Here is a 115,343-nt window from a genome sequence, read left to right as displayed (position 1 = left end):
ATAAAGAAATTATATAAAAATAACGAAGATAAAAAAGCAGCAGTACAAAGGCATTTAGCATTTTTTAATACAGAACCTATTTGTGGATCAGTTATACATGGTATTACTATAGCCATGGAAGAGGAGAAAGCTAGTGGTAATCCAATTAATGATGAAGGTTTTAATGCAATAAAAACAGGATTAATGGGGCCACTTGCAGGTGTTGGTGATACATTGACACAGGGAATTATTACACCTATTTTGCTTGCAATATGTATAGGAATTACAAATACTAAGAATATTTTTGGTCCAATTATATTTTTAATAGCTCAATATGTAATAATGACTAGTATTTCATTAAGTCTATGGATGAGTGGATATAATCTTGGTAAGAAAGCGGTAGAACAAATACTACAAGGTGGAAAAATTAATAAAGTTATTGAGACTGCATCAGTACTCGGAACTCTAGTAATGGGAGGGCTAGTTGGAAGATTCATTACTTTACAAACTAATTTAAGTTTTAATATGGGAGAAGTTAAATTTAGTTTGCAAACAGATTTATTAGATAAACTAATGCCCGGCTTGATACCGTTTGCACTAACATTAATTGTGTTAAAAATGGTAAGAAGAGGGATATCTCCAATTAAATTAATGGTTGTACTTATACTTGCAGGAGCTATTTTAGGAGCTTTAGGTATATTTTAATTAATAAAAATCAAGTGAAACTTGATTCAGGTGGGGTTTGATCCCCATCTGAATCTTAGTTGAACTTATCTAGGGTCGTGCCGCTGTTATCTCCCACTTATAGAAGAGGGAGTGTTACAGCGGCTAGACATCAGATAAATATGTATGTTGCAATTTTGAGCTTCATTATAACTATATTAAGTTACCTATGTATAAAGATTTTCAGACATATGCCCAATATTGCAACATACGCATTGTTAATTAAGCAAAAATATTAATTAGGAAGTGATATGCATGGAGTTAAATATAAACAATGTCAGTGATTTAAAAATAGATGATTTTTTAAAAAGTGGGTTAAAATGCACATGTGGTAAAGCACATAATATAGGTTTAGAACGTGTATTAATAGAAAAAGATGCAATTAAAAAAGTGCCTGATATATTAAGAGATCTAGGATTTAAAAATTCATTAGTTGTAGCGGATAAAAATACTTATAAAGCAGCTGGAAATCAAGTTGAGACTGCATTGAAAGAAGGAAAATTTGAGTATAAAAAATTTATATTTGAACCAGAGGATGACCTTGTTCCTGATGAAAGTGCTTTAGGTAAACTATTTATGCAATTTGATAAAGATGTAGATGTTATTTTAACAATAGGCTCAGGTACATTAAATGATTTAGGCAAATTTATTAGTCATAAATTAGATATTTCATCAGTTATTGTGGCTACTGCACCATCTATGGATGGTTTTGCATCAAATGGTTCTGCATTAATAGTTGAAAATCTTAAAACTACTTATCAAGTTGATGTTCCTAAAGCAATTATCGGAGATGTTAATATACTAAAAGATGCGCCTATGGAAATGATTCTAGCTGGATTTGGTGATATTGTTGGAAAGTATTCTGCATTAAATGATTGGAAACTCAGCAAGATTATAAATAAAGAATATTATTGTGATGTAACAGTTAAAATGGTAGAGGATTCTATACAAAAATGTATGGATAATTCGGAGAAAATGATAAATAGAGATGAAACAGCAATAAAAAATCTAATGGAAGCATTAGTTCTAACTGGAATTGCTATGAGCTTTGTTGGCAATTCAAGACCTGCTTCGGGATCAGAACATCATTTAGCTCATTATCTAGAAATGATGTTTTTATTTGAAGGCAAAAAAGCTGTACTTCATGGAACAAAGGTGGGAATATCTACAATCATAACTACGAAATTACGTGAAATCTTATCTGAATATGAACTTAATTTTGATCAAGCTATTAATAGTGCTAAGTTATTTGATCAGGACCAATGGGAGAAAAATATTAAACAATTTTATGGGAAAGCAGCACCTGAAATTATTAAAACAGCCGCAAAAGAAAAAAGGAATTCTATAGAAAGCAGATTAGAAAGAATTAGCAGCATTAGAGAAAATATTAATGAAATAAAAGATGTTATTAAAGATATTCCGACAGCAGAGGAAATAAAAGCAATTCTCAAAAGAGTTGGCGCAGCAGCTGAACCAGAGGATGTTGGAATTGAGCTTAAAATAATGTTAGATGCAATAGTTATGGCTAAAGAGGTTAGGCCAAGATATACAATATTAAGCTTTTTAGGTGATTTGGATTTACTAGATGAATTTTCATATAAGATTAAAAATTATTTAGCTGAGAGGGTATAGCATGTTAAATAAATATTTAGATATAAAAGAAGATGAGAGAACATTATTAAAAAAAATAAAATGTTTTATTCTTGATTTAGATGGAACAGTATACCTAGGTAACACACTATTAGATGGATCTATAGAATTCCTAAGAATATTAGATGGAAATAATATAAAGTTTAAATTCTTTACAAACAATTCTTCAAAAAATGCTGAGTTTTATATAAAAAAAATAACTAATATGGGCTATGATGTAAAGAATGACATGATGATGATATCTAATGAAGTAATAATTGATTATATAAAAAGAGAATTTCAAAATAAAAGAGTATTTGTTTTAGGCAATGAATATTTAAAAAAAGATTTTGTGAATTCAAATATTAATATAGTAGAAGAAAATGCAGATGTGGTCGTAGCAGGATTTGATACTTCATTAGCCTATAAAAATGTTTCAAAAGCATGTGACTTTATTAGAAATGGAGCTACTTTCTTGGCGGTAAATCCAGATTTCAACTGTCCTATAGAAAATGGTTTTATGCCTGATTGCGGATCTATATGCTCAATGATTACTGCATCTACAGGAGTGAAACCTACATTTTTTGGTAAGCCGTCTCCTTATACTTTAAATTATATACTTAAGAATATGGAACTTAAAGAAGAAGAAGTCGCTTTTGTAGGAGATAGGTTATATACAGATATTGCTATAGGAAAAGGCAATAAGGCAGTTACAATTCTAGTCTTGACAGGGGAAACTCAAATGAAAGATCTAAAGGAATCTGAAATACAACCGACTTTAATATTTAATTCACTTAAGGAGATTGGAGGAATATTTAATAGTATAAATTTTGATAGTTAAGCAAGGGGATAAGTAGGAATAAGGAAAAGTCATAAATAAAAAAGTGGCCAAGTGGCCACTCTTTTATTTCACAACTATATTAACAAGTCTTCCTTTAATTACAATCACTTTAACTATAGTTTTACCTTCAGTATTTTCTTTAATAGTCTCATTTTCTAATGAAGCAGCTTTTATACCTTCTTCATCTAAATTAGAAGCTACCATGATTTTAGCTTTTATTTTACCATTTATTTGGATCGCAATTTCGACTTCATCTTTAACTAAAGCAGCAGGGTTAAATTCTGGCCATTTTTCATTAAAGATTGTTGAATTATTTCCAAGTAAGCTCCATTGCTCTTCAGCAAAGTGAGGAGCAAATGGTGCAAGTAGTTTTATGAAATCAACTATAGTTTCTTTTAAGAAGTTTGCGTTTTTAATATTTTCTTGAGTGTACTTATTAAGAGCATTTGTAAGCTCCATAAGTCTTGCTATCGCAGTGTTAAATTGCATTTTATCTCCGTCTTCAGTAACACCTTTAATAGTATTATGTTTCCAGAAGTTTAATTCTTTTTCAGCTGAATCAATAGAATCCTTAGTGCTCTCATTTGAATTTATTATATTTCTGCAATTTTCAAGGATTCTTTCAATTCTATCCACGAATTTTCCAACAGATTTTATTCCGTCGTCGCTCCAAGCTCCACCTTCAGTATAACCAAATCCAAACATTAAGTACATTCTAAATACGTCAGCGCCATATTCTTTAATATAATCATCAGGAGAAATAGTATTTCCTTTTGATTTACTCATTTTAAGTCCATCTGGTCCTAATATCAATCCTTGGTGAGTTAAGCTTAAGAATGGTTCGTCAAAGTTTAAATATCCCATATCTCTTAAAGCTTTTGTTATGAATCTAGCATATAATAAATGCATGCAAGCATGTTCTGGTCCACCAACATATTTGTCTACAGGAAGCATTTTGTTGACTTTTTCAGAATCAAAAGGTGCATCATCGTTTTTATTGTCTACATATCTTAAATAGTAAAAAGATGAACATACAAAAGTGTCTAAAGTATCAGCTTCTCTCTTTGCAGGCTTCCCACAATGAGGACAAGTTGTATTTACAAAATCCTCACATTTACCTAATGGTGATTTACCATCTGGTGTAAATTCAACATTGTAAGGAAGTTTCACTGGAAGATCCTTTTCAGGTACTGGAACTATTCCACAATCATCACAGTATATAACAGGAATTGGAGCACCCCAATATCTTTGTCTTGAAACTAGCCAGTCTCTTAATCTGAAGTTTTTCTTCATTGCTCCTAATTCATCTTTTTCTAATTCTTCAACGATTTTCTTTTTAGCTTCATCAGTTGTTAATCCATCGAATTTTCCTGAATTAACAAGTACTCCATATTCGCAATATGGAAGGTCTGGATTAGTATTTTCTTTATCCGTTATAACTCTTTCGATTGGTAAATTGAATTTTGTTGCAAAAGCAAAATCTCTTTCATCATGAGCAGGAACTGCCATAACACATCCTGTACCATAAGTAGCCAATACATAATCAGAAATCCAAATAGGAACTATTTTTCCATTAATAGGGTTAATAGCATAAGATCCTGTGAATACTCCTGTCTTTTCTTTTGAAACGGATTGTCTTTCAATTTCAGATTGCTTTGCAGCAGCTTCCTTATATTCTTCAACAGCAGCCTTATACTCTGGAAGAGTTAACTCATCAACTAATTTGTTTTCAGGAGCTAGAACTACATAAGTAACACCGTTTAAAGTATCAACTCTTGTAGTAAATACATCGAATTTCAAATCTGAACCCTTAACTTTGAAAGTAACCTCTGCACCATAAGATCTTCCAATCCAGTGCTTTTGCATAGACTTTGTTTTTTCAGGCCAATCTAAACCATCTAATTTATCAAGTAATTCATCGCCGTACTCAGTTATTTTAAAGAACCATTGAGTAAGATCTTTCTTTGTAACTTCAGTACTACATCTTTCACAAACACCATCAACAACTTGTTCATTAGCTAATACTGTATTGCATGATGGACACCAATTTACAGGCGCTTTTTTTCTGTAAGCTAGACCTTTCTCGTAAAGTTTCAAGAATAGCCACTGAGTCCATTTATAATAATCAGGAAGACAAGTAACAACTTCGTTTTCCCAATTAAACATAGCACCCATAGATTTCAATTGTTTTTCCATTGTCTCAATATTCTTTAAAGTAGAATCTTGAGGATGAATTCCAGTTTTTATAGCATAATTTTCAGCAGGTAATCCAAAGGCATCAAATCCCATTGGTTGAAATACATTATATCCTTGCATTCTCTTAAGTCTTGCCCATGAATCTGTTGGACCATAGTTAAACCAGTGACCAGCATGTAATTGAGCGCCTGATGGATAAGAAAACATTTCTAATGTATAGAGTTTTTTACCTGAATTTTCAGGATTAAATTTATAAACCTCATTCTCCTCCCAAAATTTTTGCCACTTTTCATCAATTTTTGTTCCGTAATTTGCCATGATATAGCCTCCTATAATTTTAATGTAAAATGCACAATATAATGCATATAAAAGAAAAATGCTTATAATAATTGAAAAATATGTTATTAAAACAAAATTTTAATTAAAATATTAGATCTATGCACTGATAATGGATAAATTAAAAAAAGCTCTCATCTCTAAAACAAAGAGACGAAAGCATAATTTCCGTGGTACCACTCTTAATTAGAAGAGATAAAAAAACAAATTTATCCTTCTCACTTATTATTTTAACGGGTCTACCGTACTTGCTTTTAACAAGTAAGCTCCTAGGCAAGTTCATAATAATATAACGCTATTTTACACCAAACAACAGCTCTCTTTAAGATATAATTATTACTAATACTCCTATTCATCGCACAATATAAAATTTTAATAATATTATATATTAAGAAATCAAAAAAAGTCAAGAAGTTGACTTATATATATGTGTTTAATAGTAAAAACTTATTACCACTTATTGTTTATGCAATATTTGGAATAATATTAGCAGTAGTTTTCCTAATCAAAAATGAAATTAATTTTTACTATAAGTAATATTATCTCAAAAAAAGCAAATAATATTTTTTTTAGAATGAGTTATTATGATACAATATTAGAATAGGAAAGAGTTTAATATAGGGATGTGAATCAATGAACATACTTTTAGGCTTAACAGTTATAACTTTAGTTTTAAATATACTTTTTTCTTTATCATTAGTGTTTATAGAAAGAAAAGATCCTACAACAACATGGGCATGGATCTTAATATTAATGATTTTACCTGGCCTTGGATTTGTGATTTACATCATGTTTGGTCAAAATCTAAGCAGGCAAAAGATTTTTAAAGAAAAAATAAAGTTTGATGAAAAGAAGAGAAAGAACTTAAACGATACATATAAATCCAATAGACACGGTCATGATGGCGGAGAAAAATTTGCTGATTTAAGGAGGCTAAATTTTAATAATTCTGGCGTAAAATACACTACTAATAATAAAATTGATGTATATGTAAATGGAAAAGAAAAATTTAGTCAGTTAATTGAAGACATAAAAAATGCTAAAAAGTTTATTCATGTTGAATATTATATATTTAGAGGAGATACTATTGGAAAACAGATACTTGATGAACTAACTAAGAAAGTTAAAAGTGGATTAGAGGTTAGATTGTTATTAGATAGTATGGGATCACGCAAGCTAAGAAAAAAAGTTCTTAGGGAATACTTGAATGCAGGTGGGAAGTTTTCACTGTTTTTTCCAGGAATTTTACCGCATATAAATACTCGTATAAATTATAGAAATCACAGAAAAATAGTTGTTATTGATGGTCAGTACGGCTATGTTGGAGGTTTTAATGTTGGAAAAGAGTATATAAGTGAGGATCCAGAAGTTGGTTTTTGGAGAGATACCCATGTAAGAATAGAAGGAGAAGCAGTTAATGCATTAAATGAAAGATTTTTACTGGATTGGTGCCATGCATCTGGTGAAAAAATAATTGATTATAATAAATATGCAAAAGAATTCAAGAAAGACTTAGGGGATGTGGGAATACAGATTGTAACTAGTGGTCCGGATCACAAGGAAGAATATATAAGAAATGCTTATTTAAAATTAATTAATAATGCTAAGAATAATTTGTATTTGGAAACTCCATATTTAGTCCTTGATTCGCCAATATTGGAATCATTAAAAATCTCTGCATTATCAGGAGTAGATGTACGGATTATAATACCGGGAAAACCAGATCATTTCTTTATGCAGTGGGCAGCAAGTTCTTATGTGGGAGAATTATTAGAAGCTGGTGTTAAAATATATAGTTATCAAAATGGATTTATTCATGCAAAAACCATAGTAGCTGATGGGTTAGTAATGAGTATAGGAACAGCTAATTTAGACATTAGAAGTTTTAAGCTTAACTTTGAAGTTAATGCATTTATTTATGACGATAGAATTGCAAAGGATGGAGAAAAGCAGTTTATAAAGGACATGGAGTGCTCAGAAGAGATAACTAGGGAAATATACGATGGTAGGAGTTTGTCTCTCAAAATTAAAGAGTCCTTAATTAGATTGGTATCGCCTATATTATAGAATAGAATAGGAAATTTAAAATTATGATAAAACCACTCTTTTACTTAGAGAAATAAAAGAGTGGTTTTATATGTCTAAGTATTTTATCTAATATGTACTAAATAAACGAGTTTTAAAAAATTTTCATGAAACCTAAATAATTATTTTTACAAAATTGCTAGCGTTATGGAAACTTTTTCTTAACTGAGTATAATTTAATATATAAATTTAATAATAGAAGTGAATAGGAGAAATATTTAATTCATTAGGATTGGAGCATTATATGAAAAGCAAAGAAAAGTTTTATTATTCCCTGACTACTTATATAAATTATGGAGTAACGAGTATAGTGACTACTTTTTATGTGCCATATTTGAATCAAGTAGTTGGATTATCATTAAGTGAAGTTGGAACTGTAGTATCTATAGGAGCATTATTTGCAATTCTTTCCCAGCAATTTTTAGTAAGTAAATTTTCGATGAGAAAAAACAAAAAAAGATTTATTATCATACATTTATGCGCACTTATTGGAATGATAGTATTTTTAATGTCTGTTAACAAGACTATCATATATTTTTATGCAGCTCTTTATGGAATTATAGTACAAACAATTGGAAATGTATATGAAGTATATGTTGAGGAAATAGCAGTTAGAAAAAATGTAGAGTATTCAGAAATAAGAAAATGGGGATCCATAGGATTTGGGTGCGTAGTTTTATTAAGTGGAACTATAATTTTAAAATATGGATTTAAAACTATGCATATAATAGGAATCATAATGTCATGTATAGTTATATTATTAATAGCTATGAAGTTTAAAAATATTGAAGCAGATGGAAATCCAAATAGGGGAAAATTAATTGCTGTATTTAAAAATAAAAATTCAGTAATTCTCGGAATAATTAATATCTTAATCATAGGAACGTATACCGCAATAGAATTTGCATATTCAACATATTTAATTGAAATAACGGGGAATGAGGATCTAGCTAACTCTATATATAGTAAATCAATATTTTCAAGGGTATGCGTTGAATTTATATCATTCATGCTTGTAGGAAAGTATCTAAAGGATAAAAAGCCTAAGAAATATTTAATAATAGCATTTCTTATAGGAACTACTAGAATACTTTTATTTTCAACAGGTTCAATACCTTTAGTTGTTTTAGGCGATCAATTACATGGTCTAATGTATGGTTGTTATTTAACATTTTTATTTAAATACATAAGAGAAGTAGTTGATGACGAACTAGTTGCTGGTACATATTCATTTGTTAGCGTGCTGGGATCAGCAGGAGCTAACTTTGTATATCCACATATGTTTAGTACAATCCAAAGAAATTTTGGATATACTGCAATGTATCTGGTTGGTTTCTCAATTATGGTAATTTCTTTGCTAGTTTCTATTAAGATTCTTCCTAAGGGCAAACAATCCATTAAGCAATTATAATTAGCGTTTAACTAAAAAAGCATCTAGTATTTAGGTTTTTTTTTATAAGGATTTAACCAACTAATATATCTATATAGGAGTTTTATAACTAGATTTTTAGAATAAATGCTGTAAAACTAAAATAATAAGGTGAAAAAAATATATATTAATTATTGAGTTAATATTAATAAAAGTACAATATATTTAATTATTTAATTACAAAATGCAACATTTATTTGAAAAGTGTTAATTTGTATTGACAATTAGATATAGTTTGTTATAATGATAAAAAGATTAAATGTAAATATTGTAATTAATGTTCGTGAAAATAATTATTAAATTTAGAAATGGAGAAAATCATGGAAAAGGATATTGTAAAATCAGTTATGCAAAAATTTTATAGCTTTTTTTATTTTACATTCTGGGGCTTTTATTTTAGCGCTGGCTATTTATTTTGCAAAAAACTGAAAAATACCTTTTTAATGAGTTTTTTATATTTTATATAAGTTTGTAATATATATCAGCATTGATATTTTATGGAACTCATTATACATGAGTTCCATTTTTTTTCGCAAATAATTAAACATCTGCAAGGGGGCAATATAAAATGGTAGTAATATTAAAGCAAAAAGCAAAGCAGGAAGAAATAGAAAGATTGACAAAACAACTAGAAGCAAAGGGTGTTTCAGTGAGCTTAGTTGTTGGATCAGATGTTAGTATCTTAGGATTAGTTGGGGATACAAGTGCAATAGATCCTTCAGTTGTAGCGGCTAATGGAATAGTTGAAAGAGTTATGAAAGTTCAAGAACCTTTCAAAAAAGCAAATAGAATGTTTCATCCAGAAGATACAATAGTAGACATTAATGGAGTTAAAATTGGGGGAAAGAAAATAGCAATGATTGCAGGTCCATGTTCTGTTGAAAGTGAAGAACAAATCATTGAAATAGCAAAAGAAGTTAAAGAAATTGGGGCAAATTTATTAAGAGGCGGAGCATTTAAGCCAAGAACTTCACCGTATGCGTTTCAGGGAATGAAATATGAAGGATTAGAGCTTTTAAAAAAAGCAAGAGCAAATACAGGATTGCCAATAGTTACAGAGCTTATGTCTCCTTATGATATAGAGACATTTGTTGAAAATGTAGATGTAATTCAAGTTGGTGCTAGAAATATGCAAAATTTTGATTTGTTAAAGGAACTTGGAAAAACTAACAAGCCCATATTATTAAAAAGAGGTTTATCAGCAACTATAGAGGAATGGTTAATGTCAGCTGAATATATTATGGCTGGTGGTAATGAAAATGTAATTCTGTGCGAAAGAGGAATAAGAACATTTGAAAACTATACAAGAAATACTTTAGACTTAAGTGCAGTACCTGCTGTTAAAAAATTAAGTCACTTACCTATAGTAATTGATCCGAGTCATTCTGCAGGAAAGTACTGGATGGTTGAACCTCTAGCAAAAGCAGCGGTTGCAGTTGGAGCAGATGGACTTATTATTGAAGTTCATAATGATCCAGAAAATGCATTATGTGATGGTCCACAATCAATAAAGCCAAGTAAGTTTGCAAAACTTATGGAAGAGTTAAAAGTTATTGCAGCGGCTGTTGGAAGAGAAATATAAATTTATTAAATTAAAGAACAGTCGGCATTAACAATTACTCATTACAAGTATCTAAAAGATAGAAAAGAGTTATAACGTAATCTTAGTCATGATGCTAACTGTTTAAGTAAAAGAGGAGTGTTGATAAATGGAAGATTTAGTTGTTGAACTTGGTGAAAGAAGTTATCCAATCATAATTAAAAAAGGATTAATTGATGAAGTAAATCTGGAAATCCAAAAAGTTTTTAAAGGTAAAAAGATATTTATACTAACTGATAAAAATGTAGGTTCTCATTATGGAGATAGGATAAAATCATGTTTAATTAAATCAGGATATGATGTTAAGCTAATGGAACTAGAGCCAGGTGAGGAAACTAAAGCGTTTAGTACCCTTCCTTTGATATATAATGAACTATTAGATTTTAAAATTACAAGAAGTGACTTGATTATAACTTTAGGCGGAGGAGTAATTGGAGATCTTGGAGGATTTGCTGCATCAACTTTCTTAAGAGGTGTAGATTTTGTTCAAATACCAACTTCACTTCTTGCTCAAGTTGATAGCAGCGTAGGTGGAAAGGTTGCTGTAGATTTAGAAAGAGGTAAAAATTTAGTGGGAAGTTTTTATCATCCTAAATTAGTTTTAATAGATCCAAATGTACTTGAAACTTTAAGTGAAAGATTTTTTAGGGACGGAATGGCAGAGGTTATTAAATACGGATGTATAAAAGATAAGGAATTCTTTTACTTTTTGAAAAGCTTAAAAAATAAAGAAGAGGTTATGAACAATATAGAAAAAATTATCCACAAATGTTGCTTTATAAAAAAATGCGTTGTGGAAAATGATGAAAAAGATACTGGAGAGAGAATGCTGCTAAATTTTGGACATACACTAGGTCATGCCATAGAGACATATTATAACTTTAAGAAGTTTACACATGGGGAAGCAGTAGCTATAGGAATGTATGAAATAAGTAAGATTGCAGAAAATAAAGGATTAACTGATCAAGGCGTTAGTGAAGAGATAAGAGAGATACTAGTGCAATACAATCTTCCTTATGAAGTTGAAATAGATGATAGCTCGGAAGTTTTAGATACAATAGCATTAGATAAGAAAAATATTGATAATGTATTAAAAGTAGTATTATTAAGAAATATTGGAGAATCATATTTAGAAAAAACAAATGTAGAATTTTTTAGTTAATGATGTATATGAAAAAATAGGTTAGCAAGCAGATATGTTATTTTTGAGTATGTCTTAAGCAATGAATAAAAAAGTGAGGTAAAATCATGGGGAACTTAAAAATTTATCCTGGAAAATTAAGTGGGGAAGTTAAGATACCACCATCTAAAAGTATGGCGCATAGAGCAGTAATTTGCGCAGCTCTTGGAGATGGTGTTAGTAAAGTTACAAATATAGATTATTCTGATGATATTATTGCTACAATTGAAGCAATGTCATCATTGGGAGCTAAAATAACAAAAAAAGAAGATTATCTGGAGGTTTGTGGAATCAACAGCCCAGAAAATATTAAAGCTAATTCAGTTAAGGAACAAAGAACTATAGATTGCAACGAGTCAGGATCAACTCTTAGATTTTTAGTACCTATAGCAGCTTTATTTGATGGAGTTAATAGATTTGTTGGAAGAGGTAATTTAGGGAAGAGACCATTAGACACTTATTACAAAATTTTTGATGAACAAGGAATTAAATATTCTTATAAAGATGGTATTCTTGATTTAAAGACTGAAGGAAAATTAAAAGCTGGAGAGTTTAAGATGGAGGGGAATATTAGCTCACAGTTTATAACAGGATTATTATTTACGCTTCCTCTTTTAGATGGAGAATCTAAGATTGTAATTACAACAGAAATGGAATCCAAAGGATATATTGATTTAACTTTAAGAGCCATTAAAGACTTTGGTGTAGAAATTATAAACAATAATTATGAAGAATTTATTATAAAGGGAAATCAAATTTATAAGAGTATAGATTACAGAGTTGAAGGTGACTACTCACAAGCAGCATTCTTCTTCTGTGCTGACGCACTTTCAAGCAATATTGTGCTTAATGACTTGAAACTAGATTCTCTTCAAGGGGATAAAGAAGTAATTGACATATTACAAAGAATGGGACTGAAATTGAATAATAAAGATAATGGTTTAATTGGAAGCGCAAGTCTTGGACTTAAGTCTACTATAATTGATGGCTCTCAGTGTCCAGATATAATTCCGGTAGTATCATTAGTTGCTGCATTAAGTGAAGGAACAACAGAAATTATAAATGCAGGAAGACTTAGAATTAAGGAATGTGATAGATTAGCAGCTGTAACTTCAGAGCTTAATAAATTAGGTGCTAAAATTATTGAAAAAGAAGAAGGATTGATAATTGAAGGTGTAAAGGAGCTTAAAGGAAACGTGGAAGTTTGGAGTCATAAAGATCATAGAATAGCAATGACTATGGCTATAGCATCAATCATGTGTAAAGAACCTATTATACTTAAAGATTATGAGTGTGTGTCAAAGTCATACCCGCAATTTTGGGATGATTTTAAGAATTTAGGAGGTGTGTTTGATGAGTGGAATGTGGGGGAATAAATTAAAGGTTTCTATATTTGGTGAATCTCACGGAGTTGGGATTGGAATTACAATTGATGGGCTTCCTTCAGGCGTTGAGATTAATCTTGAAGAGGTTATGAAAGAAATGGCAAGACGTGCGCCAGGAAAAAGTAATTTATCTACAGCTAGAAAAGAAGCAGATGCACCAGAAATTTTGAGTGGGTTCTTTGAAGGAAAAACTACAGGTACTCCTCTTTGCGCAGTAATTAGAAATTCAGATATGCGTTCTAAGGATTATGGAAAACTTAAAGATTTGATGAGACCAGGTCATGCGGACTATCCAGGTTTCATTAGGTATAATGGATTTAACGACTACAGAGGCGGTGGATCTTTTTCGGGAAGAATTACTGCGCCATTAGTATTTGCTGGGGCTGTATGTAAGCAGGTGTTAGAAAGTAAGGGAGTTAATATAGGAGCCCATGTTAAGAGTATTGGAGATATCCACGATAAGAGTTTTTATGATGTAGAATTAAGCAGAGAACTTTTAGAGGAATTAAAAACAAAGGAATTACCACTTTTAATTTCAGAAAAAGAAGAAGAAATGAGAGAGACAATTTTGAAAGCGAAGAAAGAACAAGATTCTGTAGGTGGAACTATTGAATGTACTGTTCTTGGAATAAATCCGGGAATCGGTAATCCGTTTTTTGATTCAGTTGAATCAACTCTAGCTCATCTTATGTTTTCTGTCCCAGCAGTTAAGGGAATAGAATTTGGAAAAGGCTTTGAAATGAGCAAATTAAGAGGATCTGATTGTAATGATGAATACTATTATGACGGTAATAAAGTAAAAACTTACACAAATAATAATGGTGGAATTACAGGTGGAATAACAACTGGAATGCCAATATTATTTAAGGTTGGAATAAAGCCAACACCATCAATATCAAAAATTCAAAGAACGATAGATATTGCAGAAAAAAAGGAAGCAGAGCTTGTTATTGAAGGTCGTCATGATCCTTGTATCGTGCAAAGAGCTGTTCCAGTAATAGAAGCTGTAACCGCAATTGGAATACTCGATTTAGTGCTTTAGTAATAAAAAATTATAATTCTAAGTTAATGAATATATAGTTTTTTTATTGCAAATAGTGTATTAAGAAAGCAAAGTGTTAATTTGAATGAGTTAAGGTGAATTAAAGAAATTAAATATTTTTTAATTGTTCCTAAGTAAGGAGAAATGAAATGGCGGCTATAGATGATTATAGAAATAAGATTGATGAAATAGATAAAGAGATAACACGACTTTTTGAAGAAAGAATGGATATAGTAATAAAGGTAGGAGAATATAAAAAACAGAATAATTTACCTGTTTTCAATAAAGCTAGAGAAGATGAAGTTATTGAGAAGAATATAGGATACCTTAATAATAAAGATTATGCCGAAGGGTTGAAACAATTTTTTATTAATATTATGAATATTTCTAAAGATTTAGAAGATAAAGAAGTAAAGGGAGATATAAGAGCTACGACTATAGATAAGTTTGAAGAAAAAAATGCGAAAAGTGACATTAAAGTTGGCTTTTATGGTGTTGCAGGATCATTTTCAGAAGAAGCAATGATTAAGCATTTTGGTAAGAAAGATGATGCTAAGGCGTATGATGAATTTGAGGATGTATTTTTAGCAGTAAAAAATGGAGAAATTGATTATGGAGTTTTACCAATTGAAAATTCTTCAACTGGTGCTATTTCACAGGTTTACGATCTCTTATATAGGTACGGATTCTATATAGTTGGAGAAGAGTGCATTAAAATTGATCAAAATCTAATTGGGATTAAAGGAACAAAATTAGATAATGTTAAAGAAGTATATTCACATCCACAGGGGTTTGAGCAAAGTACTGATTTTTTAAAAGAATATAGTAATTGGAAAAAGATACCTTTCCATAGTACTGCGGATAGTGTTAAACTTGTTAGTGATTTACAAGATATGTCAAAGGTTGCTATTGCAAGTAAAAGGGCAGCTGATATATACAATTTAAGCATAATAAAAGAAAATATAAATAATAGAAGAGAAAATTCTACAAGATTCATAGTTATATCAAAGGAATTAGAATTAGATAACAGTTGTGACAAAGTAAGTGTTGTATTTTCTCTTGAGCATAAAGCAGGTACTCTATATAAATTATTAAGACACTTTGCAGAAAATAATATAAATATGATGAAGATTGAATCAAGACCTATGGAAAAGGGAGCATGGAAATATTTTTTATATGTAGACTTTGAGGGAAATCTTGAAAATGAACAAGTTAAAAAGGCATTGAATTTAATCGAACAAAGCAGTGCGTATTTTAAACTCATTGGTGGATATAGGAAATACTGTTAAAAGGGGGCATTAATTTGGAATTTTACGGATTAATAGGAGAAAAGTTATCTCATAGTCTTTCACCTAAAATTCATAATACACTTTTTAAAGATTTAAAAATAGAAGGGGCATATAAGCTTTTTGAAGCTGAAAAAGAGAATTTAGGTAAACTTATAGAATCAATAAAGCTTCTTAAAATAAAAGGAGTTAATGTAACTATTCCTTATAAGCAAGATGTAATGGAATATTTAGATTTTATATCGGATGAAGCTAAAAAAATAGGAGCAGTAAATACTATTTATTTAAAAGATAATAAGTTATATGGGTACAATACAGACTATTATGGTTTTGGAACTATATTAAATAATAATGAGATTGTTATAAAGGATAAGATTGCAATGGTTCTTGGAAATGGTGGAGCGGCTAAGGCTGTTATTACTTATCTTTTAGATCATGGCATTAAAAGGATTTACTTAGTTTCAAGAAAAATCAAAGAGAATTCTATAGATAAAGACGAAAGAATAGAATTTAAAACTTATGAAGAAATATCAGAGATAAAAGGTGACATTTTAATTAATACCACTCCGCTTGGCATGTATCCTAAAGTTGATGCTACTCCTGTTAATGAGGATATAATAAATAACTTTAATTCATTAGTAGATATAATTTATAACCCTAAAGAGACGAGATTCCTAAAAATAGGAAAAACTTTAAATAAAAAAGTATGTGGTGGTATTGAAATGCTAGTAGGGCAAGCTATAAAGGCGGAAGAAATATGGCAGGGATGCCAATTAGATAATAAACTAACTCAAGGTTTATATTCAATATTTGGAAATGAATTTAAGTAGGTGGCATATATGAAAAATAAAGTAGTATTCATTGGAATGCCTGGATGTGGAAAGAGTACAATTGGTATATTAGTAAGCAAAGAATTAAAAATTAACTTTATTGATATGGATAAGTATATTGAAAATATGACATCTAAAAATATACCTGAACTTTTTGAACAAGGAGAAAATTATTTTAGAGATTTTGAATCTTTAGCTTGTAGAGAATTAGCTAAAGAGAGTAATATCATAATTTCTTCAGGTGGTGGAGTAGTAAAAAGAAAAGAGAATATAGATGTATTGAAAGAAGAATCGTTTATTATTTTTATTGATAGACCATTGGGAGAGCTTTTAGGAGATGTGGATATATCAGAAAGACCTTTACTTAAAGAAGGTAGAGAAAAAATAATTAAGTTGTATGAAGAGCGCTATGAATTATATAGATTATGTGCAGATAAAATAATTAGAAATGATAGAGAAATTGGAAATATAGTTAATGAAATAAAAGAAGTTATTCTAGATAACTTAGAAATGAATTAAGTATATAAGATGCAATAATAAACTTATTTTTGAAATTCTAGTAAGCCAAATACTGAACTAGAAGAAAGTGTAGAAACTCAATTGCAATGTACACATATATGTTATGGTGAAAATCTTACATTGTAATTTTATAGAATTAATATAATTTACTATCACAACTTATGTTAAGAAGGCTCGCTAACTAAATAATTTATTGTAATATACATTATAGTTAAAAAAATATAAATGCTGAAGGGAGGGAGTATTAATGAAGATAATGGTAATAAATGGACCAAATTTAAATATGGTTGGAGTTAGAGAAAAAGGAATTTATGGCACTAAATCTTTTGAAGATATATGTGAATATATTAAAGAAGAAGGCAAAAAAAGAGGACATGAAATAACCTTATTTCAGAGTAATTGTGAAGGTGAAATAATTGATGAACTTCAAAAAGCATACTTTGAAAATTATGATGGGATAATAATAAATCCAGGAGCTTATACTCATTATAGTTATGCAATTCATGATGCAATAAAAGGAATAAATATTGATACAGTAGAAGTGCATTTGTCCAATGTGCATGCGAGAGAAGATTTTAGAAAGAAATCTGTAACAGCACCCGCTTGTATAGGACAGATGTGTGGATTTGGAGAAGATGGATATATATTAGCTATTAAGGCGCTAGAATTGAAAAAGATGTCTAAATAGTTTATATTATATATAGGAAGCTCGGCCTATTCTATTCGATGAGGAGAAAGTTCTCAACTAATTTTGGAGTTGAGCTATCTATTTGTAGTACAGAAGTATAGTAGAAAAAAGAAAAGTAAAAAATTAAAAAGTAGTACAGGAGGAAATTAAGATGATAATTATTATGAACACAAAAGCAAGTGAGGAAGATGTAAGGAAGGTAAAGGCAGTAATTGAATCAAAAGGATTAGAAGCTCATCTTTCTAAAGGAGACACATATTTTATAGTAGGAGCTGTTGGTGATACTTCAATATTAGATCCTAAAAAATTACAAGTATTAAAAGGTGTGGATAGGGTTATGAAGGTTCAAGAACCTTTTAAGAAAGCAAACAGGATATTTAAGCCTGAAGATACAGTAGTTAATATTGAGGAATCAATAGTTGGCGGTGGAAGACTTGGAATAATGGCTGGACCGTGTTCTGTAGAAAGTGAAGAACAAATTGTTGAAATCGCAAAAAGAGTAAAAGCAGCAGGAGCTAACTTTTTAAGAGGTGGGGCGTTTAAACCAAGAACTTCACCTTATAGCTTTCAAGGTTTAGAGCTTGAAGGATTAAAACTTTTAAAAACAGCAAAACAGGAAACAGGACTTCCTATAGTAACAGAACTTATGTCTACTGATTACTTAGATACTTTTGTTGAAGAAGTGGATATGATTCAAATTGGTGCTAGAAATATGCAAAATTTCGATCTATTAAAGCAAATAGGTAAAACAAATAAACCAATACTATTAAAGAGAGGTTTATCTGCAACTATAGAAGAATGGCTTATGTCAGCAGAATATATCATGGCAGGTGGAAATGAAAATGTAATTCTTTGTGAAAGAGGAGTAAGAACATTCGAAACTATTACAAGAAATACATTAGATTTGCAAGCAGTTCCAGTAATTAAGAAATTATCACATTTACCTATAATTGTTGATCCAAGTCATGCAGGAGGTTATGCTTACTTGGTAGAACCAATGGCAAAAGCAGCAATTATAGCTGGGGCTGATGGACTTATGATAGAAGTTCATAATGATCCTGAAAATGCACTAAGCGATGGACAACAATCACTTACTCCAGATCAATTTGATGTGCTAATGAGTAAAGTTAAAGCTGTAGCAAAAATTGAAGATAAGCAAATCTAATTCTATATAAGGGAGCTATAGATATGAAAATAGTAGTTGTAGGTCTTGGAGTAATTGGGGGATCATTTACTATGGCTTTAAAAGAAGCTGGGTATAATGATGTTTATGGAATAGATATTAATGAAGAATCTTTAGAAAAAGCTAAAAAACTTGGATTAATAAGAGAAGGCTTCAAAAACGGAGAAGAAGTAATTAAGAGTGCAGATTTTATAATTATTTCATTATATCCTAGATTAGTTAAGCAATTTATTATAGATAATAAAAGCAATTTTAAAGATGGTGCAGTAATAACGGATGCTACTGGAATTAAAAAAATGTTTATAGAAGATATTGTAAATATATTACCGGAGAATATAGATTTTGTTTTTGGCCATCCAATGGCAGGACGGGAGAAAAAAGGAATAGATTTTGCAAGTAGCCAAGTTTTTAAAGGTGCAAATTATATTTTAACACCGGTTTCTAGAAATAAAGAAGAAAATTTAAACATGGTAGAAGATCTGATTTATAAAATTGGATTTAAAAGAGTTAAAAGAATAACTCCAGAATATCATGATGAAATGATTGGCTACACAAGTCAGCTTCCGCACTCATTAGCTGTAGCACTGGTAAATAGTGATGTTGAAGGAAGAGAAACAGGAAGTTTCATTGGAGATAGTTATCGAGACCTAACAAGAATTGCTAATATAAATGAAGATCTTTGGAGCGAACTTTTCCTTGGAAATAAAGAGAATCTATTAAAAAGCATTGAAAATTTTGAAGTAGAGTTGGATAAAATAAAAGATGCAATAAAAGATGATGACAAAGAAACTTTAAAAGAGATATTTATAAAGTCTACAAAGAGAAGAGAGAAGCTATAAATAATAGACGATATATTTGTTATATAAGATTATAACAGATATATCGTCTATCTTCTTTATTCAGTAAAACTAGACGAATGAGATTGAATTCATAGAGTGTGAATAAAAATAATATTATTTAAATTTAAATGATATAACATATTATTGATAAGTGATATATAGTGTTATATAATTGAATACAGGAGAGTAATTTATATTAATAAAGTAAATAGCAAAATAATTATTAATATAGTTAGGGGGAGATTACAATATCGTTTTTTATAGGAATAGATATAGGTGGTACAAATTTAAGGTCAGCAGTTATATCCAAGGAGGGAGGTATAGTACAGATATTTAAAGTTGAAAACGAAGTGCAAAAGGGGGCAGCTTATAACTTAAATAAATTAGTTAATCAAATAAAGGGACAATGGAGCAGTTATGAAATAGAAAAAGTGGGAGTAGGTGCACCAGGACCATTAGATTTAAAAGTAGGTAAATTATTAAACCCTGTTAATTTAAAAGGATGGGAAAACTTTAATATAAAAGAATATCTAAGTGAGAAATTGGGATTACCTGTTCAAGTTAATAATGACGCTAATGTAGCAGGGCTTGCAGAAAGTTTAGTTGGAAGTGCTAAAGAATGCGAATCGGTATTTTATATAACGGTTTCTACTGGAGTTGGCGGCGCATTAATTATTGATAAGAAGATTATAAATGGAGCACATAGTCAAACAGCAGAAATCTACAACATGATAATAAATGAGGACAAGTATAGTCACGCAGGTACAAATAAAGGCGGACTTGAAGGACAATGTAGTGGTGTAAATATAGCTAGAATAGCATCAGAAGCATATGGAAAAACATTAAGCACAAAGGAAGTGTTTGATCTGTATAAAAGCAATGATGAAAAGGCTGTCCAGGTAATAGAAAAATGGATTAACAATATTTCAATTGGTATAGCTAATGTGATAGCTGTAGTAGATCCAGAAACTGTAGTTATTGGTGGAGCAGTATTAATATATAATACTTACTTGCTACCTAAAATTATTGAGTGTACTAAGACTAAGGTTTCAGATCCATCTATTGTTGATATAAGAATAGCGCAAATTGGTGATAATGCAGGCCTTATTGGTGCCGCAATGTTATAGAAGAAAATACTATTTTATAAATATTTAACGTATGGAGAAAATAACATAATTTAAATAAAGAAATCTAGGAGGCATAAGATGAGTATACAATTCAAGTTCCCAGAAAACTTTTGGTGGGGATCAGCAACATCAGGTCCACAAAGTGAAGGACGATTTAATAAAAAGCATGATAGTGTATTTGATCATTGGTTTGATATAGAACCAGAAGCATTTTTTAATGGAGTAGGCCCTAATGTAGCATCAAACTTTTATAACAGCTATAAAGAAGATTTAAAATTGATTAAAGAAATAGGTTTAAATAGTATTAGAACATCAATTCAATGGACAAGATTAATAAAAGATTTTGAAACTGGAGAAGTAGATGAAGATGGTTTAAGATTCTATAATGCTGTAATAGACGAATGTATTGCAAATGATATCCTTCCAGTTATGAATCTACACCATTTTGATTTACCAGTTGAATTATATGATAAATATGGCGGATGGGAATCAAAACATGTAGTAGATTTATTTGCATTGTTTGCAAAGAAGTGCTTTGAGTTATTTGGAGATAGAGTTAAACATTGGGCAACATTTAATGAACCTATGGTTGTAGTTGAAGGTGAATATTTATATCAATTCCATTATCCAAAGATAGTTGATGGGAAAAAAGCAGTGCAAGTTTTATATAATCTAAATTTGGCATCAGCAAAGGCTATAAAAGAGTTTAAAGAATCAGATTGTAGTAAGAATGGTGGGAAGATTGGTATTATTCTTAATTTAACGCCTTCATATCCAAGATCGCAAAATGAAGAAGATGTAAAAGCAGCTAAATTCGCAGAAGATTTCTTTAACAATTCATTTTTGAATCCAGCTATAAAAGGTGAGTTTACAACAGATTTAGTTGAAGTTTTAACCAAAGATAATGTAATATGGGAATCAACAGAAGAAGAATTAGAAATAATAAAGAACAACACAATTGACTTCTTAGGTGTTAACTATTACCAACCAAGAAGAGCAAAAGCTAAGGAAGAAAAATTCGACGATTCAAAAGGTTGGATGCCTAATAAGTATTTTGACGATTATGAAATGCCTGGAAGAAGAATGAATCCATATAGAGGATGGGAGATATACCCACAATGTATGTATGATATAGCGATTAATATAAGAGATAATTATAACAACATTCCATGGTACATATCTGAAAATGGTATGGGAGTTGAAGGGGAAGAAAAATATATAAATGCAGATGGAGTTATAGAAGATGATTATAGAATAGAGTTCTATGAGGAACATTTATCATATCTTCATAAAGGGATAAGTGAAGGATCTAATTGTTTTGGTTATCATACATGGACTCCAATCGACTGTTGGTCATGGGCTAATGCATATAAAAATAGATATGGATTTATTGCTGTAGATTTAGCTACTCAAAAGAAGACAATTAAAAAATCAGGAAGATGGATTAAAGAAGTAGCAAAAAATAACGGATTTTAGATAGAAAATTATATTTAACAATCAAATGGCTGTCTCAAAACAATAATCTTGAGACGGCTATTTGAATTATATTATAACTAGATTTAAATGTAGAGGTGATTTTTCAATGAGAAAATTTATGGTTTTTGATATAGGTGGGAGCTCAGTAAAATGGTCTGTAATTAACGAAAATGGAGAATTTATTGAAAATGGGAAGTTTAATGTTCCAAGTGATAAAGAAGAGTTTTTTTCTAAGTTATCAATAACAACCAATGAAATGAAGGGAAAATTTGACGTTAAAGGAATTGCAATAAGTGCTCCAGGAGCAGTTGATAGTGAAAGTGGATTAATAGGAGGAACAAGTGCTATTCCATATATACATGGGCCTAACTTTAAAGAGATTTTAAATGAAAAGACAAATTTAAACGTTGAACTTGAAAACGATGCTAATTGCGCAGCACTTGGGGAATGTTGGCTTGGAGCTGGGAAGGACAATAAAGATTTAGCATTTGTTGTATGTGGATCGGGTATAGGTGGAGCAATAGTTAAGGATAAGAAGATTCACGGTGGCGTTCATAAGCATGGAGGAGAATTTGGCTACTGTTCAATAATCTGTGAATTAGAGGGACAACTTAAATTTGCTAGCTGGAGCAAGGTTGGATCTACCACAGCATTAGTAAGAAAAGTTGAGAAATTAAAGGGATTAGATGAAGGAAGCCTTGATGGGGTTAAAGTTTTTGACTTGTGTAATAATGGAGATGAGATAGCAATTAATGAAGTTAATAAATATTATTTTATAATGGCAGCAGGAATATATAACATTCAATATACTTATGATCCAGAAGTTATTATTTTAGGTGGAGCAATAAGTGAAAGACCAGAATATGTTGAGGAAATAAATAAGAGAATCGACATACTTATGAGCAGTTATTTGGAAGGAAAAATAAAACCAGTTTTAAAAACATGCGTATTTGGAAATGATGCTAATAAACTAGGTGCATTATGTAATTATCTTCAAAGAGAAAAAAATCTATAAATTACAGTAGTAAATTATTTATAATGACTGAGCTATCTTAAAAGGAAAGTGATTCTTAGATGCACTATTTAAAGATTGGCAATTGATCACTTTATCATTAATTTTAAAATAACTCAGTCTTCTCTTTGCTTATGATAATAGATTATCCTAAATGTTCAGTAGATTGATTATATATCTGCGTATATAATTTTATGCTATTAGTTTTTAAAAGTGGAAATACAGCTGAAAACTATAATAGTTATTCTGAGTATACTTCCTTACCTAAAACTAATACCTTTTTTATATTTATATCATCATCAAACAATATCAAGTCTGCATCATAGCCTTCCTTGATCTGCCCTTTATGATCCTCAACTTTACAATGTTTAGCGCCATTATAAGATGCCATTTTTATTACTTCATAAAGTGGTAAATTAGAGTTTTTGTATACATTTTTTACTGCTTTATCAAGGGTAAGAACAGAACCAGCTAAAGCACCATTTTTTAAACGTGCTTCACCATCATTAACAATAACATCTTGCCCTCCTAAGGAGTAGTTACCATTAGGCATGCAGCAAGCCATCATAGCATCAGATATTAATAAAACATTATCAGTACCTTTTTGTTTGTAAGCAATTCTTAAAGCTGGATATGAAATATGAATTCCATCTGAAATAGTTTCAGTTGTTATATCACTGTCAAATACAGCTCCTACTACTCCTGGATTTCTGTGAGTTAAAGGAGTCATAGCATTAAAAAGATGAGTTGCATGGCAAGCACCACATTCAATAGCTTCCATAGTCTCTTCATAAGTAGCACTACTATGCCCTAATGAGCAGACTATTCCAATTGAGGATAAATACTTAATAAGTTCTTTAGCACCTTCAACTTCTGGAGCTAATGTTATAGATATGATAATATCCTCATAATCCTTAACTATATCATTGTAAGTTGAAATAGATGGCATCAAAATATAGTTGGGATTTTGAGCACCAATTGCTTTCGGACTTACAAACGGACCTTCTAAGTGTACTCCAAGAATATGTGCACCGTCTGAACCTTTTTCTTTTACCCTTTTAATTGAGTCTAAAGATTTTCTTATATCGTTCACAGCAACAGTCATAGTTGTAGGAGTGAATGAAGTTGTTCCGTGTTTAATTATAGTTTTAGAAATGGTATTAATTGATTCACTGGTACCGTCCATTGTATCTGAGCCTCCTGCGCCGTGTATATGAACATCAATAAAACCAGGTGAAACATATAGACCATTTGCATCTAAAATGCTGTCTGTATCTATATTGGACGGATTTATCTCTTTAATTTTCCCATCCTCAACTAGAATTGAACCTTGTTCTATCTTGTCTAGGTAAATTATATTACAATTTCTTATTAACATATTTCTTCTCCTTTTAAGTCAAATTTCATATATTATAGTAAGTGGATATTATCAGTTTATATATTCAGTATATAGCATGTATAAAGAATTTTTCAAGTGTATGTTGACAGAATTAAAAGAATAAATTATAATTCTTATAGTGGTAATTACCACTTGGAAAGTATTAATTATTTAAGGAATTATAGAATTGAAAGTACTTAAAAGAAGCGTTTAAAGGAAAGTTTAAATTATTTGATTTATATTTTCTTTTGCGTACAAGAATAGTATAATTGTTGGGAAAACTACTAGAGCTAAAAGAGGTGCACTTATGAGTACGATAAATAAAAATTCTAATATTCCTTTGTATGTTCAACTAATGAATATTCTCATTGAAAAAATAGAAAGCAGCATGGAAGAAAATGAAAAATTGGACTCCGAAAGAGAAATATGCAAAAAATATGCTGTTAGCAGAACTACAGTAAGAGAAGCATTAGACGAGTTGGAAAAAAATAATTATATTTATAAAGTTCAAGGAAAAGGAAATTTCATTTCGCCAAGAGTTGTAGAACAAGATTTAATAAAGGTATCATCTTTCACTGAGGAAATGAAAAAACGTGGAAAAAACCCGACTTCTAAATTATTAAATTTTGAGATAATGGAAGCCAACAGCAAAGTGTCTAAAAAATTAAATATAGAAAAGAACGAGCTTGTGTATAAAATCTCGAGAATAAGGATTGCGGATAACATTCCTATGATATATGAAATGACTTATTTGCCGTATGAAAGATTTAAGCAGCTTACTAAGGATATGATAGAAAAAAATCCATTATATGAGATATTAAAAAATACTTTTAATATTAATATTACATCTGCTGAAGAAGTAATAGAAAGTGTTTTAATAAACAAATTAGAAAGTGTTTATTTAGAAATACCTCAAGGGCAGGCAGGATTAAAGTTTGAAAGAATAGCATATGAGCAAAATGAGATTGTTGAATATACCATAACAATAGCGAGAGGAGATAAATATAGATACAGGGTTTGTTTAAAAAATTAACATCAAAGGAGCGTAATAATAATGAAGTTACTAGTAGTTAAAGATTATGAAGAAATGAGTGAAGTTGCAGCTAAAATATTTAAAGAGGTAATTTCTGAGAAAACAAATGCTGTCCTAGGACTAGCTACAGGAAGTACTCCTGAAGGTTTATATAAAAAGATTATAGAAATGAACAGAAATAAAGAAATAGATTTTTCTAATATAAAAACAGTAAACTTAGATGAATATGTTGGACTTGGAGGAGAAGATCCTCAAAGCTACAGATATTTTATGAATGAAAAGTTATTTAATCATGTTAATATAAATAAAGCAAATACATTTGTTCCAAATGGCTTAGCAAAAAATCTTGATGAGGAAGCTAAGAATTATGATAAAAAAGTGGATGAATTAGGTGGTATTGATATACAAATCCTTGGAATAGGTGCTAATGGCCATATTGCATTTAATGAACCAGATGATTTTTTAATAGCAGAAACTCATGTAACAGGTTTAACTAAAACTACAATAGAGGCAAATTCTAGATTTTTCAAATCTATAGAGGAAGTACCTACTAAGGCCTTATCTATGGGACTTGGTCAAATAATGAAAGCTAGAAAAATAGTATTGTTGGTAAGAGGTCAAGATAAAGCAGAAGCAATAAAAGGATTATTTAAAGGAAATATTACAACTCATAATCCAGCAACTATGTTACACATGCATAAAGATGTAACAGTAATAATAGATGAAGAAATGGCAAATGCAATTAAGTAATTGTAAAATAGGTGAAATTAAAATTTTAAACTATATTAAAATAACGGTAAGTTTTTTAATATAGTTTTTATTATTTTGAAGGAAATCAAGAATGATTTCTTTTTTTGTACAATTTATATCATATTTTAATATGAATTGTATGTTAGAGTTATGATGTTCAGCGATTTTTTTATTAGATGTATTTACCATGACTAGTAAAGTCATTATAAACAGTAGATTTTAATTGAATGAAGATACTAATAATTTATATATGTAAATATTATTTTATTGAACATATATAATTGCCTTATAATTAAACTTAATTTAAGTGTTTAATAATGTATAGAAATGATATAATTAATATATAAATGATATGATAAAGATGTATATAAGTTATACTGTAAGGAGAAAGGTGAATATAATGGCAAAATATGAGGAAATTGCTGAAGACATAAGAAATAGAATATTGAATGGTGAATATAATCCTAATGAACAGTTGCCTTTAGAAAAAGAAATGTGTGAATATTATGGGGTTAGTAGAATAACAATAAAAAAAGCTGTTGATGAACTAGTAATTCAAGGGTTAGTAATAAAGCGAAGAGGTTCTGGAACATTTGTAAAAGCTCTTGATGAAGAGGGGGTTCAGGAATTAAGTCTAGCAAAACAATTTGAAGGATTTTCAGAAGCTCATAAGGATAGAAAAGTAACATCTAAAATTATAAAATTCGAAGTAATTCACCCAACGGAAGAAATTGCAACTAAGCTAAAGATTACTACCGATGATTTTGTCTATTATGTAATAAGAACTAGATATGCGGATGATAGTCCATATGTAATTGAGTATACATATATGCCAATAGGCCTTATACCTGGCATAAAAAACGATATTTTAACGAGTTCAGTTTATGGTTACATTGAAAAAAATCTTAAACTTAAAATAAAAAGTGCTCATAGGATTATTCGAGCTATTTTACCAAATGAGTTGGAACAGGAATATCTAGAAATAGAAAATAACTTTCCAATATTGGAAGTAGAGCAGGTAGGTTTTTTAGACAATGGCCAGCCTTTTGAATTTTCAACAGCACATCATAGAAGTGATAGGATTGAATTCCGGACCGTAAGTATTAAATAAGATATAATTACTTTTATTACAATTATAATTGATGGAGTTAAAATAGAATTTCAAAAATTAAATAGAAAATAGTAGCTTGATGGAAAGTAGATTACGCTTTTCATTAAGCTTATTTTTTTCAACACTTTACTTAAACACTTCAATTAATCTTTTTTAAACTGTTGATTTTATTTACTAATGTATATAGAAATGACTAATTTGGGATGTTTTTGAATACAAACTGTTTTTTGGCATGATTATTGCTAATAATTACATAGAATGGAGGTGAATCTTAATGATACAAATTATTTTAGCTAGTCATGGTGATCTGGCAAAGGGAATGAAGGATACTTTGGGTATGATAATTGGAGATGTATCTATGGTTGAAGCTTTTTCATCTTATAGAAACGAAGAAGTAAACGTTAGGGAAACAGTAGAAAAAATAGTAAGAGAAAAATACATTGAAGCAGATATATTTATTTTCACAGATATTCTTGGCGGAAGCGTTAATACAGAAATGATGTCTTTAATAAAAGAATATCCTAAAATACATGTTATTTCAGGAATGAATTTACCTATAATTATTTCAGTTGCTACTCAAGCAAATGAAATTTCTGAAAGTCTATTGCAGCAGATTATTGAAGAAAGTCAGCATGGAATAGTTGACTGCAATAAATTGCTTAATGAATGTAAAAATATAAAGGAGGAAGATTTATGATTAAATTAGTAAGAATCGATCACCGTTTATTGCATGGACAAGTAGTTTTTTCATGGACAAAAAGTTTAGGGATTTCAAGAATTATTGTTGTAGATGATGAAACTGCAAATGATGAGATGAAAAAAGTTTCATTAAACTTATCAAAACCAGTTGGAGTAACTTTAAATATATTTTCGGTAAACGATATATTAGCGAGAATGTCTAAAGTTGAACAATTAAAAGATAATATTATGATTGTTTTTAGAGGTACTAAGGAAGCATTAGAGTTCTGTAAGAGCTGCTCTAGTATTAAAGAAATTAATTATGGGGGAATTGCAAATAAAGAAAATTCAAAGCAATATAGTAATGCTATTTTCCTAAATCCAGAAGAATTAGAAGATACCAAAAAGCTGAAAGCAATGGGGATTAACCTATATATGCAACAAGTTCCTACTTCAAAGAGAGAAGATTTAACTTCTAAAATATAAAAAGGAGGATCAAGAATGTTAATTAAGTCAATATTATTAGGTTTCATTGGTGTTATTTGTATTTTAGACTCTAGACTTTTAGGCAGAATGAATTTAGAAAGACCGTTAATAGTTAGTGCGCTTGTAGGGCTCGTTTTAGGCGATATTCAAAAAGGATTAATGGTTGGAGCTGCTCTTGAATTAATTTCTTTAGGATTAGTAAACATAGGGGCAGCAGCACCACCAGATATGAATATGGCATCCATTATTGCTACATCTTTTGCTATTTTATCAAATGCGGATTCAGAAGCAGCACTAACTATTGCGATTCCAATTGCGGTGCTTGGACAAATGCTTGGAGTTTTAATGAGAACTATTCTTGCAAACTTAACTCATAAAGCTGACTCGTTAATTGAAAATGGGGAATATAAAAAGGCCTGTAATATTCATATTGTTTGGGGAACATTTTTGTATTCACTAATGTATTTTGTACCAATATTTTTAGCAATTTATTTTGGAACAGATTTAGTAAAAAACATTGTAGAAGTCATTCCATCATGGATTACAAATGGTTTGAATTTATCAAGTAAGATTTTAACAGCTTATGGATTTGCTTTATTGCTTAGCACTATGCTGTCAACAAAAATGCTTCCATTTTTACTAGGAGGATTTTTCATTACAGCATATTCTAATTTAAGTGTGACTGGTGTTGCTATTTCGGCTTGCATTGTAGCATTTGTTTTGGCTGAATTTAAATTTAAAAATGAGAAGATAGTTGATGAATTAGATATTTTAGATTGATTGGAGGTATAAAAATGCAAAATATACAAAAACAAAATGATCCAAATAAATGGAAGTATATGAAGTTCTTATGGCGTTCTTGGGCAATTCAAGCTTCATGGAACTATGAAAGACAAATGAATATGGGCTTTTTATATGGAATTGCCCCTATTTTAGACAACATATATAAAGATCCTAAAGATGATGAATTAAAAAAAGAAGCTTATAAACGCCATATGAATTTTTATAATTGTACACCCCAAACAAATGCTTTTGTTTTAGGATTAAGTGCCTCAATGGAGGAACAATACTATGAAGATAAAGAGAACTTTAATCCTGAATCAATTAATGCTATGAAAACTTCATTAATGGGACCATTATCTGGAGTAGGGGACTCTTTCTTTCAAGGAACTGTACGTATATTGGCTTTTGGATTAGGTATTAATTTAGCGCAACAAGGTAGTATTTTAGGACCAATATTAGCAATAATTATTTCATTTATTCCATCATTTCTTGTTACGTATTATGGTGGGAAAATTGGGTATTCAATGGGAAATAAATATTTAACAAAGCTTTATAATGAAGGGCTTATGGATAAAGTAATGTACATTTGTTCTATTGTTGGACTTATGGTTATTGGATCCATGATGGCCAGTATGATTGGAATTATAACTCCAGTGCAGTTTGGTGAAAAATTTGTTTTACAAGATGTATTAAATGGGATAATACCACAGAGTATCCCGCTTGGTATAACATTCTTTATGTATTGGTTATTAAGAAAGAAAGTATCCACAGGATGGATGCTTGCGATTTGTATTCTAGGTGGAATATTATTGAGCATTTTAGGTATTTTTAAATAAATTGAAAACATTCCTTAAAAGGATGTAAATATATATAAAATAAAAATATAGGAGGGATTTATTATGAATCCAAAACAAATTATAAAAGAAATAAAAGAAAAACAAGAAGAAATTAGAAGTGTTATATTTGTAGGATGTGGAGCTTCAAAAGCAGAATTATATCCAGCAAAATATTTTTTAGAAAATAATTCGAAAAATTTACGTGTTAGTCATTATACTGCTAATGAATTCAATTATGGTACAATAGCTTCATTAGATAAAACTGCAATTGTTATATCCGCTTCACTTGGCGGTAGTACCCCTGAAACAGTACAAGCTAATGCTAAGGCTAAAGAATATGGTGCACATGTAATCTCATTAACTCGTGCAGAGAATTCGGCTCTTACAAAAGATGCTGATTATGTTATCTGTCATAGATTTGCTGAAAGCTATGGTGCAAAATTAGAAAAGATGGGTTATGCGCTTGAACTTGCAGTGGAAATATTAGAGCAATATGAAGGATATAAAGATTATGAAGATGCACAGGTTGCTTTCAGCAAGATATATGATTTAGCAGATTCAGCGGCAAAATCAGCGATAGCAGATGCAAAGAAATTTGCTGAAGCTTATAAAAATGATTCGATGATTTACTTAATGAGTAGTGGTGCAACAGCTGAAGTTGCTTATTCAACATCAATTTGTTTAATGATGGAGATGCAATGGATTAATTCAGGAAGTTTCCATTCAGGAGAGTTTTTCCATGGACCATTTGAAATCGTAGATAAAGATATACCATTTATTTTATTAATGAATGAGGGAAGCACTCGTCCAATCGATGCCCGTGCGTTAACATTCTTAAAGCGTTTTGAAGCAAAAACAACAGTTGTTGATGCTTTAGATTATGGATTATCTTCAGTTATCCCAAAAACAGTTATTGATTATTTTAATCCAATGTTAATTACAGCAGTATTTCGTGTATATGCTGAAGAACTTTCTTATGCACGTCAGCATCCACTAACTAAAAGAAGATATATGTGGAAATTAGAATATTAAAATAGAGTTTACGTTAAACGTTATCAGGTTCTACTTATAATCCTAAATACAAAAAAATGACTCAGGTAAGGAAATCGAATATTTTTCGATTTCTTTGCTTTAGGCAAATTTAAAAATAATAAATATATTTTAGTCTATTTTTAGCTATCCTATATAGGTAATCATTTTAAGAGGCCTACTACTATGGGGAGTAGTACATTTTTATTAAAAGTATGCATAATATTCTGGAATTATTATTTTTTCATATGCCTTATTCTAAATGTATGTTATAAAATAATAAGGTTAACTTTTATTAACTAAGGGGGCATTCAGAATGGCAATAGATATATCTAATTATTTAAAAGAGGCTACAAAGGAATTTTCTAAAGATAATATAAAAGAATTTTCAGCCAATTCAATTGCTGAAAAAGTAGAGCTTAGTAGAAGTACAGTAAGTAGTTATCTTAACAAAGAAGTAAAACAAGGCAGGATTATAAAAATTAAAGAGTATCCAGTAATTTTTTTATATAAAGAAACTTTCTCTAGATCATATTTTACCCCAACACAGGCTGAATATAATACTTTAGATGAATTATGGAAAGAAAATTCAAACGTTAGAAAAACAGATATATGGAGTAATGTAATTGGGGCAAAAGGAAGCTTAAAAGAACAAATTGAACAAATAAAGACAGCAGTGCTTTATCCAGAAAATGGTCTTCCTATAATGCTTTTAGGTTCAAGTGGTTCTGGAAAAACATATCTGGCAAAATGTATTTATGATTATTGCTTGGAAGAAAAATTAATAAATCCAAAGTCCTCATTTATTTCTTTAAATTGTGCTCAATATTATCATAATCCAGAATTGTTATCAAGTTTATTATTTGGTTATACAAAAGGTGCATTTACAGGAGCAGATAAAGATAAAAAGGGGCTTCTTGAAAGCGCTGATGGTGGGGTTTTATTTCTTGATGAAGTGCACAGACTAACAGAAGAAGGTCAAGAAAAGCTTTTTACATTTATGGATTCAAATGAGTATTCTCCTATTGGTGATAATAGCATAAAAAAAGAAGCAAAGGTGCGATTAATTTTTGCAACTACGGAATCTATCCAATCTACTTTCTTACCTACTTTTATTAGAAGACTTCCTGTTATTGTTAATATTCCAAGTTTTGCAGAAAGACCTCAACAAGAAAAAATTCACTTAATAGATAGTTTCTTTTTAAAAGAAAGTGAAATCTTGAAACGCACTATTAAGGTTACAAAACAGGTAATTTCCTTTTTGCTTTTTAGTAATTATGAAGGAAATGTAGGGAAAATTAAAAATATTGTAAAATACAGCTGTGGAAGCAGCTATGCTAAGAGGAAAGATCAAGAGATTATTAAAGTTCGCATTGGAGATTTACCTATTGGAAGTGAGAATCAATTAAAGGAAAATTTATATCATCAAATATCAAGTAGGTATGAGGATAGAATTTATGATTACCTGCGCCCAGAACTACTAAATATTAATAGTAATGAACAAAAAAACATTAAAAAAACATATTTTGAATTTGTTGAAGGATTTAAACAGGTTGAATCCGGAGAAATTATGTTTGACCATTATACTAAAGAGATGGTCAAAAATGTAAATTTATTACTTGATGAATTAACATTTAATACAGAAGTTACTAATAATCAATCATTTTTTTCTGTATTAACATTTAATATAAAATCTACTTTTAAATATATGGAAGAAAATTATGGTTTTGAACAGGATGGAAATAAAATTCTTTCAATAGCATATTTGCTTTATTTTAAGGAAGAACAAGAAATTTTAATTAATCATCCAGATTGGAGTAGTATTCGTCCCAAAATTATAAATTTTATTGAAAGTTATATGAAGAATATTTTATGGCTTTCCAGACGTATGCTTACACATTTGAGTGAACGCTTAGACTTTCAGATTCTTGATGAAGATTTGATTTTTATTTCATTCTATTTAAAAAGTATGAATATACAGAGCCTGAAAAATGAAATTAAGAGTATTGTTTTAGCTCATGGCTACTCTACAGCAAGTAGTATGGCGAATGTGGCTAATAGGATGTTAAGGAAAAACTTTTTCCAAGCAATTGATATGCCTATTGATACTACAATTGATAATATAGAGGGGAAAATATTAGATTTTATTGATAACAACAGCACAGAAAATGGACTTATTTTACTAGTTGATATGGGGTCACTTTTTGATCTTAGAAATCGTTTGGAAAAGAAGATTAAAGGTCCGCTATTATTAATTGATTTTGTTTCAACGCCATTGGTATTAGAAATTGGAAGTATGCTTTTGCAAGATAAAAATATTATTGAAATTAATGAGCAGATTTTAAAGAATGTACAAATTAATAAACAATTAGTTTATCCAGTTGAAAAAAAGAAAAAAGCTATCTTAACCTGCTGTTATACAGGTATGGGAAGTGCCATTCAAATACAGGATATATTACAAAAGAGCTTAAAGCATGAGGACCCTTCTTTTGTAATTATGTCATATGATTATCATAAGCTGTATCAAAACAAACAAAAGGAACTGCCGTTTCAAATGTATGATGTACTAGCTATCGTAGGAACTGTAGATCCAAAAGTTGAAGGAATTCCATATATAGGACTGGATCATTTGATTGGTGGGGAAGATATTGACTCATTCATTAATATATTAAGATGCAATTTTAATATAGATGAAGAGCAGTTAAAAAAAGATTTGGTATTTAATTTTTCTATAAAGAAGATAATTGAAAAGCTGACAATTTTAGATGTAAATAAAGTACTTAATTTTGTACAAGATGCAGTTGATAAAATGGAAGAAAAACTAGGGCTTAAAATATCTAATAATAAAAGGTTCTTACTATATCTTCATGCATCCTGTATGGTAGAGAGAATTTTAAGAAAAGAAGATGTTGATATGCAGGAAGATATTAAGGAATTTGTACAAAGAGAAAAAAGAAAGATAGAAATTATAAGGTATGCATTTAGTGAAATTGAAAAGGAATATACAATAAAGATATCAGATTTAGAAATTAGATTAATTTTTGATATTGTATTGAGCGATTGATTTGGGAGGAAAGAAATTGAAACAAGCAGTAATTTTTGATATGGATGGAGTTTTAGTGAATACTGAAAATTTTTATTTTAAAAGAAGGATGAAATTCTTTGATGAATTAAAAATAGAACCAGCTACAAGAAAAATTGAAAATTTCATTGGATCAACAAACGGGATGATATGGGAAATGTTAGTGCCCGATGATGATGAAAAACGAAATACTTTAAAAGAAGAATATTCAAAGTATTGTAAGGAACATGAAGTTTGCTTTCAAGAAATATTGAATCCTTCAGTTAAAGAAGTGATTAGGGAATTAAAAGATAGAAATCTCAAAATAGCCATTGCATCATCTTCAGAAAGAAAAGAAATTTTGAGAATGGTAGAAGAATGTAGAATTGCCAGTTGTATTGATTTTGTAATTAGTGGTGAAGAGTGTATGCAAAGCAAACCAGATCCAGAGATCTACATTAGAGCTATAAAAGCATTAGAATTATTGGAAACAGAAGTTCTAGCAGTAGAAGATTCAATATTAGGAATTCGAGCAGCAAAAGCAGCAGGGCTAACAGTTGCAGCTTTAGAGCCAAGAGATTACTACATAGATCAGTCAGAAGCCGATTATAAAGTAAATGATTTGATTGAAATAACTTCTAAAATTTAAATAGAAAGATATTTTTGCAAATTAGTATTACAAAGTATATTAAGTGATGATTATCTTAGAATGGAGTATTACTATAAATGATTTTAGAAAAAGTTAGAGAAGATATATAGTGATTCAATGAAAAGAGGGCATTTAAATAGCATTTATATCAATTGAAGATATATATGAAATAAGTGGCAAGGGTTTTGTAAATGTATAATAAGAAGATTTGTAAAAGAGATAGCAGATTAAAACTGCTCTCTCTTTCATTTATAAATATTAAGAGTACAAATTATCTTACCTCGTTTATTAAACCTTTTCTATAGGCTTTGAGCAATAATTTCAAATCTTTAATTTGATTTTTAAGATCCTTTCCTATGTCTGTATCACCAACTTTTTTTCTGTCTAGTTTTTCTACTATTTGTGTTGAAGATAATATATCGGTTTCTTTACTAAATGCATCTTCAATTGATTTGAAAGGTTGATGAGATATTAGTTGAAGTCCATAGGAATTATAAGTTAATGTGTATCCTGCAAGGCCAGTTTGACTTCTATAAGCTTTAGCAAATCCACCATCTATAACTATCAGTTTTCCATTACACTTTATTGGGTTTTCACCAAATTTGTTTTTGACTGGAACATGTCCATTTATTATTCGTGATTCAGCTGGATCTAGCCCAAATTCTTCAAAAATCATATTACACATTTCTTCAGAATCTCTAAAATTGTAGTATGGGTTTTTCTTTTCTTTATGTGTACTTTTATCTTTGATAAAGTATCTTTCAAAAGTCGTCATATCTTCTTTTCCAAAAAGAGAAGAACAGGCTCCTGTCCATAAATACCACATTATATCAGTACCATATAATTTTTCAGCACTTCCTCTAGTACTAAAATAACCTTCTCTAGCTAAAGAATCAAATTTATCTAGAAGTTTTTTTCCTTTATACTCTTTCCCATGAATAATCATACTTTTAAAAGTTTTATCTTTATTTAAAGGAATACAGCCGTGAAATAAAATATTAGAATTATAAGTTAAATATATTCTTCCTTTGTTAAATAAAAATAAAACGTGCTTTTGCAATTTATCACTATTTATAAATGAACTTTGGAGCTTAGAAACCAATTTTTTTTCATCACTCGTAAGTTCAAAAGGATTATTAATATTGATTGTAGGGAAACTTTTGTCGTAAAGCTCATAAGTTATATTGTTTAAAGTTATGGTGCTATCGCTATAATTTATCTTATCTAAAAGCAATCTATGATTCATCTTAAACTCAGGCCTTCTTTTTATAATTTCATATTCAAGCTTAAATTGAATAATTGTTATGGCTTTATGCATTTTAGAAATAAGCTCAATTTCAGAGGCTCCATATAATGTTTCATCGGTGTTTTTAGGAACGAAAGCGGTGCAATTATCATTTTTATAGTGCTTAAGTGCAAATGTTGCAAGAGGTAATAAATTTATACCGTAAATATCTTCGATGACGTCTAGATTAGAATATCTAGCTGCTATTCTTAAAACATTTGCTATACATGTAGTATTACCTGAGGCAGCACCCATCCACAATATATCATGGTTACCCCATTGTATATCAACAGAATGATAATTTATAAGGGTATCGAGGATTATATCTGGTCTAGGACCTCTATCAAATATATCTCCGATTATGTGTAATCTATCTATTACTAGTCGTTGTATTAATTTAGATAGAGCCACTATGAACTCTTGGGCTCGTTCAATTTCGATAATAGTATTTATTATCCCATCATAATAACCCTGTTTATCATTATTATCAGATTCCTCATGTAATAATTCTTCTATAATGTAGCTAAAATCTGGAGGTAGCGCTTTTCTTACTTTAGATCTTGTATATTTAGAAGATACATGTCTGCATAATTGAATCAATCTATACAGGTTAATTTTATACCAATCATTTATATCTTTTTCTTCTCTTAGAACAATCTCTAATTTTTGTTCAGGATAGTATACAAGTGTGGCTAAACTTCTTTTTTCACAGTCCATTAAAGAATTTTCAAATACCTCTTGAATTTTTCTCTTTATAGCCCCCGAACCATTTTTTAATACATGAACAAAAGGCTCATACTCACCATGAAGGTCAGCTAAAAAATGTTCTGTACCTTTAGGTAAATTTAAAATAGCTTCTAAATTAATTATTTCAGTTGATGCCGCTGCAATAGTAGGATATTGCTTAGCAAGCAGACTTAAATATTTTATGTCATCATATTTTTCCATGACATCCTCCTTTTATAAGAAAAAAAGTTTAGTTTAAAAGTAAACTAAACAAATTTCATTTTAAAAGTATACCTATCTCTATGTATATTTTACATTATATAAACTTATAATTCTATAGTGAATTTACAGTTAATGGAATAAAAGTTTAATTATATTCCTTTAGGGACATTATTAAGCAATCCTCTTTCAGATAGTATATCGTATATTGTTTGAGAGGTTGTATCTTCTAATGTATATCCAAGTAACTTCACTACTCTTTCTAATTTTTCTTCCGACGTAGTTTCAATTTCTAAATATGGGAAGGGACAAAAACTCTTGTCATTAATATCAATTTCAATTAAGCAATCAAGTAATTTATAGCTTTCTCTATATTTTTTATTAGATTCTTTCAGAACTAGTCCAAGAGATTTAAATATACCTTCTCCCATAGTTTTGTTATCAATTATAACCTCATTTTCTTCCATTACTTTAAATCTGCCCTGGGATAGCATTTTTTTTGTAGTCATAAAATATACGATTTTATTATTAATCATATCATTTATAGTTCTTATTCTAGCATATCCTTTCTTATCTAAAAGACGTCCATCTTCAAAATCATATATATCATTTACTTGATCTTCCATTTTAACTTTTTCAGCACCATTTGATAATAAAATTTTCCTTATATTTTCAACATCAATATCAACGATCCTAGTTTCTAACTCTTGCATAGAATAGCCTCCTTAGTTAAAGTTAATAAATAATACTTAAAAAGAGTAGATATTTATTTTTATATAATAATATAATATAGCAATTTTAAAAGTTGTGCTAGTAAAATTGATTTATATGGCATATTTATAGTAGAGGCAGAATTATCTAAACAATTATAATAATATGAAGAATATGGTTGCAAGAAATAAAAATATTATTATATAATGAATTCAAAACTGGTAGTATCCAGTTATGTTTTCACAAATATTTATGTAGAAGAATTCAAAGGAAAATTTCAAATGTATATTAGAAAGTTAAAAACATAAGACAGTATATATATTTGAATTTATATAATAGGTTAAAAGTTATAAGGATAAATTCTATGTTTTTAATGTGGACTACTTATGAGTGGGGGATAATATTAAATGAAAGGGTTACTTAGAAAGGAAGAAGTAATAAAGAGTCTAATTGAGATTGAAAAGAGCAAAGGAAGAGGAATAACAGCAGATGAACTGGGATTTTATATAGGAATAGACCGAACAAATATAAGTAGGTATTTAAACCAATTATATAAGGAAAAAAGGATAAATAAAAAAGAAGGACGACCAGTTATATATAGTAGTATCAAAAGTTACAAGAATGAAATGAATTCAATTAAAAATAAATCGGACATAATCGTGAAAAATAGAGATAGCCTTGAAATGCTCATAGGTTCAAATCAGTCACTTAAATTACCTGTACAGCAAGCGAAAGCTGCAATATTATATCCTCCTAGAGGCTTACATACTCTTATTTTGGGTGAAACTGGTGTAGGAAAATCGCTATTTGCAGAAGCAATGTACAATTTTGCTAAAGACTCTAAAATAATAGCTGCTGAAGCTCCTTTCATTAGATTTAATTGTGCCGATTACTCAGATAATCCTCAGTTGGTTGTGGCACAAATATTTGGAGTAAGAAGAGGTGCATTTACAGGAGCAGATACTGATAGAGAAGGTTTGTTAAAAAAAGCTGATGGAGGAATATTCTTTTTGGATGAAGTACACAGGTTATCACCGCAGGGGCAAGAAATGTTATTTACTTTTATAGATAAGGGATATTTTAGGCAGCTTGGAGATACTGAGAAAAAGGTGAAATCTGAAGTGCAGATTATAGCAGCTACTACGGAGAATCCACAGTCATATCTTTTGAAAACATTTACTAGAAGGATTCCAATGGTGATAGTATTGCCGACATTAAGAGAAAGAAAATTAGAGGAAAGATATTTTCTTTTAAACGAGTTCATAACAGAAGAATCTATAAGAATCGGAAAGAGCATATATATTAGTAAAAATGCGATTATTTCATTTTTACTATATGATTGTCCTAATAATATAGGGCAATTAAAAAGTGATATACAATTAGCTTGTGCTAAAGCATTTTTAAATTATAAGATTAAGAAAAATAATTATATTTTGGTAGATAAAAGTGATCTGCAACCTAGAATTCAAAAAGGAATAATGAGAATTAGAGAATGCAGAAAAGAAATAGATAATTTATCTCAAGATATGGCTGATATTTTAAGATTTTCAAGTGAAGATAGTATACTAAAAAATATTGAATTTCATGAAAACCAAATAGAAGGCTCGGAAAATAAAAGTTTTTATTCGATAATAGAAAATAAGATGGAAAACTTAAAGGCACGAGGAATTAATGAGACAGAAATAAATGATATTCTAAATATTGATTTGGAAAAATATTTTAGAAGATATATTAGTAATATAACAACAAATGTTAAAAAAGATGAGATTGCCAAAATTGTAAACATTAAAGTAGCTACAGTTGCAGAAAAAATGTTGAGTATAGCATCTGAAAAGTTAAATAGGGATTTTGACCAGAAAGTTTATTTTGGGTTAGCACTTCATTTACAGGGAAGCATCGAAAGGATTAATTCAGGAAAAAAGATATATCATCCTAAGCTTAATATTATAAGGGTAGAAAATAGAGAAGAATTTGCTGTGGCCATGGATATTATAAAAATTGCAGAAAAAGAATTTCATATAGATATCCCATTAGATGAAATAGGCTATATAACTATGTTTTTGGCTGCATGTAATGATGAAAATAGTGAACAATTAGAGAAAAAGGTGCGAGTTCTAGTAATGATGCATGGAACAAGTACAGCTAGCAGCATGGCTGAGGTAGCTAATTCTTTAATAGGAGAAGAATATGTGCAAGCTCTAGATATGCCACTAACTATGAAGGCTGAGGATATGCTAGAGAAAGCTAAGAAAAAAGTTAAAGAAATATATAATGAAAAAGGGATATTGTTACTTGTTGATATGGGGTCATTGGTTAATTTTGGAGATATAATTAGTAACGAATTAGAAATAAAAATTAAAACCATAGATATGGTCACAACATTAACTGTTATAGAGGCAGGAAGTAAAGCTTTTAATGGGAGAAGTTTGGATTCAATATATAATTTATGCAGAGATATTGGAAAGTCCTCTATGCAAGTTTCTAAGGAAGACAATAAATACGATAAAGAACTAGTTATAATAACTACATGCTTTACAGGCGAAGGAGCAGCAGAAAGAATAAAAATAAGAATAAGTAATAACTTGAAGAATATAGAAAAAGTAAAAATTATACCGCTTAATATTTCTGATAGGGAAGAGTTTTTTAGAAAAGTAAATAGGTTAAAAGAGAAGTTTATAATATTAGCAGTTGTAGGAACTATAAAGATAGTTATTGAAGATGTTCCCTTTATATCAGCACAAGATGTTTTTTTGAGTGAGGGAATAAATTATTTGGAGAATTTAATTGACATTGAGTATGATTTTTTAAAAGTCAGAAAAGCATTGAGTAGTCAATTAAATGAATTAAATTCAATAAAGGTATTTTCAGATATTAGAGATGTAATAAGAAAAATAGAAGAAAATTTGAATGTGAGAATTCAACATGATACACAGATAGGAATTTTAATTCATATCACTTTTCTTATAGATAAATTAAAGCATGGTGGTCAAGAATTGAAATTCAAAGATTTAGAAAATTATCGTCATATGTATAATAGTGAATTTTCATTGATTAAGAAAATTTTAAAAGACTTGGAGCGTGCATATAATATAAATATAGGAGATAATGAGATAGCTTATATAGTGAGAATTGTTAAGGAAAATATAATTAATGTGTAATATCCAAAGCAGTGTGTAAGTTAAATTACACACTATTTTTTTTAGTTGCACACTTTGATTCATGAATTGTGTGATTATGAGATGATTTATATTTATTTGTGTATAAATATAATATTGGTATAAAACTTGCTTTATATAATAGTGTAATAGATGAGTGCTAGTAAATAAGAATATCTAAGGAGAGGTTAAAAATGAAGAATATATTATTAGTTTGTTCAGCTGGAATGTCCACAAGTTTATTAGTTTCAAAAATGGAAAAGTCAGCTGAAGAAAAAGGGATTGAATGTAATATAAAAGCTGTAGGAGAGGCAGATGTTAAAGAATATATAGGTAAGATAGATGTTTTGTTACTGGGGCCTCAGGTTAGATTTTTATTATCAAAATTTAAAGCTAATTTATCGGATAAGAATATATCCGTAGAAGTAATTAATACAGTTGATTATGGAACAATGAATGGAGAAAAAGTCTTAGAAAGAGCTCTAGATCTTATAAAAAAATAAATAATTGAAAAGGAGAGAAACATTGTGGAAGAAACAATAATGAATCTTATAGTGCATAGCGGAGAAGTTAGAAGTTATTCAATGGAAGCTATTCAATGCGCTAAAAGTGGGAATATAGATGGAGCAAGAAAATTAATTGAACAAGCAGAAGTAGAATTATTAAAAGCACATAATGTTCAAACATATTTAATACAAAAGGAAGCACGAGGAGAAAAAACAGAAGTTTCTTTACTTATGATTCATGCTCAGGATCACTTTATGACTAGTATGACATTAAAGTCTATGGCAGTTGAAATTATAGAAATACATGAAAAATTTAATAACAATATATGTTAGTCTAATTATATATTTACTTAAAGTTAAGGAGAAGGTAGTGATAGTATGAAATACATCATAGGTGTCGATGGTGGAGGAACAAAAACGGAAGCAGTAGCTTATGACTTTCAAGGAAATATTATAGTTACTTCTGTAAAAGGATTCGCAAATTTGCTAAATAATAGAGAAAAAGCACTAAATAATATAGTAGATTCAATAAGAGAAATAATAGATGTTCTTAAAGAAGACGAACTTGTAGATTTATATCTTGGCATTGCAGGATCGGAAGTCGGAGATAATGCAAAAATTATAAAAGATATAATAAAAAATGAACTTAAGACTGACTGTGTACTTATGAACGATGCTGAAATAGCCCTAAAAGCTATGTTAAGGGGGAATGATGGAATATTGACAATAGCAGGGACTGGATCGATAGCATTTGGAGTTAAAAATAATTCAAGTGTAAGATGTGGGGGATGGGGCAACTTATTAGGAGATGAAGGGAGTGGATATAAAATAGCAATTGATGCTATAAAAAGAATGATATTTGAAGAGGAAAATTCCTTGCTAAAATCAGAATTAACTACGAGAATTATGAAAAGGTTAGGTGCTAAATCAATAGGCGAAGTAGTAAATTTTGTATATTCGTCTACTAAAGACGAGATAGCATCTTTAGCAGAAATAGTTTCAATATTGGGAGAGGAAGGAAATAAGATAGCTGAAGAAATATTGGTTAATGAAGGAGCAGATTTGGCTAAGACTGTTATAAATGTGTATAGAAAATTAAAATTTGAAAGCTGCTCTATTGCCTTGGTCGGTGGAGTTATAAGAAAAGCAAAGATATTAAGAAAATCTTTTGAAAAGTACCTAAGAGAAAATATAGTTATTGAGGATATAGTAGATGATGAAATTTCACCTACAATGGGTGCTTATTATATTAATAAAGCGAAGAGAGAAAGTAATGTTTAGGTAAATATTATACTAGACTATATAGAGCCATGGATGAGTTTTGACTTTATTTCAAATAAATCTTAGATATGGGGGAGGAAATAATTATGAATAAATTTTTTGAATGGATGGAGGAGCACTTTGTTCCAATTGCATTTAAGATTGGTTCACAAAGGCATTTAGTTGCTATACGTGACGGATTTGCTACAATAACACCGATTATAATGGCTGGTGCATTTGCAGTATTGTTCAATAATATAGGATTTAAATGGTATCAAAATTTTATGGATTGGCTATTACCAGCAGGTTGGAAAAGCTGGGGAGGATCTATATGGAATGGTTCTTATGCAATTATGTCAATATTAGTTGTATTTACGATATCATATCATTTAGCAAGATCGTATGATAAGGATGGCTTAGGAGCTGGAATAGTATCAGTTGCGGCATCGATGATTCTATATGCAACAACACCAGATGGAGGAGCATTTCCATTAACTTTTTTAGGGGCACAAGGTTTATTTATTTCATTGATAGTATCATTAGTATCTACAGAGATTTTCGTAAAGTTAATAGGCAATCCTAAATTAGTAATAAAAATGCCTAGTGGAGTACCACCAGCAGTTTCAAGATCATTTGCAGCATTGTTACCAACAATAATAATTTTAGCATTAGCAGCGGGAATTAAGGAATTATTTATAGTTATGAGTGTACCAGATATACATCAGGCATTATTCTTTACTCTACAGAAACCATTACAATTAATTGCAGGAAGCTTTTTGGGAGTATTTGTAATAGTATTATTGGTGCATGTATTATGGTTTTTTGGTCTACATGGTTCAAATATATTAGCACCAGTAATAAATGCATTATTACTTCCATTGCTTTTAGCTAATACAGAAGCAATAACAAATGGATTACAGCCAGAAAATATATTGAATAGTCAATTTTTAGATTCGTATGTAAATATGGGTGGAGCAGGAACTTCAATAGCATTATTAATTGCAATATATGTATTAGGGCGAAAAGCAGGTGCACAACAAAGGGCAATTGCAAATTTAGGTATAGCACCAGGAATATTTAATATAAATGAACCAGTAATATATGGTGCACCAATAGTTTTAAATCCAATCTATTTTATTCCGTTTATATTATCTCCTATAGTTTCATTAACTATAGCATATATATTAACAGTCATTGGTTTTGTACCAAAGGTAGCAATAATGGCAACATGGACAACACCGCCAATTTTGGGTGCAATTATATCTACAAACTCAATCATGGGTGGAGTTACAGCTCTTATTTGTTTAATTGTAAGTATATTAATATATCTTCCATTTGTATATGTTGCTGGAAGGCAAGAATTAAGAAAAGAAAATGTAAAATAGGAATTTTAATAAAGGATTTTAGGATAGTTATTTATAATGTTTCTTAGTAGAATATTCTTAATACTCTATATTGAATATTGAGTAATAAATGGAATTTTAATTAATATATTTATATTAGTCCATTTATTACATTTGTGAGTTATGAAATGTAGCAGATTCTTAGGAATCTGCTTTCTATTTATATCTTAAGATTTCTTAAATCTGTGCTTTACAATAAATAATATATTAAGCTATTATTAATATATTAGATTTATATGATTTAAAAGAATCATAATAGATACTAACGGCTAAGTATAAGTAAAGTATTTAAATAATAAGGTTAATGATAGAATCGTTTTATAAGATTAATAAGGTCATTTATATTTTCTAAATAATGTATTAATTTAGATGATAAGTGATTTGCTAAAGATTAGAAAATTCTATAAATAATAAAAAGGGTGGTCATATGAGTAAAATTATTGATCCAGCAACTATAATAAAATCTTATAACAACAATATAGTTTCCGTAAACATGAATGGAAAGGAAAGAATACTTTTTGCAAAGGGAATTGGATTCGGTAGAAAGTCTGGAGATGCCATTGAAAAGGGTACTGAGGTTGAAAAGATATTTGTTATTGAAGATGAGGATAACTTAAGAAACTTTAAACAAGTAATTGAAAACGTTGATGAAGAATTTTTTGTGCTATGCGAAAAGATGATATCATATGTCGCAAATGAATTGAAAGAAAATTTGGATGAGAGAATACACGTCGCATTAGTAGATCATTTGAATTTTGCAGTGAAAAGGCTTTCGGACAAAGAAGAAATAGAAAATCCATTTCTTATGGAAATTAGAGCATTATATCCACAAGAATATTCGTTAGCAGAAAAAGTTGCGGAAGTTTTACAAAATGAAAAAAAGGTAAAAATTCCAGAAGGAGAAATTGGATTCATAGCATTACATATCCATTCTGCTAGAAATTCAGGTAAGCTATCCAATACTATAAAAAATACACATTTGATAAATTCAATAATTGAATATGTAGAAGAAAAAACTGAAATAAAAATAGACAAAACATCATTAGATTATGCCAGATTTCTCACACATTTGAGATTTGCAATTAAAAGAATTTTAGATGACATATCTATTGAAAATGACTTTATAAAAGAAATAAAATCAAAATATAAATTATCATATAAGGTATCTAAGGGTGTAGCAAAAATATTAGTTTTAAAGCTAGAAAAGAAAGTTTCAGATGATGAAATAGCATATCTAGCAATGCATATAGAGAGATTTAGAAAAGCTACAATAAAACTCTAATTAAAATGGCTAACATATTAATAAAAACATGTTAGCCATTTTTTTTATAAAGTAAAAGTAATTACTTCATCTTCTCCAGCAACAACTTCTTTATCAATATTTGAATTTAAATCCTTGATTATATCCATGTTTGTAACAAGGACTGGAGTGATCAAAGAAAAACCTTTTCCTAAAATAAAATCCCTATCTATTTTTATAATTGGAGTCCCAGCTTTAACTTTAGTTCCAGCTTTAGCTAATTGTTCAAAACCTTCACCATTTAAAGAAACAGTATCGATACCTATATGAACTAATAACTCAGCTCCATTATCAAGAGTAATTGCAAATGCATGCTTTGTATTAAATACTAATGTTAAGGTTCCGTCAGCAGGTGAAACTACTATATCTCCAGTAGTATCTATTGCAAGCCCGTCTCCAGCCATTTTTTCTGCAAAAACTTTATCTGGCACTTTTGATAAATCTATTGTTTTACCAGTTATAGGTGCAACTAATTTTGCTTCTTTATTTGAGTCCTTTGAATTCTTCTTAAAAAAATTAAACATACTTAATATTCCCGATTAAACAGGAACAGTCACTTCCTTTCATTCTGTTATTTATTGGTAATAAAAAAGCATAAGTTTCCGAATTACGCAAACTTATGCCTGATTAAACAGTAACACATTTATGTACTAATTATATTATTTCATACAATTAGTGTCAACAATAAAAAAATAAAAAAGGGTATTGACTATAGAATAAAAATAGAATAATATGAGTGTATAAGAATACGATCTTTGGCGTGTAACCGATTAAATCAGGGCATTAGCTGAAAGGGATAATATAATTTATCCTTTTCAGCTTTTTTATTTGCTGAAAAGGATACATGCTCATAAGAATTATAATGCATTTAGGGATATAACAATCCTTAAAATAAATTTTATTAATTATTATGGAAGGGGAATTATATTATTATGATGAAGTATTTACAAAAATTAGGAAAATCCTTAATGCTTCCAGTAGCTTGTTTACCCGTTGCAAGTATTTTAATGGGTCTTGGTTATTGGCTTGACCCTACAGGCTGGGGAGCAAATAACATTGCTTCAGCTTTTATGCTAAAAGCAGGTAGTGCTTTAATTGACAATATGGGAATTTTGTTTGCAATTGGTGTAGGTGTAGGAATGTCAGATGATAATGACGGTACAGCAGGACTTGCAGGACTTGTTTCATGGCTTATGATTACAACATTATTATCTACAGGAGCTGTAGCAATGTTTAAGGGAATTGATGTTAAAGAGGTAGCGCCAGCATTCGCTAAAACTCAAACACAATTTATTGGTATTTTATCAGGTTTAATAGGTGCAGCTTGTTATAACAGATTTAAAAGTGTTAAATTACCAGATGCATTGGGATTCTTTAGTGGAAAAAGATGCGTTGCAATTGTAACTGCAGCATATTCAATAGTTGCATCTATAGTATTATTCTTTGCATGGCCTCTTATTTATGGTGCATTAGTAGCATTTGGTGAAGCTATTGTATCAACAGGTGCAGTTGGATCTGGTATTTATGCATTCTTCAATAGATTATTAATACCATTTGGTCTTCACCATGCACTAAACTCAGTATTCTGGTTTGATGTAGCTGGAATTAATGACCTTGGTAACTTCTGGTCAGGTAAAGGAACACAAGGAGTAACTGGGATGTATATGACTGGATTCTTCCCAGTAATGATGTTTGGATTACCAGCGGGAGCATTAGCTATGTACCATACAGCTAAAGATAAGAAGAAGAAAGCGGTATATGGTTTATTATTAGCAGCAGCAATATCTTCATTCTTCACAGGTGTTACAGAACCATTAGAATTTGCATTTATGTTCTTAGCTCCAGGTTTATATGTTCTTCATGCTGGATTAACAGGAATTTCAGCATTTGTATGTACATTATTACCAGTAAGAGCTGGATTTAACTTTAGTGCTGGATTTGTAGATTGGTTCTTAAGTTTTAAAGCGCCTATGGCAGAAAATCCAATAATGTTAATCCCAATAGGTTTAGTATTTGCAGTAATCTATTATGTAACATTCCGTTTTGCAATTACAAAATTTAATTTAAAGACACCTGGTAGGGAAGATGATGACACTGAAGAACTAAATGTAAAACTTGCGAATAATGATTATACTCAAGTGGCAGCTGTAATATTAAAGGGTGTTGGAGGAAAAGAAAACGTAGTATCTATAGATAATTGTGTAACTAGATTACGTTTAGAAATTAAAGATCAAGCTGCTGTAGATGAAAAAGTTATTAAATCAGCAGGTGTATCTGGAATAATAAGACCAGGAAAAACAAGCGTACAAGTTGTTGTAGGAACACAGGTGCAATTTGTAGCAGATGAATTTAAAAAATTATGTAAGTAAATTTGAAGATCAATAATTAGATTAGGAAAATTATCTGATTAATAAATTAAGAATATTTGAAAAATGTGGAAAAGAGATTGATGATATAAGAAATTAAGTTTTATATCAGACTCTTTTCCATTTTTTTTGTATGCTTTAAGTCTTTTTTTTAATTTACTTAAAGTTTATAATATCTAATGTATAAATTTATTTGGTGGTGAAAGTATGGAATACATAAATGAGATTAATATAAATGAATCAGTTATTCATATATTAGATAGTAATGGTGAAGAACCTATTTTAAACGAATATAGTTTGGAATTAGACGAAGATATATATTTTTTCTTACATAAGCATCTAGAAAAATGTTTCAAGGATGATGAACTTAAATATGGAAAGTTTAATCCAGAAAGAAATATAGTTAAAGAGGTAGCTCAGGATTATTTGACTGGAGTAAACAATAACTTAGTTAATCTATCTAAAGAATTAGCTAGGCAGTTATTCATAATAATGAAAGGAAATGTGAATATCCCGTCGGGAGATTTAATAATAGTGTCTTTAACTACAGATCAAGGTCCAATGGTAGGAATACTTAAGATGGATTACGTTAAAAATTTTACTCATGAAGTTCAATTTATAGACCAGAAAATAGGTATAGGTATAGTACCTCAAGCAGCAGGGCTTCCAGGAAGTGGGCAAAGGATTCAAAAAGCTGCATTTATTAAACCAATTATAGAAGAGGATAAATATAATCTAATGATTTTAGATAAGCAAAAAGGTAGTAAGGAAGATGAGTATGGGGCAAATTATTTTATAAACACATTCTTAGGTGCAAGTATTGTCACAAATGAAAGAGATATGACCAAAACTTTTGTAAAGGCAGCAGAGAACTGGACTAGAGAAAATGTTACAAATGATGCAGGAAGAGCTGAAGAGATTAGAACTGCAATAAAAACTAAATTAAAAGAAGAAGATTCTATTAATATAGATGAGTTTTCAGCTGAATTATTTAATGATCATCCCCAAGCGAAAGAAGAGTTTTCAACTTATATAAAACAACAAGGACTGCAAGAAGAAGTTGCTGTTGATAAAACGTGGGTTGAGAAAAAATTAAAAAGGGTCAGACTTAATATTGATAAACAAATTGATTTATATATCAATGAAGAGACATATCACGACCCTAGCAAGTTTGAGATACAAAGAAACGGCGATGGAACTATTAATTTAATAGTAAAAAATGTGATTAATTATATAGAAAAGTAGATAATTAGGCTCTATAGTTTGTTGCTATTTGCTTTATATTTGAGAAAGTAAAGGCTCTAAATAGTTTATTTTGTGCTGGCTGATTCACAGCAAGTTCTTAAGAATCTACTATATTTATATTGTGCAACCAACATATAAATATAGTAGATTTTTATTTTATATGAATTTATTACCGGTATTTTTTTCTGTAATCAGAAGGTGATATGCCTAAGTTCTTGGCAAAGACCCTACTAAGATAAAATCCGTTATCATATCCGCATTTTGAAGCAATACAATCTAATGTATCTTCGGTTCTGAGCAATAATACTTGAGCTCTTCTTAATCTTAAAGAAGTTATATATTCAATAGGAGTGGTTCCTATACACTTGTGAAATCGTCTAGTAAACTGAACAGAACTAAGTCCTAGCGAAGCTGAAAAATCTTTGATTTTAATGGATTCATAAGCGTATTTATTTAAGTACTTTAGTGAATAGTTTATAATTTCATCTTGAACAAAGTTTTTTGGGGAACTGCTATACTGAGTTTCTATATAATATAATTTCATAATATCGCTTATCAATGAGCTTTTCCATTGGTTTAACTCAATATTGTTATTGTGACTATATAGCTTTAAATAGTAGTACATATTATTAAGTCTTTTTAAATCTGATACAGATATTTTACCAACTGGAAAAGATGAAGTATCATCTCCAGAATTTATTGAAAAGTTTATGAAGTGAAATGTAAGAGTGGTAATGACCTCTCTTTTAAAAATTATTCCGGGTGGACAAATTACAATATCACCAAATTTACATTTTCCTTTATGAGATTCAACTTCGTAACTGCATTCACCATCTTCAATAGCGTAAAGTACCCAGTTCGAATCTATGTCTTCATCCAATAGAAAATGTTCTTTTTTATCCCAAAAAATATGTTGATTAATATTTACATTAAGATTATTTAAATCAAACATCAATAAGCCTCCTTTAAGAGCTAAGAAGATTATGCCATAGAAGAATTATAAGAAAATAGAAGTGAAATGTAAACATTTAAAAAATAATTAAAGTAATTATATCTGTATTTATATAGAAATTTTGATTGCAGAATATGTGAATGCTGGATATTTCTTTTTTAAGATATTTATATTTTGTATAGATAATAATTGTTATATCTAATATATGAAATAAAGTATATGCAGATGATACGTTAGTGAATTCAAAAAATTAATGTCCTAATATATTATAAAGATATAATCAGTGTGGGATATGATAGTGATAGACTCAATTTGAAGCTGATTATTAAAAAACGATACAATGCATTGTAAATATTAAAACACTAAATAGATGTAGACATTAGGATTAATATATCTATAAAGGGAGCGAATTATGAATTACAAAAATGTAAAAAAGGATATAACCGTAATAGGTGGTGGTTTAGCAGGTGTGTGTGCAGCTATTTCTGCTGCTAGAAATGGTAAAAGTGTTTCTTTAGTGCAAAATCGCGGAATTTTAGGTGGAAATTCTAGTAGTGAAATTCGTGTATGGGTATGTGGAGCAACAAAACATGGAGTAAACAGATATGCCAGAGAAACTGGAATTATGGGAGAATTGTTTTTAGAAAATCAGTATCGCAATCCAGATGGAAATCCATACTTTTGGGACATGCTACTATTAGAAAAGGTAAAAGATGAAAAAAATATTTCTTTATTTTTAAATACAGAAGTATCAGAAATCGATTTAATTGAAGGAGAAAAAGAAAATAAAATAAAATCTGTTACAGGGTGGACAATTGGAGCAGAAACTAAGACAAAATTTGAAAGTGAGGTATATCTAGATTGTTCCGGAGATGGATTTATTGGAGCATTAGCTGGTGCTAAATATAATTTAGGAAGAGAATCAAGATATAAATATAATGAATTATTGGCGCCAGAAAAGGAAGATAAAATTTTATTAGGAAGTACTATATTATTTTATACTAAAGATGCTGGACATCCAGTTAAATTTATTCCACCTAATTTTGCAAAAGATATAAGTAAAACTAGTATTCCAAAGAATAGAGTTATAAAATCCAATGACTCAGGTTGCTGCTATTGGTGGATAGAGCTAGGTGGGGAAGTTGATATAGTAAAAGACAATGAAATAATAAAAGATGAGTTATGGGCACTAGTATATGGAATATGGGATTATATAAAAAATTCGGGAAATTATGATGCAGATAATCTAACATTAGAGTGGGTTGGGTCAATTCCAGGTAAAAGAGAATATAGGAGATTTATAGGAGATTACGTTTTAAATCAAAATGATATTATTGAACAGACTGAATTTGATGATAGAATAGCTTTTGGTGGTTGGTCAATAGATCTTCATCCTGAGAAAGGAATATATGAGGAAAGCTGTGGCTCGAGAAATATACAAGCTGATGGAATATTTCATATACCGTTTCGTTCCACATATTCTGTAAACGTATCGAATTTGATGTTTGCTGGAAGGAATATTAGCGCATCACATATAGCTTTTGGAGCAACTAGAGTTATGGCAACTTGTGCTACTATAGGAGAAGCTGTTGGATTAGCGGCAGCAATGTGTATAGAATACAAAATTATTCCTAGGAATTTATATATGAAGCATATAAAGAAATTACAGCAGATTTTATTAAGGCAAGATGGATCTATTATAGGAATAAAAAATGAGGACATGGAAGATAAGGCTAGATCAGCATCTATTATGGCATCTACATCATTAAAGAAAATTGAAGTCGTAAATTCTAACGATGAATATAGGTTGACTACAGATATAGGAATTTTATTTCCAATAGAAAACAGAGTTGAAGATATAGAAATACTAATTTCTAGCTTAGAACAGACTACATTGGAAGTAGAACTTTGGGATACAGGCAGAGCAGAAAACTATATTCCTAAAAATCTTTTGAAGAAGAAAAAAGTACAAGTGGAAAAAGGAAGAAATAAATGGGTTAAGAGCGACTTTGTATTAGAATCAGAAGTGGCAAGAAATCTATTTTTGGTTGTAAAGGCTAATGATAAAATTACAATACATTTATCTTATGAACAATTAACAGGTGTACTTTCATTTACTAAAAAGGCTATAAAAAATACAAATCTTGATGATTATATTGGTATAAATCCAATTGTTGAGTGGTCTATGAAAGAAATGGCTAGAAAAGAATTTTGCTTTAGAATTCATGGTGAAACAAATGCATATTCTCCTGGTAAAATTATAGATGGTTACTCAAGACCTTATGGAGGTCCTCATATGTGGATATCAGAAGATATTAAAGATACAGATGAGTGGATACAACTTGAATGGGAAAATGATATTGAAATTAACGAAATTCATATTACATTTAACGATGATGTAAACGAAGATCTTATAAATCTTCATCACCATTACACTGATTTTTCTGTAATGCCTGAATTAGTTAAAGATTACAAGGTTTCCATATGGAAGGATAATAAATGGGAGGTTATTGCATCTAAGAAAAATAATCGTAAGCGAAAAGAAATATTTAAAAATGTAGGTAAGATTTTAGCAAATAAAATTAGAGTTACCATTGAATCAACAAATGGATGCAGGAAAGCTGAGATAATTGAGGTGAGAGTGTACTAAGATATGCTTCAAGAAGGCGCAATTAGAAAATAGCAAGTCAATCTTACAAGGTTATTTTCCGCTATACTGTTTCAGAAAATTATCATAACAGATGTAAGCACAAGCTACTATGTATTATGATTAAAAATAATCATAATATTTTGAAACCGCTATTTTCTTCAATTCGTCTAAATAGAGAATAATTTATTTAAAGATAGGAAGGAATAAACAATATGAATATAAATAATAATTATAAGACTAATTTGACTGAAGAGAAGCCAACTAGAGTAAGATATTTAGTATTAGCTCTAATATTTATAAATATAGTAATAAATTACATGGATCGTTCAAATATATCTGTAGCAGCATCTCATATGTCTAAAGATTTGAAATTATCAACTGTTCAAATGGGATTAATATTTTCAGCGTTTGGATGGGTATATGCTGCATTGCAAATACCTAGCGGATACTTAGTTGATAGATTTAAGCCTCGTGCTGTATATGCATGTAGTTTATTTATATGGTCATTAGCTACATTATTACAAAGTATTGTAGGTGGATTTGGATCACTTTTAGGTTTACGTTTATCAATAGGATGTTTTGAAGCCCCAGTGATGCCAGCAAGTAATAAGGTGGCATCAAGTTGGTTTCCAACAAATGAAAGAGCATCTGCTATTGCAATATACTCTTCAGCTCAATTTGTTGGATTAGCATTTGTGAGCCCATTACTATTTATATTAGAGGATAAGTTTGGTTGGAAATTCTTATTTATACTTACAGGACTTGTAGGGATAGCATGGTCAATTGTTTGGTATGCATTATATAGAGACCCAAGTAAAAGTAAACGTATAAATAATGCTGAGCTAAATTATATCAAAGAAGGTGGAGGTATAGTAGAAGATGAGGATGTAGATAATTCCACTACCAAGGAGAAAGCTCAGTTCAAGTTTAGCGATTTAAAGATGATGTTCTCTAACCGTAAGCTTATAGGAATATATATTGGTCAATTCACTATATCATCAACATTTTGGTTTTTCTTAACTTGGTTTCCAACATACCTTGTAGAATATAGACATCTAAGTTTTATAAAGTCAGGTTTTGTTTCATCAGTACCATATTTGGCTGCATTTTGTGGTGTTTTAGTTTCAGGTTTTGTATCAGATAAGCTCATAAAAAAAGGAGTTTCTATGGGAGTAGCAAGAAAAACTCCAATAATTATTGGATTATTATTAACAACAACTATAATTGGAGCAAATTTTGTTGATAGCACTCCATTAATAGTAATGTTCATGGCTATAGCATTTTTCGGTAATGGATTAGCAACTATTACTTGGATATTTGTATCATTATTGGCACCTAAAAATTTAGTTGGATTAGCTGGTGGTGTATTTAACTGCACTGGAGCTTTATCATCAATAGTTATTCCAATTGTAATAGGCATTATTGTATCAGGAGGTAACTTTACTCCAGCAATAGCTTTGATAGGTATTTTAGCTTTAATAGGAGCATTATCATATATATTTATAGTAGGAAAAATAGAAGAAAATAATTAGAATTAAATAATTAAGTTTTATATTTAATTTTGGATGAGATAAAAGTTAGTGCTAGTTACCAGCATTAACTTTTATCTTTTATTCTTAGATGGATTTAATTTACATATTTAAAACTTATTTTAAATAAAATAATAGATATAAAATTTTATATTTAGATAAAGTACATGTTATATGAATTTTGAGGAATAATATTCTAGAAGTTATTTAGTACATCGTTAAGAAATTTGCAAATACTTTTATTTGCTTTTCTTAGGTGTTTTAGTACGGAGGAGAATATTTATGAAGAAAAAAAACAAAGGATTATCTGCTTGGCAGCTCGCAATGATGGCTTTGGGAAGCATAATAGGAGGATCGTTTTTTCTTGGCTCAGCGGTGGCTATTAATGCGGCAGGACCATCTGTTTTGATATCCTATATATTAGGAGGAATTTTAGTATACTTTATACTTTATGCTTTATCTGAAATGACTGTTGCAAATCCACATTCAGGATCTTTTAGGACTTTTGCATCAGAAGCGTTTGGTCCTGGAACAGGATTTGTTGTTGGCTGGGTTTACTGGATTGGTATGGTACTTTCAATGTCTAGTGAGGCTACCGCTGTATCAATTTTATTGAATGAATGGATTCCGAATATATCAATAGCTATAGGAGGAACTATAATTATTGTTGGTGTAACTTTGCTTAATCTTTTAGGGGCTGATAAATTAAGTAAGCTCACTAGTGGTCTTTCAGCTATAAAGCTTTTTGCAATAATTTCATTTATAATTATATCTTTTCTACTTGTTACTGGAATAATTCCAGGAAGAACAGCGGTAGGGGCAGGAGAGCTTATGAGAGAGCCTTTTATGTCAAGTGGCATAGGAGGTATTGCAGGAGGAATGCTTATAGTAGTATTTGCTTATGCTGGTTTTGAAATAATAGGTTTAGCGGCTTCAGAAGCTGATGATCCAATAAAAACAATACCAAAAGCAATTAATTATACAGTTGTAAGTCTTATATCACTCTATATAATTTCCCTTATAGCATTACTTCCGTTAATTCCTACAGCAGATTTAAGCGAAAATATAAGTCCAATGGTTGCGGCTCTTGATAGATTGGGAATTACATGGGCTGGAAATGTAATTAATTTAGTACTTATTACAGCTATACTTTCTGCATCTCTCGCTTCTATGTTTGGGATTGCAAGAATGCTAAGATCACTTGCAGATGAAGGTGATGCTCCTAAGTTTTTGAAAGATAAAGGTGATATTCCTTACAAGGCTATAGTATTTTCTGGAATTTCAATGCTTTTAGGATTAGGATTTGGGTTGTTATTTCCTAGAATATATCTGTTTCTAGTAACAGCAAGTGGATTCTCTCTACTTTTTACTTACGCAGTAATTATGGCGACGCACATAAGATTCCGTAAAAGAAATGGATGCCCTCCTGATGGGAAATGTCAAATGCCGGGATTTCCGTATACGTCTTGGATTGGATTAATAAGTATGATTGTAGTTATTTTTAGTATGCCCCTTATTTCAGATCAGGCACCAGGACTTATAGTAGGACTGATAATGATAGCTTCATTTTCATCAATTTATATGATAATGAAATATTTTAGAAGTACTGAAAAAAATAAAAATAGTTATGCAAGAGTTAGTAATAAAATGAATCGTTCAAAGTTGATGACAGAATTTTCGGAAGAAGTTGCAAATGACAACGAATCAAAGCGAAATAATAATCAAAAAAGCCAATGTAAAAAATGCAGCAAGAAATAGATTGAAAGAAAAAAATATATATAAGTTCTAAATAAGATAACCAATTCTTTACAAAATTATTTAAGATAGCATCTAATAGCCTTAAATAAATATTAATGAATTAAATTTTATGGAACATATATATTATATAACTAAAATAAGGATATCTTTTAAATGCTTGACTTTGGGATTAAGTATTTGAAGGATATTTTTATTCTAAATTTTTTAATGATACGAATTTATATAATATTAGTTTTATCGTCTACAATAATATTGAAACTTACTTTCTCTAGATTTGCTTATAGAATATTCATATACTCTACTATTAGTTAAATAACCTATATTTTCAATCTGCATTACAACAGACTCGTTCGGTAAATCTAATAAATCGCTATCATATTTATTTAATTTGATAGAGCTGACAGTTCTGATGCCGTGACTAATTTTATAATCATATTGGGACTCAATATATGAAAGTAAACTGGATTCACAATCTTCTGTTTTAAGGTTTGGAAATAAGGAATATGGCATGTAAATCTCTTCTGTATGAATAGGATGGGATTCTATATAACGAACTCTTTTTATAAGCCAAACATGAGAATTTACTTCTACCTGCAATAATTTGCTAAGTTCATCAGATGAACTAATAAGTTTAAATTCATTAACATTTGATCTTATATTATCTGAATTGTAATAATCAGAAAGAGATGATAAAAAAAGAATGCTGTTATTATAATGATTGACATCATTAACATAAGTTGAGCCATCAATTGATTTAACCAAATATGACCTTTCAATTAAATGAGATATTACTTTTCTTATAGTATGTCTATTACATTGATATTTGATTGCTAGCTGAGTTTCAGATGGAATACGAGATGATACTGAGAGCTTCCCAGAAGTAATTTTTTCAATCAAGTCGTTAATAATATAATCACTTTTCAAGTTTACTCACCTCGTAATAGATAAAAATTATTTAAATATATTATAGCATAATCAAAAAAAATGTTGTATAGACAGGTGATGAAAGTTAGGTTTAATAAATATAAAATGTGATTAAAGTATTAAATGCTTTGTATAAAGATAAGAGGAGAGTGTAATTTATGAATAAAAAAAATATAAACATAATTCCTGATAATTTCTTTTGGGGAAGTGCGGTTACATCATTTCAAAGTGAGGGAGCATGGAATGAAGGTGGAAAAGGAATTTCTATAGTAGATAAAAGAGAAATAAAAGAAGGTTTTTCTAATTGGGAAGTAGCCGTTGATTTCTATCATAGATATAAAGAAGATATAGCATTGTTTAAGGAGCTAGGAATAAATAGTTATCGTACAAGTATCTCATGGACAAGAATTATTCCAGATGGAGAAGGTGAAGTTAACGAAGAAGGGATAAGTTTTTATAATGATTTATTTGATGAATTATTAGCTAATGGAATAGAGCCAATTATAACACTTTACCATTTTGATTTACCAGAGGCGTTAGCGAAAAAATATAATGGATTTGCATCAAGAAAAGTTGTAGATTTATTTGAGAAATATGTAGGAGTAGTATTTGAAAGATTCAAAAATAAAGTGAAATACTGGATAACATTCAATGAGCAAAATTTAGTTATTCCGCGTATGGAGTTGTGGGGAGTAAAAGTAAGTAATAATGTTAATAAAGAAGCTTTAGCGTATCAAGTATGTCACAATGTGTTTATAGCTCATGCTAAAGCAACTAAACTGATGCATGAAATAATTCCAGATGGAAAAATGGGCGGAATGGTTACTTATATGACAACATATCCAATGACGTGTAAACCTGAGGACGCATTAGCAAACTTAAAAGTAAAAGAGCTCTTTAATGATCTCTATTTTGATGTATTTGCTAATGGTGAATATCCAACATATGTGACAAGTAGGTGGAAAAGTAGAGACATAAAGCCAATATTCGAAGACGGAGATGAAGAGTTATTAAAAGAAAATACAGTGGACTATTTGACATTTAGTTATTATCAAAGTTCAACTGTAAAAGATGATCCGGAGGATACGGAGAGTATAGTAAAAGGAATGACACCAAATCCACTATTAAAGAAAAATGAATGGGGATGGGCTATTGATCCTATAGGTTTTAGAATAGCTTTAAAAGAGATATATGCAAGATATAAAATGCCGATCTTTGTAACTGAAAATGGGATTGGTGTTAGAGAAGAATTGAATGAAAATAAAACTGTAGAGGACGATTATAGAATAGATTATTTGAGAGCACATATAAAGCAAATGAAATTAGCCATGGAAGAAGGCGTTGAGGTTATAGGATACCTAACTTGGGGATGTACTGACATTTTAAGTTCACAAGGTGAGATGAAAAAAAGGTATGGATTTATATTTGTAAATCGTGATGAATCAGATTTAAGAGATTTAAAAAGGTATAAGAAAAAGAGCTTTGAGTGGTTTAAAAATGTAATTTCTACTAATGGGAAACAATTATAAGACAGCCATTAAGGTAGTATAGTATAGCTAAAGAAGTTATATGTTGAATTAGTAAGTTTAGATTTAAAACTTTAATAAGGAAGCGATAAATTAAAACTAGAGTACAGAAGTTTAATTGTAATATATATTTAATTAATTGATAAGTGTAAGAGGGATTTAATAAAAGTTAAGAAAATACATCTTTTATTAAATCCTTTTTCTAAAATAGAGCTATCTAATAAAATTAGTTGCAACTCTAGGTTCACTTTCAGGCAATGAAATACCTGCTTTTTTACCAGCATCTATGGACTTTAGAAGCCATGCCATATTTTTGCCAAGCATTCTCATTGTCTGCATTCCTTCTAAATCTTGTTTAACTTCTTCAGGAGTATTACCGTGAACCATATTCCAATACTGAGATGAAACAACCGGCATATTTGAAATAGTAAAATATTTATTTAATTGATCAAAAGCTGAAGCAGCTCCGCCCCTACGGCAGCTTACAACTGCAGCACCAGGTTTATGTGCAAAGCAATTTCCAGCATAAAAGAATCGGTCTAAAAAAGATGTAATTGAACCTGAAGGAGCAGCGTAATGAACAGGTGAACCGAATATAAATCCATCAGCTTCTTTTGCCTTCTCTAAAGCGATATTTACGATATCATCATTAAATACGCATTTACCTTCACCACTTTTATAGCAGCCACCACAACCAATACAGCCACTAATAGGTTTATTTCCTATTTGAAAGATTTCTGTTTCAATATTTTCTTTTTCTAATTCACCGGCTACTTCACATAAAGCGGTATAGGTACATCCTTTAGCTTTTGGACTACCATTAATAAGTAATACTTTCATTTTCACACCTCACTATTTAATCGAACAAATTTATATAAAATTTTTAATAATTCACTATTGGATTGAAGTTTATGTTTGGATTTCCAAATACTTTTGCAGTAACTGCTGTAATTTTATCTAATAAGTCGGAATTTTGAATAACAGTTAGATGAACTGAGTTATATGCACCCATCCCTACTGGTGCTGCACAGCCAGCATTAATAATAGTATTTAAAGATTCATCACTGATTTACTCAGATTTATAGCTTCTAGTAGATTTACGCATTGCGATTACTTTCATTAATTCCATAGTTAAAATCTCCTTTTATAAATTATTATACTTAGTTAAATGAACTTAGTATAATAATTATACCTACTTGTACAATTACGAACAAGTAGGCACAATTTTATTATTAGGTATCATTTTTTATACTAGGTAACAATTTGTTAAGGATATTATGTATGTTTATATCATTATTTGAAACGCTTAACCATTCTTCTGGAATTATAATATGTTTGCAGATATTAGAGTTATTTTTTAAATATGTGTAGATTATTTGAGATTCATCGATTTCTTCTTTTCCAATTTCCATTGGAACATCTTCATTGTTAAAGTAAAATAAAATATTATCTTTAAGAATACCTTTCAATGCTTCTAAATCAAAGTTTTTTAAAGTATATTTTTCACTAAAGAGTATCTTATTTCCTCTAATAAGAAAAAATTTAACTATGTCATTATCTAAATATTCAAGCAAAGCAATATTTCTATTTTTTTTAGTAAATTTGATAATTTTAATTTTCTCTAGCAAATAATTTACTGAGCTTATGTAATCCCTATATTTAGCGGCAGTTTCAAAATCAAATTTTTCAGAAGCGCTATTCATTATATGTTCCATTTCCTGGAGAATGATTTTATCATTACCATTAAGAAGATTTATTATTTTATTTAATATATTAAGATACTCTTCTCGTGGTGTAGTATCTAAACACATTCCAATACATAATCCTAGAGAGTAGTTAAAACAGGATGAAGTTTTTCGCTGATTAATACTGCATTGTATTTTGCAGTATTCTTTAATACCATAAAGTCCTTTTTCAACAATGTTTTTTCTTGAATATGGACCAAAATAAATGTTTCCATCCGTTTCATTTGATTCATGAGATATTTCAATATTTGGATATTTTTCGTTAAGAACTATTTTTATGTAAGAATATGACTTAGGATTTTTCATTAGCCTATTATAAGCAGGCTTAATTTTCTTTATTAATTTGCATTCAAGCAAAAAAGCCTCAAATTCAGTATCAGTAATTTTATACTCAAAATCCTTGAGATTTTGAACTAACTTAAGAATTTTAGGAGAATGAGATTTAGAATTTATAAAATATGATCCAACTCTACTTTTTAAGTTCTTTGACTTACCAACATAAATAACGTTATTCAGTGAATCCTTCATAAGATATACACCAGGTGAAGAAGGAAGTTTTTTTACTTTTTCTTTTAAATCCATATCCATATTATCTCCTCTAAAAATATATGTTGAGTAAATTATCATTAGTTAAATTAAAAAACAATTATTCATATAATTATATCTTATCATCACGCCTGTAAAATTAATAATAATTATAAAATAAATATTTAAATTATATGTAAATATAAAAAAATGATATAGTTGTTTGCGCAGAGTGCATCAGAAAAAAATTATTAGAGTTTCATTATTTCAAGATAAAAAACTTTTACTGTTTGAACGTATGTGAATTGAAAAATTTTTTATCTTGAAATGATAGAAATTCTTTGCAATTTTTTTAGCAATCGAAGTAAACAAGTATATCATTTTTCTATTAACTAGAATTTTATTATTTCATTAATTTAACAAGGACAGCTTTTTGGGCATGTAATCTATTTTCAGATTCATCGAAAATTGAATCAGCATGTTCTTCTAAAATTTCAGCTGAAATTTCTTCTCCTCTATGAGCAGGAAGACAATGAAGCACCATAGCATTTTTATCAGCAATAGTCATTAATTCTTTATTAACTTGGAATCCTTCAAAGGCTTTAATCCTCTCATTAGCCTCACCTTCTCTGCCCATACTAGCCCAAACATCAGTAATTATAACATCAGCATCTTTAGCTGCTTCAAGTGGAGATGTAGTAATTGTAAAAGTAACGCCTTCTTTTTCTGCGATCTCTTTAGCTCTATTAAGGTATTTCTTAGATGCCGTATAATTCTCAGGAGATGCAACTGCAAAATTCATGCCGACTTTTAGGCAGCCAATCATTAGAGAATTGGCCATGTTGTTACCATCGCCAATAAAAGCAACTTTTAGACCTTCTAATATATTCTTATTTTCCCTTATCGTCATTAAATCAGCTAGTACCTGACAAGGATGTTCTTCATCTGTTAATCCATTTATAACCGGAATTGATGCATATTTAGCTAATTTTTCAACCTCATCTTGTGAGAAAGTTCTAATCATTATGCCTTGTATAAATCTAGAAAGAACTCTAGCAGTGTCTTCAATTGGCTCACCACGACCAATTTGCATGTCTCTATCAGTCAAAAAAAGTGAATTTCCACCTAATTGATACATGCCGGTTTCAAAGGAAACTCTGGTCCTAGTAGATGATTTTTCAAAAATCATTCCTAAACTTTTACCTTTAAGATGATGATGTTCTATGCCATGTTTTTGTTCGTATTTTAACTGATCTGCTAAATTTAAAATATCCAGAATTTCCTCTTTAGAAAGATCATCCATTTTTAGTAAGTCTTTTTTCATATATATGCCTCCAAACAATAAGAAAGTGAAAAATAAGCAGTTAGGGAGAAAATCCAAAAGATACGATAAAGATTATATCCATACCAAAGTAAAATTTACTTAAGGCTAGATAAAATTTCAAGAATAATGTCTATACCAACTTTTAATTCTTTCTCAGTTATAGTAAGTGGTGGGAGAAGTCTAACAACATCTTTACCGGCTGTAAGTACTAATAATCCTTTTTTTATAGCCTCTTTTTGGACTAGAGCGGGATCACATTTCACCTTTATTCCGATCATTAATCCCATACCACGTACATCTACAATTTGAGGATTTTTAGCTTCATCTATTAGCTCTCTTACAAATAATCCTCTTTTATATATTTTTTCAAAGTATTGTTCATTACAAATCTCTTCAAGAACAACTAAAGCACCAGAACATACAACAGGATTTGCTCCGAAAGTTGAGCCATGATCACCAGGCTTGAATACATCTGCAACTTTAGAGGAACAAAGTATTCCGCCTATAGGAAGTCCTGCACCAAGGCCTTTTGCTACAGAGACTATATCAGCCTCTACATTGAAATTATTATACCCAAACATTTTACCTGTTCTACCTATACCACATTGAACTTCGTCAAATATTACAAGAACATCTTTCTCATTACACGCTTTTACTACTTCTTGAACGAATTTTGTATCAAGAGGGATAACACCACCTTCACCTTGTATTGCTTCGAGCATTATGGCACAAACATCATCTGTAAGCTTAGCTTTAAAGTCTTCTATATCATTTGCTTTTACATAATCAAAACCTTCTGTAAAAGGGTAGAAGTACTTATGAAATTTCTCTTGACCAGTTGCTTTTAGGGTTGTTATTGTTCTACCGTGAAATGATTGAATTAGAGTAAGAATTTTACTTCTTCCAGCACCATATTTGTCGTAACTGTATTTTCTAGCTAGTTTAATTGATCCTTCATTAGCTTCAGCGCCAGAATTAGCAAAAAAGACTTTACTCATGTTGGCTTTTTCAGTTAATTCTTTAGCAAGTTTTAAACTTGGTTCAGTATGAAATATGTTCGATGTATGAGCAAGTGTTTTTAATTGATTACTAGTAGCTTTAACCCATTTTTCATGTCCATATCCTAAGCTGCTGACACCAATTCCACTTGTAAAATCTAAATATTTATTTTCATCTTGGTCATAAAGATAAACGCCTTCGCCGTGAGTGAGTATAAGATCTAAACGACCATAGCTATTAACAACGTGTTCTTTTGCTTCGTTAAAATCATATGACATAAAATTGCCCCCTTTAAATTATTCAATAGTTAATAATATCCAGTATAAACTTTAGATCATTAACTATTATTAGAGAAATTTATTTGAAGTTTCTAAAATATTTTAATATTTTGATTAATAAATCATTGTTCCGATACCCTCATTAGAGAATAACTCTAAAAGAATAGAATGAGGTACACGTCCATCAAGGATAGTTGCTTTTTCAACACCCATTCTAATTGCTTCAACGCAACAATCAATTTTAGGAATCATTCCACCTTTTATTATCCCTTCAAGGCATAATTTGGGTATTTGATGTAATCTTAATGTGCTAATTAGAGTAGATATATCTTTTGGATCTTTCATAACTCCTGGAACGTCAGTAAGCAGTATTAATCTCTCAGCTTTTAATGCTGATGCAATTTTTGCTGCGCAAGTATCAGCATTTATATTGTATGCCTTATTATCATCTTCTCCTAAAGCTACGCTACCAACAACAGGTATATATCCTGAACTTATAGTAGTTTTTAATATTTCTGTATTAACCTTAGTTATCTCACCTACATACCCTAAGTCGTTATCAGATTCTATTTTTTTAGCTTTTAAAAGAGAGCCATCCATTCCACATAAGCCAATGGCCTTTCCTCCAAATTTCTCTATTAAAGAAACTAAATTTTTATTTACCTTTCCGCCTAAAACCATTTGAACTACTTCAATGGTAATATCATCAGTATATCTTAAGCCGTTAATAAATTCACTTTTGTGATTTAATCTATTTAATAAATCTGAAATATCAGGACCGCCACCATGTACTACAATTGGTTCAATTCCAACACATTTCATTAATATAATATCATTTATTACTGTTTCTCTAAGTTCATCACTTATCATTGCATTTCCGCCGTATTTTACTACTATTATTTTTCCACGGTAACGTTGTATATAAGGTAGTGCATGAACTAATACTTCAGCTCTTTCAGTATGATTCAACAAGTTAATACCCCCAGTCAATTTAGAATGTACAGTTCATAATTAACATATTAAGAACTGTACATTGGAATAAGTTTAAAATATATTTATAATCTAAGATTAACTTCTGTAATCACCATTTATTTTCACATATTCGTAACTTAGGTCACAGCCCCAAACATAAGCACTATAATCACCTAAGGATAAGTTAACTTTAATAACTATTTCATTTTCGCTAAGAACCTTTTTTGCAATATCTTCATCGAAGGGTAAAGAACTGCCAGATTCACAAACTTTTATTGAGCCAGCCTTACTTTCAAAGGCAACATCAACTTTTTCGGGATCGAAATCAATATTTGCATATCCAAGTGCACAAAGAATTCTTCCCCAGTTCGCATCGCTACCAAACATTGCAGTCTTTACTAAACTAGAGTTTATTACACTTTTACCTAAAACAACTGCATCTTTTTCATTCTTTGCACCGATTATTTGACATTCTAATAGTTTTGTAGCACCTTCACCGTCTTTAGCTATATTTTTAGCCATAATTGTATTTAACTCAGTAAGGGCATTTAAGAAAGTATTATAACTTTCATCTTTTTCAGTTATAGTAGGATTTTCAGCTAAGCCATTAGCTAAAATTAATACCATATCATTAGTACTTGTATCTCCATCAACGCTGACTCTGTTATAAGTTACTTCAACACTCGATTGTAGTGCTTCATGTAGCAATTCTGGAGCAATAGAAAGATCAGTTGTAATGAAGGAAAGCATTGTTCCCATGTTTGGTTCAATCATACCTGAACCTTTTGCCATCGCTCCCATAGTAATTTTCTTATCACCTATATAAAATTCTACAGCTAGTTGCTTTTGAAAAGTATCTGTTGTCATTATAGCTAAAGATGCATCATTAGAACCTTCCTTTGATAACTTTTCAGTAAGCATTGGAATACCGTCTTTAATAGCATCTATATTTAAAGGAACCCCAATTACTCCCGTAGATGCAACTAAAACATCTTCTGTTTTTAAGTTTAGTTTATTAGCTTGCAATGAAGTCATTTTCTTTGCCTTAATTAAACCATCATCACCATTACAAGTATTTGCATTACCGCTATTTATTATTATTGCTTGTGCTTTTTTATTTGATAAATGCTCTTTTGTAACGTAAATAGGAGCACCTTTAACTTTATTTTTAGTATACATTCCTGCTGCAGCAGCAGGAACTTCTGAATAAATCAAAGCTAAATCTTTTTTTAAGCTTCCTTGCTTTAATCCACAGTGTACCCCAGAAGCTAAGAAACCGTTAGGAGCTGTAACTCCGCCATCTATATATTTTATATCCAAATTTATAACCCCCTTAGTCAATGCACAGTGCTCGATGCACAATGCATAATTAATAATTAAATCTGTTAAAGTTTTTAGTATTTAAAAATTATATGAATTAAAAAGCTGGTGCAATTAGATTTAAACCTTCTGCTTCATTAAAACCTAAAATTATATTCATGTTTTGAATTGCTTGTCCGGCAGCACCTTTAATCATGTTATCTATAGTACTAATAATAATAATTTGATCTTCTCTATGATTTAAGTGTAGAGATATATGACAATCGTTTGTTAATCGTACGTTTTTTATTGAAGCTGTATCACCAAGTGGAAGTACATTTACGAAACGTTCATCTTTATAAAATTCTGTATATAGTTTATGAATTTCTTCAAGATCGACTTTATCTTTTGGAATGCAGTAAATTGTTGAAACTATGCCTCTATTAATTGGGAGTAGGTGAGGAGTGAATGTTACATTTACTTTATCTTCTGCCATAACAGATAATGTTTCCTCGATTTCAGGTGTATGTCTATGAGCACCTACTTTATATGGAGCAAAAGTTTCATTTTCTTCTGGAAAGTGAGTATTTAAAGTTAATCCTCTTCCAGCGCCTGTAGTTCCAGATTTAGAATCACAAATAATATTATCTGATTTTATTAATGAATTTTTAAGTAACGGCATTAGTCCTAATTCTATAGTTGTTGGATAACAACCAGGATTAGCAATTAAAGAACATTCTTTGATCTTATCTCTATTTAATTCTGGAAGGCCATAAACACTTTCTGTGTGTATTTCAGGTTGTGTGAATCTCTTTCCATACCACTTTTCATATTCTTTTTCGCTAGATAATCTAAAATCAGCACCCATATCAATACAGACCTTCTTGTTGTCTAGTGCTTTTTTAGCAATATCTTCACTTAATCCATGAGGTAGGGCGGTGAAGATTACATCACACTTTTCAACAACATCATGTGCAGACTCGCAAATTAGATTTGTTTTGCTTAAAAAATTTTTATATATATTGCTAATCTCTTGCCCCTCAAAAGAAACTGAACTTAAAGCTGCAACTTCAACCTTTGGGTGAGATAATAATAATCTTAAAAGTTCAGCGCCTACATATCCTGTGGCACCGATTATTCCGATTTTAACCAATTTTAAATAGCCCCCTTGTTTATTTGATTATTGCAAAATAATATTATTTATTTTCTGTATGTTAATTCTTAACTATAGTATTTCAATTGTCTATAAAATTTCGTGTTAGAAATTTCATAGACAATTGAAAGTTTTTATGAAGTAGAACTTGATTTAGAGGAGGATTTCCATCTGAATCTTAGTTAAACATATACCTCAAGGAATATTATAATGTACACTTAAGGCGTACTTAGCCTAAGACTTAGCAGCCGTTATCTGAGAATGTTACGGCTGCTATTATTATAAGGAAAAAAATATTAAATTTTTTCTTTATAATTACTAATCTTATTAGACTTCCTTATTTTCTGATATAAAATTTTTTAATGCTTCAATTTGAATTTTTACTGATTCTGTAGAAGGACCACCTATAACTTTACGCTCTTCTACGCAAGTAAGTAAATCTATAGCGTGGTAAATATCTTCTTCAAATGAAGGAGAAAAGCTCTTAAACTCTGCCATAGTTAATTCTTCAATCATTTTGTTATCTTTAATACATTGAAGGACTATTTCTCCGACTACTTCATGAGCATTTCTAAATGGCATACCTTTTTTTACCAAGTAATCAGCTACGTCTGTAGCATTAGTAAATCCAAGACCAGCACCTTTTCTCATATTTTCTTTCTTAACTTTCATTGTTTTAATCATTCCACAGAAAGTTTTAAGGGAAAGAATAACTGTATCTAATCCATCAAATAGAGCTTCTTTATCTTCCTGCATATCTTTATTATAAGCGAGAGGAATTCCTTTCATAACAGTAAGTAAAGTCATAAGATCTCCATAAACCCTACCAGTCTTACCTCTAACTAATTCTGCAACATCAGGATTTTTCTTTTGAGGCATAATACTGCTTCCAGTGCTATAACCATCATCAAGTTCGATAAAGCTAAATTCATTAGTACACCAAAGAATTATTTCCTCTGAAAATCTTGATAAATGCATCATTATCATTGAAAGGCAAGAAAGTGTTTCGATAGCATAATCTCTATCAGAGACAGAATCTAAACTATTTAGTGTAACCTTTGAAAAACCAAGATCACGAGCAACAGCTTCTCTATCAATAGGGTATGTGGATGTTGCTAGTGCTCCAGATCCAAGTGGCATCTCATCAACACGTTTATAGCAATCAGAAAGTCTTCCTAGATCTCTTTTAAACATTTCAGCATAAGCTAAAAGATGATGAGCAAATGTAATTGGCTGAGCCTTTTGCATATGAGTATATCCTGGCATTATTGTACCTATGTTTTCATTAGCTTTTTCTAAGAGAACTTCTTCCAAAGCTATTATATCTTGTTTTAATGATGTTATAGCTTTCTTTAAATATAATCTTAAATCTAAAGTTACTTGGTCATTTCTGCTTCTTCCAGTATGAAGCATTTTTCCATATTCACCAATGTAATATGTCAAAGTACCTTCAACAAAACTATGAATGTCTTCAGAAGTTTCATCAATTTCTATAACTCCATTATCCATTCTTTTTAATATTTCTAGAAGACCAGAAGTAATTCTATCACTAGCTTCCTTAGAAATTATATTTTGATTTCCAAGCATGGAAGCATGAGCTAGACTGCCTTCAATATCTTCTTTATACATTCTGCTATCAACATTTATAGAAGAATTAAAATCATTAACTAATTTGTCAGTGCCTTTTTTGAATCGTCCGCCCCAAAGCTTCATTACATTTCCTCTTTCTTAATTTTTTCTTGCATTTTAGCTTTTACAACTGTTGGAAGACCGTATAGATTAATGAATCCAGCAGAATCCTTTTGATCGTATACTCCATCTTCTCCGAAAGTTGCATATTCTTCGCTATATAGTGAGTATGGGCTAGTCATGCCGGCATTGACAATATTTCCTTTGTATAATTTTAATTTAATTTCTCCTGTAACTGTTTCTTGAGTTTTATTAACGAATTCAGTTAATGCTTCTCTAAGAGGAGTGAACCATTGACCGTTATATACTAAATCAGCAAATTTTAAAGCAATTTGCTCTTTATAATGAGCTGTTTCCTTATCTAAGCAAAGTTCTTCTAGATCTTTATGTGCTTTATAAAGAATAGTTCCTCCTGGAGTTTCATAAACACCTCTTGATTTCATACCAACAAGTCTGTTTTCTACCATATCAGTTATACCAATAGCATTTTCTCCACCGATTTTATTTAATTCATCTAGTAATTCAACGCTGTTCATTTTTTTGTCATTTAAAGAAACAGCAATTCCTTTTTCGAATAATAATGTTATATAAGTTGCTTCGTTTGGAGCTGCCTCTAAGGTTTTGCAAAGTTCTAAGATCTTATCATATTGTGGTTCATTTTCAGGAAATTCCAAATCTAAGCCTTCATGGCTTAAATGCCATATATTTTTATCCTTACTATAGTTTGTTTCACGATTGATTTTTAATGGAACATTTTTAGCCTCTGCATAATCTATTTCGTCTTCTCTTGATTTAATATCCCAAATTCTCCATGGAGCAATTATTGGCATTTCTGGAGCAAATGCTTTAACTGCCATTTCAAATCTTACTTGGTCATTTCCTTTACCTGTGCATCCGTGACAAATTGCATCTGCTCCCTCTGCTTTAGCAATTTCAACTAACCTTTTTCCGATTATTGGTCTAGCAAATGAGGTCCCAAGAAGATATTTGCCTTCATATATAGCACCAGCTTGAATAGTAGGGAAGATATAATCATCAACGAACTCTTGAGTTAAATCTTCAATATATAATTTTGATGCTCCTGTTTTTATTGCTTTTTCTTCTAATCCATCAAGCTCGTCCTTTTGTCCTACATTTCCGCATACAGCAATTACTTCACACCCGTAATTTTCTTTAAGCCATGGGATAATAATCGATGTATCTAGTCCTCCTGAATAAGCTAAAACTACTTTGTTATATTTTATCATTTTAAAAGCCCTCCTAAATAATCATATAAAATGCATAAACATACATGCAATGCTATTTTCTTAAATATAATCAATAATTTAATCTGATTTATAATACCTAATTGATGTTTATAATTATACAGTTTTGCAAAAGAATAATCAAGTATAAAATGAAAAAATATTCATAAAAATATTAAAAATATGCATTAATAAATAATATTTATGCAGAAAAAACAATAATTTATGCAAATAGTACTAGCTTTTATGCATGAATTATTGTGGTGCATAATTGTGCGGATAAAGTGAATGTTTATATATGCGAAGTTTTTGTATATATAATAAAAGTTTGCATGTCAATGTTCTATTAGAAAATATTCTCGAAATTTGGAGCTTGTAACTTCTTTAGATGATCAGTATTATGCTTTACTAAATGTAGAGATGTATGCGCTTCAGCTGAATCTTTATGAACAAGATATGTAGATAACCTTAAAGCTTCATTTAGCAAATTATCAAATTCTTGATGGCTAAGATAAAGAGATGTTAAAACATTATTATCTTGAATAGTATTTAATAATTCAAGAGACTGATAATAGGCATCCTCCATTTTGTCACTTGCGATATTAAGTTCGATATCTTCAGTTTGCATTTCAATATTATCGCATAAACTAATGACAGACTTATTTAAAAAATATACGCATGACATAGTTAGGAGAAACAAAAGTATTGATATTATAGCATTTCTCATTGCGCATCCTCCTTTTCGTATTTATCAAAAAGTTGATATTTAAATTTGCCTTCTGTATCATATAAAGCAATAAGGACATGCTTTATTGATTTAATATTGTGCTTTTTAAGTAGATTAGATATCCATTCTTCATCTTTATTCATGGAAGTTAGTGAGTTTTTATTTACTTCACCATCAGAAATTAATACTTTTGGCAATTTTGCTTCAGTATTTTGAGCAGTATTTCCTGAATTTGATGTATTAGAAGAATTATAATCTGTTGGTAATATAGATATTTGACCATCATTCTCTAAAATTGCATATTGAATTTCATCAAGATTAAAATAATTGGCAAGTCTTAACTCTTCTAGTAACTCATCTATATTTAATTGTTGCTTTTTTAGCGTTGAGTAATTAATTTTTCCTTTATGGACTAATATGCAGGGCTCTCCATCCACGAGCTTTCGGGTATATTGAAATTTTAATCCTATTTGTGTTAAAAGTGTTTTTAAAAATAGCAATGTTATAATTGGTATAATACCTAATAATAATGGGAGCCTTGTGTCTTGCATTGGCAATGATGCTAAGTCTGAAATCATAATAGTTATTACAAATTCATAAGGCTGAAGTTCTCCTATTTGCCTTTTTCCCATTAGCCTCATAGTTAATACAACCAATAAATATAAAATAGCAGTTCTGATTGATACTACAAACATTAAAAAATCACCTCGAAAATAATATTTGCAAAAATAAAATTAATATACACACCTAAAGAAAAAGCAGCTATGCACTTATAAAAAGAGTAGCTGTGCTACAATACGGAACTTTTCTGCAATTAAGATCATTTCACCATAGAAAAAAGCAGCTATGCTAAATAAGAACATTTCATAGTAAGTTTGGAATTGATATTTTATTTTATATACTTAATAAAAAAGTTTATCTTTTTTGGAAATAGTGTATATAATATATTTGAAATGATTATTATGGTACCCAAATATTTGAATGCAATTAGAATAAGAGACTTTACAGAGACGGAAAGCTTAATTTTCAAATTGTGGAATTAAAATCTAAAGGGATAATCAAATTATAGAAAGAAAGGTTTGAATAGTATGGAGTGTAGAGGGATTGAATTTAAATATAAGAAAATTAAAGCTAAAAAAGGACTGACTTTTTATGAATTAATTATGGGTAATTACAAAGATAGGGTTAAAGACATAGCTATATGCAAATTAAATGGAAGGTATTGTGAATTAACTGAAGTAATAGAGGATGATGGGGAAGTAGAATTAATAGGATTCGATACAGAACTTGGAATGAAAATATTCACAAGAACTTTACAGTTTATATTTATAAAGGTAGCATTGGATTTATTTCCAGAATCAAAGATAACAATAGACCATGCTATAAGTAAGGCAGTATATGGAGAAGTTCATAAGGAAAATCCATTAAGTAAAGGTGAAATTGATAAGATAAAGGTTAAGATGCAAGAAATAGTAGATAGAAATGTACCAATTAAGAGTATGAGAACGTCAAAAGAAGAAGCTATTAAGATTTTTGAAGGATATAAGATGGATGATAAAGTTAAGCTTTTAAAGTATTGTGATATAAAGCATGTTCATCTTTATGAGCTTGAAGGACGGTATGATTATTTTTATGGTCCTATGGGATATTCAACAGGTATCATAAATAAATTTGATGTATTTAAGTATGAATCAGGATTCATTTTACAGAGGCCAGAAGAGACTAATCTAAGTGAATTAGCTGAATTTAGAGAAGAGAAGAGCTTAACAAAAATTTTCATAGAGACTCAAAGATGGCTAAACATTTTAGGAATTGAAGATGTCGGGACTCTAAATGAAAAAGTGCTTAACAATGAATTAAGAAATATAATTATGGTTTCAGAGGGGCTTCATGAAAAGAAAATAGCTAATATAGCTGATGATGTTTTAGATAGAAAAGATGTAAAAATCATACTTATCGCTGGCCCATCATCCTCAGGAAAAACCACTTTTGCGAATAGGTTAAGTATACAATTGAGAGTGAATGGATTAATACCTATACCATTGTCTTTGGATAACTATTTTGTAAATAGAGAAGAAACGCCGAAAGATGAGAATGGAGATTATAACTATGAATCAATTGATGCATTGGACTTGAGTTTGTTGAATGATAATTTGGAAAGGTTAATGAGTGGAGAGGAAGTGGACCTTCCTACTTATAATTTTAAAACTGGGGAAAAAGAATGGAATGACTATAAAGTTAAATTACCTAAAAATGGAGTTTTGATACTTGAGGGGATACATGGTTTAAATCCAAATTTAATTTCAAGCAATTTAAATAGGAATGTATTTAAAATATATATATCGGCATTGACACAGCTAAATATAGATAATCATAATAGAATTTCTACAACAGATGTACGAAAGGTGAGAAGAATAGTTAGAGATTCATTATCAAGAGGATATAAGGCCGAAGAAACTTTAAAAATGTGGAAATCTATAAAGAAAGGAGAAAAAAATAATATATTTGTTTATCAAGAAGGTGCTGATGTAGCATTTAATTCTACATTGGTTTATGAACTCGGAGTTTTAAAGCCATATGCATTAAAAGAGCTAGATGAAATAACGGAAGAAAGTTCAGTTTATTCAGAAGCTATAAGATTAAAATCGTTTTTGAACTTTTTCAAAGAGATTAATGTTGATGAAGTGCCAAAGAATTCTCTGTTAAGAGAATTTATCGGAGGATCAGCTTTTTATGAATATTAAATTAAGTATGTTATTTCACTAATATTATTATATAGAACTATAGATAAATTTGAACATTTATCTATAGTTCTTGTGTTCTTAAGATAAATTTATAATAGATAAAATATTAACAATGTTTCATTGTAAAAATAAGGATTAAAAGAAGAAAATAAGAAACAATAATTAGATATGAAATAAGATGCATTGGCAGTCAAGTAATTAAGAATGAATGAGCAAATAATATGTATTGATTTTAATTGTTATATTATTAACTAAGCTTGACACTATAAAGTAAATATGTGATACTAAATCTAACAAGAAAACAATTACATTGCAGTTCTGAAAAAATTTTAGAAATGTAGGCTATAGAGAAATAGAGAATAAAGCCACATAAAACTAAGTTTACTTAAGAAATCTTATGATTACCAAGTAAATTTAAAACTTATGTTTTAAACAGTTAGAAATATATGATTGTTTAAAATGTAAGGAGTTTTATGTGGCTATACTTATGGCCAAAATTACTTAATGTACATTGATTTAGAACTTTTAAATTAAATCAGTCATACTAAAATAAATTATGAATATTATGTAATGAGTTGTTTTCTAGTAATATTAACCGTTCTAAAATGTTAAAAAATAAACAAGTATTGTGAAGTAGAAGGGAGATAATGTTATGACAATTTTTTTTGCAGAGCTAGTAGGAACTTTATTACTTATTTTATTAGGTGACGGTGTTGTAGCCAATGTCGTATTAAAAAAATCAGGTGGATCAGGAGCAGGATTAATAGTAATTGCAATAGGATGGGCTTTTGCGGTAGGAATTCCAGCATTGATTTTTGGAAGTTATAGTGGGGCTCATTTTAATCCAGCATTAACAATTGCGTTAGCAGTAATAGGTAAAGTGGCATGGGCTCAAGTTCCGATTTATTTAGCTGGACAATGTATTGGTGCATTTTTAGGAGCAGTTTTGGTATTTATTGTTTATAATGATCAATTTAAAGCTACTGAAGATAAAGGAAGCAAACTTGGTGTATTTTGTACAGGCCCTCAAGTAAAGAATACTTCAATTAATTTTATAACTGAGCTTGTAGGAACATTTGTACTAGTTTATGCAATTTTAGGAATGGGAGATCAAAATCTATCAAATGGAATGGGAACATTGTTTGTAGCATTTTTAATTTTGGCTATTGGTGTAAGCCTAGGAGGCCCAACAGGATATGCAATTAATCCAGCAAGAGATTTAATGCCAAGAATCGCACATGCAGTATTACCTATACCTGATAAGGGAGATTCTAATTGGGGATATGCATGGATTCCTGTTGTTGCCCCAATTGTAGGAGGAACTTTAGCTGCATTATTTTATGTAATATTACATGGAATATTATAAAAGTTAATTAATAGTTAGAATTGACAGAGACAAACAACTATGTAATACTAAGAATAAAAAAGAAAACAATTACATGGGAGGGCCAATGAATATAAAAGAGTTATTAGAAGAAAATCCAATTATAGCAGCAGTAAAAAATGAAGAACAATTAAATCAGGCATTAGATTCAGAAGCTCAAGTTATATTTGTTTTATTTGGAGATGTAATGAATATTAAAGAGATAAGTGAAATTATAACATCTAGAAATAAAATAGGAATAATCCATATAGATTTAGTTGAAGGATTTACGAATAAGGAAATTGTTGTAAAGTATATTAAAGAAGAAACTAAATTTAGTGGAATAATAAGTACAAAGCCACAAGTTGTAAAACTAGCAAAAAAGTATAATTTACTAGGAGTTCAAAGAGTTTTTATATTTGATACACTTTCTTTAAACAATGTAAAAAATCATATGATTTCTGAATGCGATGCAATAGAGGTACTGCCGGGAATAATTCCAAAGGTAATTGAAATCATTTCAAAGTATTCTAGTAAGCCAGTCGTTGCTGGAGGACTAATTGAAACTAAGGAAGAGGTAATGCAGGCATTAAATTCAGGAGCAACATGCGTATCTACAACTAAAAAAGAAATTTGGAATATGTAGGCTGAAGAGAATTAGAGAATAAAGCCACATAAAACTGAATTTACTTGGGAAACACTTAATGGACTGAGTAAATTTAAAATTTGTACGAGGCAGTAAAAATAAATATTATTGCTTCTGTATAAATGGATGTTTTATGTGGCTTTAATTGTCGCTAAAATTACGTCTAGAACACTAACTCAATTTTTTAGGTCAACTATTTGTTAAATTCATTTCCTAAAATATAAATAATAAATTTAACCTTTTCTAGGTAAATATTAGAATATATAAATATTAGAAAGCAGGGTGTTTTTGTATGAAAAAGTATATATTAGCATTAGATCAAGGAACTACAAGCTCAAGAGCAATAATCTTTGATAAAGAACAAAATATATTAGGAGTGAGTCAAAAAGAATTTACTCAAATTTATCCAAACCAAGGATGGGTTGAACATAATCCTTTAGAAATATGGGCAAGCCAATATGGAGTTTTACAAGAAGTTATTGCAAAGACTAATATAACTCAAGAAGAAGTAGCAGCTATAGGAATTACTAACCAAAGAGAAACAACAATAGTTTGGGATAAAAATACTGGAGAACCAGTATACAATGCAATAGTATGGCAATGTAGAAGAACAGCAGGTATAATAGAAGAACTTAAACTAGACAAAGAATTTAGTGAATATGTAAAAGAAAATACAGGATTACTTTTGGACGCATATTTTTCAGCAACTAAAATAAAATGGATATTAGACAACGTAGAAGGTGCTAGAGAGAGAGCAGAGAAAGGTGAATTATTATTTGGTACAGTAGATACTTGGTTAGTGTGGAAACTTACAAATGGTAAGGTTCATGTAACAGATTATACTAATGCTTCTAGAACAATGCTTTATAATATAAAGGAATTAAGATGGGATGAAAGAATCCTAGAAAAGCTTAACATTCCAAAATCAATGTTACCAGAAGTTAAAAATTCATCAGAAGTTTATGGATACACAAATCTTGGAGGAACAGGAGGCGTTAGAGTTCCAATAGCAGGTATGGCAGGGGATCAACAATGCGCTCTATTTGGACAAACTTGTTTTGAAGAAGGTAGTGTTAAAAATACTTATGGAACAGGATGCTTCTTACTTATGAATACAGGAGAAAAAATGATTCATAGTAAAAATGGATTAGTAAGTACTATTGCAGTTGGTATAGATGGAAGAGTACAATATGCATTAGAAGGTTCAGTATTTGTTGGTGGTGCCGTTATTCAATGGATTAGAGATGAACTTAAGTTAGTTACTGATGCAGCAGATACAGAGTATTTTGCACAGAAAGTAGAAGACAATGGTGGAGTATATGTTGTTCCAGCATTTACAGGACTTGGAGCTCCATATTGGGATATGTATGCAAGAGGCGCTATCTTCGGACTTACAAGAGGTGCTAATAGAAATCATATAATAAGAGCTGCTCTTGAATCTATTGCATATCAATCTAAGGATCTTATAGATGCAATGCAAGAGGATGCAGGATGTAAATTAACAAGACTTAAAGTTGATGGTGGAGCAAGTAGAAATAATTTATTAATGCAATTCCAAGCTGATATAACAGGGGCAGAGGTTGTAAGACCTATTATAACTGAAACAACAGCTCTTGGTGCAGCATATTTAGCAGGACTTGCTGTAGGTTTCTGGAAATCAAAAGAAGAAATAGCTGAAAAGTGGGCTGTAAGTCAGTCTTATTCTCCAAACTTAGCAGAAGAGAAGAAGGAAAAATTATATAAAGGATGGAAAAAAGCCGTTAAGAGAGCAGAAGGCTGGGAAGAGGAATAGAATGATACTTTAATAAGTATTTATATATTTCAAATTAGCTTAACCTAATCACAAATTTTAAGAATTATAATGTACCCTAAATGTTTATACCATCTAGGGTACATAGTTTAAAGTAATATTTTAAAATAAAGTAGTGTTGTAGATTTTGGATAGTAAATAAAATTAAGAATTTAGGATAAGTAGTAGACAAGTATACATTTACATGATATAATGTATATATAATTTAAAATAAATGCTGAGAGAATATAGAGTCAAGCATGAAAACGTTGGTGGATTACACCTTGTTTTTTGCTTGACTTTTTTTATGCGCTATTAATAAGGAGGATGTAATATGTATGATGTAGCAATAATTGGATCAGGGGTTATTGGAAATTCTATTTTTAGGGAACTAACTAAGTATAATTTAAAAGTAGTTGTTTTAGAAAAAGAAAAAGATGTATCGATGGGAACAAGCAAAGCAAATTCAGCAATAGTTCATGCTGGATATGATCCTAAAGAAGGTACTTTAATGGCAAAATATAATGTAGCTGGAAATGAGATGTTTGAAGATCTTTGCAAAGAGTTAAGTGTACCTTTTAAGAGAAACGGATCTCTGATAATAGCTTTTAACGATGAAGATATGAAAACAGTACAAGCTCTTTATGAAAATGGGACAAAAATAGGCGTAAAAGATTTACAAATTTTAAGTAAAGAACAGGTTCTAGAAAAGGAACCAAACCTTAATCAAGAAATTTTTGGAGCTTTATATGCACCAACTGGTGGTATAGTAGGTCCGTTTGAATATACAATTGCACTAGCAGAAAATGCAGTAGCTAATGGAGGAGAAATTAAGCTAGAAAAAGAAGTTGTTGCGATAGAAAAAAATGATACATTCAAAATTACAACTAAAGATGGAGAAATAATAGAATCAAAATTTGTAATAAATGCAGCTGGACTTTATGCAGATAAAATTCATAATTTAGTTTGTAAGGAAAGCTTTAAGATAGTACCAAGAAGCGGAGAATACTTTGTAATGGATAAAACTCAGGGAAATGTAGTTAGCCATACAATATTCCAATGTCCATCAAAACTTGGAAAAGGGGTTTTAGTTACTCCAACTGTTCATGGAAATTTATTAGTTGGACCTGACGCCAGAGATATAGAAGATAAAGGCGATGTTGGAACACTAGCAGAAGGATTAAATGAAGTAAGAGACGCTTCAATGCGTACAACTAATAAAGTTAATTTTAGAGAAATAATAAGGAGCTTTGCAGGTCTTCGTGCTAATCCAGATACAGGTGATTTTATAGTAGAAGAAAATGATGAAGTCAAAGGTTTCGTAGATGTTGCCGGAATGAAATCACCTGGTCTTTCTTCAGCACCAGCTATAGCTCTTGATGTTGTAGAAATATTGAAAGAAGCAGGATGTAAGTTAGATAAAAAATCAGACTTTAAGGCAAAAAGAGAACAAATTCATTTTATGGAATTATCGGCTAAGGAAAAAGCTGAATTAATAAAGAAAAATCCGCAATATGGAAGAATGGTTTGTAGATGTGAAAGCATAACAGAAGGTGAGATTGTAGATGCAATAAAGAGAAGTATAGGGATACCATCCTTAGATAGTATTAAAAGAAGATGTAGACCAGGAATGGGAAGATGTCAAGGTGGATTCTGTGGACCAAGAGTTCAAGAAATAATAGCAAGAGAATGTAATGTCCCACTTGAAGATGTAGTTCAAGAAAAATCAGATTCATATATATTATTAGGTAAGACAAAATAGAAGGATGAGGTGTTATTATGAGTTATGAATTAATAGTAGTAGGTGGAGGACCAGCTGGTCTTGCAGCAGCATATGAAGCATATAATAGTGGAATTAAAAAAATATTGATTTTAGAAAGAGATAAAGAATTAGGTGGTATATTAAATCAATGCATTCATAATGGTTTTGGGCTTCATACTTTTAAGGAAGAACTTACAGGGCCAGAATATGCAGGAAGATTTATTGAAATGATTCAAGATACTAATGTTGAAGTTAAACTAGACACTATGGTATTAGAAATCGGAAAAGATAAAACTGTTTATGCAATAAATACAGAAGAAGGCTATATGGAACTTAAGGCCAAAGCTATAATTCTTGCAATGGGTTGCAGAGAAAGAACTAGAGGTGCTATAAATATTCCTGGTGATAGACCAGCGGGTGTATTTAATGCAGGTGCAGCCCAAAGATATATAAATGTAGAAGGATATATGCCTGGTAAAGAAGTCCTTATTTTAGGATCAGGAGATATTGGACTTATAATGGCTAGAAGAATGACTCTTGAAGGCGCTAAAGTTAAAGCTGTAGTTGAATTGTGTCCATATTCAAATGGATTAAACAGAAATATAGTACAATGTTTAAATGATTATGATATTCCTCTATATTTATCACACACAGTTGTAGATATTGTAGGAGATAAGAGACTTGAAAAAGTTGTAATAGCAGAAGTTGATGAAAATAAGAGACCTATTAAAGGAACTGAGAAAGAATTTGATGTAGATACACTACTACTATCAGTTGGATTAATTCCAGAAAATGAAATATCATTTAATGCCGGACTTGAACCTGATAGAAGAACTAATGGTTTAATTGTTAATGAGAGTATGGAAACTTCAGTAGAAGGAATATTTGCATGTGGTAATGTAGTTCATGTTCATGACTTAGTTGACTTTGTAACTCAAGAGTCAAAACACGCAGGTTTTTCTGCTGCTAAGTACATTAAGGGTGAACTTAAGAAAGACAAATATGTAAACATAATAAATGGTGCAAATATAAATTATACAGTGCCACAAAAAGTTAATGCAGAAGCTGTTGATGATAAACTAACTGTATTTATGAGAGTAAATAACATATATCATAATAAGGCATTAGTTGTAAGATGCAATGATGAAGTTATAGCTAAATTTAAAAGAGCTCACTTAGCACCATCAGAAATGGAAAAGGTAGTTTTAAGTAAGGTGCTATTAGAGAAAGTTAAAGGTGATATAACAATATCATTAGAGGATGGTGAATAAAATGGAAAAAGAATTAATTTGTATATGTTGCCCTAAGGGATGTCATTTAAAAGTAGATGCTGAAAATAAAAGTGTACAAGGTAATGGCTGTAATAGAGGTATTGAGTATGGAATAAATGAAGTTACAAATCCAGTACGAGTAATAACTTCTACTGTTAAAGTAGACAATGGAGAATTACCAGTAGTACCTGTTAAAACAAATAATCCAATTCCTAAGGGACTTAATTTCAAATGCATGGAAGAAATAAATAAAGTGACAATAAAGGCTCCTGTTAAAATAGGAGATGTTGTAATAAAAGATGTTCTTGGAACTGGCGTTGATATAGTTGCGACAAGAAATATACATGAAAAATAGAAACTAATAAAAGTTTGGTTAAAGCATCATCAATATTTAATATTGATGATGCTTTTATTATGGATTATAGTTTATAAATTATAATCCATAATAATAATTACATTTAAATTTCTAGTGGGCCAAGTGCTAATTTAAGATTAATATGTAGAAACTAAATTGAAACATATATATGTAATCAAATTTATGATATTATTTTAGATAGAAAAAGCTAGGAGTATAAATATATTAATAAAGAAAAACTAATTATATATAATAAATAAAAGGGAGGATATTTCTCACAATGAAAGGGATAGGAGTTTTCGATATTTTAGGGCCTATTATGATAGGACCCTCAAGTTCACATACAGCAGGTGCAGCGAGACTTGGTAAGATAGCAAGAAGTATAGCAGGTGGAGATGTATCAGAGGTGACATTTTTACTACATGGTTCATTTGCTAAAACATATAAAGGTCATGGAACAGATAGGGCTTTAGTTGCTGGTATTTTAGGAATGGAACCAAGCGATGAAAAACTTAGGTATTCTATGGAGATAGCAAAAGAAAAAGGTGTTAAATTTTTATTTAAGGAGGCAGAATTAGGGGATGTGCATCCTAACACAGTAAAATTCATTATAAAAACAATTGATGGGAAGTATTGTGAAGTTATGGGATCATCAATTGGTGGCGGAAATATTCAGGTTATAGAAGTTAATAATAATAAGGTTGATTTTACTGGAATGTATGAAACTTTAATAATAGCTCATAAAGATGCGCCAGGTGTAATTAATAGTGTTACAAGTATATTATATAGTGAAAATATAAATGTAGCTTTTATGAGAGTTTTTAGGCAGCAAAAAGGGCATGAAGCTATAATGATTTTTGAGATGGACAATAAAGTGAATAATATTTTAATAGAGAAAATTAAGAAAATAGAATTAGTACATAATGTAATCTCAATAAGCCCAGCAAAGGAAGGTGAATAATAATGTTTGCAAAAACAGGTACGGAATTGTTAGAAATATGTGAAAAACATAATATTTCATTAAGTGAATATGCAATAAGATATGAGGTAGAAGAAAAAGGATTGTCAAGAGACGAAGTAATAGAGAAAATGAGGAAAAATTTGAGCGTTATGATTTCGGCTGCTAATGAGGCAATGGAAAAAGAAGTTTATTCTGTTAGCGGATTAATTGGTGGAGATGCTTTTAAGATACATAATTATGCTAGGAGAGGAAAAACTTTGACAGGTGATGTAACTAATATAGCTATGGCTATGGCACTTTCTTCATCTGAGGTTAATGCTTCTATGGGCAAGATAGTTGCATGTCCAACGGCTGGTTCTTGTGGAATATTACCAGCAGTAATTTTAAGTGCTGGAGAAAAACTTGGATTAGATGAAGAAGGACTTATAAATGGATTATTTGCCGCAGCTGCTGTAGGAATGATTATTGGATTAAATGCAACACTAGCAGGAGCAGAAGGTGGATGTCAGGCAGAATGTGGGTCAGCTTCCGCAATGGGAGCAGCTGCTGTTATTGAGATGATGGGAGGAACTCCTGAGATGAGTTTAGATGCAGCAGCCATAGTAATTAAAAATGTACTTGGCCTTGTTTGTGATCCAGTTGCGGGACTTGTTGAAATACCATGTGCCAAGAGAAATGCACAAGGAGCAATAACTGCTTTATGCATGGCAGATATGGTAATGGCAGGTGTAGCTTCAAAAATACCATTTGACGATACGGTAAGTGCTATGTATAAGGTAGGAAAAAGCTTGCCAGAATCACTTAGAGAAACAGCTTTAGGCGGAATAGCTGTAACTAAAACAGGACTAAAGCTTAAAGAACAGGTATTTGGAAAGAAATAATGCACATATTAAAGTATTGTATAGAACTTAAAGTAAATTGACAAACAATCGAAATAGAATACATGAATTCTATTTCTTTATTTATCCATCACTTCAAGTATTTAATATATGCCTTTGGTTATTTCGGACATAGATACCGAACCTAAAGTAAAATATATATTTTTAATTATAGTCTACACTAGAAAGGAAGTTCATTCTTTTGTAGAAGTGTTACATTGAGTTTTTAGCTGTAGATATTTCCTTAGTAGAAGTTGTTTCATTTATTGATTGTCACGAGCTTGCCTCGGGAGCATGCAGAAATGGTGCAACTTCTTCTAATGGAAATTAAAAGCTAAATACTCCAGAAACCTGGAACAAATGAATGATATTCCTTTCAGTATTTACGTATATAACTTTAAGTTTACTTTAGGTATCTAGTGATTAATAATACCTTACGAAGGTGTCTTTGGGATTTTTATATTTCTTTGTATAAATTTACTTCCCCATTGCCTACACGAAGTTCACCTAGTAAAGGAACTATTCTTGTAAAATGCTCACTGTTGTTATGCAAATTGATTGCTTTTTCGTCTTTCCATTCTTCTATGAAGGTGAATATAGAACTATCATTAATATCTTGAAACAAGCCATATGAGATACAGCCTTCTTCTTTTCTACTTTTATCAATTAACTCTTCCGCAAGGCTTAGATATTTTTCTGTTTGTTCATTTTTTATAACACTTCTGGCCACTATTTTTATCATATTGATCCTTCTTTCTATAATATTTATTAAAATTAGTATATCACTTAATTAAGAAATATTTTAACTTTATTGGTAATAGATTATATGGAAGAATTTAGTGCATATATAAACTTACGATAGATAGACCAATTATAATCAATACTTATGCGTATAGCTCACCGAAACGAATAATATACTTTTGTTCCAGTTTCCAGGTAATTCTGATGGGTGATTCTAAGGCTATAAAGTTGAACCCAAAGTGCTAGCCTCAAAGAACAAGCTTTGAACTAGCACATTTGGAACAACTTATAGCCAAAGAATCACATCCATCAAAATCACCAATGAAACATTAAACAAAAGTATATTACTCATTTCTAGTTGGAGGATATTTCATAGTCTAAGTATAGTTTATGATTATGTTATCTATAATATGTTGCAATAATAAATTCTTATTTAAAGATCTATTAATCTAAGGATTTAATTAAGGCCAGAATGTAGAAATTTAATTACAATAATATATGCAAATTTCTTAATTTATTGTTCCAGTATATGAATTTGTATATAATTAACTATAAAATTACTAAACTAACTATAGTATAATATGTTGAAATAAGCTATCTATATAAAAATGTCTAAAAAGATTTATAAATAATTTTGATTGCAAATTATTGACCTAAAAGACTTTTGAAATTAAGAAAAGCTATTTTATTAATAGAGGAGAGGAATTTAATGAACTTAGGAGCAAGAGATCAGATTACTATTCTTATAGTTGATGATGAAAAAAGTATAGTGGACTTTATTAAAATGGGGTTAGAAGGTGAAGGGTATTTAGTATATGAAGCATATGATGGGAATGAAGCAATAGAGCTAGCAAGAAAAATAAATCCTAATATAGTTATATTGGATATTATGCTGCCAGGAATGGATGGATATGAGGTATGTTCAATTATTAAGAAGTCTATAAAAACATCAGTTATTATGCTAACAGCATTAGATGAAGTTGATGATAAGGTAAAAGGGTTGGATATTGGAGCTGATGATTATATGGCAAAACCTTTTAGCTTCAAGGAGCTTTTAGCACGCATTAACGCGAGGATAAGAAATAGTTTTCCGGAGCTAAGCGATATTACTAATATAGGAAATTTTAAAGTGGATGATAAAGCTCATGAAATAACCTATCGTGAAAAAGTATTAGATCTACCTCCAACCCAATACAATTTGTTAAGTTTTTTACTTATGAATAATGGAATAGCATTGAGCAAATCGCTTATACTTGAAAAAGTATGGGGATATGATTTTAATGGAGAAGATAATATTGTTGAAGTATACATAAGGTACTTAAGAGACAAAATTGGAGACAAAGATCATAATATCATTAAAACTGTCCGCGGTGTTGGATATAAGATGGTGGCACAATGAAAAAATTAAGAAATAAATTAAAAATAAAGAGTTTGAAATGGCAATTGTTGTTTAGGTTTCTTGTGATATTAATTTTATTATTGGGAATTATGGGACTTTTTCAGTATATAAGTATGAAAAATTATTTATACAAAACAAAGGTGCAAGTACTTCATGAGAGGTTTCATAATCTAGACTTTAAGAAAATGTCAAAAGAAAATATGGAGGATATAACTGAAAGTGATACTAAAGAAATTTTAAAGAATTTATGGGATAAAAATATGAGTGTAGCTCTAATAAATAAAAATGGAGAGCTGTTAGGTCAAAGAAGCAATATAGATACACCTAGAGATGATGATGACGGCGACGATGATTCAAAGGAGCCAGATGAGCTAAAGAGGAAAGAGGTACCAGTACCGGTGCTTTCTAGAGAGAAATATATAGAGATTTGCAATGAACAAGGGAATTTAGAACATACATATGAAGTAGTAAGAGATGAAAACAATAATTATCAAATGGTTGCATGGATAAAAGTTGGGGATTTAGATTCACCATCAGGGTTAATACAGCTGAGTGCACCAATAGACGATATTACAAGTATCTTAGATAGGCAAGAGTATGTGCATATTAGTCTTTCGATTATGATTCTCATAGTGGGAACAATACTTGGAATCACTATTTTTAATCGAACATTGAAGCCGTTATATAAGATAACTGATACTGTGGAAGGAATAAGTGTAACTGATCTTCATACAAGACTAACGGAAGAAAGTGGTCAATTAGAAATTAATAGATTATCAAAATCCTTTAATATTATGCTTGAGAGAATAGAGGCATCATTTGAAAAAGAACAGCTTATCAAAGAAAAAATGAGACGATTTGTATCTGATGCATCACATGAATTACGTACACCACTAACTTCAATTCATGGTTTTGTTGAAGTATTATTAAGAGGGGCAGCAAAAAATCAGGAAAAATTAGATTTGGCTTTAAACAGCATATTGATGGAAAGTGAAAGGCTTGCAAAATTGGTAAATGACCTTCTAATGTTAACTAAATTAGATCAGAAGCCAATTGTTGAAATAAACAAGGAAAATTTAGATGATGTTATAAATGAAATAGTCCCTCAACTTCAAATACTTTCTAGAAATCGGACTTTAAACTTAAATCTGAAGAATAATATATATGTATATATAAATAAAAATCAAATTAAACAAGTCATATTTAACATAACTCAAAATGCTGTAATTCATACTGATAAAGACAAAGGTATTATAACAATTTCTACAGATATAGAAAATTACCAAAATAAAACTTTTGCAGTTTTAAAGATTTCTGATAATGGAGCTGGCATACCTAAAGAACATTTAGATAAAATATATGATAGATTTTTCAGAAGTGATTCTCACAGAGCTAGGGAACAAGGGGGATATGGATTGGGTCTCTCTATAGTAAAATCAATAATTGATAGCAATCGTGGAAAAATTAGAGTAGAAAGTGAGCTTGGAGTTGGGACAACATTCTCAATATATTTAAAATTAGAAAATAAGGCAGATGAATTTGATATTTTTTGATTGTGCCCAAATAAGAAAAGATGTTACAAAATAGATTTATTATATTATTTTGTAACATCTTTTTTAGTATATATCGTTATTCTATTGATTAAAATATCAACGCATCTTTAGTTTAAGATATCGCTAAGAAAATCTGGGTGAGTAGTCTTAAATAGTTCTCAGCAAATTCTAAGCTTTAACTAAGGATACATTAAGACTTTTTTGTTATAATTCCAACAATGAGGAAATTTATATATTTTAGATAGGTGGGGATTATTATAAGTACAGTAAGTATTTTTATATTAATGATTGTGATAATAATAGTTATTTTATTTTTTATATTTGTGACTGGTAAAATTGAAAAACATGAAGCAACTAGGAGCGGTTATGCTCTTGGAACTTTGATCAACTTAAGAGCAAATGGAAATAAAGCTAAAATGGCAATAGATAAAGCGCTAGAAAGGTTAAACCAAATTGATGATAGAATGTCAGCTTTCAAAGAAAGTAGTGATATATCAAAAATAAATTTTAATGCAGGAAATAAGGGAAAGAAAGTAAATAATGATACTTATTTTGTAGTTAAAAAAGCCATAGAATACAGTAAAGTTTTAGAAGGTACTTTTGATCCTACAATAAGGCCATTAGTAAAGTTATGGAGCATAGGTACAAAAGAAGAAAAAGTTCCAGAAAAATCTCAAATAGAGAAAACATTAAAACTTGTAAATTACAATGATGTTATTTTTGATGACAAAAATAATTCAATAATGCTAAAACATGATAAGCAGGCTTTAGATGTCGGAGGTATTGCAAAAGGATTTGCAGCTGATGAAGTAAGAGATATTTTTTATCAGTATAATATTAAAAGTGCATTAATTGATTTAGGTGGAAACATTTTTGCTCTTGGAAGTAAGGAAGACGGTTCAGCTTGGAAAGTTGGAATTCAAAACCCATTTAAGCCTAGGGGAGAATTTATAGGAATATTAAGCGTAAAAAATAAATCAATAGTAACCTCAGGCAATTATGAAAGATATTTTATAAAAGATGGAAAGAGATTTCATCATATAATTGACCCTAAAACAGGATACCCATCTGAAAGCAAAATTATAAGTGCAACTATTATATCAGATAATTCAATTGAAGGAGATGGCTTATCAACTGGTGTTTATATAATTGGTATTGATAAAGCTATGAAGATTATAGAAACTATAGAGGGCATTGACGCTATATTTATTACAGAAGATAAGAAAATATATAAAACATCAGGTATTGATGAAAGTATTTTTACATTAACAGATAGTGAATTTTTTTAGCTATTGTGTCTGGAGCTAAATATAGAGGTAAGGGCATAATTGAGGAAATAAGAAAGCTTTAAATCAAGCAAAATGATAAGAAGAGATAATACCGATTGAAACAAACCTCGTTAAGTTGGAATATAACCTATTAGCAGGGATAAATTCAATTTGTACTATCTTTTTTTAGTTAGATTTTTCGTACAATTTAGCCTTTTCCTTAATTCTAAAATGTTTTAATTGCCATTTCTCATCGAATTCTCAGCTTAGATTAAGGGCGCATTAAGGTTCTATTGCTATAATTCACTTAATTAAAGAAATTGCAATAGCAGATAATGAAGTGAAAATAATATTTCTATTGGAAATTAATTGGAAAAATATGATTAATGATAATTAACATAAAAAATTATTATTGCTAAATATAGAGAGTTAGAAAAGGGGAAAGAAACATGGCAAGTAAAATAAAAAAATCGCAGATTATAAGGCATATTATACAATTGATTGCATTTATTCTGTTACCAGGTCTTTATTCAATGACATTCAGTGAAGTAAAAACTGTATATCAAATGATTATCAATGGTAATGTTAACTTTTTGGAAGCATTACCAAGCTTAATAGAATTTATAGCTATTATGCTTTTGACTATAGTATTAGGAAGATGGTTCTGTGGTTGGATATGTGCATTTGGTGCATATAATGACTTAATATATTTTATATCAAAAAAAATATTCACAATAAAGTTTAGAGTAGATGAAAAAGTTGATTCTATACTTAAGTATTTCAAATATTTAGTATTACTTTTTATAATAGCTATTTCATGGACTATGGGAAGCAGTATACTGGAAAGCACAAGCCCTTGGGATGTATTTGGTCAAATAACTGATGTATCTACTATTTTTTCGAATTTACTTGTTGGATTGATATTTTTAATATTAATCACAATAGGATCAGCGTTTATTGAGAGGTTTTTCTGCAGATACCTATGCCCTTTAGGTGCAATATTCTCTATTATTTCTAAGATTGGAATAGTTAAGATTAATAAGCCAAAAGCTGATTGTGGTAAATGTAGAGCCTGCACAATGAATTGTTCAATGGGGTTACCGCTCTATAAGGTAAATTGTGTCAAAGGTGGAGATTGTATAAATTGCTTAAAATGTACTGAAGTATGTTACAGAAATAATGCTAATGTAAATGTACTTGGAAGAGATTTAGATGCTAAGTTAACAGGATCAGTAGCTATGGCTACATTTTTAGGTATATATGGATTCACTAACTTCGCCGGCAATGCAGTAACTAAATCTGGAATTGCAGCTAAGAGTAATGCAGTTTCAAGCAATTTAAATTCACAAACAGAATCTGCACCAGAAAGTTCAAAATTAAATCATGAAACTACAAGTTCAAATACAGTTCAAAATAATGCAAGTGAATATAAAGATGGGACATACACAGGAAGTGGAACAGGATATAGAGGAGGAACAACTAAGATTTCTGTAACTGTGTCTGATGGAAAAATATCAAGTATACAAGCTATATCCAATCAAGATACTCCAAAGTTTTATCAAAGAGCAGAGGGTACTATAATTAAGAGCATAATTTCAAAACAATCAACATCAGTGGATACTGTATCTGGAGCAACTTATAGTTCGAAGGGTATCATGAGTGCGGTAACAAATGCTTTGAATAAAGCAAAATAATAAAATATACTTGACGTTTGAAACTTAATGGTATAACCTTTAAATTGTGAAAGAAAATTTTGTAATTGAATAACTAGGGGAGCTAATATTTTGGCTGAGATTGGAAAGATTGATTTCCTAGACTCTTATAACCTGATTTGGATAATACCAGCGTAGGGAAGTATATTAATATTATTTGTGTAAGTATTGATATGATTTGTGCATGATTTATTGATGTATCCCTTGTGGATACATTTTTTTTATGCAAAATAATTAACTTCTTTTAAGGTTAATCAATTTAAACGTCATTGTAAAGGTGATTTAGTAAATTTATTTCACATTAAAAAGTAAGTTTATTGATTTTATTATTAAAGGAGTGAATTTTAATGAAAGAAAAGAGTAAAGCACAGAAGATGGCGTTAAGTGGCGTGTTAATCGGTATTTCTGTTATTTTTGGAACATTTTCAATACCGATTGGAGCTGCTAAAATATCTCCAATACAACATTTCGTAAATGTAGTTGGAGCAATAACACTTGGGCCAGTATATGCTCTTATGAATGCATTTGTGACATCCCTAATAAGAAATTTTATGGGAACAGGAAGTTTATTGGCTTTTCCAGGAAGCATGGTAGGAGCATTACTTGCAGGAATTCTTTATAAAAAATTTAGAAAGCCGGGTATTGCAGTAATTGGAGAAATAATTGGAACTGGAATATTAGGAGCATTATTAGCTTATCCTATAGCTACAATGGTGTTAGGAAAACAAGGAGCAATTTTTGTATATGTTGTTCCGTTTATATCAAGTTGTAGTGTTGGAGCGATTATAGCGTACTTTTTTATAAAAGTTCCTGTCATTAAAAAAATACTAATAGATAATGAGTTTCAAGTAAAGAGAGAGTAGTGTTAGTATGATTTTATGGACACAGTCATAGATTACAAGTTAAGATAAAGATATTGAAAGGAAGTGTCCATGTGAGAAGTACAGGTAAGAGATACTCAGATGATTTTAAGAAGATGGTAATAGAGTTATATAACTCAGGTAAGCCAGTGCTTGAACTATGCAGCGAATATGGCATAACAAATCCGACCTTATATAAGTGGCTTAAGAATCCGCCTGGTAATGAATCAAAGAAGCCTATAATAAAAGTTGATAATAAGCCGAAAGATGTGAATAAAGATAAAGAGTTACTCAAGCTTCAAAAAGAAAATGAACGCATTAAAGAGGAAAATGAAATATTAAAAAAAGCTATCGCCATGTTCGCAAAGGAATAAAATCCATATTACAATTTATTGATGAAAACAAAAGAAATTATTCAATAAAAGCAATGTGTAGAGTGCTTGAGGTACCCAGAAGCACTTACTACAAATCCAAAGATGAAACCCTATGTAACAGAGCAATTGAGAACAAGAAATATGAATCAGAAATACTTGCTATTTATAATAAAAGTAGTAAGCGATATGGTGCACCAAAAATTCATGAAAAACTTATACAACAAGGGGATAAAATAGGTCTTAAAAGAGTCCAAAGGCTTATGAGAAAGCTTAATATAGCTTCAGTTGTTGTTAGACAATTTAAGCCATATAAAAGTGATGGTAAAATCATTGAACGAAAAAATATAATCCGCAGAGATTTCTCTACAAAAACAATCAATGAAAAGTGGGTGGGAGATATAACCTATATCCACACAATGAAGGAAGGCTGGTGCTATTTGGCATCAGTTATGGATCTTCATACAAGAAAAATAATTGGATACTCTTTCTCGAAAGTAATGGATACAGATTTGATTGCAAAGGCATTGAAAAATGCTTATGAAACCCAAAATCCTAGTGGATCTGTAATTTTTCATTCTGATCTTGGAACACAATATACAAGCGAAGCGTATGCAGAGCAATTAAAAAAATACAATATGACAGCCTCTTTCAGTGGAAAAGGATGTCCTTATGATAATGCATGCATTGAATCTTTCCATTCAATTTTAAAGAAGGAAGAAGTAAATCGAGTAATCTATTATGATTACACTACTGCAAGGCTTGAACTCTTCAAATATATTGAGGGTTGGTATAATAGAGAAAGAATTCATGGTTCTATAGGTTATTTAACGCCACAAGCTAAAGAAGAGTTGGCCAGGGCAGCTAATTAATAAAAAATGTGTCCAAAATATTGACCTAGGTCCAAGAGGAAACTAATAACATAGATAAGATTTAAATGAAATAATACAGGTGAAAGGATGAGTTTATGTTTAGAGCATTAACTATTGCAGGATCAGATACTTGTGGAGGAGCAGGAATTCAAGCGGATTTAAAAGCTTTCTCAGCAAATGGAGTATATGGAATGAGTGTTATCACAGCGGTAACGGCTCAAAATACTATGGGGGTTTTTGGAATTCAAGATATAAATCCTAAAATGATTGAATCTCAGATAGATGTTATTTTTGAAGATATAAGAGTAGATGCTATAAAAATAGGAATGGTTTCTAAAATTGAATCTATAAAAGCTATATCAAAATCTTTGAGAAAAGTTGATAAACTACCAGTGATAGTTCTAGATCCAGTTATGATTTCTAAAAGTGGATTTAATCTGTTATCGAAGGATTCAAAAGATACTTTAGTTAAGGAATTATTTCCATTAGCAACATTAATAACTCCTAATTTGCCAGAGGCAGAAGAAATTTTAGGGATGAAAATAGAAAACTTAGATGAAATGAAGGAAGCAGCTTTGAGACTTAAAGAACTTGGTCCGAAGGCAGTTTTAGTTAAAGGAGGGCATTTAGAAGGGGAAGCAACGGACTTGTTATATGATGGAAAGAGCTTTCTTATTCTAAAACAAGAAAGAATAAATACCACTCATACTCATGGAACAGGATGTACTTTGTCTTCAACTATAGCAGCAAATTTAGCTAAGAATATGACAATAGAGGAAGCAGTTAGAAGTGGTAAAGAGTATATAACATGTGCAATCGAACATGGTTTTGAGCTTGGTAAAGGTGTAGGCCCTACTAATCATTTTTACGAGCTATATAAGAAAGCAGGAATGATTGAATAATACTATAGAACTCAAGTTAAATTTTATAACTAATAAATTAAATAATAATGGTATGAGGAGAGGGAAAGAAATGAATTATAAAACACAAATGGAAGCAGCTAAAAAAGGTATAGTTACAAAGGAAATGAAAATAGTAGCGGAAAAAGAAAGAATTTCAGAAGAAAAATTAATGAAACTTGTTGCAGAAGGTAAAGTAGCTATACCGGCGAATATAAACCATAAATCACTTAGCCCTGAGGGGATTGGTGATGGATTAAGAACAAAGATAAATGTAAACTTAGGAATATCAGGAGATTCGGTTGATTATTGCAGAGAGATGGAAAAAGTAAAAATGGCAATTGATTTTGGTGCAGAAGCAATAATGGATTTAAGTAATTACGGGAAGACTCAAGAGTTCAGAGAAAAGCTTATAGAATATTCTCCAGCTATGATAGGAACAGTTCCTATGTATGATGCAATTGGATACCTTGAAAAAGATCTTTTAGATATAAAAGCTAAAGATTTTCTTGACGTGGTGTTAGCTCATGCTAAAGCTGGGGTTGATTTTGTTACTATTCATGCAGGAATAAATAAAAGAACAGTTTCGCTATTTAAAGAAGATAAGAGAAGATTAAATATAGTATCAAGAGGTGGATCATTACTATTTGCTTGGATGGAGATGACAGGAAATGAAAATCCATTTTATGAATACTATGATGAATTACTTGACATACTAAGAGAATATGATGTAACAATAAGTCTTGGAGATGCTATGAGACCTGGCTGTATTGATGATTCAACAGATGCTGGACAAATTACAGAACTTATAGAGTTAGGATTATTAACAAAAAGAGCTTGGGAAAAAGATGTACAAGTTATGATAGAAGGACCAGGTCATATGGCAATGAATGAGATTGCAGCTAATATGCAAATTGAAAAAAGATTATGTCATGGGGCACCTTTCTATGTATTAGGCCCTCTTGTTACAGATATTGCACCTGGGTATGATCATATAACTTCAGCCATTGGTGGTGCTATTGCAGCAACACATGGAGCCAATTTCCTTTGCTATGTAACACCAGCTGAGCATTTAAGACTTCCTGATTTATCTGATGTTAGAGAAGGAATTATTGCATCGAAAATTGCAGCTCATGCAGCAGACATTGCTAATGGACTTCCAGGGGCTAGAGATAGAGATAATGCAATGGCAGATGCTCGTCAAAAACTTGATTGGGAAGAGATGTTCAAGATTGCTATTGATGGGAAAAAGGCTAGAGAATATTTTGAAAGTGTACCACCAGAAGATATGCATAGCTGTTCTATGTGCGGGAAAATGTGTGCAGTAAGAACAACTAACAGAATTTTAAATGGCGATAAAGTGGAGCTTCTTGACCAGAAATAAGATTTATATGAGGTATAATTATATATGTTGCAGTTGAATTTCTATAGTATTATTTTTATTGAGTACTTAGTTTACTAGAATTTTAAATGCAAGTTCATAATTGCAACATAGATATCAAGCAAAAGAAACTTGAAAAATTTTTACTTTTGAGAGGAGGTATTTTAGTAAGGATCATTAAAGAATGAATTCTTACTAAAAGATATTTATGAGTAATGAAATATCAATTAAAATAGGAAGTTTATTAAATGAAGTTAGGAATAAGAAACCACTTGTGCATAATATAACAAATTATGTTACAGTTAATGATTGTGCGAATATTTTACTTGCAATAGGTGCATCACCAATTATGGCTGATGATATAAAAGAAGCAGCGGATATTACTAAGATTTCATCTGCCCTTGTAATAAATATTGGAACATTAAATGAGCGAACTATTGAATCTATGATTGCATCTGGTAAGAAAGCAAATGAATTAAATATTCCAGTCGTTTTTGATCCAGTTGGAGCAGGAGCATCAGAATTTAGAAATTCAACAACAAAGAGATTATTAGAAGAAGTGAAAATAAGTGTTTTACGTGGAAATATGTCTGAGATTAAATTTATAAGCGGATTAGGCTCTACAACTAAGGGAGTTGATGCCTCAGAAAATGACGCAAGAACAGGAAATGATGAGGGAATAGATGTAGCTAAAAACTTAGCTAAAAAACTTCAGTGTACTGTAGCTATTACAGGTGCAACAGATATTATATCTGATGGAGAAAGAGTAGTTATACTTGAAAATGGAACTAAGATGTTATCTAACGTCACAGGAACAGGCTGCATGACAACTGCATTAATTGGAGCGTTTTGTGGGGCAGGTTCAGATTATTTTATAGGAGCAGTTTCTGGTATCATTTCAATGGGAATATCGGGTGAAATTGCTTTGGATAAAGCAGGGAAGATTGGAACAGGAAGTTTTCATATTGCAATTATAGATGCCATAAGCAATTTGACTTCTAATATCATTGAAAAGATGAATAAGATAAAGGAAATATAATAAACAATGTTTGCGTGTATATCATTGAAATGAAATACACGCATTAATGTGTGAACTTATCTAAAATATAATATGAAGGAGAGAGGAGTTTCATGAAACCTAAAATAGATTATAGTATCTACCTTGTAACAGATAGAGAGTTAATGAGTACAGAAACTTTAGAAGAAGCTGTGGAAAAAGCTATAATTGGAGGATGTACATTAATTCAATTAAGAGAAAAAGATTGTTCATCACTCGACTTCTATAATACAGCTGTGAGAGTTAAAGAAATTACAGATAAACACAATATTCCATTAATAATAAATGATAGAGTGGATATTGCACTAGCAGTAGATGCGGCTGGAGTGCATGTTGGACAAAGTGATATTCCTGCAGCAATTGTAAGAAAAGTCATAGGAAATGATAAAATCCTTGGAGTTTCAACAGGGTCTGTAAATGAAGCTCTTGAAGCAGAAAAAAATGGAGCTGATTATTTAGGAGTTGGTGCGATGTATTCAACTGGTACTAAAAAAGACGCAGATTCAACTAGTATGGATGAATTAAGAAAAATTAGAGAAAATGTATCTATACCTATAGTTGTAATAGGTGGAATAAATAAGGATAGAGTTAAGGATTTCAAAGGAATAGGAATTGATGGACTTGCAATAGTTTCTGCTATTATAGCAAAGGAAGATATTACTACAGCCGCTAAAGAATTAAAAAATGAATTTATTAAAATCTAACAATTAAATATATAGTATTTCAAAGGCACTGTTTACTGGAATTTCTGGTATAGTGCTTTTATTTTATTCTTATTTATACTGAGCATAAAATATATTTTGCAGAATATTGTCATATAGTATGTTTTGACAAATTATAGTAAAAAAATTAAACTTAAGATAGCATAAAGATTATAGTAGAATAGCAAGTTTAATGGAGTTTAATGACGATTAAAGTAATACTGCAGGTAATATCCATAGAGAGCTTGAAAGTAAGGATGTGCTTTGCTACGAAAGTTGGAAAATATATCAATAGAAAGTTAGGACTATCAATTTTGATAACGTCAGTAGTATTTATATTGGGATTAGCATATATAAAAAATCACAAGAACATAGGATCTAATGATATTGTCAGAAAAGAAAAAGAAGAATACGTGGAAAGAGAACGTGTATCGAAGAGTATAACAACAGTGGAGACAAATGATGATAGAATTCTTACACAAATAGGTAAAAAAAAGTTAATAGTAAATAGCTATTATAATATTGATGCTGCTTCAAATAGTAAAGAGGGTGATATGAGAGGCGTTGTAAAAGAAAAGTGGAGGCATATTAAGCCTAAGAAGGAATATACAATAGGCGTTTTGCTGCCTCACTTTGAAGATCAATATTGGGTCTCAGCGAATTATGGAATAATAAATTATGCAAAGGAATTAGGAGTGAAGGTAAAGTTATATGCAGTTGGAGGCTATATAGAGTTTGGAAATCAAAAAGAGGAGCTAATGGATTTAGCTGAGGATGATAAAATTGATGGAATAGTGTTTGCTACATTAGATAATACAAAATTTAATTCAGATGTAGAGAATATTGTTCATTATGATAAGCCTATTGTTGCACTAGTAAATGATATTAATAGTCCTGATATTAGCGCAAAAGCAATAGTTTCCTATTATGATATGGGATATAAAGCAGGAGAGTATGTTGTTGAAGATTCAGCAGGTAAAGATATAAAAATTGCATTTTTTCCTGGGCCAAAAGAATCAGGATGGGCATTAGATACATTAAATGGCTTTAAAGATGCAGTTTCAAGGTTAAAGAAAAATAATCAAAAGATAGATATTAGTAATCCTTTTTATGGAGACACTAGACCTGATGTGCAGCGATTACATATAACAAGCGTTTTGGAAAATAATGATGATTATGATTATTTAGTTGGTTGTGCTCCAGCAGTAATTGAAGCCGAAAAATTTATTGCTAAACGCAAAGAGAAATTTAAAAATATAAGAATTGTATCAACATACATGACAAGTGATGTTTTTAATCTAATAGAAAAGGGAGCTGTATTAGCTTCTCCATCAGATCAAACTATCCAACAATGTAGAATAGCACTAGATATGATTGTAAGAATTTTAAATGGAGAAAAGGCAGGGATAGATTTTCCATTCCAAAGTGGTCCGTGTGTGCCTATAATTTCAAAGGATAATATTTCAGAATTTGAGTATGAAGATCTATTTGGAAGTAAAGATTACATTCCAGTATTAAATCATATGGGTAAATAAGGGTTAAATTATGAGCGTAAAAAAGAAATTCAGGAATATGAAGATTAAGCACAGATTTACAATTTCAACATTAACAGTGGTTATAATTACCATGTTAATATTTGAAATAATAAGAATAATAATATTGGTTGCAGGAATAAATAAGGATTCAATGCAAAAAGTTGAAACAATCACTAGATTAGCAGCACTTAGCTATCAAGACCCAATTTGGAATTTAAATATTGTAGGAATTAAAAAAATTAGTGATGCATTATTTGAGGATGAGGAAATTGGTTATATTCAAGTTAAAGCTAAGGGAAATGGAGAAATATATAATAAGTATAAAAAAGATGATATATATTCTGAGCAGAATTTGATCATAAAGAAGGTTAATGTTTTAAAAGATGAAATACCAATAGGTGAGATAACTATAGGTATTACAAGGTATTATAAATCAAAAGTTATTGAAAATTACATAATTGCTACAATTATAAGAATCTTGGTAATGGTTTTACTTCTTTGGTTAGCAATAAGTATTGTTTCCCGTATTGTTACCAAGTCTATATATGAGTTGAGTGTAGGAACTGATGAGATATCAAATGGAAACTTGACTCACAGATTATTTATTAATTCAAGAGATGAAATAGGGGAATTGGCTATTAAATTTAATAATATGTCTCAAAATTTATATAATATGATTCAGCAGAGGAATGAAGCAATAAGTGAACTCAAATCTTCAGAAGAGAAATTCAATAAGGCGTTTAATTATAGCGCCGATGTAATAGCTATTGTAAGGTTTAGTGATAAACTATACATTGAAATAAATCAAGCGTTTTTACGCACTTTTGGATATAAACGTGAAGAGATAATTGGTCATTACTCCCATGAGTTTAACTTGTGGGAAAATGAAGAACATCATTTGAATGTGATTCAAATATTAGATAGTGGAGGTATGTTGCGTAATGAAGAGATAACTTGGAATACTAAATATGGAGAAGTTAGAGTTGGATTATTTTCAACGGAAATAATTGAAATTGACTGTATTGAATGCATAATATTTGTTTGGAATGATATTACAGAACGTAAAAAAATTAGCGAAGAGTTGAAACGCGTTAATGATGAACTAGAAGATAAAGTTAATGAAAGAACAAAACAACTTATGCAGACTCTTGCTGAGTTAGAAGATCAACATAATAAGCTCAAATCAGCTCAGTCAAAATTGATTCAATCAGAAAAGATGGCTAGTCTTGGTACTTTAGTAGCAGGGGTAGCACATGAAATTAATAATCCCATTAATTACATATATTTAAGTTCAAAAGTTCTGGATATGGATTTATACAATTTTAAAGAAGAACTTATGGAATTATTAGATGATGAGGATGATGATGTGTTAAATTTTTTCGAACAATATTTCAACAAATTTTCTAAATCAATAATTAATATTCTAGATGGATCTAATCAAGTAACAACCATAGTTAACGATTTGAGATTATTCTCTAGGCTTGATGAGGCTGTTAAAAAAGAGATAGATGTTTCAGAAGCTTTGGAAACGACAATAAGGTTAGTTAAAACTCAATATACTAAACAAATTAAATTTATTAAGAACTTTCAAACTCATAGGAAGATAGTGTGCTATCCTTCACAATTAAATCAGGTATTTTTAAATATAATTGTAAATGCGTGTCATGCTATAGTTGAAAAGCAAAATGACTTAGTATGTGAAAATAATGGATTAATAGTAATAAGAGTTTTTGACAATAACAAAGAAATTATAATCGAATTTTGTGATAATGGGTGTGGTATGACTAAAGATACAATATCAAGAATATTTGAACCATTTTTTACAACTAAACCAATGGGACAAGGAACAGGGTTAGGTATGTCTATATCATATGGTATTATTGAAAAACATAATGGAACTATTGATGTTGAATCTAAAGTGGGGGAAGGATCGACTATAACTATTCATATTCCTTACTAAAGATATTAATAATAAAATCAATAAGGCACCATAATCTAAAATTATATTTTAATTTCAGTAAGGAGAAGATAAATGAAATTTGTTATAAATAAGGACAAGCTTAGAGAACTTAATAAAACAGATAGTAAAGATAAAAAATATACAATACTATTAATTGATGATGAACTAGCAAATCTTGAGGCTTTAACAAGACTCTTAGAAGAAGAGTATGATGTAATCAAAGCAGAAAATGGGTTTGAAGCATTAAATATACTTAAAGATGAATCATGTTCTAAAAAAATCAATTTGATTATCTCAGATCAGCGCATGCCAGGAATGACAGGGGTTGAATTATTAAAGCAAACAATATCTATTGTCCCAAATGCAATTCGTATTATTTTAACTGGATTCATGGATGTGAAAGATATTATTGATTCAATTAATGAAGGGCATATTTATAAATTTCTTTTAAAGCCATTGGAGGCAGATGAGTTGTTAATTTCCGTAAAAAGGGCTTTGGAGACATATGAATTAAAAATGAAAAATATTAAGCTTATAGATGAGTTAAAGCAAACAAATAAGAAATTAAAGAAAAGTGAAGTTTACTTAAGCACTATTTTCAATTCGGTAAGTGATGCAATATTAATTCATGATTTTAATGGGATTATAGTTAACGTTAATGATACTGCTAATAGGCTATATGGATATCTACATGATGAACTAATTGGTATGAGTATAAAAGATATTATTTCAAAAAATTCACCGTACATATACGATGATATACTTAAATTGATTAATGATAGAAAGAAAAATAAGATTAATACTCCAGTAACCCTTGAAGCTATTTCAATAGATAAAAATCATAAAGAGTTTTGGGTTGAGAGTAATAGTCGTGCAATAATATTTAATGAGCAGAAGGCTATTATTGCAACTGTAAGAGACATAACTGAAAGAAAAAATACTGAATTAAAATCAAAAGAAGAGGCTTTGGAATTAGAAAAATTAAGAACTGAATTTTTTGCTAATATTTCTCACGAATTGAGAACACCACTTAATATAATACTAGGTGTGATACAAATTCTAAGAAGAGATCTTTTAGATAAAGAAAAACCGATCGACAAAGGAAAGATAATTAATAATATAGACATTGAAAGACAAAATTGTTTTAGATTACTTCGTTTAATAAATAATTTAATTGATTCAACTAAATTAGATGCAGGACATTTTCAGATTGATATGATTAATTGTAACATTGTCAGTGTCGTAGAAGAAATCACTCTGTCAGTAGCTGGTTATATAAGCAATAACAATATAAACCTTATATTTGATACCGATGTTGAAGAAAAAATTATTGCTTGTGATCCTGATAAAATTGAAAGAATTATGTTAAACTTACTCTCTAATTGCATAAAGTTTACAGATGATGATGGAAGTATATTTGTAAATATATTTGATGGAGAAGAATATATAACATTGTCTATAGAAGATACAGGTATAGGAATTCCAGAAGAAAAAGTTGAAATTATTTTTGATAGATTTAGACAAGTAGATAAATCTTTTACAAGAAATTATGAAGGCAGCGGAATTGGATTATCTCTCGTAAAGTCTTTAGTAGAGATGCATGAGGGCACGATATCAGTGGAAAGTAAATATGGGGTAGGAACTAAATTTACGATTAAACTTCCAGTAAAGGTATTAAATAAAAGTAAAGAAAGAGTTAATATAAGTAATAATATAATTAATACTTGTGTAGAAAAAATAAATATTGAATTTTCAGATATATATAAACAACATTTGTAGAGGAATAAGTAAAAAAGTACGAGATTATACTTAGAATTTGCAAATATATAGTCAATTAACGAAAAAGCAATATATTATATGTTTTTATGAAAATATATAAGAATTTGTGTATAATATATATGGCGAAATACATTAGTATAACGATGTTAAAGGTACTATTAATTGTTTGTTATACAAAAAAGGTGTATAATGTTCTGATTTGGACGAAATATATCTAGGGAGGGATTTTTACATGGAAATATTAGAATTGAAAAAAAATTTATACTGGACAGGAGTATTAGATGCCAATTTAAGGGTATTTGATATTATCATGGAAACAGAGTTTGGAACTTCTTATAATTCTTATTTACTTAAAACAAGTGAAAAAACAGTATTATTTGAAACTGCAAAGGCTAAGTTTTTAGATGGATATTTAAAGGCGTTAAATAAGCTAGTTGATATTAAGGATATTGACTATATTGTAGTAAACCATACTGAGCCAGATCATGCAGGGAGTATAGAAAAACTTATTGAAATGAATCCTAATATTAAGATTATTGGAAGCCAAGTTGCTATAGGATTCTTGAAGAATATTGTTAACAGAGAATTTAATGGAATAATAGTTAAAGAAAATGAGACTTTAAGCTTGGGTGACAAAACTTTACGTTTTATGTCAGTACCAAATTTACATTGGCCTGATACAATGTATACTTATATTGAAGAAGATAAGACTTTAGTTACTTGTGATTCATTTGGTTCTCATTATAGTTTTGAAGGAATTCTACTAAGTAAGGTTACAGATAATGAGGGATATTTAAGAGCTCTTAAATATTATTTCGATTGTATTATTGGACCTTTTAAGAATCCGTTCATGATTAAAGCATTAGATAGGATTAAAGATTTAGAAATTGATATGATTTGTACAGGACATGGTCCAGTTCTTGACTGTAGAATAGATGAAATTATGGAATATTATAAGAAGTGGTCTAATGTTTCAAATCCAAATCCTAGAAAGACAGTAATCATACCATATGTAAGTGCGTATGGGTATACAAAAGAATTAGCAGAAAAGATTGCAGAAGGAATTAAGGCTAGTGGAGATATAGATGTTAGAGTTTATGATATGGTAGAGGCAGATAAAGACAAAGTTCTTGAAGAACTAGAATTTGCAGATGGTATTTTATTTGGTTCACCAACAATAGTTGGTGAGGCTCTAAAGCCAATATGGGATTTAACTACTTCAATCTTTGCAAGAACTCATGGTAATAAACTAGCAAGTGCTTTTGGAAGTTATGGATGGAGTGGGGAAGCTGTTCCTCATATTATAGAAAGACTAAAGCAACTTAGAATGAAGGTTGTTGATGAAGGATTCCGTGTTAAATTCAAACCAAGTGAGAGTGAGTTAAGTGATGCTTATGATTATGGTTATAATTTTGGATTCCTGCTTTTAAATAAAGAAAATCTAAATAAAAATTAATATGTAATTGTTATTTTATTGGGACTTATTGTAATAAGTCCTAATTTTAGTTATCATATTTTAAAAATGACAAGTTAAAGAATGGGTTTTGACTTTGTTTAGAAAAGAGTACTAAGGCAAAGGTATGAGTAATTATGATTCTTAGAAAAGGAGATTAAAGAGAATGAGTATAGGATATGCATGTTTAACAATAGGAGTTCCAGATGCTAATCTAAAAAGCTGCACTGCTAAGAGTTTAACTGAAGAAAAGTTATTGGAAATAATATCGTATAATTTGAAATCTCTTAAAAATATAATTGAATATAATATAAAGAATAATATAAAGCTTTTTAGGATTAGTTCAGACTTAATACCATTCGGATCCAGTCATTTGAACCAATTATCATGGTGGAATATATTTTCCCAAGAATTTGGGGAAATAGGTAGAAAGATTATGGATAATGATATAAGGGTATCGATGCATCCAGGGCAATATACAGTGCTTAATTCTCCTAATGATGATGTTGTAAAGAGAGCAATTGAAGATTTAAATTATCATGTTAAAGTTTTGGATAACTTTGGAGTTGGAGAAAATCATAAAATTATATTGCATATTGGTGGAGTTTATAATGATAAAGAGCAGGCGATAAAAAGATTCGCAGATAATTATAAACGTTTGAATGATCAGGTGAAAGAAAGACTTGTTATTGAAAATGATGATAAATCGTACAATATAAATGATGTTCTTAAAATAGGAAATGGACTAAATATTCCAGTTGTTTTTGATAATCTTCATAATGAGATAAATTGTTATGATAGAGAAAAAAGCGATTCATATTGGATAAGTGAGTGCAATAAAACATGGAAAGAGAAAGATGGAAGGCAGAAAATACATTATTCTCAGCAAGACCCATTAAAAAAGGCAGGCTCTCATTCAAATACAATAAAAATTAATAAGTTTATAGAGTTCTATGAAAGTGTAAAAGGGAAAGATATAGATATAATGCTTGAAGTTAAGGATAAAAATTTTTCAGCTGTAAAGTGTATAAATTCTATAGCTGAAAATACTAAAATAAAAAAACTTGAGGAAGAATGGGGAAGATATAAATACAAGGTTTTAGAGAATTCTCCTTCAAATTACTTAGAAATAAGGAAGCTGCTTAAAGATAAAACTCAGTATCCAGCGGTTAAGTTTTATAATTATATTGAAGATGCCATGGAAGAGGAAATAACAATTGGAAATTCAATAAATACTGCATTACATGTATGGGGATATTTTAAGAATTTAGCAGATGATAAAGAGAAAATGAGCTTTTTAAAAAGTATTGAAGATTATAAAAATGGAAAAGTTTCAATAAAATTAATAAAAAATAAATTGTTTAAGATGGCTGTAAAATATAATGAATCATACCTTTTAAACTCGTATTATTTCCTATAAAATAGATTTATTAATTGTGAATTATAATAATTTTCTAGTATTTGATACAGTTTTACTATAAAAAAAGGTATAATATTTTCATATAGATGAAAGTTATAGGGAGGAATTTTATATGGAAATATTAGAATTAAAAAAGAATTTTTATTGGACAGGAGTTTTAGATCCTGGTTTAAAAGTATTTGATATAGTTATGGAGACAGAGTTTGGAACATCTTATAATTCCTACTTACTTAAAACAGGGGAAAAGACTGTATTATTTGAAACTGCCAAAGCTAAATTTTGGGATGGGTATTTAAGTGCATTAAATAAATTAGTTGATATTAATGATATTGATTATATTGTAGTAAATCATACAGAACCTGATCATGCTGGGAGTATAGAAAAGCTTATTGAAATCAATCCTAATATTAAAATAGTTGGTACACAAGTTGCTATAGGATTTCTAAAGAATATTGTAAATCGTGATTTTTATAGCATAACAGTAAAAGAAAATGATACTTTAGAATTGGGAGATAAAACATTACGTTTCATGTTCTTACCTAATTTACATTGGCCAGATACAATGTATACATATATTGAAGAGGATAAAACCCTTATAACTTGTGATTCGTTTGGATCTCACTATAGTTTTGATGAAATATTATTGAGTAAGGTTAAAGATAATGAGGGTTACTTAAGAGCTACTAAATATTATTTTGATTGTATCATTGGGCCTTTTAAGACGCCATACATGGTTAAGGCATTAGATAGAATTAAAGATCTAGATATTGATATGATATGTACTGGGCATGGTCCAGTTATAGATTGTAGGATTGATGAAATCATGGAACTTTATAAAGAATGGTGTACTGTAGTTAATCCAAATCCAAGAAAAACAGTAATTATACCTTATGTTAGTGCGTATGGATATACTAAAGAGTTAGCTGGTAAAATATCAGAAGGTATTAAAGATAGCGGAGATATAGATGTAAGATCGTACGATTTAGTAGAAGATGATAAGGAAAAAGTAATTGAAGAATTAGGATTCGCTGATGGAATTTTATTTGGAACACCTACTATAGTTGGTGAGGCTTTAGAGCCAATTTGGGATTTAACTATAAAGATGTTTGCTAGAACACACGGAGGAAAACTTGCTAGTGCCTTTGGAAGTTATGGATGGAGTGGTGAAGGAGTTCCACACATTATAGAAAGATTAAAACAACTTAGGATGAAGGTTGTGGATGATGGATTTAGAATTAAATTTAAGCCTAGTGATAGTGAATTAAGTGAGGCTTATGATTATGGATATAATTTTGGATGTATACTTCAAAATAAAGAGAATCCAAAGAAAAAATCAGCTAAAAGAACATTAGTAAAATGTTTAGTGTGTGGAGAAATATTTGATTCAAGTCTTGAAATATGTCCAGTTTGTGGTGTAGGAAAAGAAAATTTCGTACCAGTTGAAATAGATGATAGCAATTATAAAAATAATACAAATGAAATTTATCTAATTCTGGGAAATGGAGCGGCAGGTATAAGCGCTGCAACGTCTATAAGAGAAAGAAATGAAACTTGCTCTATAGTATTAGTTTCTAATGAAAATGTGCTAGGTTATAATCGTCCAATGCTTACAAAGTCAATGATAGCTAAATTTAATTCGAAACAAATTGCAGTTCATGATGAAGCTTGGTATAAAGAAAATAATATTACAAATGTTCTTGACAGAGAGTTAATTCAAATAAATGCTAAAGATAAAGAGGCTGTGTTTAAAGATGGAATTAAATTAAAGTATGATAAATGTATATATGCTTTAGGAGCTGAATGCTTTGTTCCACCAATTTCAGGGAAAGATAAGAAAGAAGTTATAGCAATCCGTAGGATTTGCGATACAGATAAAATTACAGAATTATTGCCAAAGGTAAAGAATGCAGTTGTAATAGGTGGAGGAGTTCTCGGACTTGAGGCTGCATGGGAATTAACAAAAGCAAAATGCAAGGTTACAGTATTAGAGCTTGCTGATAAATTAATGGGACGTCAATTAGATTATGAAGGCGGAAAATTCCTTGAAGAAATAATTAAAGGTCAAGGAATTGATGTGAGATTAGGCGTAAAAATTGATGAAATAGAGGGTGAAGATTCAGTTACTGGAGTTAGAATTAATGGAGGAGAAGTTATTGCAGCTGATTTAGTTGTTATATCTTGTGGTATTGTACCTAATTCTAAAATAGCTCAGGAAGCAGGAATTGATGTTAATAGAGCAGTAATAGTAAATGAAAAAATGGAGACTAATATTTCTGATATTTATGCATGTGGAGATTGTGCAGAATATAATGGGATAAATTATGGAATATGGCCACAAGCTCTAGAAATGGGAAAAGTAGCAGGGGCTAATGCAGCGGGAGACTCATTAACTTATGAAACAGTAGATGCAGCATTAACATTTAATGGAGCTAATACTTCACTGTATGCAATTGGTGACAACGGTAAGAACCCAGAAATCCAATATAAAACAGTTGAATTTAAAGATCCGGTTAAGAAGACATATACAAAATATTATTTTGCAAACAACCGTTTATGTGGAGCTATTTTAATTGGAGATACTAGCAACTTGGCTAAAGTAACTCAAGATGTGAAGGAAAGTAGATTATTTAAAGATATGTTTAAATAGAAATTTAAGATAATTTAAATTTGGAGATAACGAAATTAATTTGAATTTGGTTATTCTATTCTAAGGCTGCTGGCAAAATGTCGGCAGCTTTTAATTTTTGAATTATTGTTATAATGCACAATAGATTAAATAAATTGAAGAAGTAAAACAGTTATAATAGTTACTATTATACTATTAAAAGCCAGACTTTCAGAGTTTAATAATATTAAACTTATGAAGAAAGACTCGCTGCAGCGGCAGTTTCACGTAAGAAGGCATAGATATTTAAAAGCTGTGCATAGTATGAAAATTCAACTAATAAAGTAGCACATAAGATTTAAATTAAGAGCCTATTGTTCAAATACACAAAAAAAAATGTCAAGTAAACAATATCAAGGTCTTACTAAATATATTATTATGTATATGTTAGTAAACGTTAACTCGCTTACACGGTATAATAAAGGATAAATTTGTATAATTATTAAATTTGAGGAGGAAATATAATGGCAGTTATTCATTGGAGTGGAGCGATTATTGGATTAGTAATCGCTATAATACTAATTTTAAGGAAAGTGAATCCTGTATATGCACTTTTTGGAGGCGCTGTTATAGGCGGACTAATTGGTGGTGCTAGTTTAGCTAATACAGCACAGGCTATCATTGAAGGTACGAATAGCGTAATGGGAGCAGTTGTTCGTGTAATAGCAGCAGGAGTGCTTGCAGGTGTATTAATTGAATCTGGAGCAGCAGAGAAAATTGCTGAGACTATAGTAGAAAAATTTGGAGAGAAAAAGGTTCTCTTAGCAATTGCACTATCAAGCATGATAATCACAGCGGTTGGAGTTTTCATACCGGTTACAGTTATTATAGTTGCACCTATAGCACTTCCTGTGGCTAAAAAAGTTGGAATCACTAAATCGTCTATACTTTTAGCTATGATAGGAGGAGGTAAGGCTGGAAATATAATTTCTCCAAATCCTAATACAATTGCGGTAGCTAAAGGATTTAATGTTGAATTAGCACAAGTTATGATAGGAGCATTTATACCAGCAGTAATTGGGCTTATAGTTACATATTTTGTTGCAACGTTAATTAGTAAAAAAGGAGAAATGATTAAAGAATCGGAAATACCAGTTAGAGTAGATAATAAGATAAAGCCAAGCTTTGGAAAGGCCATGGTAGCACCAATAGTTGCTGTAATATTATTAGCACTTAATCCTATAGCGAATATGTTGCATTTGAAATTCTTAGCAACTATTCAAATAGATGCAATGTATATATTGCCTATAGCAGGATTAATTGGATTGTTTGCAATGGGACAACGTAGTAAGATTCTTGAGTATACAACATCAGGATTAAATAGAATGACACCAACTGTAATGATATTAATTGGTGCTGGAGCAATAGCGGGGATTATTTCTAAATCAAATTTAAGTGATGCAGTAGTATATTGCATTCAACAAACAGGGATTTCGGGAATATTTTTAGCACCCATATCGGGTATATTGATGGCAGCAGCTACGGCTTCAACATCTACAGGTGCAATTGTAGCGACAGGAACTTTTGCGAAAGCAATACTAGCTGTTGGTGTCGCACCTTTAAGTGCAGCAATTATGATCAATACAGGAGCTGTAGTTATCGATCATCTACCTCATGGTAACTTCTTCCATGCATCAGCAGATGCAGTAAAAATGAATATAAAGGAACGTATGAAATTAATGCCATATGAATCTATAGTTGGAGGATCTATGGTTATCGTATCAATAATAATATACGGTTTTATAAAATAATAATATAAGTAAAATTTATTCAGTTTAATAATCTCACAAAATATAAAAATTTAGTTAGGAGCGTTGAAAATGAAAAAAGATTTAGTTATTGTATTAGCACCTGATTCTTTTAAAGAGAGCATGACAGCAAAAGAAGCTTGCGAGGCAATGGAAAGAGGAATAAAAAAAGCAAACGTTAATATAAAATGCTTACATGTGCCTATGGCTGATGGTGGAGAAGGAACTATGCAGTCATTAGTAGATGCTACTAATGGAGAAATATATTCATTAAAGGTAATGGGGCCCCTTGGTAATGAAGTAGAAGCACAGTATGGTATTTTGGGAGATAAAGAGATAGGAATATTGGAAATGGCTAGTGCAAGTGGAATACATTTAGTACCACCAGATAAGAGGAATCCTTTACTAACTACAACTTATGGTACTGGACAACTTATAAAGGCATGTTTAGATAGAGGTGTAAAAAAACTGTTAATAGGTATTGGCGGAAGTGCTACTAATGATGGTGGAGCAGGAGTTATACAGGCACTTGGAGGAAAACTATTAGATGATAAAGGCAATGAATTAGCTCTTGGTGGTGGAGAATTAGGAAAATTAAATAGTTTAGATTTAAAGAATTTTGACCCAAGATTAAAAGATGTTGTAATTGAGGTAGCCTGTGATGTTAATAATCCTCTTTGTGGTGAAAAAGGAGCTTCAAATGTATTTGGACCACAAAAGGGAGCAACACAGGAAATGATAGAAATATTAGATGATAATTTAAGACATTATGCAGATGTAATAAAAAAAGAATTGGGAAAAGATGTTTTAAATGAACCAGGATCTGGAGCAGCTGGAGGGCTTGGAGCTGGACTTATGGCATTTCTAAATGGAACTCTAAAAAAAGGTATTGAAATGGTGATAGAATATGCTTCATTAGAAGAAAAAGTTAAAGAAGCAGATATGGTATGGACCGGAGAAGGAAGCATAGACTTTCAAACTCAATACGGTAAAACACCTTTAGGTGTTGCTACAATTGCTAAAAAACATAATAAGCCGGTAATTGCATTAGCGGGAAGAGTTGGTGAAGATATAGAAGTTCTATATGAAAGTGGAATAGATTCAATATTTGGAATAACTAAGGGCGCAACTTCGTTAGAAGAAGCTTTGGTAAAAGGTCAGGAGAATATTGAAAAGACTGCTGAGAATATAGTTAGGCTTATGAATCTACTGTGATTAATCCAATATAAGTATAATATTAAAAGTGCGTTTTATTTTAAGACGCACTTTTAATTTATATATTATGATAATGTAGATATTGCTTTTGCTTTATAATCTAATTATTATATATACTTAGCTTTGTTTTAGTGTTAAAAAGTATAATAATAGGTATTGTATATAGATAACACAATCATAAACTATGCTTAAACCATGAGTATCTTACAACTAGAACATAAGTATATTATTAATTTCGGTGAGCTATACGCATAAGTATAGATTATAGTTGGGTTATCTTTGTATAGATATCCAATTTAAGAATTAGACTTATTAGATGAACATATTTGCAAATTTTCTAAAACTTTGAGTTCATATCTTCACTAGAAATCATAAATATATTTGTGGAGAAAACATTTGAAAATGAGCTGTTAAAGGTTCTTAGCTGTAGGTTGTTCCAATTTAGCTTGTCAAACTGAAAGTTGGAACATGCTAAATTGGATACAACCTGCTGCTTAGAAATTTCAGCGATATTTTCATAGCTTTTCGGAACAAAATATTTATGATTTCGGTAAGTTATCACATCAGTTTAGTTTTAAATTTGGATATCTATAGATAGAAAAATTAAGAATTAGATTTATATTTTTCAATAGATACTATACTAATTATAGCTTTGAATTCTTATAATATAACTATAGATTAGAAAGGGATGGTTGATATGACGTTATCTAAAACCATAGCACAAAAAATTGTTTTAGAAATGATGAATGTAATTCCTTATAACATAAATGTTATGGATGAAAGTGGAATAATTATAGGCAGTGGTGATAGTAAAAGGATTGGGAATTTGCATGAAGGCGCCAGGAAAGCTATAGATAACCAACAAATAAACGAAGTCTTTGAAGAAGATGACAGAATGAAACCTGGAGTTAACGAACCCATTATTATCAATGACAAAGTAATAGGTGTGATCGGGATAACTGGTCACCCTGATGAGGTGAGAAGATTCAGTAAACTTGTTCGTGTAACAGCAGTTTTATTAATAGAGCAATCTAAAGCAGATGAGGAAATTCAGAACAAAAGATTAAGTATGCAGAAATTTTATAATGAACTAGCTCATAGAAAGACAAAGTATGATGAAAATTTCCATCAAAGAGCTAAAAGCTATGGAATAGATCTTACGAAAAAATGCAGAGTTATTCTTGTGGATGGAAATATAAATTCTCGAAGCTTTAAAATATTGTATCAAAAGTATTCAAGTTATAGTGAGGTTGATAATAGAATAGCATTTTTTGTTACGTCTAAGGATCTATATAATGGATTACTAGAGAACTTAAAAACAAATAAAGATGTAAAGAGAATAAGCATTGGAGCAATGGAAGATGTTGCAGCTATCTCGCTAGAAAGTGCGGAATTGGCAATGGAATTTGGTGCGAAGATAAAATCATCAAGCTTAGTGTATAGCTATGATGAATTGAGATTTTTTATAAAATTATCACATGACAATAAGTTACCTTTGATATCAATGATGTCAAATCTTGATAAGGCAGGGAATAAATTAGAACTTATTCAAACTATACAGGCATATATTGAAGAGAATGGGGATATCGGTAATGTGGCTAATAGATTAAATATACATAGAAATACTTTAAATTATAGGCTAGAAAAAATAAAAAAATTAACGGGGAAAAATCCGAAAAATTTATTAGAATTGTTTGAGTTGTTGTGTGGGTTAATTTGGAGATAATCATTTTATGTTTAAGATTTTAATTATGTGGTATATACTAGTATTAAGGTATAATTGAAAAATAACAAGTCAATCTGCCAAGACTGTTTTCAGACATGGAAAGCTCAATTCGCATACACTCGCTGAGTAAGAGAGTCACACCAAATCACAGATTTGGGTTCTCTTCTCATCAGCATATTGGTTTAATAGGTTTACCATGGGCAATCTATTTGATTGCCTAATGAAAAATAACAATGGCATTTTAGACTCGTTATTTTATTTAATATGCTAAAAAAGAAATTTACAAGTAGAATTTATTATATATAAGAGAAAGGGAAGCAAAGATGGATACTAAACAAAAGATATTTTATGCTTTAAAAAAATACTACGGATTTGATACTCTAAGAAGAGGGCAGTTCGAGATTATAAATAGTATTTTAAATGGTGTGGATACTTTTTGTCTTATGCCTACAGGGGCAGGGAAATCTATTTGTTACCAGATTCCAGCTATAATTATGCAAGGTGTAACTATAGTTATATCTCCTTTAATATCGCTTATGAAGGACCAAGTGGACAATCTAGTTGGGGCTGGGATTAAAGCCGCATATATAAATAGTACTCAGAATATGGACACTATAAGAAGTATATTAATTGAAGCATCTATGGGGGAGTACAAGATAATATATATATCACCAGAAAGATTAGAATCCAAAATATTTAGAGAATTGATTAAAGATCTTCATATATGCCAAATTGCTATAGATGAAGCACATTGTGTATCTCAGTGGGGGCATGATTTTAGGCAGAGTTATTTAGGAATATTAGATTTTTATAAAAGTCTTAAAGTTAAACCTATAATATCAGCGTTCACTGCAACAGCAACAAGTGAAGTTAGAGAAGACTCAATCAAATTATTGGGGTTAGAGAAACCTTATATATATAAAGGCGATATTAATAGGGAAAATCTTAGTCTTAATATACTTAAGGAAGTAGATAAGATTGAAACTGTTAAGGATATAATTAGAAAAAATGAAGGTGAATCTGGTATTGTATACTGCGCGTCAAGAAACGAAGTAGATAATTTATATTATTATTTAAGGGACCTAGGATTTAATGTTGGTAAGTATCATGGTGGACTCAAAGATGAAGAGAAAGAAAGATTTCAAGAAGAGTTTTTATATGAGAATTTAGATGTAATTATTGCGACTAATGCATTTGGAATGGGAATAGATAAGTCAAATATTAGATTCATAGTACATTTTACTTTTCCTCAAAACTTAGAATCGTATTATCAAGAGATAGGAAGAGGAGGAAGAGATGGAGAGAACTGTGACTGTTACTTATTTTATTGTGAAGAAGATATAAGTAGAGTGGAATATATTATAAATAGAAGTTCTTCCATGAATAGGAGAGAAATTCAGCTTAGAAAGTTCCAATTTATGATTGATTATTGTAATTTAAAGGAATGCTATAGAAAATATATATTGAATTACTTTGGAAATGATCGGAAGCTAAATTACTGTAATAAATGCAGTAACTGCTTAAACGATGATGAATTAAAAGATTTTACAAAAGAAAGTCAGATGATTTTATCCACAGTTTTTAGAACAAAAGAACAGTATGGAATATCAGTTCTTGTGGATATTTTGAAAGGTTTTAAGGGACCTAAAATAATACAAAATAATTTAGATAAAGTTACAACATACGGAATAATGAAGGAATATGGAAGCACCTTTATAAAAGAGTTGATAAAAAGATTACTAGATGATGGATACGTTGATTTGAAAGAAGGCACATATTCAATGTTAAAACTTAATTCTAGATCAATTAGGGTTTTGAAAAGTAAGGAATCGGTTGTATTTAAGATATTAGATAGTAGGGAACCTATAATAAATACAGAGCTATTTGAAGCTTTAAAATCTTGGAGAAAAGATAGGGCATATAAGGATAAAATAAAGCCTTATATAATATTTTCGGATACAAGTCTGATTGCAATATCTAATAGCAGACCTAGAACATTAGATGAATTGTTGGAGATCAGAGGAGTTGGAACAAAAAAAATTGAAGCTTATGGGGGAGAGTTATTAAATATAATAAAAATGTTTGCTCAAAAAGAAGCTAATTAATAAAAGTATCTAAAAATTGATACTGTTGTAGTAAAATGGGTTATAATGAATAATATAAACTAGTAGTTAAGTCCGTATTATAAGTTAACTTAATATTGACTATGTTTTATGTTAAAATATATTGAAAGATTTTGAATCATATTTGAAGGAGCTACATGTTAATAAGAGGAGTTTAATTAATGAAATATTTTAATAAAGATATAGAATCAGTTTTAGAAGAACTAGATGTCGATCTAGAGATTGGCCTAAATGATTCATCCATAAGAGAGAGAACTGAGAAGTATGGAAAAAATGAATTTACTCATAAAAAAGAAGGAAATATATTTGAAGAAATAAAAAATGCATTATTGGAACCAATGATGCTTATTCTTTTGATAGCGGCTTTAGTTAGTGCAATTATTGGAGAATATTATGATTCAGTTGGAATAGTATGTGCTGTTGCAATTGGAATAACTATCGGAATAATTACAGAAGGAAAATCAAAAAAAGCAGCAGAAGCTTTGGCCAAAATGACAGAAGATATTGTTGTAAAGGTGTTGAGAAACGGCAAAGTAACTCAAGTAGGAAAAAATGACTTAGTTCCAGGAGATATCATATATCTTGAAACAGGAGACATGATACCAGCAGACGGAAGATTTATTGAGACAATAGATTTAAAGGTTAGGGAAGATATGTTGACTGGTGAATCAGAAGATGTTACAAAAAATGCTCAAGTAATTGTCAATATGGAGGAAATACAAGTAAAAGAAAATAAAGAAATGCAGGATCCAATTCCAGCAAAGCAAATTAATATGGGATTTGGCGGAACTCTAATTGCTTATGGTAGAGCGACAATGGTTGTAACTTCAACTGGTGATAATACTGAAATGGGCAAAATAGCTCAAACTCTTCAAATAGATGAAGAAGAAACACCTCTCCAAAGAAAATTGGGGGATTTGGGTAAGACAATCACTAAAATATCAAGCGTTATAGCAGGTTTACTATTTATATTTATGGTTACCAAAATGATTATATCTGGTAATTTGAATATAAATACATCAGGAGTAATATCGTTTTTAAATTCTATAGATCCTGTTAAAACTGCTTTTGTTGTATGTATTGCTTTAATAGTCGCAGCGGTGCCAGAAGGGTTGCCAACTATGATTAATATGACATTAGCAATAACGATGCAAAAGATGGCTAAGATTAATGCGTTAGTAACAAAAAAAGAGGCTTGTGAAACTATAGGCTCAGTTAGCGTTATTTGTTCAGATAAAACAGGTACTTTAACTGAGAATAGGATGACTGTAGAGAATCTTTATTTAAATGGAAAGTTCTTTGATGATAAAAATGATATAGATGATTATTTTATAAAAAATTGCCTTGTGAACTCAACGGCTGATATAAGTTTTGAGGGAGATAAGTTAAATTACTTAGGTAATTCAACAGAATGTGCACTACTTTCATATCTAGAGGAATATGATTATAAACAGGAAAGAAAAGAAAGTGAAGTGATTCATCAAATACCGTTTAACTCTGAAAATAAATTCATGGCTACTGTTATGAAGATTAAAGGAATGAATGTAGTACTCGTAAAAGGAGCGCCTGAAATACTGTTATCAAATGCTACTAATGAAGTTATAAATAATAAATTTATAGATCTTACACAAGAGAGAAAAAATGAAATAATAAAAGAAATACAGAAACTACAGGCTAAATCTATGAGAATTCTAGGGTTTGGATTTAGGATTATTGAAGATGTAGAAGCAGAGGCTGCGATTACAAGTGAGATAAGTATTTTAAAACCTAAACTATTAGATGGAGAAAATGGACTAATATTCAGTGGTTTTGTTGCCATAAGAGATCCACTAAGGGAAGATGTAGCTAAAGCTATAGAAGCAGCTAAAAGAGCTGGTATTGAAACTAAGATGTTGACTGGGGATAATATAAATACAGCCATAGCAATAGGAAATGAGCTTGGAATGCTTAAAGGTGGAAAAAAAGCAGTGGAAGCTACATATATTGATACTTTAAATGATAAAGAATTAAGAAATGAGATTGAAAATATAGCTATTGTAGCTAGAAGTAAGCCGGAGACAAAAATGAGAATTGTTGAAGCTCTTCAAAGCAATGGGGAAGTAGTTGGAGTAACTGGTGATGGTATAAATGATGCACCAGCATTAACAAAGGCAGACGTCGGAATAGCTATGGGTATTTCAGGATCAGAAGTTTCTAAAAATGCTGCAGATATAATATTAACAGATGATAATTTTACTACTATCATTGATGGAATAAAGTGGGGAAGAGGCGTGTATGAAAATTTTCAAAGATTCATACAATTTCAGATTACTGTAAACATAATAGCATTTTTAGTTGCAATAATTTCACAAATATTAAATTTTGAAATGCCATTTACTACGATTCAATTACTGTGGATTAACATAATAATGGATGGACCGCCAGCACTAGTTCTAGGTTTAGAACCAATTAGAAAGAATGTTTTTAATAGAAAACCTGTAAATAGAA

At 30.1% G+C, this 115,343-nt stretch carries 89 protein-coding genes, 1 riboswitch and 1 other annotated feature (2 of these 91 only partly in view); of the genes, 70 read left to right on the top strand and 19 right to left on the bottom strand.

The genetic code is table 11. From position 1 onward, the window contains the following. From F3K33_RS23360 to F3K33_RS23350, 3 genes are all read left to right on the top strand, one after another. Positions 1-684: the 3' portion of a PTS system mannose/fructose/sorbose family transporter subunit IID gene (locus F3K33_RS23360; protein ID WP_051144777.1), read on the top strand. Its footprint begins 174 nt before the window's first position; only the last 684 of its 858 coding nucleotides appear in the window; its start codon lies beyond the left edge, outside the window; the stop codon is at positions 682-684. Positions 685-957: 273 nt separating this feature from the next. Continuing rightward, complete coding sequence (locus tag F3K33_RS23355; protein ID WP_039769912.1) at positions 958-2,334, top strand: sn-glycerol-1-phosphate dehydrogenase; 1,377 nt, start codon at positions 958-960, stop codon at positions 2,332-2,334. 1 nt (position 2,335) lies between these two features. Beyond that, entirely contained in the window at positions 2,336-3,172 is an 837-nt protein-coding gene (locus F3K33_RS23350; RefSeq protein WP_039769913.1) for an HAD-IIA family hydrolase, read from the top strand. Between the two features lie 63 nt (positions 3,173-3,235). On the opposite strand, the gene leuS is transcribed toward F3K33_RS23350, so the two are convergent. Continuing rightward, a complete protein-coding gene (gene leuS, locus F3K33_RS23345; protein WP_039769914.1) occupies positions 3,236-5,686 on the bottom strand; it encodes a leucine--tRNA ligase in 2,451 nt (816 codons plus the stop codon). Positions 5,687-5,850: 164 nt separating this feature from the next. Continuing rightward, positions 5,851-6,069: a binding site (T-box leader), on the bottom strand. 268 nt (positions 6,070-6,337) lie between these two features. Between leuS and cls the strand changes: the two genes are divergently transcribed. From cls to F3K33_RS23270, 15 genes are all read left to right on the top strand, one after another. Continuing rightward, positions 6,338-7,771, top strand: a complete 1,434-nt coding sequence (gene cls, locus F3K33_RS23340; RefSeq protein WP_023973933.1) for a cardiolipin synthase — start codon at positions 6,338-6,340, stop codon at positions 7,769-7,771. Between the two features lie 262 nt (positions 7,772-8,033). Continuing rightward, a complete protein-coding gene (locus F3K33_RS23335) occupies positions 8,034-9,200 on the top strand; it encodes an MFS transporter (RefSeq protein ID WP_023973932.1) in 1,167 nt (388 codons plus the stop codon). A gap of 586 nt (positions 9,201-9,786) precedes the next feature. After that, positions 9,787-10,800: a 3-deoxy-7-phosphoheptulonate synthase gene (gene aroF / locus F3K33_RS23330; protein ID WP_039769916.1), complete on the top strand. Its 1,014-nt coding sequence runs from the start codon at positions 9,787-9,789 to the stop codon at positions 10,798-10,800. A gap of 127 nt (positions 10,801-10,927) precedes the next feature. Further along, on the top strand, positions 10,928-11,980 hold the full coding sequence (aroB, locus tag F3K33_RS23325) for a 3-dehydroquinate synthase (protein ID WP_017211222.1): 1,053 nt from the start codon (positions 10,928-10,930) through the stop codon (positions 11,978-11,980). 86 nt (positions 11,981-12,066) lie between these two features. Next, a complete protein-coding gene (aroA, locus tag F3K33_RS23320; RefSeq protein ID WP_039769919.1) occupies positions 12,067-13,374 on the top strand; it encodes a 3-phosphoshikimate 1-carboxyvinyltransferase in 1,308 nt (435 codons plus the stop codon). Next, positions 13,352-14,425, top strand: a complete 1,074-nt coding sequence (gene aroC / locus F3K33_RS23315) for a chorismate synthase (protein WP_039769921.1) — start codon at positions 13,352-13,354, stop codon at positions 14,423-14,425. The genes aroA and aroC overlap by 23 nt, the downstream gene beginning before the upstream one ends. Positions 14,426-14,574: 149 nt before the next feature. Continuing rightward, complete coding sequence (gene pheA / locus F3K33_RS23310) at positions 14,575-15,714, top strand: prephenate dehydratase (protein WP_039769923.1); 1,140 nt, start codon at positions 14,575-14,577, stop codon at positions 15,712-15,714. Between the two features lie 14 nt (positions 15,715-15,728). Continuing rightward, complete coding sequence (gene aroE / locus F3K33_RS23305; RefSeq protein WP_039769925.1) at positions 15,729-16,541, top strand: shikimate dehydrogenase; 813 nt, start codon at positions 15,729-15,731, stop codon at positions 16,539-16,541. A gap of 9 nt (positions 16,542-16,550) precedes the next feature. Next, positions 16,551-17,060, top strand: a complete 510-nt coding sequence (locus F3K33_RS23300) for a shikimate kinase (RefSeq protein WP_023973925.1) — start codon at positions 16,551-16,553, stop codon at positions 17,058-17,060. A gap of 247 nt (positions 17,061-17,307) precedes the next feature. Then, a complete protein-coding gene (gene aroQ / locus F3K33_RS23295; protein WP_023973924.1) occupies positions 17,308-17,748 on the top strand; it encodes a type II 3-dehydroquinate dehydratase in 441 nt (146 codons plus the stop codon). A 151-nt stretch (positions 17,749-17,899) separates the two neighbouring features. After that, positions 17,900-18,913 carry a 3-deoxy-7-phosphoheptulonate synthase gene (gene aroF, locus F3K33_RS23290; RefSeq protein WP_023973923.1) on the top strand — a complete coding sequence of 338 codons (1,014 nt, stop codon included), beginning with the start codon at positions 17,900-17,902 and terminating at the stop codon, positions 18,911-18,913. A 23-nt stretch (positions 18,914-18,936) separates the two neighbouring features. After that, the gene (locus F3K33_RS23285; protein ID WP_023973922.1) at positions 18,937-19,770 is read left to right on the top strand and encodes a prephenate dehydrogenase; all 834 of its coding nucleotides are present in this window, start codon (positions 18,937-18,939) and stop codon (positions 19,768-19,770) included. Positions 19,771-20,018: 248 nt separating this feature from the next. Next, positions 20,019-20,897, top strand: coding sequence for an ROK family protein (locus F3K33_RS23280; protein ID WP_023973921.1), 879 nt, complete (start codon positions 20,019-20,021; stop codon positions 20,895-20,897). A 78-nt stretch (positions 20,898-20,975) separates the two neighbouring features. Beyond that, the gene (locus F3K33_RS23275) at positions 20,976-22,373 is read left to right on the top strand and encodes a 6-phospho-beta-glucosidase GmuD (protein WP_039769927.1); all 1,398 of its coding nucleotides are present in this window, start codon (positions 20,976-20,978) and stop codon (positions 22,371-22,373) included. 106 nt (positions 22,374-22,479) lie between these two features. Next, a complete protein-coding gene (locus tag F3K33_RS23270; RefSeq protein ID WP_023973919.1) occupies positions 22,480-23,388 on the top strand; it encodes an ROK family protein in 909 nt (302 codons plus the stop codon). 238 nt (positions 23,389-23,626) lie between these two features. On the opposite strand, the gene nagA is transcribed toward F3K33_RS23270, so the two are convergent. Then, positions 23,627-24,763: an N-acetylglucosamine-6-phosphate deacetylase gene (gene nagA, locus F3K33_RS23265; RefSeq protein WP_023973918.1), complete on the bottom strand. Its 1,137-nt coding sequence runs from the start codon at positions 24,761-24,763 to the stop codon at positions 23,627-23,629. Between the two features lie 307 nt (positions 24,764-25,070). Here nagA and F3K33_RS23260 point away from each other — a divergent pair, with 307 nt between their 5' ends. From F3K33_RS23260 to F3K33_RS23215, 10 genes are all read left to right on the top strand, one after another. Then, the gene (locus F3K33_RS23260; RefSeq protein WP_023973917.1) at positions 25,071-25,796 is read left to right on the top strand and encodes a GntR family transcriptional regulator; all 726 of its coding nucleotides are present in this window, start codon (positions 25,071-25,073) and stop codon (positions 25,794-25,796) included. Between the two features lie 21 nt (positions 25,797-25,817). Continuing rightward, positions 25,818-26,546, top strand: coding sequence for a glucosamine-6-phosphate deaminase (gene nagB / locus F3K33_RS23255; RefSeq protein ID WP_039769930.1), 729 nt, complete (start codon positions 25,818-25,820; stop codon positions 26,544-26,546). A 400-nt stretch (positions 26,547-26,946) separates the two neighbouring features. Next, entirely contained in the window at positions 26,947-27,657 is a 711-nt protein-coding gene (locus tag F3K33_RS23250; RefSeq protein WP_017211193.1) for a GntR family transcriptional regulator, read from the top strand. A gap of 274 nt (positions 27,658-27,931) precedes the next feature. After that, entirely contained in the window at positions 27,932-28,354 is a 423-nt protein-coding gene (locus tag F3K33_RS23245) for a PTS sugar transporter subunit IIA (protein ID WP_023973915.1), read from the top strand. Next, positions 28,351-28,821 carry a PTS sugar transporter subunit IIB gene (locus F3K33_RS23240; RefSeq protein ID WP_012060715.1) on the top strand — a complete coding sequence of 157 codons (471 nt, stop codon included), beginning with the start codon at positions 28,351-28,353 and terminating at the stop codon, positions 28,819-28,821. Before F3K33_RS23245 ends, F3K33_RS23240 begins: the two co-directional genes overlap by 4 nt. 15 nt (positions 28,822-28,836) lie before the next feature. Further along, positions 28,837-29,601, top strand: coding sequence for a PTS mannose/fructose/sorbose/N-acetylgalactosamine transporter subunit IIC (locus F3K33_RS23235; protein WP_039769932.1), 765 nt, complete (start codon positions 28,837-28,839; stop codon positions 29,599-29,601). Between the two features lie 14 nt (positions 29,602-29,615). Next, positions 29,616-30,440, top strand: coding sequence for a PTS system mannose/fructose/sorbose family transporter subunit IID (locus F3K33_RS23230; RefSeq protein WP_031275670.1), 825 nt, complete (start codon positions 29,616-29,618; stop codon positions 30,438-30,440). 63 nt (positions 30,441-30,503) lie between these two features. Continuing rightward, positions 30,504-31,472: an SIS domain-containing protein gene (locus tag F3K33_RS23225; protein WP_023973913.1), complete on the top strand. Its 969-nt coding sequence runs from the start codon at positions 30,504-30,506 to the stop codon at positions 31,470-31,472. A 313-nt stretch (positions 31,473-31,785) separates the two neighbouring features. Further along, positions 31,786-34,533, top strand: coding sequence for a sigma 54-interacting transcriptional regulator (locus F3K33_RS23220; protein WP_039769935.1), 2,748 nt, complete (start codon positions 31,786-31,788; stop codon positions 34,531-34,533). Positions 34,534-34,549: 16 nt separating this feature from the next. Continuing rightward, complete coding sequence (locus F3K33_RS23215; RefSeq protein ID WP_023973911.1) at positions 34,550-35,179, top strand: HAD family hydrolase; 630 nt, start codon at positions 34,550-34,552, stop codon at positions 35,177-35,179. Between the two features lie 271 nt (positions 35,180-35,450). Here the strand turns inward: F3K33_RS23215 and F3K33_RS23210 are convergent, their stop codons facing one another. Beyond that, positions 35,451-37,412 (bottom strand): fructose-bisphosphatase class III, encoded by a 1,962-nt coding sequence (locus F3K33_RS23210; protein ID WP_039769937.1) that lies wholly within the window; start codon positions 37,410-37,412, stop codon positions 35,451-35,453. Between the two features lie 149 nt (positions 37,413-37,561). Beyond that, the gene (locus F3K33_RS23205) at positions 37,562-38,122 is read right to left on the bottom strand and encodes a class IV adenylate cyclase (RefSeq protein ID WP_023973909.1); all 561 of its coding nucleotides are present in this window, start codon (positions 38,120-38,122) and stop codon (positions 37,562-37,564) included. 405 nt (positions 38,123-38,527) lie between these two features. Between F3K33_RS23205 and F3K33_RS23200 the strand changes: the two genes are divergently transcribed. From F3K33_RS23200 to glcT, 6 genes are all read left to right on the top strand, one after another. Further along, positions 38,528-41,278 (top strand): sigma-54-dependent transcriptional regulator, encoded by a 2,751-nt coding sequence (locus F3K33_RS23200; RefSeq protein WP_039769939.1) that lies wholly within the window; start codon positions 38,528-38,530, stop codon positions 41,276-41,278. 191 nt (positions 41,279-41,469) lie between these two features. Next, positions 41,470-41,778 (top strand): PTS sugar transporter subunit IIB, encoded by a 309-nt coding sequence (locus F3K33_RS23195; RefSeq protein ID WP_039769942.1) that lies wholly within the window; start codon positions 41,470-41,472, stop codon positions 41,776-41,778. 24 nt (positions 41,779-41,802) lie between these two features. Next, the gene (locus F3K33_RS23190; RefSeq protein WP_039769944.1) at positions 41,803-42,114 is read left to right on the top strand and encodes a PTS lactose/cellobiose transporter subunit IIA; all 312 of its coding nucleotides are present in this window, start codon (positions 41,803-41,805) and stop codon (positions 42,112-42,114) included. Between the two features lie 45 nt (positions 42,115-42,159). Then, positions 42,160-43,062: an N-acetylglucosamine kinase gene (locus tag F3K33_RS23185; RefSeq protein WP_039769946.1), complete on the top strand. Its 903-nt coding sequence runs from the start codon at positions 42,160-42,162 to the stop codon at positions 43,060-43,062. Positions 43,063-43,148: 86 nt separating this feature from the next. Then, positions 43,149-44,426, top strand: a complete 1,278-nt coding sequence (locus F3K33_RS23180) for a PTS sugar transporter subunit IIC (RefSeq protein ID WP_039769948.1) — start codon at positions 43,149-43,151, stop codon at positions 44,424-44,426. 445 nt (positions 44,427-44,871) lie between these two features. Beyond that, complete coding sequence (glcT, locus tag F3K33_RS23175; RefSeq protein WP_017211175.1) at positions 44,872-45,726, top strand: glucose PTS transporter transcription antiterminator GlcT; 855 nt, start codon at positions 44,872-44,874, stop codon at positions 45,724-45,726. A 44-nt stretch (positions 45,727-45,770) separates the two neighbouring features. On the opposite strand, the gene F3K33_RS23170 is transcribed toward glcT, so the two are convergent. Beyond that, a complete protein-coding gene (locus tag F3K33_RS23170; protein WP_039769952.1) occupies positions 45,771-46,268 on the bottom strand; it encodes a PTS sugar transporter subunit IIA in 498 nt (165 codons plus the stop codon). 408 nt (positions 46,269-46,676) lie between these two features. Here F3K33_RS23170 and nagE point away from each other — a divergent pair, with 408 nt between their 5' ends. Together nagE and F3K33_RS23160 are read left to right on the top strand one after the other, a co-directional pair. After that, entirely contained in the window at positions 46,677-48,113 is a 1,437-nt protein-coding gene (nagE, locus tag F3K33_RS23165; protein WP_039769954.1) for an N-acetylglucosamine-specific PTS transporter subunit IIBC, read from the top strand. A gap of 204 nt (positions 48,114-48,317) precedes the next feature. Further along, positions 48,318-49,355, top strand: a complete 1,038-nt coding sequence (locus tag F3K33_RS23160) for a nucleoid-associated protein (protein ID WP_039769956.1) — start codon at positions 48,318-48,320, stop codon at positions 49,353-49,355. Positions 49,356-49,524: 169 nt separating this feature from the next. Here F3K33_RS23160 and F3K33_RS23155 read toward each other — a convergent pair whose 3' ends face one another. Beyond that, entirely contained in the window at positions 49,525-50,307 is a 783-nt protein-coding gene (locus F3K33_RS23155) for a helix-turn-helix domain-containing protein (protein WP_039769958.1), read from the bottom strand. 412 nt (positions 50,308-50,719) lie between these two features. On the opposite strand from F3K33_RS23155, the gene F3K33_RS23150 reads away from it, so the two are divergent. The 3 genes from F3K33_RS23150 to F3K33_RS23140 all read left to right on the top strand — a co-directional run bounded on the left by F3K33_RS23150 (position 50,720) and on the right by F3K33_RS23140 (position 56,244). Continuing rightward, the gene (locus tag F3K33_RS23150) at positions 50,720-52,957 is read left to right on the top strand and encodes an FAD-dependent oxidoreductase (protein WP_039769960.1); all 2,238 of its coding nucleotides are present in this window, start codon (positions 50,720-50,722) and stop codon (positions 52,955-52,957) included. Positions 52,958-53,169: 212 nt separating this feature from the next. Next, entirely contained in the window at positions 53,170-54,489 is a 1,320-nt protein-coding gene (locus tag F3K33_RS23145) for an MFS transporter (RefSeq protein WP_039769962.1), read from the top strand. Positions 54,490-54,768: 279 nt separating this feature from the next. Then, the gene (locus F3K33_RS23140) at positions 54,769-56,244 is read left to right on the top strand and encodes an amino acid permease (RefSeq protein WP_023973900.1); all 1,476 of its coding nucleotides are present in this window, start codon (positions 54,769-54,771) and stop codon (positions 56,242-56,244) included. Between the two features lie 234 nt (positions 56,245-56,478). Here the strand turns inward: F3K33_RS23140 and F3K33_RS23135 are convergent, their stop codons facing one another. Further along, complete coding sequence (locus F3K33_RS23135) at positions 56,479-57,168, bottom strand: GntR family transcriptional regulator (protein ID WP_023973899.1); 690 nt, start codon at positions 57,166-57,168, stop codon at positions 56,479-56,481. Positions 57,169-57,326: 158 nt separating this feature from the next. On the opposite strand from F3K33_RS23135, the gene F3K33_RS23130 reads away from it, so the two are divergent. After that, the gene (locus F3K33_RS23130) at positions 57,327-58,697 is read left to right on the top strand and encodes a glycoside hydrolase family 1 protein (protein WP_039769964.1); all 1,371 of its coding nucleotides are present in this window, start codon (positions 57,327-57,329) and stop codon (positions 58,695-58,697) included. 210 nt (positions 58,698-58,907) lie between these two features. On the opposite strand, the gene F3K33_RS23125 is transcribed toward F3K33_RS23130, so the two are convergent. The 11 genes from F3K33_RS23125 to F3K33_RS23070 all read right to left on the bottom strand — a co-directional run bounded on the left by F3K33_RS23125 (position 58,908) and on the right by F3K33_RS23070 (position 71,344). Further along, positions 58,908-59,534 (bottom strand): flavodoxin family protein, encoded by a 627-nt coding sequence (locus F3K33_RS23125; RefSeq protein ID WP_039769966.1) that lies wholly within the window; start codon positions 59,532-59,534, stop codon positions 58,908-58,910. 392 nt (positions 59,535-59,926) lie between these two features. Then, positions 59,927-61,021 (bottom strand): GIY-YIG nuclease family protein, encoded by a 1,095-nt coding sequence (locus F3K33_RS23115; protein ID WP_039770023.1) that lies wholly within the window; start codon positions 61,019-61,021, stop codon positions 59,927-59,929. A gap of 346 nt (positions 61,022-61,367) precedes the next feature. Next, positions 61,368-62,288, bottom strand: a complete 921-nt coding sequence (gene argF, locus F3K33_RS23110; RefSeq protein ID WP_023973895.1) for an ornithine carbamoyltransferase — start codon at positions 62,286-62,288, stop codon at positions 61,368-61,370. A gap of 95 nt (positions 62,289-62,383) precedes the next feature. Then, on the bottom strand, positions 62,384-63,565 hold the full coding sequence (locus F3K33_RS23105) for an aspartate aminotransferase family protein (protein WP_012060676.1): 1,182 nt from the start codon (positions 63,563-63,565) through the stop codon (positions 62,384-62,386). A 114-nt stretch (positions 63,566-63,679) separates the two neighbouring features. After that, positions 63,680-64,537 carry an acetylglutamate kinase gene (argB, locus tag F3K33_RS23100; RefSeq protein ID WP_017211161.1) on the bottom strand — a complete coding sequence of 286 codons (858 nt, stop codon included), beginning with the start codon at positions 64,535-64,537 and terminating at the stop codon, positions 63,680-63,682. A 96-nt stretch (positions 64,538-64,633) separates the two neighbouring features. Continuing rightward, positions 64,634-65,857, bottom strand: a complete 1,224-nt coding sequence (gene argJ / locus F3K33_RS23095; RefSeq protein WP_039769969.1) for a bifunctional ornithine acetyltransferase/N-acetylglutamate synthase — start codon at positions 65,855-65,857, stop codon at positions 64,634-64,636. Between the two features lie 97 nt (positions 65,858-65,954). Continuing rightward, positions 65,955-66,989 (bottom strand): N-acetyl-gamma-glutamyl-phosphate reductase, encoded by a 1,035-nt coding sequence (gene argC, locus F3K33_RS23090; protein WP_039769971.1) that lies wholly within the window; start codon positions 66,987-66,989, stop codon positions 65,955-65,957. 327 nt (positions 66,990-67,316) lie between these two features. Further along, positions 67,317-68,702: an argininosuccinate lyase gene (argH, locus tag F3K33_RS23085; protein WP_023973891.1), complete on the bottom strand. Its 1,386-nt coding sequence runs from the start codon at positions 68,700-68,702 to the stop codon at positions 67,317-67,319. Further along, on the bottom strand, positions 68,702-69,925 hold the full coding sequence (locus F3K33_RS23080) for an argininosuccinate synthase (protein ID WP_039769973.1): 1,224 nt from the start codon (positions 69,923-69,925) through the stop codon (positions 68,702-68,704). Before F3K33_RS23080 ends, argH begins: the two co-directional genes overlap by 1 nt. A 343-nt stretch (positions 69,926-70,268) precedes the next feature. Next, positions 70,269-70,649 (bottom strand): DUF4363 family protein, encoded by a 381-nt coding sequence (locus tag F3K33_RS23075; RefSeq protein WP_039769975.1) that lies wholly within the window; start codon positions 70,647-70,649, stop codon positions 70,269-70,271. Continuing rightward, positions 70,646-71,344, bottom strand: coding sequence for a DUF421 domain-containing protein (locus tag F3K33_RS23070; RefSeq protein WP_017211155.1), 699 nt, complete (start codon positions 71,342-71,344; stop codon positions 70,646-70,648). Before F3K33_RS23070 ends, F3K33_RS23075 begins: the two co-directional genes overlap by 4 nt. Before the next feature lie 393 nt (positions 71,345-71,737). Here F3K33_RS23070 and F3K33_RS23065 point away from each other — a divergent pair, with 393 nt between their 5' ends. From F3K33_RS23065 to sdaAA, 9 genes are all read left to right on the top strand, one after another. Next, complete coding sequence (locus F3K33_RS23065) at positions 71,738-73,393, top strand: nucleoside kinase (RefSeq protein WP_039769977.1); 1,656 nt, start codon at positions 71,738-71,740, stop codon at positions 73,391-73,393. A gap of 652 nt (positions 73,394-74,045) precedes the next feature. Beyond that, positions 74,046-74,759, top strand: a complete 714-nt coding sequence (locus F3K33_RS23060) for an MIP/aquaporin family protein (protein ID WP_023973888.1) — start codon at positions 74,046-74,048, stop codon at positions 74,757-74,759. An 85-nt stretch (positions 74,760-74,844) separates the two neighbouring features. After that, complete coding sequence (locus tag F3K33_RS23055) at positions 74,845-75,402, top strand: glycerol-3-phosphate responsive antiterminator (protein WP_012060666.1); 558 nt, start codon at positions 74,845-74,847, stop codon at positions 75,400-75,402. 292 nt (positions 75,403-75,694) lie between these two features. Further along, entirely contained in the window at positions 75,695-77,194 is a 1,500-nt protein-coding gene (gene glpK / locus F3K33_RS23050) for a glycerol kinase GlpK (protein ID WP_039769980.1), read from the top strand. Positions 77,195-77,525: 331 nt separating this feature from the next. After that, positions 77,526-78,953 carry an NAD(P)/FAD-dependent oxidoreductase gene (locus F3K33_RS23045; protein WP_039769982.1) on the top strand — a complete coding sequence of 476 codons (1,428 nt, stop codon included), beginning with the start codon at positions 77,526-77,528 and terminating at the stop codon, positions 78,951-78,953. A gap of 17 nt (positions 78,954-78,970) precedes the next feature. After that, entirely contained in the window at positions 78,971-80,224 is a 1,254-nt protein-coding gene (locus F3K33_RS23040) for an NAD(P)/FAD-dependent oxidoreductase (RefSeq protein ID WP_012060663.1), read from the top strand. A gap of 1 nt (position 80,225) precedes the next feature. Continuing rightward, on the top strand, positions 80,226-80,579 hold the full coding sequence (locus F3K33_RS23035) for a DUF1667 domain-containing protein (RefSeq protein ID WP_023973886.1): 354 nt from the start codon (positions 80,226-80,228) through the stop codon (positions 80,577-80,579). 280 nt (positions 80,580-80,859) lie between these two features. Continuing rightward, on the top strand, positions 80,860-81,540 hold the full coding sequence (gene sdaAB / locus F3K33_RS23030) for an L-serine ammonia-lyase, iron-sulfur-dependent subunit beta (RefSeq protein ID WP_023973885.1): 681 nt from the start codon (positions 80,860-80,862) through the stop codon (positions 81,538-81,540). A 2-nt stretch (positions 81,541-81,542) separates the two neighbouring features. Beyond that, positions 81,543-82,421 carry an L-serine ammonia-lyase, iron-sulfur-dependent, subunit alpha gene (sdaAA, locus tag F3K33_RS23025; protein WP_023973884.1) on the top strand — a complete coding sequence of 293 codons (879 nt, stop codon included), beginning with the start codon at positions 81,543-81,545 and terminating at the stop codon, positions 82,419-82,421. 454 nt (positions 82,422-82,875) lie between these two features. Here sdaAA and F3K33_RS23020 read toward each other — a convergent pair whose 3' ends face one another. Continuing rightward, positions 82,876-83,160 carry a putative quinol monooxygenase gene (locus F3K33_RS23020; protein ID WP_039769984.1) on the bottom strand — a complete coding sequence of 95 codons (285 nt, stop codon included), beginning with the start codon at positions 83,158-83,160 and terminating at the stop codon, positions 82,876-82,878. Between the two features lie 708 nt (positions 83,161-83,868). Here F3K33_RS23020 and F3K33_RS23015 point away from each other — a divergent pair. The 21 genes from F3K33_RS23015 to F3K33_RS22915 form a co-directional block, all read left to right on the top strand. After that, a complete protein-coding gene (locus F3K33_RS23015; RefSeq protein ID WP_012060652.1) occupies positions 83,869-84,558 on the top strand; it encodes a response regulator transcription factor in 690 nt (229 codons plus the stop codon). Next, a complete protein-coding gene (locus F3K33_RS23010; protein ID WP_039769987.1) occupies positions 84,555-86,111 on the top strand; it encodes a sensor histidine kinase in 1,557 nt (518 codons plus the stop codon). Before F3K33_RS23015 ends, F3K33_RS23010 begins: the two co-directional genes overlap by 4 nt. Before the next feature lie 284 nt (positions 86,112-86,395). Continuing rightward, entirely contained in the window at positions 86,396-87,400 is a 1,005-nt protein-coding gene (locus F3K33_RS23005; RefSeq protein WP_051144778.1) for an FAD:protein FMN transferase, read from the top strand. A gap of 428 nt (positions 87,401-87,828) precedes the next feature. Further along, positions 87,829-89,073: a 4Fe-4S binding protein gene (locus F3K33_RS23000; protein ID WP_039769990.1), complete on the top strand. Its 1,245-nt coding sequence runs from the start codon at positions 87,829-87,831 to the stop codon at positions 89,071-89,073. A gap of 65 nt (positions 89,074-89,138) precedes the next feature. Next, a riboswitch (TPP riboswitch) is annotated at positions 89,139-89,249 on the top strand. A gap of 189 nt (positions 89,250-89,438) precedes the next feature. Continuing rightward, on the top strand, positions 89,439-89,954 hold the full coding sequence (thiW, locus tag F3K33_RS22995) for an energy coupling factor transporter S component ThiW (RefSeq protein WP_039769991.1): 516 nt from the start codon (positions 89,439-89,441) through the stop codon (positions 89,952-89,954). A 113-nt stretch (positions 89,955-90,067) separates the two neighbouring features. Further along, a protein-coding gene (locus F3K33_RS22990) for an IS3 family transposase (RefSeq protein ID WP_373866801.1) occupies positions 90,068-91,194 on the top strand; the annotation gives its coding sequence in 2 pieces (ribosomal slippage) (positions 90,068-90,290 and positions 90,290-91,194; 1,128 coding nt in all). A 95-nt stretch (positions 91,195-91,289) separates the two neighbouring features. Next, positions 91,290-92,096, top strand: coding sequence for a bifunctional hydroxymethylpyrimidine kinase/phosphomethylpyrimidine kinase (thiD, locus tag F3K33_RS22985; protein WP_039769997.1), 807 nt, complete (start codon positions 91,290-91,292; stop codon positions 92,094-92,096). A 70-nt stretch (positions 92,097-92,166) separates the two neighbouring features. Further along, positions 92,167-93,477, top strand: coding sequence for a phosphomethylpyrimidine synthase ThiC (gene thiC, locus F3K33_RS22980; RefSeq protein ID WP_039770025.1), 1,311 nt, complete (start codon positions 92,167-92,169; stop codon positions 93,475-93,477). A gap of 205 nt (positions 93,478-93,682) precedes the next feature. Next, complete coding sequence (thiM, locus tag F3K33_RS22975; RefSeq protein WP_012060644.1) at positions 93,683-94,513, top strand: hydroxyethylthiazole kinase; 831 nt, start codon at positions 93,683-93,685, stop codon at positions 94,511-94,513. Between the two features lie 92 nt (positions 94,514-94,605). Then, positions 94,606-95,235, top strand: a complete 630-nt coding sequence (gene thiE, locus F3K33_RS22970) for a thiamine phosphate synthase (RefSeq protein WP_039770000.1) — start codon at positions 94,606-94,608, stop codon at positions 95,233-95,235. A gap of 200 nt (positions 95,236-95,435) precedes the next feature. Beyond that, the gene (gene torT / locus F3K33_RS22965; RefSeq protein ID WP_039770002.1) at positions 95,436-96,767 is read left to right on the top strand and encodes a TMAO reductase system periplasmic protein TorT; all 1,332 of its coding nucleotides are present in this window, start codon (positions 95,436-95,438) and stop codon (positions 96,765-96,767) included. Positions 96,768-96,777: 10 nt separating this feature from the next. Continuing rightward, positions 96,778-98,727, top strand: a complete 1,950-nt coding sequence (locus F3K33_RS22960) for an ATP-binding protein (RefSeq protein WP_039770004.1) — start codon at positions 96,778-96,780, stop codon at positions 98,725-98,727. A gap of 72 nt (positions 98,728-98,799) precedes the next feature. Beyond that, positions 98,800-100,506, top strand: coding sequence for a hybrid sensor histidine kinase/response regulator (locus F3K33_RS22955; protein WP_039770006.1), 1,707 nt, complete (start codon positions 98,800-98,802; stop codon positions 100,504-100,506). A 232-nt stretch (positions 100,507-100,738) separates the two neighbouring features. Next, positions 100,739-101,962 (top strand): FprA family A-type flavoprotein, encoded by a 1,224-nt coding sequence (locus F3K33_RS22950; RefSeq protein ID WP_012060639.1) that lies wholly within the window; start codon positions 100,739-100,741, stop codon positions 101,960-101,962. Between the two features lie 163 nt (positions 101,963-102,125). Further along, on the top strand, positions 102,126-103,379 hold the full coding sequence (gene uvsE / locus F3K33_RS22945) for a UV DNA damage repair endonuclease UvsE (RefSeq protein WP_039770009.1): 1,254 nt from the start codon (positions 102,126-102,128) through the stop codon (positions 103,377-103,379). Positions 103,380-103,491: 112 nt separating this feature from the next. Further along, entirely contained in the window at positions 103,492-106,026 is a 2,535-nt protein-coding gene (locus F3K33_RS22940) for an FAD-dependent oxidoreductase (protein ID WP_023973872.1), read from the top strand. A gap of 482 nt (positions 106,027-106,508) precedes the next feature. Continuing rightward, positions 106,509-107,795 carry a GntP family permease gene (locus tag F3K33_RS22935; RefSeq protein WP_023973871.1) on the top strand — a complete coding sequence of 429 codons (1,287 nt, stop codon included), beginning with the start codon at positions 106,509-106,511 and terminating at the stop codon, positions 107,793-107,795. 69 nt (positions 107,796-107,864) lie between these two features. Then, positions 107,865-109,007 (top strand): glycerate kinase family protein, encoded by a 1,143-nt coding sequence (locus F3K33_RS22930; protein WP_023973870.1) that lies wholly within the window; start codon positions 107,865-107,867, stop codon positions 109,005-109,007. Positions 109,008-109,704: 697 nt separating this feature from the next. Further along, entirely contained in the window at positions 109,705-110,733 is a 1,029-nt protein-coding gene (locus F3K33_RS22925) for a CdaR family transcriptional regulator (RefSeq protein WP_012060632.1), read from the top strand. Between the two features lie 323 nt (positions 110,734-111,056). Then, positions 111,057-112,838 (top strand): DNA helicase RecQ, encoded by a 1,782-nt coding sequence (gene recQ, locus F3K33_RS22920; RefSeq protein ID WP_039770012.1) that lies wholly within the window; start codon positions 111,057-111,059, stop codon positions 112,836-112,838. A 179-nt stretch (positions 112,839-113,017) separates the two neighbouring features. Continuing rightward, positions 113,018-115,343 carry the 5' portion of a calcium-translocating P-type ATPase, PMCA-type gene (locus tag F3K33_RS22915; protein WP_039770014.1) on the top strand. The gene runs 425 nt beyond the window's last position, so only the first 2,326 of its 2,751 coding nucleotides appear in the window; it begins with the start codon at positions 113,018-113,020; its stop codon lies beyond the right edge, outside the window.

Source organism: Clostridium beijerinckii (assembly GCF_008705175.1).
Lineage (GTDB): Bacteria > Bacillota > Clostridia > Clostridiales > Clostridiaceae > Clostridium > Clostridium beijerinckii.
The sequence above is the reverse complement of the archived record's forward strand: the minus strand, read 5'-3'. Positions and strand labels throughout refer to the sequence as shown.

What these genes read in the sequence shown, in the direction of transcription:
- F3K33_RS23355 (WP_039769912.1), top strand. Translation starts at nt 958, where the DNA reads ATGGAGTTAAATATAAACAATGTCAGTGATTTAAAAATAGATGATTTT.
- F3K33_RS23350 (WP_039769913.1), top strand. Translation starts at nt 2,336, where the DNA reads ATGTTAAATAAATATTTAGATATAAAAGAAGATGAGAGAACATTATTA.
- leuS (WP_039769914.1), bottom strand. Translation starts at nt 5,686, where the DNA reads ATGGCAAATTACGGAACAAAAATTGATGAAAAGTGGCAAAAATTTTGG.
- cls (WP_023973933.1), top strand. Translation starts at nt 6,338, where the DNA reads ATGAACATACTTTTAGGCTTAACAGTTATAACTTTAGTTTTAAATATA.
- F3K33_RS23335 (WP_023973932.1), top strand. Translation starts at nt 8,034, where the DNA reads ATGAAAAGCAAAGAAAAGTTTTATTATTCCCTGACTACTTATATAAAT.
- aroF (WP_039769916.1), top strand. Translation starts at nt 9,787, where the DNA reads ATGGTAGTAATATTAAAGCAAAAAGCAAAGCAGGAAGAAATAGAAAGA.
- aroB (WP_017211222.1), top strand. Translation starts at nt 10,928, where the DNA reads ATGGAAGATTTAGTTGTTGAACTTGGTGAAAGAAGTTATCCAATCATA.
- aroA (WP_039769919.1), top strand. Translation starts at nt 12,067, where the DNA reads ATGGGGAACTTAAAAATTTATCCTGGAAAATTAAGTGGGGAAGTTAAG.
- aroC (WP_039769921.1), top strand. Translation starts at nt 13,352, where the DNA reads ATGAGTGGAATGTGGGGGAATAAATTAAAGGTTTCTATATTTGGTGAA.
- pheA (WP_039769923.1), top strand. Translation starts at nt 14,575, where the DNA reads ATGGCGGCTATAGATGATTATAGAAATAAGATTGATGAAATAGATAAA.
- F3K33_RS23300 (WP_023973925.1), top strand. Translation starts at nt 16,551, where the DNA reads ATGAAAAATAAAGTAGTATTCATTGGAATGCCTGGATGTGGAAAGAGT.
- aroQ (WP_023973924.1), top strand. Translation starts at nt 17,308, where the DNA reads ATGAAGATAATGGTAATAAATGGACCAAATTTAAATATGGTTGGAGTT.
- aroF (WP_023973923.1), top strand. Translation starts at nt 17,900, where the DNA reads ATGATAATTATTATGAACACAAAAGCAAGTGAGGAAGATGTAAGGAAG.
- F3K33_RS23285 (WP_023973922.1), top strand. Translation starts at nt 18,937, where the DNA reads ATGAAAATAGTAGTTGTAGGTCTTGGAGTAATTGGGGGATCATTTACT.
- F3K33_RS23275 (WP_039769927.1), top strand. Translation starts at nt 20,976, where the DNA reads ATGAGTATACAATTCAAGTTCCCAGAAAACTTTTGGTGGGGATCAGCA.
- F3K33_RS23270 (WP_023973919.1), top strand. Translation starts at nt 22,480, where the DNA reads ATGAGAAAATTTATGGTTTTTGATATAGGTGGGAGCTCAGTAAAATGG.
- nagA (WP_023973918.1), bottom strand. Translation starts at nt 24,763, where the DNA reads ATGTTAATAAGAAATTGTAATATAATTTACCTAGACAAGATAGAACAA.
- F3K33_RS23260 (WP_023973917.1), top strand. Translation starts at nt 25,071, where the DNA reads ATGAGTACGATAAATAAAAATTCTAATATTCCTTTGTATGTTCAACTA.
- nagB (WP_039769930.1), top strand. Translation starts at nt 25,818, where the DNA reads ATGAAGTTACTAGTAGTTAAAGATTATGAAGAAATGAGTGAAGTTGCA.
- F3K33_RS23250 (WP_017211193.1), top strand. Translation starts at nt 26,947, where the DNA reads ATGGCAAAATATGAGGAAATTGCTGAAGACATAAGAAATAGAATATTG.
- F3K33_RS23245 (WP_023973915.1), top strand. Translation starts at nt 27,932, where the DNA reads ATGATACAAATTATTTTAGCTAGTCATGGTGATCTGGCAAAGGGAATG.
- F3K33_RS23240 (WP_012060715.1), top strand. Translation starts at nt 28,351, where the DNA reads ATGATTAAATTAGTAAGAATCGATCACCGTTTATTGCATGGACAAGTA.
- F3K33_RS23235 (WP_039769932.1), top strand. Translation starts at nt 28,837, where the DNA reads ATGTTAATTAAGTCAATATTATTAGGTTTCATTGGTGTTATTTGTATT.
- F3K33_RS23230 (WP_031275670.1), top strand. Translation starts at nt 29,616, where the DNA reads ATGCAAAATATACAAAAACAAAATGATCCAAATAAATGGAAGTATATG.
- F3K33_RS23225 (WP_023973913.1), top strand. Translation starts at nt 30,504, where the DNA reads ATGAATCCAAAACAAATTATAAAAGAAATAAAAGAAAAACAAGAAGAA.
- F3K33_RS23220 (WP_039769935.1), top strand. Translation starts at nt 31,786, where the DNA reads ATGGCAATAGATATATCTAATTATTTAAAAGAGGCTACAAAGGAATTT.
- F3K33_RS23210 (WP_039769937.1), bottom strand. Translation starts at nt 37,412, where the DNA reads ATGGAAAAATATGATGACATAAAATATTTAAGTCTGCTTGCTAAGCAA.
- F3K33_RS23205 (WP_023973909.1), bottom strand. Translation starts at nt 38,122, where the DNA reads ATGCAAGAGTTAGAAACTAGGATCGTTGATATTGATGTTGAAAATATA.
- F3K33_RS23200 (WP_039769939.1), top strand. Translation starts at nt 38,528, where the DNA reads ATGAAAGGGTTACTTAGAAAGGAAGAAGTAATAAAGAGTCTAATTGAG.
- F3K33_RS23195 (WP_039769942.1), top strand. Translation starts at nt 41,470, where the DNA reads ATGAAGAATATATTATTAGTTTGTTCAGCTGGAATGTCCACAAGTTTA.
- F3K33_RS23185 (WP_039769946.1), top strand. Translation starts at nt 42,160, where the DNA reads ATGAAATACATCATAGGTGTCGATGGTGGAGGAACAAAAACGGAAGCA.
- F3K33_RS23180 (WP_039769948.1), top strand. Translation starts at nt 43,149, where the DNA reads ATGAATAAATTTTTTGAATGGATGGAGGAGCACTTTGTTCCAATTGCA.
- glcT (WP_017211175.1), top strand. Translation starts at nt 44,872, where the DNA reads ATGAGTAAAATTATTGATCCAGCAACTATAATAAAATCTTATAACAAC.
- F3K33_RS23170 (WP_039769952.1), bottom strand. Translation starts at nt 46,268, where the DNA reads ATGTTTAATTTTTTTAAGAAGAATTCAAAGGACTCAAATAAAGAAGCA.
- nagE (WP_039769954.1), top strand. Translation starts at nt 46,677, where the DNA reads ATGATGAAGTATTTACAAAAATTAGGAAAATCCTTAATGCTTCCAGTA.
- F3K33_RS23160 (WP_039769956.1), top strand. Translation starts at nt 48,318, where the DNA reads ATGGAATACATAAATGAGATTAATATAAATGAATCAGTTATTCATATA.
- F3K33_RS23155 (WP_039769958.1), bottom strand. Translation starts at nt 50,307, where the DNA reads ATGTTTGATTTAAATAATCTTAATGTAAATATTAATCAACATATTTTT.
- F3K33_RS23150 (WP_039769960.1), top strand. Translation starts at nt 50,720, where the DNA reads ATGAATTACAAAAATGTAAAAAAGGATATAACCGTAATAGGTGGTGGT.
- F3K33_RS23145 (WP_039769962.1), top strand. Translation starts at nt 53,170, where the DNA reads ATGAATATAAATAATAATTATAAGACTAATTTGACTGAAGAGAAGCCA.
- F3K33_RS23140 (WP_023973900.1), top strand. Translation starts at nt 54,769, where the DNA reads ATGAAGAAAAAAAACAAAGGATTATCTGCTTGGCAGCTCGCAATGATG.
- F3K33_RS23130 (WP_039769964.1), top strand. Translation starts at nt 57,327, where the DNA reads ATGAATAAAAAAAATATAAACATAATTCCTGATAATTTCTTTTGGGGA.
- F3K33_RS23125 (WP_039769966.1), bottom strand. Translation starts at nt 59,534, where the DNA reads ATGAAAGTATTACTTATTAATGGTAGTCCAAAAGCTAAAGGATGTACC.
- F3K33_RS23115 (WP_039770023.1), bottom strand. Translation starts at nt 61,021, where the DNA reads ATGGATTTAAAAGAAAAAGTAAAAAAACTTCCTTCTTCACCTGGTGTA.
- argF (WP_023973895.1), bottom strand. Translation starts at nt 62,288, where the DNA reads ATGAAAAAAGACTTACTAAAAATGGATGATCTTTCTAAAGAGGAAATT.
- F3K33_RS23105 (WP_012060676.1), bottom strand. Translation starts at nt 63,565, where the DNA reads ATGTCATATGATTTTAACGAAGCAAAAGAACACGTTGTTAATAGCTAT.
- argH (WP_023973891.1), bottom strand. Translation starts at nt 68,702, where the DNA reads ATGAAGCTTTGGGGCGGACGATTCAAAAAAGGCACTGACAAATTAGTT.
- F3K33_RS23080 (WP_039769973.1), bottom strand. Translation starts at nt 69,925, where the DNA reads ATGATAAAATATAACAAAGTAGTTTTAGCTTATTCAGGAGGACTAGAT.
- F3K33_RS23075 (WP_039769975.1), bottom strand. Translation starts at nt 70,649, where the DNA reads ATGAGAAATGCTATAATATCAATACTTTTGTTTCTCCTAACTATGTCA.
- F3K33_RS23070 (WP_017211155.1), bottom strand. Translation starts at nt 71,344, where the DNA reads ATGTTTGTAGTATCAATCAGAACTGCTATTTTATATTTATTGGTTGTA.
- F3K33_RS23065 (WP_039769977.1), top strand. Translation starts at nt 71,738, where the DNA reads ATGGAGTGTAGAGGGATTGAATTTAAATATAAGAAAATTAAAGCTAAA.
- F3K33_RS23060 (WP_023973888.1), top strand. Translation starts at nt 74,046, where the DNA reads ATGACAATTTTTTTTGCAGAGCTAGTAGGAACTTTATTACTTATTTTA.
- F3K33_RS23055 (WP_012060666.1), top strand. Translation starts at nt 74,845, where the DNA reads ATGAATATAAAAGAGTTATTAGAAGAAAATCCAATTATAGCAGCAGTA.
- glpK (WP_039769980.1), top strand. Translation starts at nt 75,695, where the DNA reads ATGAAAAAGTATATATTAGCATTAGATCAAGGAACTACAAGCTCAAGA.
- F3K33_RS23045 (WP_039769982.1), top strand. Translation starts at nt 77,526, where the DNA reads ATGTATGATGTAGCAATAATTGGATCAGGGGTTATTGGAAATTCTATT.
- F3K33_RS23040 (WP_012060663.1), top strand. Translation starts at nt 78,971, where the DNA reads ATGAGTTATGAATTAATAGTAGTAGGTGGAGGACCAGCTGGTCTTGCA.
- F3K33_RS23035 (WP_023973886.1), top strand. Translation starts at nt 80,226, where the DNA reads ATGGAAAAAGAATTAATTTGTATATGTTGCCCTAAGGGATGTCATTTA.
- sdaAB (WP_023973885.1), top strand. Translation starts at nt 80,860, where the DNA reads ATGAAAGGGATAGGAGTTTTCGATATTTTAGGGCCTATTATGATAGGA.
- sdaAA (WP_023973884.1), top strand. Translation starts at nt 81,543, where the DNA reads ATGTTTGCAAAAACAGGTACGGAATTGTTAGAAATATGTGAAAAACAT.
- F3K33_RS23020 (WP_039769984.1), bottom strand. Translation starts at nt 83,160, where the DNA reads ATGATAAAAATAGTGGCCAGAAGTGTTATAAAAAATGAACAAACAGAA.
- F3K33_RS23015 (WP_012060652.1), top strand. Translation starts at nt 83,869, where the DNA reads ATGAACTTAGGAGCAAGAGATCAGATTACTATTCTTATAGTTGATGAT.
- F3K33_RS23010 (WP_039769987.1), top strand. Translation starts at nt 84,555, where the DNA reads ATGAAAAAATTAAGAAATAAATTAAAAATAAAGAGTTTGAAATGGCAA.
- F3K33_RS23005 (WP_051144778.1), top strand. Translation starts at nt 86,396, where the DNA reads ATGATTGTGATAATAATAGTTATTTTATTTTTTATATTTGTGACTGGT.
- F3K33_RS23000 (WP_039769990.1), top strand. Translation starts at nt 87,829, where the DNA reads ATGGCAAGTAAAATAAAAAAATCGCAGATTATAAGGCATATTATACAA.
- thiW (WP_039769991.1), top strand. Translation starts at nt 89,439, where the DNA reads ATGAAAGAAAAGAGTAAAGCACAGAAGATGGCGTTAAGTGGCGTGTTA.
- thiD (WP_039769997.1), top strand. Translation starts at nt 91,290, where the DNA reads ATGTTTAGAGCATTAACTATTGCAGGATCAGATACTTGTGGAGGAGCA.
- thiC (WP_039770025.1), top strand. Translation starts at nt 92,167, where the DNA reads ATGAATTATAAAACACAAATGGAAGCAGCTAAAAAAGGTATAGTTACA.
- thiM (WP_012060644.1), top strand. Translation starts at nt 93,683, where the DNA reads ATGAGTAATGAAATATCAATTAAAATAGGAAGTTTATTAAATGAAGTT.
- thiE (WP_039770000.1), top strand. Translation starts at nt 94,606, where the DNA reads ATGAAACCTAAAATAGATTATAGTATCTACCTTGTAACAGATAGAGAG.
- torT (WP_039770002.1), top strand. Translation starts at nt 95,436, where the DNA reads ATGACGATTAAAGTAATACTGCAGGTAATATCCATAGAGAGCTTGAAA.
- F3K33_RS22960 (WP_039770004.1), top strand. Translation starts at nt 96,778, where the DNA reads ATGAGCGTAAAAAAGAAATTCAGGAATATGAAGATTAAGCACAGATTT.
- F3K33_RS22955 (WP_039770006.1), top strand. Translation starts at nt 98,800, where the DNA reads ATGAAATTTGTTATAAATAAGGACAAGCTTAGAGAACTTAATAAAACA.
- F3K33_RS22950 (WP_012060639.1), top strand. Translation starts at nt 100,739, where the DNA reads ATGGAAATATTAGAATTGAAAAAAAATTTATACTGGACAGGAGTATTA.
- uvsE (WP_039770009.1), top strand. Translation starts at nt 102,126, where the DNA reads ATGAGTATAGGATATGCATGTTTAACAATAGGAGTTCCAGATGCTAAT.
- F3K33_RS22940 (WP_023973872.1), top strand. Translation starts at nt 103,492, where the DNA reads ATGGAAATATTAGAATTAAAAAAGAATTTTTATTGGACAGGAGTTTTA.
- F3K33_RS22935 (WP_023973871.1), top strand. Translation starts at nt 106,509, where the DNA reads ATGGCAGTTATTCATTGGAGTGGAGCGATTATTGGATTAGTAATCGCT.
- F3K33_RS22930 (WP_023973870.1), top strand. Translation starts at nt 107,865, where the DNA reads ATGAAAAAAGATTTAGTTATTGTATTAGCACCTGATTCTTTTAAAGAG.
- F3K33_RS22925 (WP_012060632.1), top strand. Translation starts at nt 109,705, where the DNA reads ATGACGTTATCTAAAACCATAGCACAAAAAATTGTTTTAGAAATGATG.
- recQ (WP_039770012.1), top strand. Translation starts at nt 111,057, where the DNA reads ATGGATACTAAACAAAAGATATTTTATGCTTTAAAAAAATACTACGGA.